We start from the raw sequence: 111,794 nt of genomic DNA, 5'->3' as shown, positions 1-111,794 counted from the left end.
TAGAACAGGTCTTCGCGGAAGTCGCCGGCGGCTACCAGTTCCGCCAGCTCACGGTTCGTCGCCGACACGACGCGCAGATCGGCCTGCTCCGTACGGCTGGCGCCGACCGGCTGGTAGCGCTGGTCCTGCAGCACGCGCAGCAGCTTGACCTGGTCGCCGCGCTGCAGCTCGCCGATCTCGTCGAGGAAGAGGGTGCCGCCGTCGGCGCTGGCGATGTGGCCCTTGCGGTCGCTGCGCGCATCGGTGAAGGCGCCGCGCACGTGGCCGAACATCTCGCTCTCGAACAGGGAGCTGGTGATCGCGCCCATGTTGATCTTGACGATGGGGTGATCCGCGCGCGGGCTGTTGCGGTGGATGGCGTCGGCAATCAGCTCCTTGCCGGTGCCGCTCTCGCCCAGGATCAGCACCGGGGCGCGGGTGCGCGCAACCTGGGCGATCGTCTCCAGCACCTTCAGCAGTTTCGGGTGCTCGCCGACGATGCCGGAGAAATCGCATTGCGCGTCGAGCGAGCGGCGCGTGACTTTTGGGGCAGCCGAAGGCGCGGCCAGATCCAGCGTGGCCTCGACCAGCGCCACCAGCTGGCCATTGTCCCAGGGCTTGGTGAAGAAGTTGGCGGCGCCGGCCTTCACGCCGCGCACCGCCAGCGAGATCGAGCCCCAGGCCGTCATCAAGAGCACCGGCAGGGTGGGGCGCAGCTGCTTGATGCGGGCCAGCAGGTCCAGGCCTTCCTCGCCGCTCGTCTGCAGCGAGAAGTTCATGTCCTGCAAAACCAGATCGACCGGCGCGGCCTGCAGCTCTTCCATGGCCTGCTGCGGGCCGTCGGCGCAGACCGCGTCGAAGCCTGACTGCTTGAGCAGCAGGGCCAGCGAGACCTGGACTGCGCTGTCGTCGTCGACGATCAGGATGCGCTGCTTGCGTGTTGATTCCATGCGTTTCAATTCTTGTCTTATTCGTAGTGCAGCGCTTCGGTCGGGCTCAGGCGGCTGGCGCGCCATCCCGGATACAGCGAGCAAAGCAAGGATAGCAGATAGATTGCGCCCATCGACAGCCCCGCGGCGCTGACGAAGACCGGCCAGTTGAGGCCCTCGCCGAACGCGCCGGTGAGCGGCAGCTGGATCAGCAGGACCAGCGCCACCACCATGGCGGTGGAACTGAGCAGCAGCTGTTCGGCGACGATCTGGCGGTAGATGTCGGCGGCGCTGGCGCCGATCGCGCGGCGCAGGCCGATCTCCGGAATGCGCCTTGTCGTGTTCTGCCACAGCACCCCGAACAGGCCGAAGGCGACCATCGCGACCATAAAGGCGGCGATCACGCTGACGACGATGAAGGGCACCAGCTGTTCCTTCAGCAGGCTGGCGCGCATCGCTGCGAGCGGCGCGATCTCGTAGGCCCAGTCGTTGCGGACCAGCTTGAGCCGGCGGTTGAGCTCCGCCTCGAAGCCGCGCGGGGTGCCCGGCGCCACCTTGAGCAGGATGACCCGCACACGCGACTTGCCGGCCAGCGGATCGAAGCGCGTCATCACGAAGTTCACCGGCGCCATCAGCGGTCCCTTGTTGCGGAAGTCCTCGACCACGCCCACCACGCGGTAGGTTTTCGGCGGATCGCTATCGGCCGGGTCCTTGCGCGGCTTGTCGGTGAACTGCTGGCCCAGCGCCTGGCGCCCCGGGAACATCGCGGCGGCCATGCGCCGGTTCAGCACCGCCGGCCGCACGGCCTGGCCATTATCCTGCGCATCGAACCAGCGGCCCGCGACCAGCTTGATACCCAGGGCCGCGGCCGCGCCGTCGCTGGCCTCGAAGAGGTTGGTGTTCACGCCGGCGCCGGTCTGCGGCGACTTGAAGCTGGTGGTCCAGGTCGACATGGTGTAGGGCGAGTAGGCTGAGAAGCCGACTTCGCGCACCTGCGGCAGTTCGAGCAGGCTGCGACGCAGCGTGTCGTAGACCTCGGCCGGAATCGCCTCATCGGGCACGTCGCCCAGCACCATCTTGACGGACCAGGTATCGCTGCCGTCGAAGCCGATCGGCTCCCGGTACAACTGCCAGTTGCGCAGGCCGAAGGCGGCGATGCCGAACACGATGGCGAAGGCGAGCAGGATCTCGAGGCTCAGCATCAGGTTCCTGGACTTGCGCTTCCAGGTCAGTTTCAACAGGTGGCGCAGCATCACGCGGCTCCTTTCAGGGCATGGACGGGATCGAGGCGGGACATCTTCCAGGCCGGGATCAGGCCGGACAGCAGGCCGAACACGAAGGCCAGCAGCATGCCGCAGGCGAACACGGTCGGGTTGAGCTCCACTTTCAGGTAGGGGATCAGCTGAGCGCTTTCCAGCCACCACAGCACCACGCGGGTGCAGACCAGGCCGATCAGGCCGCCGGCGAGGGACAGCAGCACGTTCTCGACCACGAGCTGGCCGGCCAGCTGCATGCTGGTGGCGCCGAAGGCCTTACGCACCCCGATTTCGGAGCTGCGTTCGAGGATGCGGCCGGTGTTCAGGTTGACCAGGTTCAGCGCCGGCAGCAGCATGAACAGCAGCATGGCGGCGGCGATGGACAGGAGCAGCGTGGTGCCGCCGGAGTCGACCTGTTCCTTGTTGCTCAGGAGCTCGCGCGCAAACAGATCCAGCTTGCTGTCGGCCCAGAATACGCTGGACGCGAAGGTATGCGGATCCTTGTCGACGAAGCTCTTCGCGGCCCGTTCCACTTCGCGCTTGATGCGGGGCAGGTCGGACGCCTGCTTGGCCAGCAGCATCGCGGCAAAGGAGCCGGTCAGCTCGTCGCGCCAGGTCCCGGACGGGAAGGTGTACAGCGGCGCCCAGATATCGGCGTAGGCATTCATGTGGATGACGTCTTCGACCACGCCGATTACCTCGAACATCTGGCCGCCGATGCTGATCTTCTGGCCCGGCGCCGAAGCATCGCCGAACAGCCGGCGTGCGGTGGTGGCATTGATGACGGCGACGAAGCGCCCGGCGGCATCGTCGTCCGCATTCGGCAGGCGCCCCGCCAGCAGCTTGAAATCGAGGATGCGCCAGTAGTCGGCATCGACGCGGCGCATCTCCAGTTCGCTCACGCGGTCTCCCTGGTAGACCGACACCGAGGCCGGCGTGGTGAATGCCGAGACGCGTTCCACACCCGGGATCGGCTTGAGGTATTTGTCGATGGTCTTGAAGCCGAGCAGGGTGGTGCGCACCGTGCTGTGGTCGGCGCTCTCGCTGCGAATGCCATAGACCTGCAGGAAGCGCTCGCTCTTGCCCTCCACGCCGCTCGGCCAGAAGGCGGTTTCCAGCAGCGCGGTGATCACCATCAGCACCACCAGCGTGAGCACGATGCAGACCAGGTTGATCGCCGTGAACAGCTTGCGGCGCATGAAGACCTTCCAGGCCGTCAGCAGGTAGTTACGCAGCATGGGCGTGCTCCTTCGCGACCAGCTGGCCGTCGAACACGCGCACGATGCGGCCCACACGGCGCGCTTCCTGCTCGTCGTGGGTGACCATCACGATGGTCGTGCCTTCGCTGTTCAGCTTGAGCAGGATGTCCATCACCTCGGCGCTCATCTTGCTGTCCAGGTTACCGGTCGGCTCGTCGGCCAGCAGGATCTGCGGACGGCCGACGATGGCGCGCGCGATCGCCACGCGCTGCTGCTGGCCGCCCGAGAGCTGGTTCGGGTAGTGCTCCATGCGCGCGCCCAGCCCGACCCGTTCCAGTGCCTCGCGCGCCAGGCGGCGGCGTTCGGCGCCACTGCCGCTGCGGTAGAGCAAGGGCAGCTCGACGTTGTCGATCACGCGCAGGTCCGGGATCAGGTGGAAGCTCTGGAAGATGAAGCCGAAGGTGCGGTTGCGCAGGCGCGCCACGTCCTTGTCGCGGTAGGAGGCCAGCGCCACGCCGTCGATGTGCACGCGGCCCTGGCCCGGCCGGTCGAGTAGGCCGATGATGTTCAGCAGCGTGCTCTTGCCGCAGCCGCTGGGCCCCATCATGGCGACGAATTCGCCTTTCGCAACCTGCAGGTCGATGTCCTTCAGGGCCAGGGTCTCGACCTTGTCGGTGCGGTAGGTCTTGCTGACTTTTTCCAGTTTGATCATGTTCTTCTCCTTATTGTGAAATGCGGATGCTGTCCAGGTCCTTGAAGGCGGCGGTGTCGGACACGATGAAGCGATCGCCCGGCTGTGCGCCTTCGATCACTTCGACCACCTTGCCGTCGCTGGCGCCCAGTTCCAGCAGGGTCTTGCGGGCGGCGCCGTCGCGCACGGCGAAGGCCGGCTGGCGTCCCTTGCCGTTGAAGGCGGCGCCGCTGTCGATCACCAGCACATTCGCCTTGCGGTCGGTGACGATGTTGGCGTCGACCCGCATCTTGTTGCGCAGGTGCGGGTTGTGCGGCTGTTCGAGGTCGACCAGCAGCTTGATCGTGCCGTTCTGGATTTCGGGCAGGATGGTGTGGACGCGCCCTTGCAGGACTTCGCCGTTCTGCTCGACCCGCACTGGCTGGCCGGCAGCGAGCTGGCGCGCGTGGAAGTCAGACAGGGTCGCTTCGACGCGGTAGTTGTTCAGTTCCGAGATGCGCGCCACCAGCTGGCCGGCCGCCACGCTGGCGCCTTCGTCCTCGACCAGGGAGGTCAGCATGCCGGAGAAGGGCGCCCGTACCCGGGTCTGCTCGAGCAGCCCTTCCTGGCGGACGATCTGCTTCTGCAGGATCTCCTTTTGCAGATTCGCGGCGGCGATGGCGCTGGCGGTGCTGCGGCGAGTGTCGTCGATCAGCTCACGCTGCTGGCGCAGCTGGACCTCGTTGCGCTGCACGTTCAGTTCCGAGGTCAGCAGGTCCTGGCCCGAGACCAGGCCGCTCTCGCGCAGCTTGCGGTTGCGTTCGCGCAGCGCGCGGCTGGCCTGCAGGTCGATCTCCAGCAGTTCGATGGCGGAGCGGGTCTGCTTGAGCTTCTGGTCCATCTCGAGCTTCAGCGTGACGACCTTGTTCTCCTGCTGCGCCAGCTGCTCCTTCAGCGCTTCGAGCGCCAGGCGGATCTCGCGGTCGTCCAGTTCCAGCAACAGCTCGCCCTGTTTCACTTGCTGGCCCGGCTTGACCAGGACCTTGGCGACGCGGCTGGCGCCGGGGCTGGACACGACTTCCTCGTGCACGGGGATGACCACGCCGGCGGCATTGATGGTGTTGTCGACGTTGCCGCGCCTGACTTCGGCCACCACGATGTCGGCGGCCGCCACGCCGGGACGCACGGCCTGGTTGATGCCCCAGGCCGCGGCAAGAAAGCCGGCGCACAGCAGGAGGCCGCTGGCGAGGCGGAAGTGGCGGCGGCGGCGCAGAGTGTCGATGCCGATGGCTTGGTCCATGGGATGCTTGCGATGAAGAAGTGATAATGCTTCCTTCATTGCAAGCATCGTGCCAAGCCGTGCTCACAGGGCGCGGGGCCCGGAATAGGCTGCCGCGCTGCCCGTGCGCGGGCACTGGTGTCCGGATCCGGGCAGTGGGGAAGCTTATGGAGCGAGATGCTTGGCCAGGAAGGCTTCGAGCCGCTGATAGAACTCGGTCACGTTCTTCGTGTTGTAGAAGCCGTGGCTCTCGTTGGGCGCCAGGAACCACTCGGGCGGATGGCCGGCCTTGACGAGGGCATCGCGCATCGCTTCCGCGTGCTCGACCGGGGCGCGCTTGTCCTTGCCGCCGTGGACCAGCAGCACCGGAATCTTGATCTGCGCCGCCAGCCGCGCCGGCGAAAAGCGGTCGAGTTCGGCCTTGTCGGTGCCGATATAGCGCTGGAGCTGGACCTGCAGGCGCGCGTTGCCCTTGGCCTCGTCGGTCGTCGCCATCAGGTTCAGGTCGTACACCCCGGCATAGCCGACCGCGCACTTGAACATGGCCGGCTCGCGCGCCGCCAGCATGAGGGCCGAATAGCCGCCAAAGCTGGCGCCGTAGACGCAGATACGCTTCGGATCGACTTCGCCCTGCTTGACCGCCCAGTTGACGCCATCGACCAGGTCGTCCTGGATCCTGCCGCCCCATTCGCGGTAGCCCGCGTGTGTGAAGGCCCAGCCGCGGCCATCGGAGCCGCGGAAGTTCACTTGCAGCACGGCGTAGCCACGGCTGGCGAGGAACTGGGCGTCGGTGTCGAAGAACCAGTTGTCCGCCACGCCGTGCGGGCCACCGTGCGGCAGCAGCACCATCGGCAGCCTGGCGCCGGCGGCGTGCGGCGGCATGGTCAGGAAGCCGTGCAGGGTGTGATTGTCGCGCGTGCGGAAGCTGATCGGCTTGCGTTCTGCCATCCGGGCGGGGTCGATGCCGCGCATCGAGGAGAACAGCAGGTCGGCGGTGTTGGTGCGGCGGTCGAACAGGTAGTAGGAGCCGGGATCGCGGTCGCTCGACACGCTGAACAGCAGCAGCTTGCCGTCCGCGCTGAAGCTGTCGAATCCCACCCAGCTGCCGGGGAACTGCTGGCTGAGCAGCTTGTGCAGGCGCGCTTCCTCGTTGTTGTCGTCGAAGTAGACGGCGCGTGGAACGCCGATGGCCGAATGGGCGCCGAAGGGCAGGCCATGCCCCGGACCGTAGAGCAGGCCGGCCGGATCGGCGACGCCATCAGAGAACAGGGTCGTGCGCTCGCCGGTCCGGGCGTCCTCCCGCACCACCGAGTCGGGCTCGCCCTCCTTCGAATAGAGCGCCGCGAAATGGCTGTCGTCGTCGGAGAAACCGAGCAGGGCGTACCGGCGGCCCAGGCCGGACAGTTTCTCCCAGGCGCCGCTCGTTTCGTTACGGCGGAACAGCAGGTAATAGTTTTCCTTGTCGGTGCCGTAGGCGAAGCGCGGCTTGCCGTCGTGCTGGATCAGGAAGGACATGCCCTCGGCCGGCACGTCGGCGACCAGCTTGCGTACCGCGGTACGTGCATCGATGTCGTACAACATCGTGTGCTCGCCCTCCCACAGGCGCGAGGTCACCAACATGTGGTTGTTGTATTCGCGCGCGACCTGCTCGATATGGCCGAAGGCTTCGTCGTTGGGATAGAAGCCGGCGCGCGACGATTCCTTCGACATCCGGTAACCGTGCACATATTCCTGCTTCTTGCCGTCGTAGTCGGTCGCCAGCAATTCGCCGTACGTCGCCGGGCCTTCGCGCGAACCCAGCTCCACGCCACGCGAAACCACGAGCCGGCGATCGCTTACCCAGCTGTAGTCGATCGGTACTTCGAAGATCGGCAGGCGGATCGCGCCCTCCACCTTCAGCTCGGGCAGCGAGTAGATCATCACGATCGGCACCGTACGCTCGCCGGATGGCATGCGCACGGTAATGGCAATGTGCTTCCCGTCCGGCGCCAGGCGGGGCCGGGCATACTCGTTCGGATTGACGAAGGCGGCGATCGGCACCGCAGCGGGCGCCGCCATGACCGGAGAAACCGCCGCGAGCAGGGCGGCGCAAAGAAGGGGTTTGGTCAGGCGCATGGCGTCTCCGGTGGTGCGCATCGGTCGAGGAACGGACGAGTATATCTGTACGTACTTCGCCGAAATCCTCACTTTGTCACAGCGCGGCCGGGCAGATCGGCACTCCAGCTTGCGCAATCGCACGCCAGCTTCGATAATCGACTGCTATGAACGACCCGCTCACCCTTCTCGGTTTTCCGACCACACCCCTCGAACTCATTTCCTTCGTCCTGTCGATCTTGACGGTGCTGCTGAACATCCGCCGCATCCACTGGGCCTGGCTGTTCGCCATCGTTTCGTCCGCGACCTACGGCATCGTGTTCTTCAAGGCCCGCCTGTACGGCGATGCCGGCCTGCAGGCGGTCTTCATCGCCGCTTCGATCTGGGGCTGGTACGAATGGCTGCGCGGGACAGGCAAGGATGACCAGCCGCTGGTGGTCACGCGCCTGGACCGCGCCGGCTGGGCATGGTCGCTGGCCGGCTGGGCGCTCGGCTTCGTGCTGCTGTCCTGGTTCCTGCACGCCTTTACCGACACCGACGTGCCGCACATGGACGGCTTCCTCACCGCCGGCAGCCTGCTCGGCACCGTGCTGGCGGCGCGCAAGAAGGTCGAGAACTGGCATGTGTGGATCGGCGTCGACGTGCTCTACGTCGGCCTGTACGTCTACAAGAACCTGCACCTGACCGCGGTCCTGTACGCGGTGTTCGTGATCATGGCGGCGCTCGGCCTGCGCACCTGGGCGCGCGCGGCGCGCGAGGGCGTGCGATGAGCATTGGTGCGCCACTGAAGCGGATCGCCATCCTCGGCGCCGAGTCGACCGGCAAGTCGACGCTGGCCCCTAAATTAGCGGCGCGCTACGGCACGCTGTGGGTGCCGGAATACCTGCGCGAATTCGTCGCGACGCGACAAAGGGTGCCCTTCGAGGACGACCAGCTCGACATCGCGCGCACCCAGCGCGAGCGCGAGGAGGCGATGGCCGCATCGCCCGAGACGCGGCGCTTCCTGTTCTGCGACACCACGCCGCTGCTGACCGCGGTCTACAGCCGCATCTACTGGGGCCGGGTGCCGCCCGAACTGCTGGCGCTGGAAGCCGAACACGATTACGCGGCGACCCTGGTGGCGGGCCTGGACCTGCCCTGGGTGCCGGATGGCCTGCAGCGGGAATCGGAAGAAGTGCGCCAGCAGGTGCACGAGTGCCTGCTGGCGGTGCTGCGCGAACGGGGCATCCCGTTCACGCTGCTGGAGGGCGACCTGCCGCAGCGCATGCGGCAGGTGGAAGCGCTGTTGGCTTGATGCGCTAGCTTAGAAGTCGAACTGCCCGGACAGGCGGAAGGTACGCGGCGCGCCCGGCAGCAGGTAGCCGCCCAGCGCCGGCGTGACGTCGCGCCAGTAGAACTTGTCGAAGAGGTTGTCGACACGGGCGCGCAGCGTCAGCTTCGTCATACGCAACTTCAGGCCATATGCGGCGCCCAGGCCGAACACGTGATAGTCCGGCACCAGCACGCGGTTCTCGACGTCGAAAGCCTTCTTGCCCGAGTACTGCCAGTTGGCGTCCAGCTTCAGGCCGGGCAGCTGCGGCACGGCGTATTCGATCCAGGTGGTCGACTTGAAGTTGGGGACGTCGGTGACGCGCTTGCCGTCGATGCTGGCGTCGCCGGTGCCGTCCTGGCGCGTGTTCAGTGCCATCAGCGACACGCCCGCCTGCAGACCTGCAGCCAGCTTGCCGTCGGCCGCCAGTTCGAGACCGCGATGCGTCTCGCGGCCGCCGCGCACATAGGGATGACGCTGCAGGGTCTCGCCGTCGACCACCACCGCGACCGTGCGGTTCGGGTCCGTGTACTCGAGGCCCTGGCGGATCTGGAACAGCGATGCCGACAGGTTCAAGCCCGCCACCGAACCCTTGGCGCCGATCTCGAACTGCTTCGAGCGGCCCGGGTCCATCACCTGGTTTTCGTTTGCGGTCTCCATCGGTGCGATGCCGCCGTGCTGCAGCCCGTGGCTCACGGAGCCGTAGACGTTCCAGTCGCGGTTCAGGGCATAGACCAGAGCGACGCTCGGCAGCAGGAAGGAATCCTTGCTATCGACGTAGTTCGGATCGATGTAGTCGCGGCGCTTGGTCTCGACATAGCGCAGGCCGCCGTGCAGGGTCAGCTGCGGCGTGATGCTGACGATGTCCTGGGCGAACAGCGCGCTTTCCTGATCGCTGCGGCGCTCGAAGACCGGGCCGGTGACGCGGTCCGGGCCGACGTGCGGCGTGTCCAGCGGATGCCAGATATTGCTGTAGCCGACGTAGTCGTAGACGTAGTCGCCGAAGCTGTCGTGGCGCTCGGCGTAGGACGCGCCCACGGTCAGCTGGTGGCGCAGGGAGCCGGTGGCGAAGCGGCCCTGCAGCATGGCCTGCACGCCCCACGGGGTCTTGCGCTCGCCTACGCTCTGGTAGTCGTAGACGTCGTAGTCGCCGTTCGAGCAGTAGCCCGGATAATAACCCTCACCCTCGTTGCTGCAGCCGTAAGGGAAGGCGGTGAAGTCGTCGCGCTTGAACCAGTGCTTGTTGCCGGCGACGGTGGCTTTCCAGCCATCGGCCAGGCGGTATTCGAAGCGCAGGCCGAGGTTGGTGTCGCGGGTGTCGACCGGACGCGCCCAGGGCTGGTCGTTCATCAGCAGCTTGTTGGACACGCCGGTCGGCAGGACTTCGCCGCGGATCAGCTGGTAGCCCGGCGCGGTGAGCTGGGCCTTGTGCTGGTAGTCCAGGTCCAGCTCCAGTTTCGCATCGGGGCTGATCTGCCAGTCGAAGGCGCCGGAGACGAACTGGCGGTCGCCGTTCGCGCCGCGCACATAGGAGTGCAGGTCGGCCGCTGCGGCGTTGATACGGTAGCCGAAGCGGCGGTCGTCGAAGCGGCCGCCCAGGTCGACGGTGCCGTACAGGGTGCCGCGCTCGCTGACTTCCACCGTGGCCGAGCGCAGCGGCGCATTGGTCGGGCGCTTGGTCACGTAGTTGACGATGCCGCCTGGGGTGGCGACGCCGGCGGTGAGGCCGGCCAGGCCCTTGAGCACCTCGATGCGTTCCTTGTTCTCCAGCGGGATCTGGGTGTCGCCCGGGATCGCGAAGCCGTCCTTGCGGTAGCTGTAGTTGTTATCGAGGGCGAAGCCGCGGATCGAGAACTGCTCGGCATAGCCGACCGCGTTGTAGGCATCGCTGACCGAGGCGTCGTAGCGCACGGCCTCGGTGGTCGAGCGGATCGACAGGTCCTGCATCTGGGTGCGGCCGATGGCGGTGATCGAGGCCGGGGTGTCGACGATGGCGGTGTCGCTGAAACCGCCGACGGCGGCGCGCTCCAGGTTCGGCGCGCGGGCGCCGGTGACCACCACTTCGGCGATAGGCTGGCTTTGTTCCTGCGCGTGCGCGTTGAGGGAGAAGGCTTGCGCGAGGGCGCAGGCCAGGATCGAATACTTCAGTTCAGGTTTCATTCGTTTGCTCGTCTTCGCGCGCCGTTGGGCGTCGCTGCTTTTCAAAAAAGCCGGAGCCAACTGGGGGAAGGGCAAACAGGAGTGGGCGCCATCTCAGGCACCGCGTTGCGCTTTCCTTCGCTGGCATTATCCAGATCAGGTACGAAGGGTATCTCTCACCCGACAGCGGAAATCTGCTGCCAGGACCCCTAGCGAAGGCGCGAGTGTAGCACGGATGCGAGCGAGCGTGGTGCTTGTGGCAAGCCTGGCCGGACGGCTCAGGCGCGCTGCGTGACGTAGGCGTCGCGCAGCGGGCGCCAGCCCAGCCGCTGTTCGATGAGGCGGCGGAAGCGCGTGTCGATGTGGGCTGGCGTGCGGCGGACGTAGTCTTCGGCCTTGGCGCGCTGGTCGCCGCGCAGGCTGTCGAGCCATTCGACGGCTTCCTCGCGGGTCGGCGCACGGCCGCTGGCGCCGCCGAATTTGGCAGGCAGGGCGGTCCAGACGACGGCGTCGATGCCTTTGCCTTGCATCCATTCCTTGATACGGGGATCGGTGCGCGCGCCATCGACCGGCGGGATGCTGCCGACGCACTCGGGATAGCCGGGCCGGATCTGCTCGCGCCGGCGCAGCATCTCGCGCGCAACCTGCAGGTCGCGGGTGGCGAGCCAGGCCCAGTAGGTCGGCATCGGCCTGGCGCCTTCGCACAGGGCCAGCGCCAGTTCCGGATCGTCGTCGCTCTGGCGGACGAATTCGATGGGCAGGCGCGGGCCGCCGGGATGCCAGCCGGAAGCCAGCTTGAGGGGTTGGGGCTTCCACAGAAGCGAACCCCAGGCGATGCAGGCGATGTTCATGTGCACTCGATGTGACGATATTGAGTGTCAGTCTAGCTCGCCAACAAAAATCGGGGTGCACGCGTTTCGGCGGCCAGTGGAAGGGCGTATGCTATTCAACCGATGCAAACGCAGATGGAGACAGCGATGGCCATCACCAATGTTACTGCCGGCACCAATGTCCATGAGATCGCCGAGGGTGTCTATCGGATCAATACGCCTTTGAACATCGTGCCGGGTGGGTTCTCGTTCAATCAATACCTGATCGTGGACGATCAGCCGCTGCTCTTTCACACTGGACCAAGGAAAATGTTTCCCCTGGTGAGAGAGGCGGTCGAGAGCGTCATGCCGGTCAGCCAGTTGCGCTTCATTGCCTTGTCGCATTTCGAAGCGGATGAATGCGGTTCGCTGAACGAGTGGCTGGCGGTGGCGCCGCACTCCGTACCGCTGTGCAGCCGGGTTGCGGCCATGGGGTCGGTGAATGATTTCGCGGACCGGCCAGCCCATGCAATGGCGGACGGCGCCGAGCTCAGCCTGGGGAAACGCTCGGTCAAGTGGCTGGATGCGCCCCATCTGCCGCACGGCTGGGAAACGGGCTTCCTGATGGATACCCGCACCGGGACCATGTTTTGCGGCGACCTGTTCACCCAGGGCGGCACCGGCGAGCTTGCATTGACCACCGATGACATCCTGGAGAACAGCGAAGCGTTCCGGCAACCCATGGATTACTTTTCGCATTCCACGAATACCAGGCAATTGATCGAGCACCTGGCCGCCGAAGCGCCCGGCACGCTGGCGTGCATGCACGGCAGCGCCTGGCGTGGAGATGGTGCGAGCCTGCTGCGAGCCCTGGGGGAAAGGCTCGTCAGCAGCTCATCGCAGGGTGCTTGAAGGTGCTTAAGCGCAGCGCTCCAGCACCTTGCGGCTGACTTCCAGCGTGACCTCGCCAGTCTCGCCCAGCTTGGTCATGCCGTGCGCCTCGAGCGCGTTCACCACGGCCGGCACCACGTCCTTGCCGAGGCCGTAGTCCGACAACCTGGTCGGCACGCCCACTGCGCGGAAGAAGTCCTCGGTGCGGGCGATCGCCGCCTCGATGCGCGCGTTCTCGTCGCCGTCGCGTACATCCCACACGCGCGCCGCGTATTGCAATAACTTTGCCCGCTTGGCCTCGCGGCGTTCGCGCAGCATGGCCGGCAGGATCACGGCCAGCGTCTGCGCGTGATCGAGGCCGTAGAGCGCGGTCAGTTCGTGACCGATGATGTGGGTGGACCAGTCCTGCGGCACGCCGGCGCCGATCAAGCCGTTCAGGGCCACGGTCGCGGTCCACATCAGGTTGGCGCGGACCTTGTAGTTTTCCGGCTCGGTCAGCGCTTTCGGGCCTTCTTCGATCAGGGTCTGCAGCAGGCCTTCGGCAAAGCGGTCCTGCACCTTCGCATCGACGGGCGCCGTCATGTACTGCTCCATGATGTGCACGAAGGCGTCGACGATGCCGTTGCCGACCTGGCGCGCGGGCAGGGTGTAGGTGCGGGTCGGGTCGAGAATGGCGAATTGCGGGAACACCAGGCGCGACATGAAGGCGAACTTTTCCTGCGTCGCCTTCTTTGTGATCACGCTGGCCGAGTTCATCTCGGAGCCGGTGGCCGGCAGGGTCAGCACCGCGCCGAAGGGCAGGGCCTCATGCACGTTTTTCGCGTGCTGTTCCAGGATGGTCCATGGATCGGCGTCCAGCTTGGCGCCAGCGGCGACGAACTTGGTGCCGTCGATGACCGAGCCGCCGCCCACGGCGAGCAGGAAGTCGACGTTCTCGCGCTTGACCAGGTCGATGGCCTTGACCAGGGTTTCGTAGCTGGGGTTGGGTTCGATGCCGCCGAATTCGAAGACGGTGTGGTCCTTCAGCGCCTTGAAAACGGCGTCGTAGGTGCCGTTGGCGCGGATGCTGCCGCCGCCGTACAGCACCAGCACGCGGGCTTGGGACGGGATCAGGCGCGCCAGGTGCTCGATCTGGCCTTCGCCGAACAGGATGCGGGTTGGGTTGTGGAAGTCGAAGTTAAGCAAAATGAAAATCCCCCTCGGGTTTGCACAGGAGGGGGATTATCGCCGAGCGGGGATTTTCGTGCCGGCGGCGTGCCCTTGTGAGCTCAGACCTGCGCCGGCTCCAGCACCGGCGCCGCATGCTCGACATGGGCGCGTGCGGGCAGCAGGTGGCGCTGCAGGGTGGTGCGGGCGGATTCGCCGATCAGGCGCCAGTGCTCGCGGCGCTGGGCGGCGCGCTTGCGGTGCTTGGACGGCATCTCGGACAGCGGCTTGACGTAGAAGGGTAGTGCGATGCGGTAGCCCTGCTTGCCCGGCATTTCTTCGCCGCCCAGGATTTTCCAGAAGCCGTCGTAGGCGTTGGCGAAGTGCTTTTCCGGATCGGGGTCGTAGGCGAGGTGGTCTTCGCTGCGGATCGCAACCACCTGGTCGATACCGACCGCCTGTGCCACGCCCTGCATTGCGGCGAAGCAGAAGAAGCTCGGCGAGTTGTTCGGGAAGACGCGCTCGAAGGCTTCGAAGGCGGCGCCGGAATCGATCCAGCGGCCTTGGTTGCGGGCGATGAAGGGAACCACCGGCACATCGGCGCCGACCACGTGGCCTTCGAGCCAGCTGAAGGACAGGCGGTGCAGGCATTTGCCGTCGGCGACCAGCGCCAGGGTCAGGTCGCCCTCGGCGTTGCTGCGTGAGGCCATTTCGAGCTGGATCATGAAGCTGCTGCCTTCGGCATCAATCTGCCACAGCGGCAGGCAGCGGGCGCCGTAGACGGCCTGCTTGTAGGCCTCGTTGAAGGTGGTTTCTTCGAAGCGGTAGTGACTCAGGACCGCCTGCACGCGCCGGCGCGCCGACATGCCCTTGACCAGGTAGTCGCGGTGACTCAGATGGTGGAAGGGGTCGTCGTTCGGCGGCAGCGCCACGTGGTTGCGGTAGACGCCGAGCTGGCACAGGGCGCGGTGGTCGCGCAGGTAGGCCAGCACGCGCAGGCTGCGTGCGATGCACAGGATCCAGGAAGTGAGGCTGTACTGGCTGCGGCGGGCCATCCAGTGCTTGGTGAGGTGAGCGAAAATCATGGTGCGCTCCGTGCATTCATTATCGGGGTGGTTCTATCTTGACTCACCGGCCTCAGCGGCACGGTGATATTGCTCAACGGAAATAAAATGCTGGGCAGATCAAGATCGCCACGCTCGATAACGCATCCCTTTTGTATTTTTCTTCGTGATCACGATGTCTCTTGTTGATTTTTTGTCAGGCAAAGCTCGCCATTTGCAAGACTAGCACGATTGCCGCGCCGAACATCGAAATCCTCATGAATAATTGAGTCATCCCGAATAAGTTGAGGAGTGGCGCATGGTGTACGAACTTTTTTACTGGCCGACGATCCAGGGACGCGGCGAATTCGTCCGGCTGGCGCTGGAAGAAGCGGGCGTCGACTACATCGACGTCGCCCGCGAACCGGGCGGCATGGCGCGCATGCTGGCGGCGATGGATGGCCCCGACCACCCGCCGTTCGCGCCGCCCTTCCTGAAGGCGCACGGGCTGACGATCGGCCAGACCGCCAACATCCTGCTGTTCCTCGGGCAGCACCATGGCCTGGCGCCCGCCGAAGAAGCCGGCGGCCTGTGGGTGCACCAGCTGCAGCTGACCATCGCGGACCTGGTCGCGGAAGTGCACGAGACCCACCATCCGATCGCGACTTCGCTGTACTACGAGGACCAGCGCCCGGAAGCCAAGCGCCGCTCGGCCGACTTCATCGAAACGCGCATCCCCAAATTCCTCGATTACTTCGAGGGCATCCTGGCGCGGCCGGAACCCAAGGATTACCTGACGGGCGACACGCTCACCTATGCCGACCTGTCGCTGTTCCAGCTGGTCGAGGGCCTGCGCTACGCCTTCCCGGCGACCATGGCGCGGATCGATGCGGGCTATCCGCTATTGGGAGCCTTGCGTGATCGGGTGGCGGCGCGGCCGCGGATTGCGGCCTATCTGAAGTCGAAGCGGCGGATCGCGTTCAATGAGGAGGGGATTTTCCGGCATTATCCGGAGCTGGAACAGCAGGAAAAGTAGTACGTCGTTCCCGCTGAAATAACGTCCTGCCCGCTGAAATAACGTCATTCCCGCGAAAGCGGGAATCCATACTGAGCGTCTTTAGTCACCTCAGCATGGGTTCCCGCTTTCGCGGGAACGACGGATCAACGGTCCCAGGCCGGCGCGAAGTCCGGGCTGACCAGGCGCTCTCCACGCTCCAGCCCATCGATCGCGGCGATGTCGTCCGCCGACAAGCGAACACCCAAGGCCCCCAGATTCGCCGCCAGGTTCTCGCGCTTCGTTGAAGAAGGAATCACCGCATACCCCTTCGCCATGGACCACGCCAGCGCCACCTGCGCCGGCGTCGCCTTCACACGCTCCGCGATGGCCAAAATCACAGGATCGGCCAGCACCTTGCCATACGCCAGCGGCATGTAAGCCGTCACGTGGATGCCATGTTCGCGCGCGAAGGCGGCCACGCTGCGGTTCTGCAGGAAGGGATGCAGCTCGACCTGGTTGGTGGCGATGTTCTGCGCACCCACTGCGGCGATCGCTTGCGCCAGCAGCGCGTTCGTGAAGTTCGACACGCCGATCGCACCGGTCAGGCCCTGGCTGCGCGCTTCCATTAAAGCCTGCATCGATTCGGCCACCGGCACCGCGTCCTGCGGCGAGGGCCAGTGGATCAGGGTCAGGTCGACTTGCTCGAGGCGCAGCTTGTGCAGGCTGTCCTTCAGGCTGGGAATCAGTTTGTCGCCGGCCAGGTGTTCGGTCCAGATCTTGGTGGTGACGAAGAGCTCGCGGCGCGGCACCTCGGATGCCTGCAGCGCCTCGCCGACCTCGGCTTCGTTGCCGTAGATCTGGGCGGTGTCGACGTGGCGGTAGCCGAGTTCGAGGCCGTTGCGGACGGAATCGACAGCTTGCTGGCCCTGCAGGCGGAAGGTGCCAAGACCGAGTTGGGGGATCATGTTCATGCTTGTTCTCTTAAAATGAATTCAATGGGTGAGGACGACGGACTCGGTCGACGCAGGCGCCGCGATGCCGCGCGCCGCATCGCGCCGGTCCAGGCGTCCGGCCAGCGTCGTCAGTGCAAGCGCGCCGAGTACGACGACCGCGCCGATCCAGGGCGTGGCCATCAGGCCGATGCGGTCGACGATGATGCCGCCGCCCCAGGCGCCCAGCGCGATGCCGACGTTGAAGGCGGCGATGTTCAGGCCCGAAGCCACGTCCACCGCCTGCGGCGCATCGCGGCCGGCGCGCTGCACCACGTACACCTGCAGCCCCGGCACATTGCCGAAGGCGACCGCGCCCCAGGCCAGCACGGTGACCAGCACTGCGATCTTGTTGGCGGCGGTGAACTGCAGCACCAGCAGCACGGCTGCCAGCAGCGCGAATACGATCTGCAGCGCGCGCACCGGGCCCTTGCGGTCGGCCAGCTTGCCGCCCCAGATGTTCCCGAAGGCGACCGAAACGCCGTACACCAGCATCACCAGGCCGACAGCGCCGGCCGAGAAGCCGGCCACCTGCTGCAGGATGGGCGCCAGGTAGGTGAAGGCGACGAAGGTGCCGCCGTAGCCGAGGGTCGTCATCGCATACACCAGCAGCAGGCGAGGCTTCTTCAGCACCGCCACCTGCGTCAGCAGCGAGGCCGGCTTGCCGCGTGCGATGTTGTCCGGGACCAGCAGCGCAATGCCGATGAAGGCGATCACGCCCAGCAAGGACACGGCCAGGAAGGTCATCTGCCAGCCGAAGTGCTGGCCGATGAAGGTCCCGAGCGGCACGCCGGTGACCAGGGCAACGGTCAGGCCGCTGAACATCAGGGCGATCGCGCTGGCCGCTTTCTCTTTCGGCACCAGGCTGGTGGCGATGGTCGAGCCGATCGAGAAGAACACGCCGTGCGCGAGACCGGTCAGCACGCGCGCCGCCATCAGCGCTTCGTAGCCGGGCGCCATCCAGGCGATCAGGTTCCCGGCCGTGAACAGCAGCATCAGCGCGAGCAGCAGGAATTTGCGCGGCACGCGGCCGGTGAGGGCGGTCAGCACCGGCGCGCCGATGGCGACGCCCAGCGCATACAGGCTCACCAGCAGGCCGGCCGAAGGCACCGACACCTGCAGGCTGGCGGCAATGGTGGGGATCAGGCCGACGATCACGAATTCCGTCGTCCCGATGGCGAAGGCGCTCAGCGTGAGCGCCCAAAGTGCGAGTGGCATGGTGATTCTCCTGTTGCCTTTGATCGAGACCAGCATTCTGACCGTTGCGGCGTGCAAGAAAAACATGCTGCCGTACAATAGACTTTTGACTCGGAGTCACAAATGCTCGATGTCGGCGCCCTGATTACCTTCGTCACCGTCACGGAAACGGGTTCGTTCTCGACCGCCGCCCAGCAGCTGGGGCAGACGCCTTCGGGTGTCTCGCGCACCGTCTCGCGGCTCGAAAAGGAGCTGGGGATGACCCTCATGCACCGCACCACGCGGCGCCTCGACCTGACTGCGGAAGGGGCCTGGCTGCTGGCGCGCGCGCGGCGGGTGCTGGCGGAACTCGCAGATACCGAGGCGCAGGCAGCCGCACGGCGCGGCCATCCGGCGGGACTGGTGCGCGTGAACGCCGCCACGCCCACGCTCGACCACCTGGTGGCGCCGCTGGTGGCGGACTTCCTCGACGAGTACCCGCAGGTGACGCTGGAGCTGACCAGCGGCGAGACCTACATCGACCTGATCGAGGAAAAAGTCGACGTCGCGATCCGCATCGGCATCCTGCCCGATTCCAGCCTCAACGCGCGCCTGCTGGGCCATAGCCGGATCCGCGTGCTGGCTGCGCCAGGCTACCTGGAACGGCACGGCCGCCCAGGCAAGGTGGCCGATCTGGCCAGGCACCGCCTGCTGGGCTTCACGGCGCCGGCTTCGCTAAACACCTGGCCGCTCAGCGACGGCGGACAGGAGGGCTATCTGGCCAAGCCCCAGGTGACGGCATCCAGCGGCGAGACCCTGCGCCACCTGGCGGTGGAAGGGGCGGGCATGGCCAGCCTGGCGGATTTCCTCACCGCCGCCGACGTCGCCGCCGGACGCCTGGTGCCGGTGCTGGAGCAGAGCGCGCTGCCCTGGAGCCAGCCGGTGTGGGCGGTGTTCTACAAGCAGGAGGCGCTGGCGCCGCGCGTGGCGGCCCTGGTCGACTTTCTGGCCAGGCGTCTGGCGGGCGTGCTCGAGACCCGCTGAGCGCAGCCCTCACTCTTCTTCGCGCGCGTCCTTTCGATAGTCGCCGGGGCTGCTGCCGGTCCAGTGCCGGAAGGCGCGGCAAAAGCCGGTGGCGTCGGCGAAGCCCAGGTCGAAGGCCAGCGCCGCCACCGCGATGTTCGAATGCGTCAGGCGATGCACGGCGATGTCCCGCCGCAGGCCATCCTTCACCTGCTGGAAGTGGGTGCCTTCTTCGGCAAAGCGGCGGTTCAGGGTGCGCACCGACATGTGCAGGGCCGAGGACAGGTCCTGGATCGTGAGCGGTTCGGCCAGCGCCTGCTCGAGATGGGCGCGGGTCCTGGCGACGATGGTGCCGCTCTCCAGCGGGCGGAAGACCCAGTCTTCGGGCGCGCGTTTGAGGAAGGCCCACAGCTCGTGCTTCTCGCGCTTGAACGCGGCTGCGCAATCCTGATAGGCGAGGGCGATGCCGGTGGCCGCCGACTCGAAGTGCACCTCGCCCGGGAACATGAACACATAGTCCTCGACATGCCGGGGCTTGGGAAAATGGAAGCCGGCTTCGAGCAGGTCGATTTCACGTCCCAGCAGCCAGGATGCGGTGCCGTGGATCAGCTTCATCATCAGCGCGTGGCCCAGTGGCTTGATCTCCGTGCCCGGCGTCCTTTCCAGCAGGGCGATGCGCACGGCCTCGTCCCTGGTCGAGATGTGCAGGCGGTAGTCGTCCAGCAGCAGATTCCAGAAGCGGACGAAACGGTTCAGCGCTACCAGCACGGTCGGCGCGTCGAGCAGGCTGAGCATCAGGTTTTTCAGGGTGCCGCTGCGGATCGGCCGCGACCACAGGCCCAGCATCTCATCGTCGAGCGTGGCCGCGATGGCGCGGTACAGCGAACCATACTGCTGGCGCGTGATGCGCGCGTCGGCGCGGTGCAGCAGCGGCCGCGGAATGCCGGCGCTGGCCAGCGCGCGCTCCGCCACCTCCTTGCCGCGGCTGCCGCGCAGGGCGTGCAGCATCTCGTGCAGGACGCGGGTCGATACGGTGACGGAGTTTTGCCATGGCGGATTCATACTTGCCATTATGGCGCACTTTGCATATATCTTGGCGCGATGCGGCAAATGTGCGGGCGCGGCTCCCCTATACTGGCGTCATTCGATGGCGCACTTTGCGCATTGTCATCTATTTGTGGGGAGCAAGAATGAAAGCGAAACGCATCGTCGTGACTGGCATGGGCATTGTGTCGCCCCTGGGATGTGGGGTCGAAACCGCCTGGGCCCACCTGCTGCAGGGCCGTTCGGGACTGGCTCCCCTCGACGAGGCGCTGGCGGAGGGCATTCCGTCCAAGGTCGGCGGCCTCGTGCCCGCGCTGGCGCCGGAGCGGCCGTGGGGCTTCGACCCCGCGCTCGCCGCCGAGGCCAAGGACCTGAAGAAGATGGATCGCTTCAGCCTGTTCGCCCTGGCCGCGGCCGCCGAGGCGCTGGCGCAGGCCGGCTGGCAACCCCAGACCGACGAGGAGCGCGAGCGCACCGCCACCATCGTGGCCTCGGCCGTGGGCGGCTTCGGCACCATCGCGGAGGCGGTGCGCACCACCGATGAGCGCGGGCCCAAGCGGCTGTCGCCCTTCACTGTGCCGAGCTTCCTGGCGAACATGGCGGCCGGCCAGATCTCGATCCGCCACGGCTTGCGCGGCCCGATCGGCTCCCCGGTCACGGCCTGCGCCGCCAGCGCCCAGGCCATCGGCGACGCCGCGCGCATGATCCGCGCCGGCGAAGCCGATATCGCCGTCTGCGGCGGCACCGACGCCTGCATCGACCGCGTCAGCCTGGGCGCCTTCGCCGCCGCCAGGGCTGTGTCGACCGGCTTCAACGAAGACCCGGTGCAGGCCTCGCGGCCCTTCGACCAGGCGCGCGACGGCTTCGTCATGGGCGAGGGCGCGGGCATGCTGGTCATCGAGGACCTGGAACACGCCTTGCGCCGCGGCGCCGTGCCGATCGCCGAACTGCTGGGCTACGGCACCAGCGCGGACGCGTATCACATGACCTCTCCTCCCGATGACGGCGATGGCGGGCGGCGCGCGATGCAGGCCGCCATCCGCCAGGCGGGCATCGCCCCGGCCCTGATCGGCCACCTGAATGCGCACGCGACCTCGACCCCGGCCGGCGACGCCAGCGAGCTTGCGGCGATCAAGGCGGTCTTCGGCGCCGGCGGCGGTCCGGCGGTGTCGGCGACCAAGTCGGCCACCGGGCACCTGCTGGGGGCGGCGGGCGGCGTCGAGGCGATCTTCACCGTGCTGGCGCTGCGCGACCAGATGGCGCCGCCGACCTTGAACCTGGTGCAGCCCGACCCGGCGGCGGATGGGGTGGACATCGTTGCCGGCGCGGCCCGCAGGATCTCCACGGACTATGCGATCTCGAACGGTTTCGGTTTCGGCGGCGTGAACGCCAGCCTGGTGTTCGGCCGGATTTGATTTCGTATCGGCGGCTTGTTGTTTTGCTCACGCATGAGTTAGCATCGTCGGACAGAGCTATCATGCCAACCAGCTGAGGATTCATGACACAACGCCGCCAGTTCCTGATCAATGCGCCCCTCGGCCTGCTCGCCGTCGCCGGGGCCGCCCGTTCCGAACCGCTTCCCCAGGTCGCCGATACGCCCGGCGCGCCGCCCACCTTCGGCGCCACGCCGCCGGTTGGCCCGGACGTCACGCCCACGACCTTTGCGGAAGCCGAAAAGCTGCTGCAGGTGAGATTGAGCCCGGCCGAGCGCCGGATGGCGGCCGGCAGCTGGCGCGTATCGCTGGCCTCGACGATGGAGCGGCGCACCGGCCCGCGCAAGCTGGCGATCGAGGACAGCGTGGCGCCGGCGACGGTTTGGCATCCGGCTGCAGCGGTCGGCGCACCCGCGGGTCCTGCGCGCGAGCGTTTCGTCCGCAGCCGCAACGACGCCGGCCCGCTGCCGAAGAAGGACGAAGACATCGCCTTCGCGGAGGTAGCGAAACTCTCGCGCTGGATCGAAAGCCGCGCCATCACGTCCGAGCGCCTGACCCGCATCTACATCGAACGCATCAAGCGTTACGACGGCAAGCTGCGCAGCGTGATCACGCTGACCGAGGAACACGCACTCGCGCGTGCCCGCCTGGCCGACAAGGAAATCGCGGCCGGCAAATACCGCGGCCCGCTGCACGGCATTCCCTACGGCGTGAAGGACCTGCTGGACACGAAAGGCATCCGCACCACCTGGGGCGCGGAGTTCTATCAGGATCGCGTGCCGGCGCAGGACGCGGCCGTGGTGGCGAAGCTGGATGCGGCGGGCGCCGTGCTGGTCGCGAAGCTGAGCCTGGGCGCGCTGGCGCTGAACGACATCTGGTTCGGCGGCCAGACCATGAATCCGTGGCTGCTGGAAGAGGGCGCCTCGGGATCGAGCGCCGGCCCGGGCGCGGCCACCGCGGCGGGCCTGGTCGGCTTCTCGATCGGCAGCGAGACCGGCGGCAGCATCGTCAGCCCGTCCATGCGCTGCGGTGTCACCGGCCTGCGTCCGACCTATGGCCGGGTGCCGCGCACCGGCGCCATGACCTTGTGCTGGTCGCTCGATAAACTCGGCCCGATGACGCGCAGCGTCGAGGATGCGATGCTGGTGCTGAAGGCGATTTCCGGCGTCGATGCGGGCGACGTCGCCGGCGTGCCGGCGCATCTCGATTACGACGCGAATGCGAAGGTGGCAGGCCTGAAGGTCGGCTACTTTGCCGACTGGATGAAGGAAGCGCCGGCCACCGAGGTCGACCGCGCCGCGCTGGAGAACCTCAAAAAGCTGGGTTTGACGCCGGTGCCGGTGACGCTGCCGGACTGGCCCTATCAGTCGCTGAACACGGTGCTGTTCGCCGAAGCGGCGGCGGCCTTCGAAGAGATCACGCTGGACCACCGCGTCGACCAGTTGAAGGCCCAGGTGCCGGACGCCTGGCCCAACCTGTTCCGCGAGGCGCGCTTCCTGTCGGCAGTCGACTTCGTGCAGGGCGACCGCATGCGCCGCAAGGTAGCGCTGGAGATGGCGCGCATCTTCCAGCAGGTCGACCTGCTGCTGGTGCCTTCGCTGCGCGACGAGATGCTGACGATCTCGAACTTCACCGGCCATCCTTCGCTGACCCTGCGCACCGGCTCGGTGGAAGTGGGGCAGGCGAGGTCCGACTGGGCGCCGAATCCGGCGCAGCCGCTGCCGAGCTTCTCGCCGCCGCGGCGCGTGCCGCATGGGGTGACCTTGATCGGGCGGCTGTTCGATGAGGGGACGATCGGGCGCGTGGGACTGGCGCTGGAGAAGGTGGCGGGAGTGGCAGGCGAAAGGCCGCCGGGGTTTTAAGTAAGCAGCGTGGGCACGGGGTGCCCACCCTACGCGATGTAGGGTGGGCTCTCCGAGCCCACGCAGTTCACGCGCCCCCAGTGCGTTCGAGCCGCTTGTAGTAAACCAGCGAAAACACCACCGGCACCAGCGCCCCCGCCAACAGCGCCGCGGTAGCCACATACCCGGGCAAGCCAAGCAGCGCCGCAGCCACCACCACCAGTCCGCCCACGACCATGCTCTTGCCGGCCAGCCGGTGCGTCGCGTACCAGACCCGGTCGCTGGCCAGGGTCCATGGGGTGCGCACGCCGAGCCAGAAGTTGCGCTTCACCTTGCCCAGCACGTTCCCCAGCAGGACGATGGCGATCCCGATGCCGCCGAACAGGGCGCGGCCGATGTCCAGCGATCCATGGCCCAGCACCGCCAGCAGGATGCACTGTATATAGGCCAGCAGCCCGACCGTCACCAGGCCGCTGAACCACCAGGTGCCGCTGAAGCCTTCGACCCGGAACTTGTCCGGCGAGACCCGCGGCAGCCCGGGCCACAGCAGGATCATCAGGCCCATGATCAGCGGCTGGAGGAAGACAGTGGCGCGCGGGCCGTATCCGTTGACCTGGCCGGCCGCGTCCCAGTGCGTGGGAATGGTCGCGGGCAGATCGCGGTATACGAACACGGTCGCCGCCAAAACCAGCAGGAACACCGGAACCGCCATCCACAAAAAGCGTTGCTTCGTCATTCTTTTTCTCCCTTGGCGCCGCGCGCCATGTCCATGGTCCAGGCCAGCACGTCCTCCAGGACCGTCGTGTTCAGCGCGTACCAGATGGTCTGGCCTTCGCGCCGGCTGCTGACCAGGCCGGCCTCCTTCAGCACCGAGAAATGGTGCGACATGGTCGGCTTGGTCATGTCGAAGCGGGCGGCGACGTCGCCGGCCGTCATCTCCTCCTTGCGCAGCAGGTGCAGGATCTCGCGGCGCGTGGGATCGGCGATGGCCTTGAAGGCGGCAGTGAGCTTGCCCGTCATGTTCGATTCTTCTCTAATTAGATGATTGTCTAACTATAAGCCGGCCCTTTGCGAACGTCAAGCCCTCCAGCAAGATTTGCGGCGCGGCTATATGATGGTTTTCTTTTCAACAATTCGAGGAGCCTTTCATGAGCACATCGTCCGCCGAAGTCTTGCGCATTGCTGCCTTTTCCGATGGCGGGGAGGGCGGCAATCCTGCCGGCGTCTGGATCGGCGCGGCCCTGCCGCCGGATGCCGAGATGCAGCGCCTGGCGCATGCAGTGGGCTTTTCCGAAACCGCCTTCGCCGCGCGCGATGGGGAAGGGTTCCGCGTGCGCTACTTCTCGCCCGAGGCCGAGGTGCCGTTCTGCGGCCACGCCACCATCGCCCTCGGCGCCGCGCTGGCGCGCGAATTCGGCGACGGCGTCTATCCGCTGGCCCTGAACCAGGCCAACATCACCGTCGAGGGCCGGCGCGAAGGCAGCCTGACCTGGGCGGCCCTGCAGTCGCCGCCGACCCGCAGCGCGCCGGCCGATCCGCAACTGGTGGCCGAGGCGCTGGCCTTGTTCGGCTACAGCGAAGCGGACCTCGATACCCGCATTCCGCCCGGCCTGGCCCATGGCGGCAACGACCACCTGGTCCTGGCCCTGCAAAGCCGCGACCTGCTGGCCGCGATGCGCTACGACCTGGAGGCGGGCCGCCAATTGATGCGGGCCTACGGCATGCCGACCATCGTGCTGGCATGGGCCGAAAGCGCGCGCCTGTTCCATACCCGTAATCCCTTCGCTTTCGGCGGCGTGTACGAGGACCCGGCCACCGGCGCCGGCACCGCGGCCCTGGCCGGCTATCTGCGCGACCTCGGCTGGCCGCATGGCGGCGCGATCGACGTGGTGCAGGGCGAGGACATGGGCATGCGTTCGCGCCTGCACGCGGATATCGGCGAGGAAGCCGGTAGCTCGATCCGGGTGGCCGGCACGGCCCGCTTCATGTAAGGCGACGGGGGCCGCAAGCGCTTTTAGCACGCTCGTCTGAAAATAAATGAATTAGGGGTAAAAAGTGCATTTCATCAAGGTTTAGGATTTTTTTGAAGGATTGATAATTATCAAAACAAGTGACGTTATCTCTCCCGAAGGAAGCTTTGCCATGGATATGCGCGACCCCGCCATTTTTCTTTCCGCTACCGCCAAGCAGGACATGCCGACGGAGCGCCTGCCGTTCACGGTGCGCCGCGTCGACACTGACGAAGCCCTCTGGAAGGCGGTGAAGATCCGCCACGCCGCCTATGCGCGCCATGTGCCGGACTTTGCGCGCACGCTGGCCATGCCCGAAGCCTGTGACTACGCGGACGACACCGTCGTGCTGCTCGCCGAGTCCAAGCTGGACGGCTCCGCGCTGGGCACCGCACGGATCCAGACCAACCAGCACGGCCCTCTGCACCTCGAGGAGTCGATCGAGCTGCCCGATTGGCTGCAAGGCCGCCGCCTGGCCGAGGTGACCCGCCTGGGCGTGTCGGAGGGACGCATCGGCCACGTGGTCAAGGTCGCACTGATGAAGGCTTTCTTCCAGTTCTGGGAGCAGAGCGGCACCGAATTCGCGATCGCCACCGGCCGCGCGCCGATCGACCGCCAGTACGAACAGCTGATGTTCACCGACGTGTTCGCGCCAGGCCAGATGATTCCGCTCAGCCATGTCGGCAACATTCCGCACCGCGTGATGGCTTTCGAGATCGCCACCGCCGAGGCGCGCTGGACCGCCGCCAAGCATCCGCTGCTGAAGTTCGTGCGCCAGACCAGCCATCCGGACATTCAGATCGGCGGGTTGCGGACGCGCCACAAGATCGGCGCAGTTAGGCCGCAAGTTGCGCACCTTGCAAGCCCGATCAGGCAGTTTGCTGCTGTTTAAAGAAAAATTTGCATGACGGAATCATAGGCAGGCTGTATGCTTGCGGGCAATTGTCGTTCAATCGATTGCCCTTATGTTTCAGCCGCTCCAGCCACCCACTCCGTTGCAGAAGAAGCTCCCGGTGATGGCCGCGCATCGCATCGTCGAGGCGACGATGCGTTTGCTGTCGGTTTACCTGGTGCCCGCCGGCGTGGCCCTGGTCTCGGTACTGGCCCTGGTCCTGTGGAATAGCCATGACGTGGTGTCCGGCGGCCAGCCGCTAGGCGTGTACGCGACCGCCGAGACCGGCGCCCCGCTGACGCCCGCCGCGGCGCTGCGCGAACTCGCGACGGCCGAGCAGGTCCCCTTCTACGATACCCATCTTTCCGAAGCGCCGCTGTGGTTCAGGCTGCGCACCCATGGCGTGTCCGGCGACGTCGTCGAATTCCCCTCGCGTCACGCGCTCGCGATCCAGTGCTGGGATGCCGCGACCCTGCAAGTTCTCGGCGAAGCCACGCATGGCGGGGAGCGCGGTGCGCTAGCCGCGGTCAAGTCGGGCTTTGCTTTGCGCCTGCGGAACCTGCCGGCCGAGGTGCTGTGCCGCGCCACCTTCTCGGGCCCGGCGCGCTTGACCGCGCTGCTGTGGCCGGCCAGCGAACTGGCGCTCTCGACCGAGCAGTTCCACCGCCAGTCCGGCTTGCTCGACGGCGGCATGATCGTGCTGAGCCTGTTCATCCTGATCACCGCCATCATCAACCGCCAGGCCATCTACCTGCAGTTCGCCGCCTGGCTGATCCTGAACCTGCGCGTGGGCGCGCTGTCGGCCGGCTGGGACACCCAGTGGCTGGGCCAGATGGTGCCGGCCGACTGGCTGGTGCCGAGCCGCGCCCTGACCATGGCGCTGTACTCGATCTCGACGCTCACGCTGTACATGACCCTGTTCGGCCCCGAGCTGCAGCGCACCCGCTTCATCACGCCGCTGCGCGTCATGCAGTGGCTGTGCATGGTCCTGCTGCCCTGCGCGATCTGGCTGCCTTACGGAAGCTTCCTGCCGGTGATGTGGGGCATCGTCGCGGCCGGGCTGTCGCTGATGATCCTGGGCCTGGTCAACGTGATGCTGCGCTCGCAGTCGCGGGTGGCGATCTGGTTTGCCGCCTCCTTCGTCGTGACTTACGTGGGCGGCCTGACCGAAGTGTTCTCCGCCGCCCTCGGCGTGCCCCAGCTGCTGAACGTGGTCAACAGCGTGACGGCGGCGCTGGCATCCAGCCTGCTGGCGGCGCTGGCCATCGCCGAGCAGATGCGCATCGAGACCAAGAAGCGGATCGCGGCCCAGGCCGAGCTCGAACACGCCTACGAGGCGATGCCGGTCGGCCTGTTCACCCTCGACCAGTACGGCGGTTTCCTGTCCGCCAACCCGGCGCTGCGGCGCATGCTCGACTGCGACGAGCTGGCGCCGGGACGCACCCGCTGGCAGCAGTTCTTCAGCGACGCGACCTGGAGCCACATGCGCGAGCAGGTGCATTCCCAGCTCAGCGTCGAGCTCGAGCTCGATCCGCGCGAGGGCGAGCGCCGCTTCCTGGTGCGCGCGACCCTGGCCCACGGCCGCATCGAAGGCGTCCTCGAAGACATCACCGAAAAGACCCGCGCCACCGAGCAGCTGCGCTTCATGGCCAACAACGACCCGCTGACCAAGGTCTTCAACCGCCGCGGCATCGAGAAGATGTTCGAGACGGTTGCCGCCAGCGCGGCGCCGGGCCGGCCGCTGACCCTGGCCTACCTCGACCTCGACCGGTTCAAGTTAATCAATGATTTGTTCGGCCATGCCGCCGGCGACGAAGTCCTCAAGCAGGTCTGCGAACGCGTGGGGATGACGCTGGCCGGCGGCCAGCAGGTCGGCCGCGTGGGCGGCGACGAATTCGTGATCGTGATGCCGGATACGGCGATCTCGCTGGCTTCGCTGATTTGCCGCAGCATCGTCGACCGCATCGGCGGCTCGCCTTACCGCGTCGGCGATAAGGCCTTCCACGTGCGCGGCTCGGTCGGCCTGATCGAAGTGGCGCCGGGCATGGCGATGAAGGATGCCGTCTCGACCGCCGACCGCGCCTGCCGCGAAGCCAAGGACGGCAACACCGAAGGCCTGGTCGTGTACAAGCGCGGTTCGAGCGCCTTCCACGAGCGCGAGGCCGAACTGAACCTGGTGGCGCGCCTGAACGGCCCGAACGCGACCGAAGGCATGTTCCTCGAGATGCAGCCGATCATGTCGCTGCGTTCGCCCTACGAGTCGCTGAACTTCGAAGTGCTGCTGCGCATGCGCGAGGCCGACGGCCGCGTGTCGCCGGCCGGCCCGCTGATCGCGGCGGCCGAGAAGAGCGGACGCATGGGCGTGATCGACCGCTGGGTGCTGTCGAGCCCCCTGGGCTGGATCGAAGACCACGTCGAGACGCTGACCAATACCCGCTTCGTCTGCATGAACCTGTCGGGCGCCTCGCTGAACGACGAGCGCTTCGTGCAGGACACGCTGGAAATCCTGGCGCGCCACGAACACGTGGCCGCCCGCCTGTGCATGGAGATCACGGAAAGCGTGGCCCTGCACGACTTGAACAACACGCGCCGCTTCATCGACCAGGTGCGCGCCTTCGGCGTGAAGGTGGCGCTGGACGACTTCGGCGCCGGCTACACCTCCTTCTCCTACCTGAAGGAACTGCCGGCCGACGTGCTGAAGATCGACGGTAACTTCATCGTCAACATCAATGCCCATCCGGCCAACGTCGCCATCGTCGAGGCGATCGTCAACCTGGCGGTCAACCTGGGCATGAAGACGATTGCCGAGTGGGCCGAGGATGCCGGCACGGTGCGTACCCTGGCCGAAATCGGCGTCGACTACGTGCAGGGTTACGCGATCGCGCGCTCGCAGCCGCCGGAAAAACTGCTGACGGCCAGTTCGTCGGCCAGCTTCATCAAGAGCGAGGACGTGCTGCAGCTGGTGCGCACGCTGGGCGCTTCGGCCAACGAGCCGGCGCTGATGGACGTTACGCCGCTGCGCGACCTACATTGATCAGTTCAAGCCGGCCAGGCGCGGCCGGGTTTCCTGCAGCATCAGCATGCGGCGGGCTTCCTTCAGGGTGGCAATATCGCGCGACAGCGTGGCGGGGCGGTCCACCTGCGGCCGTTTCCAGCTGGCATGGCGCAGCTCGCCGGGCGTCACGACGTGGCGGTTCGGCAGCGGCGTCTCGCTCGACAGCTTGACGGTCGAGGCTCCGCTTTCGCAGGGCTGGTCGGTCAGGGTCACGTGGCCGGCGGAATCGACGCACTTCACGATTTCGTTGCCGGCCATTACCGGCGCAGCCACCGATGCCGACAGCGCGGCAGCGGCAATAATGCTCAGCAGTTTGACTGGACGCTTCATGATCTTCTCCTGTGGTATGGCCACAGTGTGCGCGCCGCGTCTGCTGCATTCTGTTCGTTTGCTCACCTTGCCCGTAGGCCGCCTCGCCCTAGGGCTGTAGGACTTCCTGCCGTCCGCGCAGCTGCTGCGCGTCCTTCAGCGGCGGGGCCCCGAACAGGCGCCGGTATTCGCGGCTGAACTGGGACGGGCTCTCGTAGCCGACCTCGTAGGCCACGCTGGCCGCTTCCGCCTCGCCGCTCATCAGGCGCTTGCGCGCTTCCAGCAGGCGCACCTGCTTCTGATACTGCAAGGGGCTCATCACGGTGGCGGCCTTGAAGCGCCGGTGCAGCACCGATGGACTCATGTGCACGGCGCGCGCCAGCGCATCGATGCGCAGCGGTTCGTTGTAGTGGGTGCGGATCCAGTCGATGGCATCGCCGACCGCGCGTTCGCGCTGTCCGCCAAGGCCGTGCACGAGAGCCGCGCCGCCGGGCGCCGTGACCAGGTGGTAGATTAGTTCCTGCTTCGCCAGCCGGCCCAGCACGGGCAGGTCGCGCGGCCGCTCCAGCAGCTGCAGCAGGCGCACGAAGACCGCCAGCATGGCTGCATCGGCGCGCTCGACGCTGACCACGGGCGCCTCCGCGCCGCCGAGCGGCAGCGGCAGCGCCGGCTGCATCTCCAGCAGGAAGGCGGCGATCTCCCTGGGGTCGAGGTCGATGCGGATGCCGTAGTAGGGCGCCTGCGCGCTGGCGCGCGTGACCTGGCCCGACACCGGCATGGCGACGCCGGCCTGCACATAGCTTCCGGGTCCATAGCGCAGCACCTGCTGGCCGACCAGCATCTCCTTCTCTCCCTGCACCAGCAGGCAGGCCGAGGGCGTGAGGATGCCGCGCCCGGCCGGCGTCGGCGCCGGCCGGCGGATCAGCGACAGCCAGGGCAGGGCGGTCGGCAGGTCGAGCGCGCCGGCGGGCTGGCCCGCCATGCGGCTTTCCACCAGCGCGCGCAGGGTGTCGACGGCATCGATGTCAGAGCGGTGTGTCATGGCCCATGATGGCTTTCGGTTCCAGATATTCCTCGAAGCCGAAGACGCCGAACTCGCGTCCCAGGCCGGATTGCTTGAAGCCGCCGAAGGGCGCCTCGGGAATATCATACAGCCCATTGATGAACACGCGCCCGGCCTGGATGCCCTCGGCCATTCTGCGCGCGCGGGCCGGGTCGGCGCCGAACACGTAGCCGTGCAGGCCGTAGGGGGTGTCGTTGGCGATCGCCAGCGCGTCCTCGTCCGTGTCGTAGGGGATGATGCACAGGACCGGGCCGAAGATTTCTTCGCGTGCGATCGCCATGTCGTTGCTGACGCCGCCGAATACGGTCGGGCGCACGAACCAGCCGTGCTCCAGGCCTTCGGGCCGGCCCGGGCCGCCGGTCAGCAGGGTCGCGCCTTCCTCGATACCGCGCTGGATATACCCCTGCACGCGCTCCCACTGCTTGCGCGTGACCATCGGCCCTACGTTGACGCGCGGGTCGGCGGTCGGGCCGACCACCAGCGCGTCGAAGGCGCGCACCGCCAGTTGCTGGGCCTCCGCCAGGCGGCTGCGCGGCACCAGCAGGCGGGTGCCGGCGATGCAGGCCTGGCCGCTGTTCATGACGGCCGCCATCGCCGCCACCGGCATCGCTTTCGCGAAGTCGGCGTCGTCGAGGAACACGGTGGGCGACTTGCCGCCCAGTTCCAGGGTCACGCGTTTCATGCTGTCGACGGCGCTCCGTGCGATGGCCTTGCCGACCGCGGTCGAGCCGGTGAAGGAGATCTTGGCGATGTCGGGATGGCGCGCGATCTCGGCGCCCACGGTGTCGCCGCGCCCGGTGACGATATTGAAGACCCCCGGCGGCAGGCCGGCGCCGTGCAGGACGCGCGTGAGCAGTTCCGTCTGCGCGGCACTCAATTCGCTGGGCTTGATGACGGACGTGCTGCCGGAAGCGATGGCCATGGCCAGCTTGCTGGCGATGAAGCCGATGTTGGCGTTCCAGGGCGTGATCATCCCCACCACGCCGTGCGGCACCATGTGCACGCGTGCGCCGCCCACCTCGCGCTCGAAGGGGTAGTCGGCAAGCACCTTGCGCGCCAGCGCGAAGGAGGCGGCGGCGCGCCTTGCGGTGCCCTGCGCCATGGCCGTGGTGCCGCCGTATTCGGCAACCATGACCTCGACGATGTCCGCCTCGGCCGCCGCCACCGCCGCGGACAGGGCCTGCAGCCATTCCATGCGCTGGGTGCGCGTGGTCCGCGAAAATGCCGGGAAGGCCGCCTTTGCCGCCGCGATGGCGCGCCGGGCGTCGACTTCGTCGGCGAGGATGACGGTGGTGGTGTCGCGTTCGGTGGCCGGGTCGACCAGGACCAGCGGCTCGCGCCCGTGCGGCGCGGCGAATTCGCCGTTGACGTAAATGGTGTCGATGATGCGCATGGTGGATCTCCTGTTGAACGATCCTTCCATGGTAGGAGCGGGCGGCCTGCGGGCGGTAGCAGGATCCCGTCCAAACATTGCCTGATCCTGCCTGACTATGCCATCATGTTCGGATGCCATCCGACCCAGACAACACCGCGAACCAGGAGCTGCGCTACCGCGAACTGTTCCGCCAGGCGCCCGTCAGCCTCCAGATCCTCGCACCCGGCGGCCGTACGCTGCGCGTCAACAAGGCCTGGGAAGCACTGTGGCAGATCCACGAGGGCACCGACCTTCACCGCTTCATCCTGAGCGACTACAACGTGCTCACCGACCCGCAGCTGGTCACCAGCGGCATCGCCGGTTATTTGCGGCGCGCGCTGGGCGGGGAGTCGGTCGAGATTCCCGCGATCCGCTACGACGTCGGGCGCCTCGAGGGCGGCGTGGTGCACGCGCGCTGGGTCACGGCGCGCGCCCATCCGATCAAGGACGACAGCGGCGCGGTGCTCGAAGTGATGCTGATGCACGAAGATATTACCGAGCGCATCGTGGCCGAAAGCGAACTGCGGGTGCGCGAGGAGCGTTTCCGCTCGCTGGTGATGGCGACCTCGCAGATCGTCTGGACGAATACCGCCGACGGCCGCGTGCTCGAAGATTCGCCCTCGTGGCGCGCCTTCACCGGCCAGACCTACGACGAATGGAAGGAATACGGCTGGCTCGACGCCCTGCACCCGGACGACCGCGACACCACCGCCCGCCTGTGGGCGCACTGCGTGGCGACCCGCAGCGTGTTCGAAGCCGAGTACCGCCTGCGCCGCGCCGACGGCGCCTGGCGCTGGACCGCGGTGAAGGGCGTGCCCATCGTCGACGAGGATGGCACGCTGCGCGAATGGATAGGCGCCAACACCGACATCCACGACATGATCATGGCCCAGGCCGAGCACATGCGCCTGCTCGCCTCGCTGCAGGAGCAGGACCGGCGCAAGGACGAGTTCCTGGCGATGTTGGCGCACGAGCTGCGCAATCCGCTGGCGCCGATCTCGGCGGCCGCCGACATGCTGAAGTTCGGCCGCGCCGGCGAGGAAAAGGTGGCCAGGGCCAGTGAAGTCATCGGCCGCCAGGTGCGCCACATGACCTCCCTGGTCGACGACCTGCTGGACGTCTCGCGGGTCACGCGCGGCCTGATCCAGCTGGAGCGCGTGCGGGTCGAAGTCGGCGCCATCGTCGCCAGCGCCGTCGAACAGGCGCGGCCCCTGTTCGACGCGCGCGAGCAGGTCCTGGCGATCGAACGGCAGGACGGCGCCGCCGCCGTCACCGGCGACGCCAAGCGCCTGGTGCAGGTGCTGGTCAACCTCTTGAACAATGCGGCCAAGTACACCCCGCGCGGCGGCCGCATCCTGCTGTCGACCGCGCGTAGCGACGGCCAGGTGCACATCGCCGTGCGCGACGACGGGATCGGCATCGACGCCCGGCTGCTGCCGCAGGTGTTCGACCTGTTCACCCAGGCCGAGCGCACCCCCGACCGCGCCCAGGGCGGCCTGGGCATCGGGCTGGCCCTGGTGCGCAACATCGTTGTCCTGCACGGCGGTACGGTGCACGCCCACAGCGACGGGCCGGGCAAGGGCAGCACATTTACGGTCAGTCTCGCGCTCAGTCCCGATACGGTATGAACCATCATGCATAACGAACCCACCACCCCGGCGCCTGCCGTGCGCCATGGCGCCAGCCAGGAGCAGCGCTTCCAGACCCTGTTCCAGCAGGCGCCGGTCAGCATCCAGATCCTCGCGCTGGACGGGCGTACGCTGGCCGTCAACAAGGCCTGGGAGACGCTGTTCCAGTTCCACGACGACCATCCGGTCAAGCAGATGTTCCTCAGCGGGGAACTCAACGTCCTGACCGATCCGCAGCTGGTCGCCAGCGGCGTCACCGCCTACCTGCGGCGCGCCCTGGCCGGCGAATCGGTCGAGATCCCGCCGATCCGCTTCGACGTCTCCCGCTTCGACGGCGCGGCGCAGGCGCGCTGGGTGAAGGCGCTGGCCCACCCGGTCAAGGACGAGCACGGGACCGTGGTCGAAGTCATGCTGATGCACGACGACATCACCGAGCAGGTGGAGGCGGTGGAAGCCCTGCGCGTGCGCGAGGAGCGTTTCCGCTCGCTGGTGATGGCGACCTCCCAGATCGTCTGGACAAGCACCTCGGACGGCCGGGTGCAGGAAGACTCGCCTTCGTGGCGCGCCTATACCGGCCAGTCCTACGCCGAGGGCAAGGACTTCGGCTGGCTGTCCGCCATCCATCCCGAGGACCTGGAACGGGCCCGGGCCTTGTGGCAGGAATGCGTGGCCACGCGCACCGTGTTCGAGACCGAATACCGGCTGCGGCGGGCCGACGGCGCCTACCGCTGGACCGCCGTGAAGAGCGTGCCCATCGTCGACGCCGAAGGTGCGGTGCGCGAATGGATAGGCGCCAACACCGACATCCACGAGCGCGTCATGGCGCAGGCCGAGCTGGCCCAGCGACTGGACCGCGAGAAGCGCAATTCCGCGCTGCTGGCCAAGGTGGCCCAGGCCTCGCGCACCCTGAACACCGCGCTGTCCTCGCAGCAGATCGCCGAGGCCCTGGTGGAAGAGGTGCGCGCGATCCTGGAGGTGCACCATGCGGGCGTGTCGCTGAGCGAAGGGGCGCATCTGCGGCAGGCGGTCAAGGCGGTGTCCCGCGTCGAGGGCGCGGCCGAGCCGCCGCCGATGCGCGCGCGCCTGGCGGTGCCGCTGGTCGACCGCAAGGGCAACAACATCGGCCTGATCGAAGCCTGGGACAAGCACCAGGGCGAATTCACGGAAGAAGACGAGGCCATCCTGGTGCAGCTGGCCTCGATCGCCTCGAACGGCTTCGAGAACGCAGGCCTGTATGGCTCGCTGCAGGAGCAGGACCGCCGCAAGGACGAGTTCCTGGCGACGCTGGCGCAGGAGCTGCGCATGCCGCTGGCGCCGATCGCCAAGGCGATGGACGTATTGAAGGCCACCGGCGCCGGCGACCTGCGGGTGCTGAAGGCAAGCGAAGACATCGGCCGCCAGGTGCAGCACCTGGGCTCACTGGTCGACGACCTGCTGGACGTGTCGCGCGTCATGCGCGGCCAGATCCAGCTGGAACGGACCCGGGTCGAGGTCGGCGCCATCGTCGCCAGCGCAGTCGAGCAGGTGCTGCCGCTGATGGAGGCGCGCGGCCATGCGCTGATGGTGGAACAGGAAGCGGGGAGTGCGGCCGTGATCGGCGACGTCAAGCGCCTGGTTCAGGTGCTCGTGAGCCTGCTCGACAATGCGGCCAGGTACACGCCGCCCGGCGGACGGATCGTGCTGTCGGTGACGCTCAAGGCGCCGGCGGTGCGGATCGCCGTGCGCGACGACGGCGCCGGCATCGAGGCCAGGCTGCTGCCGCACGTGTTCGACCTGTTCAGCCGCGGCGATCACGCGCCGGAACGGATCCGGGGTGGCCTGGGCATCGGCCTGGCGCTGGTGCAGAACATCGTGGTCCTGCACGGAGGGACGGTGGCCGCGCACAGCCAGGGACCGGGCAAGGGCAGTACCTTTACGGTCAGCCTTGCCACGGTCCCCGAATGAACCCTTAGCTGCGGTTCGGGTTGTTCGGACGGGCGTCCATGCGGTTCGGTACGCCGTCGCCATCGCGGTCGCGGTCGTGGCCGTTGCGGATGCCGTCGCCGTCACGGTCGCCACGGCGCCAGCCGCCGCGTTCCATCACCCAGCGGCCGTCGCGCTCGACCCAGGTCGGGGCGTTGTAGGCATAGCCGTGGCGCTCGCGCAGCCAGGTGCCGCGCGTCCACACGTAACGGCCGTGGCGGTATTCCCAGTGGCCGGGCGCCCAGACGTGGCCGCGGCGCGGCGCCGGGATGCGCTCGGAGCGCGGCGGCGGCGGGGCTTCGCGGATGATGACGGTGTCGGCCAGGGCCGGGACAGTCACGCTGCCGAAGGAACCGGCGAGCAGGCTGGCGATCAGGATCTTCTGGAACTTGGTCATTGTGGCCTCCTTATAGAGTTATGCTGCCAGCTAACTCTACGCCTGCGGCGCGGGCCCGACTGTGCGCGGCTTAACGCGCTCAGGCATTGACCCCGGTCTCGTGCAGGGCGCTGCGGTCGCGCGCCTCGAACACCCCGGTTTCCACGCGGTTGATCGTCACCAGGCGGAAGAAGGCCAGGATGCGGATCACCAGCCAGCCGGCATCGAACTCCCACCAGCGCATCGAGGTCTTGGCCGAGGCCGGGTAGGCGTGGTGGTTATTGTGCAGTTCCGCGCCGCAGAAGATGATGCCGATCGGGAAGAAATTGCGCGAGTGTTCCCGGGTATCGAAGTTGCGGTAGCCGACCACGTGGAAAAAACTGTTGATGAAGCCTGCCGCCCACACCGGCGACACCGACAGCTGGAACAGCCAGATGGTCAGGCCATGCTCGGCGCCGAACAGCGCCATCTCCGCCAGCAGGAAGAACCACGCGCCCTTGAAGCGGTGCTTGGTGTAAAGGTGGGTGTCCATCCAGTCTTCCTTGACGCCGACGCCGTAGGTCTTGATCACCTGCGGATCGGTCGCGGCCTTGCGGTACAGCAGCACGCCCTTGGTCAGCACGCCGCCGAGGCCGTGGATGACCGGGCTGTGCGGATCCTCGACCGTGTCGGTCTTGGCGTGGTGCTTGCGGTGCACGGCGACCCAGGCTTTCGCGGTCATGCCGAAGGTGGTCAGGAAGAACCACATGCGGAAGCACTGGCACAGGAAGGGGTGGAAGGTGATGGCGCGGTGGCTGCGCGACCTGTGCAGATACAGCTCGCTGCCGACAATGGTCAATATGAACGAGATCGCCATTGCCAGCATCACTGCATTCGACGACAGATGGATAAATCCTGAAAACATCATCTTCCCTTTTGTGAAATATCAAACTAGGAAGAAGAATAACGGGCAGCTATTGCTTTCTAAGCCACGATTACAGCGGTTTTTACCGCCCGTTCTTCAGGATTGCCATCACTGCCGCCCAAGGCGGATGCCTCAGGCGCCGGTCAGCTTGGCGAAGCGCGCCAGGTCGACGTTGCCGCCGCTGATCAGGATGCCGACTTTCTTGCCGGCCACAGGCACGATGCCGTGGAGGGCGGCCGCCGCGGCCAGGCAGCCGGTCGGCTCGACGATCGTCTTCATGCGCTCGGCAAAGAATTTCATGGTCTCGACCAGCTGGGCGTCGCTGACGGTGACGATGTCGGACACCAGCTTTTTGATGACGGCAAAGTTGTGCTGGCCCAGGTGGCTGGTCTGGGCGCCGTCGGCGATGGTCTGCGGCACGCCGATGTCGACGATCTGGCCGCTGCGCAGCGATTGCTGGCCATCGTTGCCGGCTTCCGGCTCGACGCCGATGACGACGCAATTGGGCGACAGCTTCGAGGCCGCCAGCGCGGAACCGGCCAGCAGGCCGCCGCCGCCGAGCGGCACCAGCAGGATGTCCAGCTCGCCGGCTTCCTCGAACAACTCCTTGGCGGCCGTGCCCTGGCCGGCGATCACGTCCGGATGGTCGTAGGGCGGAATCAGGGTCATGCCGCGCTCCTGGGCGAGGCGGGCGCCGATCTCTTCGCGGTTTTCCGTGTAGCGGTCGTAGAAGATCACTTCGCCGCCATAGCCCTGGGTGGCGCGCACCTTCAGCTCCGGCGCGTCCTTCGGCATGATGATGGCGGCCTTGATGCCGGCCAGCTTGGCCGACAGGGCGATCGCCTGCGCGTGGTTACCCGAGGAGAAAGTCAGCACGCCGGCCTGGCGCTGCGCCTCGCTGAATCTGGCGATGGCGTTGTAGGCGCCGCGGAACTTGAATGCGCCCATGCGCTGGTAGTTCTCGGCCTTGAAGAACAGCTGCGCCCCGGCCATGGCGTCGGCGGTGCGCGAGGTCAGGACCGGTGTGCGGTGGGCCGCGCCTTCGATGCGCGCGGCGGCCTGTTCGACGTCGGAATAGGAGAGTGGGGTAGCGGTATCGTTCATGGGCAAAGTATAGCGGAGCTTTGGCGCCTTCTCAGGCGGCCAGAGGGAAGGAGAACTGGAGCACCAGCCCGCCGCCGTCGCGGTTGCGCACCTGCAGCTCGGCGTTGTGGCGGGTGGTGACGCGTTCGACGATCGCCAGCCCCAGGCCGGCGCCGTTGGCCTGGCCGCGCGCGGTGTCGAGGCGGGTGAAGGGACGCAGCAGCAGCTGGATCTGGTCGTCGGGCACGCCGACACCGTGGTCGCCGATCTCGACCACCGCGCGGCGGCCGTGGCCCGTCATCTTGACCTGGCAGGTGATGTCGATCTCGGTCACGTCCGCGCCGGGTGTCTTGCCGTAGCGGCGCGCATTTTCGATCACGTTGTTGAAGACCCGCCGCAGGTCGGTGGCGTTGGCCGGCACGTGGATGTCCGGCTCGATGGCGCTCGTGGTGCGCACGTCCGGCAGGCGGCCGGCCGCGTGGGCGCAGTCTTCCAGCAGTCCGGACAGGTTGACCGGCACGAAGGTGGCGGCCTCGGTCGGGCGCGCGAAGTCGAGGAACTGGCCGATAATGGCGTCCATCTGCGCGATGTCGGACTGGATTCCCTCGCGCGCCTCCTGCGACAGGTTGGCCATCTCGACCTCCAGCTGCATGCGCGCCAGCGGCGTGCGCAGGTCGTGCGAGATGCCGGCCAGGATCACGGCGCGGTCCTTCTCGAGCTGCTGCAGGTCGTCGACCATCTGGTTGAAGCTGCGGTTGGCCTCGATGATCTCCTGCGAGCCCTTTTCGGGCAGCGGAGCGGGGCGCTTGCCCTGGGCGATCGAGCGCGCGGCTGCGGTCAGGCGCGCCAGCGGCAGGTTCACCAGGCCGGAGATCAGGGCCGCGCCCAGCAGCGACAGCGCGCCCACCACCGCGGCCCAGCCCAGCCACTGCACGCCGGTGAGGCCGGCCAGGCGGTCGCGTTCGAGCATCAGCCAGTACTTGTCGCCGTCGATGTCGAAACTCATCCAGAAGCCCGGCATGTCGTTCACGCGGCGCGAGAAGCGCGTGTCCTGGCCGAGCTTGGCGCGCACGCGGGCCGCGATTTCCGGCATCAGGGAATTGGAGGGCGGCGGCTCGACCTTGTCCTCGGGCTCCAGCGTGATGATGCGGATGCCTTCGTTCGACACCAGCTCGATCAGCAGCTCGGTGCGCAGGTCGGGCGCCGAGTGGGTCAGGGCGGCCCGGGTGAGGGTGACCACGGACACCAGCAGCTCCGCGGTCTGCTCGGCCTGCTTCCCGCGCTGGAACACATTGATCATGCCGATCCAGGAGCCGATCGACAGGGCGGTCAGGAAGGACAGCAGCAGGAAGGTGCGCCAGAACAGGCCGCTTTTCAGGCGGCCGAGCAGGCGCGTACGCGGTGCTTCTGACATCGACGGAAACACTTAGCGCGGCTGCCCTTCGGGAATGAACACGTAGCCCAGGCCCCACACGGTCTGGATGTACAGCGGGCTGGAAGGATCCGGCTCGATCAGCTTGCGCAGGCGCGAGATCTGCACGTCCAGCGAGCGGTCGAACACTTCGTACTCGCGGCCGCGCGCCAGTTCCATCAGCTTCTCGCGCGACAGCGGCTGGCGCGCATGGCGGGCGAACACCTTCAGCACCGAGAACTCGCCGGTGGTGAGGGGCACCGTCTCGCCGTTCTTCTTGAGTGTGCGGGTGCCGAGGTCGAGCACGAAGTCGCCGAACTCGAAGGTCTGCGGGGTCTCGGACGGTGCGCCGGGGATCTCGTCCGGGCCCTTGCGGCGCAGGACCGCGTTGATGCGGGCCACCAGCTCGCGCGGGTTGAAGGGCTTAGGCAGGTAGTCGTCGGCGCCCATCTCGAGGCCGACGATGCGGTCGACGTCCTCGCCTTTCGCGGTCAGCATGATGATCGGGGTCTGGTCGCCGGCGCCGCGCAGGCGGCGGCAGATCGACAGGCCGTCTTCGCCCGGCAGCATGAGGTCGAGCACCAGCAGGTCGTAGCGCTCGCGCAGCCACAGCTTGTTCATGGCCGGCGCGCTCTCCGCCGTCACCACCTGGAAGCCCTGTTCGGTCAGATAACGGCGCAGCAGATCGCGCAGGCGCACGTCGTCGTCGACCACCATGATTTTCGCGGAATGGCCGTTGTTCTGGCCTCCGTTATTCGAGCTCGTTGCATTCATGAGTCTGTCAGGATTTGTCAGATTAATGTCGCTATGGTAACTTCATATGCGGTCGCGGACAGGAGTTATTGCTGAGGCATTACATTGTGTTACAAACTTTACCCAATTAGCCTTATACCTGCAGTGGAATCCACATACACTGGCCTCACGTCGAAACTGAATCACAGCTTAGCTTATCTCCTTACTTGGCATCGCGGAAGAGGCACACCATGAACAGCGTCACCAACCACTACGCAGGAACGAAGGCAGGGCGAATCGCCCGCTGCGCGCTTCGCAGTGCGCTGGCGTGCGCTTTGGTGTTCGGCGCAGCGGGCGCCGCGTTTGCACAGCAGTACGGCGACCGCCAGTACGAGCGCCGCGACAATCCCTCCATGCAGTCCGATCGCGGCGAACGCGGCGGCGAGCGTGGCGGACGCTACCTCTCGCCGGAGCGCGATCCGCGCTACGACGTCCGCGCCTACGAAGAACAGCGCCGCATTCAGCAGCAACAGCAGCAGTTGCAGCAACAGCAGCAGGAACAGCGCGAGGCGCGCCGCAACAGCGGCAGCGGCCGCATGACGCCGGACGAGCGCCGCGACCTGCGCCGCCAGATCAACGAAGCGGGCATGGACCTGTATCCGCCGCGCCGCTGAACACACTTTATTTCCTTGTTGCAATCTAGTTGCCAGATGTTTATTTAGTCTCGGCAACGTGATACGCTACCCAGTCTGTGTCTGGCCTAAACCTCGCCGGGCATCAATTGGACTGGGAGTTCCACGTGTCTACGGATTTTGCCGCCGCTCCGCCGGCGCAAGCACAGGGGGCCCGCTTTGCATCCGCAGGCCCCGAACACTGCATCGCCAAGCGCCATGACGGCGTGTACGCCGACCCCGCCGTGCTCGGCACCACCCTGGTCGCCGCCATCGACAGCATCTTCCGCGGCGGCCACTACCTCGCCGGCATCGATTATCCCGTCCTCCTCAAGGCCCTGTTCGACCACGGCCCGGCTCTGGCCAAGGCTACGGACGGCGAGACCCGGGTCCGGATCGCCGCCGACATCCTTCCCTTCGACCCGGCCCGCCGCGAGCTGTACCGCGCGGTAAAGATCGGCAAGGGCTACGCCGAATACTATTTCGAGCCGGTCTGGATGAAGGACGCCGCCGACCCGGACGGCCCCGGCCTGCCGGCCAAGCTCGATCTCGACGAATTCGTGGCCGACATGTGGGTCAAGGGCATCCGCTTCGGGATCGAGCTCGATGCGGTGCGCGCCGCGATCGCATCGAACAAGGCCGACCGCGTGACCGTCGCCCGCCGCCTCGAGCCGGTGCAGGGGCAGGATGCCCGCATCGTCGAAGTCTCCGACGACATCCACCGCAACGACGCGCCGCGCGAGCTGGCCAACGGCCGCCTCGACCTGAACAGCTTCCAGAACCGCTTCCCGCAGATCCAGCCCGGCGTCCGCCTGCTGCAGAAAATCCCGCTCACCGCCGGCACGCAAGGCTTCGAAATGGCCGGCACGCCGCTGCCGGCCAAGCCGGGCAGCGACCTCGATCTGGGCGAATACGCCGGTCCCGGCACCAAGGTCGAGAAGGGCAAGGACGGTGAATTCCTGGTCTCGCAGCAGGCCGGTTTCCTGAACGTGGACGCCGCGACCAGCAGGATCTCGGTGGGCGACAAGATCGTCAGCCGCGACGGCGTCAGCGCCAAGACCACCGGCAACCTGCATCTGACCGGCGACTACGAGGAATTCGGCGAGGTCCAGGAAAAGCGCGTCATCGAGGGCGAGAGCATCACCGTGCACGGGGACGTGTTCGGGGTCCTGAGCTCGCGTGGCGGCAAGATCCTGCTGCACGCCAACCTGGTGGGCGGCAGCGCCCACAACAAGCGCGGCGACATCCGCGTGTTCGGCGTGGCCTCCGGCGCCATCCTGCACGCCGACGATGGCGCCATCGTGCTGGACCGCGCCGAGAACTGCGTGGTGTCCGGCACCCGCATCACGATCGCCCATGCGGTCAACTGCGAGGTGATCGGCGACGAGGTGAACATCGGCTATGCAGAGGGCAGCGCGATTGCGGGACGCCGCGTGGCGATCGAATTCGCGATGCCGCGCAAGCAGGGCGAGATGCTGGTCTACGTGCTGCGCCCGGAAGGCCCGCAGGTGGAGGAGATCATCGCCGCGATCGGCGCGCGCCTGGCGCAGTTCGGCCAGCTGGCCGCGCGCCAGAAAGCGCAGATGGAGACCCTGACCTCGCAGGAGGAGGTGCGCCGCTACCTGATGCTGGCTTCGCGCCTGCGCAAGAACGAGATCAGCCTCACGCCCGAGCAGGCGCGCCAGTTCCAGCGCATGGCGCAGGAGGTGGCGCCGGCGCTGAAGGCAATCGGCGAGGTATCGGGCAAGATCAAACAGCTGGAAGCCGACCAGGAAGAGGGCCGCAAGGTGCTGGCCGACCTCGAGCGCCAGCGCGTCGACGCCGCCTGCGTGTCGGCGGTCACGCTGCACCAGCTGCAGGGCGACACCCTGGTCCGCGTGCTCGGATTCAGCCCGGCGGCCGGGACTCCGTATATCATTGGACCCCGCGAGATCAAGGCGCGCCTGCGCGGGCCGCAGAACGGCGAGCTGCTGTTCTCCGGCAGCCAGGGCAGCTTTGCATGGAGCAGCGAGCAGGCCGCGACGGCCTGACGACAATACCAAGAGAGAGGGGACGCAATGAACATGATGTATCCGAATTGCCGCCGCAGCCTGGTCGCGACGCTGGTGGCCGGGGCTTTCGTGGCGCTGCCGGCAGCCGCAGGCGCAGCAACTGCCGCCAAGGCGACGCCGGCAAAAGTGCAAGGCAAACCGACCGTCGCCGAAGCCGAACGCTTCATCGCCGACGCCGAAGAAAAGCTCGAGCAGCTCGGCCTGGACGCCCAGCGCGCCGAGTGGGTGGCCGAGAACTTCATCACGTTCGACACCCAGTCGATGACGGCCGCCGCCAACGAAGGCTACCTGACCCTGAGCGGCGAGACCGCCCTCAAGGCGCGCCGCTACAAGGACCTGAAGCTGCCGGAAGCCAGCGCCCGCAAGCTGATGCTGCTGCAGCAGACCCTGATGCTGCCGGACGCGAAGGACCGCGGCGCCTACGCGCGCCTGGCGGCTCACATGACCGGCGCCTACGGCTCGGCCAAGTACTGCCCGCCGAATAAAACGGAATGCATGCCGCTCGGCGAACTGGAAAAGGTACTGGCCACCAGCCGCGACCCGAACCGCCTGAAGGAAGTCTGGCTGGGCTGGCACGCGCAGTCGCCGGCCTACAAGGACGACTACGCCAAATACGTCGAGCTGTCCAACAAGGGCGCCCGCGCGATGGGCTATGCCGACACCGGCGCGCTGTGGCGCTCGGGCTACGACATGAGTCCGGAAGCCTTCTCCGCCGAGATGGAACGCCTGTGGCAGCAGGTCAAGCCGCTGTACGACTCGCTGCACACCTACACCCGCTACAAGCTGCGCCAGGCCTATGGCGCATCGATCGTGCCGGCGACCGGCCCGATCCCGGCCCACCTGCTGGGGAACATGTGGGCGCAGAGCTGGGACAACCTGTACCCGCTACTGAAACCCGCCACCAAGGACGGCGGCGAAGACCTGACCGCGCTGCTGGAAGAGCGCAAGACCGACGCCAAGGCGATGACCCGCTATGCCGAGGGCTTCTACACCTCGCTCGGCATGCGCAAGCTGCCCGACACCTTCTGGGAGCGCTCGCTGCTGACCAAGCCGCGCGACCGTGAGGTGGTGTGCCACGCCTCGGCCTGGGACCTGGACGGCAAGGACGACGTGCGCATCAAGATGTGCATCACCCCCACCGCCGAGGACTTCCGCGTCATCCACCACGAGCTGGGCCACCTGTACTACGACCTGGCCTACAGCGGCCAGTCGCCGATGTTCAAGAACGGCGCCAACGACGGCTTCCACGAAGCCATCGGCGACACCGTGGCCTTGTCGATCACCCCGGCCTACCTGAAGCAGATGGGCCTGATGAAGACCGAGCCGGATCCGTCGCAGGACATCGGTCCGCTGCTGTACACGGCGCTGCAGAAGGTCGCCTTCCTGCCCTTCGGCTACATGGTCGACAAGTGGCGCTGGCAGGTGTATGCCGGCCAGGTCAAGCCGGCGGATTATGACAAGGCCTGGTGGGCGCTGAAGGAGCAGTACCAGGGCGTGGGCCGCCCGGCCCCGATCGCCGACGGCGGTTTCGACGCCGGCGCCAAGTTCCACGTCGCCAGCGACACCCCGTATGCACGCTACTTCCTGGCCCACGTGCTGCAGTTCCAGTTCCACCGCGCGCTGTGCCGCGAAGCCGGCTACAGCGGCCCGCTGAACCGCTGCTCGGTCTACGGCAACAAGGCCGCCGGCGCCAGGTTCCAGCAGATGCTGGCGATGGGCAAGTCGAAGCCGTGGCCGGAAGCGCTGAAAGCCGTCACCGGCGAGGACAAGATGGATGCGACGGCGATGCTGGATTATTTTGCGCCGCTGAAGGCCTGGCTGGATGAGCAAAACCGGGAGTTGGCGAAGACGGATGCTTCCGTCAAGCCGTAACTTATGAACCGTCAGGCCGGGCATTGCCCAGCCTGACTTCCCGCGAAAGCGGGAATCCATGCCGAGCTGCCGAAGTCTGTTTTGCCGCCGATACGCGGCTTTTCCAAATCCGGTGCCTCAGTATGGATCCCCGCTTTCGCGGGGATGACGGTTATTTAGACGCCAGCAGCTCGTAGCACGCCGCCGCATCGTCCGGCAAGCCGGTCAACAGCTTGCCATCCCCATCCTCCAGCACGCCCTGTTCGACCAGCGCCCGCAGCTTGCCCAGGTAATCCACCAGCATCAGCAAGCGCCCCAGCGCCGACATCTGCGCCCCCTTGCGCATCCCGCCCTGTTCGTCCAGCGCCCGCACCACGCTCTCCGGGAAGTTCCATTCGCGCGCGATGCTGACGCTCAGGCGGCGGGTGTCGCGCGCAAGCTGGGCCCAGAACATGCCCGAGCCGAGCTGCGGCTCGCCCTTGGTAATCTGGTCCATGGTGCGCAGCGCCACCGTCAGGCCGACGTTCTGCAGCAGGGCCGCCAGGAAGGCGTCGAAGGGCTCGATGCCGAGCGCCGGCGCCATCTTGCGCGCGGCGATGGCGCAGCGTTCCGAGTGCTCCCACAGGATGGGCGCCAGGCGCCGCACGTAGAAGCCGGAGTTGACGTCGATGATGGGGCGGAAGGCGACCGTCGTGATCAGCTGGCGCAGGCCTTCCTGGCCGATCAGGATGACGGCCTGCTCGACGCTGGTGACGGAGGCGCCGGTCGTCTGGTAGCAGCTGTTGGCAAGGCGGATCACCGCCGCCACCAGCACCACGTCGGACGAGATGGTGCGCGACAGGGCGCTGCCCGAAAAGCTCTCGCTGCGCAGGCTTTGCAGCAGCTGCGGGATCAGCCCCGGCATGCGGCGCACCAGCGCGGCGCCCGACTGCTGCGAGGACAGGATCGCGGCCAGCGTCTCCAGCACCTGGGTTTCGAAGGCATTGAGTTCCAGGCCGCCTTCGTCGCTGCGCTCGAACAGCCAGGCGTTCCAGGCGGTGCCGACCAGGTCGAGCAGCTCGAAAGGCACCGGCGGGCGGACCGGGCGCGCATCAAGCGCCGGCACGGCGGCGGGAGGGGGCGCCGGGACAGGAGCCGGCGCCGCGGCCGCTTCGGGAACCTGCACCGCGGCCGGCATTTGCGTGGACGGCGCCGGGCGCGCGGGCGCGGCAGGGCCGGAAATCAGGCGTCGCAGCCACTGGTACATGATCGGTTCCTCTTCAATTCGCTTGCGCACATGGCCGGCCATTGTACCGGGGCGGCCAGTGTAAGCAAGCTTGCTACTGCCTATGGGAAAGATTGACTGCACTCAATTGTGAAAACGGGTGACGGCCTTAGCATGACATTCTTGAATAAAGGACGCGCCATGCATGACACTACGACTTCTTCCGGCCTCCATCCGATCCAGTTCCTGAGCTTCACGCTTGGCGGCCTCGAATACGGTATCGACTTCGCGAAGGTGCAGGAGTTGCGCGTGCTCAAGGCACTCGAGCGTTTTGCGGCAAGCGGTGAGATCATCGGCGGCGTCGCCGTGTCGCGCGGCGTGATTATCCCGCTGGTCGACATGCGCGTGGCCTGCGGCACGAGTCCGGACGCGCCCGATCCGATGACCGACGTGATCATCCTCAAGCTGTCGAGTTGCGTGATGGGGATGGTGGTGGATGGCGTGACCGGCGTGGTGACGCTGCGGCCCGAGCAGGTGGCGCCGCTGCCGGCTGCGGGCGCCGATGGCGAGCGGCCGGAATACCTGCTGGGACTGGGGCAGACCGGGGCAAGGCGCCTGATCCTGGTGGACATCGAGAAGCTGATGTCGGTGAAAAGGCCGGCCGCTTCGCGGCACGTGGCCTGAAGTACTGAAACGCCGTTCCCGCGCGCGCGGGAACGGCGCCCGCAATCAGGCAGCCAGGGCTTCCAGCTGCTCCTGCAACTCCAGCCATTCCTCTTCCAGCGTTCCCAGGTCCCGCACCACGAAAGCCTGGTCCGCCACCAGCGTCTTCAGCTCTTCCTTCTTGTCCGCTTCGTAGATCGCCGGCTCCAGCAGACGGGCGTCGATGTCGCTCTTCCTGGCGTTCAGCTTGGCCATCTGCTCTTCCAGGCGCTTGATGCGGTTTTCGATCGGCTTCTTGAGGGCAGCCACACGCTGGCGCTCCTCGGCTTCGAGGCGCTTCTGCTCCTTGCGGTCGACCACCTGCAGCGGCGCAGAGGCGGCGGCCGGCTTGTCGTCCTTCGCCGGCAGGGGCGTGGCTTCGTTGTTCTTGGCCAGCTTGGTCTTGAACAGCCAGTCCTTGTAGTCGTCCAGGTCGCCGTCGAAGGGCTGCAGGCGGCCGTCGGCGACGATGATGAATTCCTCGGTGGTGGCGCGCAGCAGGTGGCGATCGTGCGAGACCACCACCAGCGTGCCCTCGAACTGCGCCAGCGCCAGGGTCAGAGCTTCGCGCGTTTCCAGGTCCAGGTGGTTGGTCGGTTCGTCCAGCAGCAGCAGGTTCGGCCGCTGCCACACGATCAGGGCCAGCGCCAGGCGCGCCTTTTCGCCGCCGGAGAAGGGCCGGATCGGGCTGGTCACCATATCGCCCGGGAAGTTGAAGCCGCCCAGGAAGTTGCGCAGCTCCTGCTCGCGCACGGTCGGCGCGATCTTCTGCAGGTGCCACAGCGGCGATTCGTCATGGCGCAGCATCTCGACCTGGTGCTGGGCGAAGTAGCCGATCACCAGGCCCTTGCCGAGCGTGGCCTTGCCGGCGAGCGGCGCCAGTTCGTTGGCGATGGTCTTGATCAGCGTGGATTTGCCGGCGCCGTTCACGCCCAGCAGGCCGATGCGCTGGCCCGTCTGCAGCGAGAAGTTCACGCGGTGGACGATGGTCTTGCCGCCGACCTTGTCGCCGTGGGCGTCGAGGAGCGGGTAGCCGGCATCGACGTCTTCCATCACCAGCAGCGGATTCGGCGCCGAGACCGGGTCGCGGAATTCAAAGGAGAATTCGGCGGCGGCGCGCAGCGGGGCCAGTTCTTCCATCTTGGCCAGCGCCTTCATGCGGCTCTGGGCCTGGCGCGCCTTGGTGGCCTTGGCCTTGAAGCGGTCGACGAAGGACTGCAGGTGGGCGCGGGTGCGCTGCTGCTTCTCGAAGGCGGCGGCGGCCAGCACCATGTGGGCGGCGCGCTGTCGTTCGAAGGCCGAGTAGTTGCCCGAGTAGCGCTTCAGCTTGCGCTCGTCGATGTGCACGACCACGTTGACGATCTCGTCGAGGAAGTCGCGGTCGTGGGAGATGATGATCAGCGTGCCCTGGTAGCGCTTCAGCCAGTCTTCCAGCCAGATGATCGCGTCCAGGTCGAGGTGGTTGGTCGGCTCGTCCAGCAGCAGCAGGTCGGAAGGGCACATCAGGGCCTGCGCCAGGTTCAGGCGCATGCGCCAGCCGCCCGAGAAGCTGGCCACCGGCTGCTGCATCTGCTCCAGCGAGAAGCCCAGGCCCAGCAGCAGCTGCTCGGCGCGCGATTGCACCGTGTAGGCGTCCGCATCGGCCAGGGCCGAGTGCAGGTGGCCGATCGCGATGCCGTTGTCGTGGGTGTGCTCGGCCGCCTCCAGGGCTTCCAGCTCGGCCTGCAGGGTGCGCAGGTTGGCGTCGCCGTCGATCGCGTACTCGATGGCCGGACGGTCCAGCGCCGGCGTCTCCTGGGCCACGTAGGCCATGCGCCAGCGCTGCGGGAAATCGATCGCGCCCTGGTCCGGGTGCAATTCGTTCCGCAGCATCGCGAACAGGCTGGATTTGCCGGCGCCGTTCGCGCCGATCAGGCCGATCTTGTCGCCGGGGTTGAGGGTGAGATCGGCGTCTTCCAGCAGCGGCTTGGTGCCGCGCATGAGACTGACATTAGTAAATCGGATCATGTTACTTCGCCAGCTGCTCCGCGGTCAGGAGGAACACCGCATCGTCGCCGATGCTGGTGGTCAGCCAGGTCAGGCCCAGGTGGCCGAAAGCCGCTTCCGCGTAGTCGCGCTCGTTGCCGATCTCGACCACCAGCACGCCTTCCGGCGTCAGGCGCTCGGCGGCGCCGTCGACGATCTTGCGCACCAGGTCCATGCCGTCCTCGCCGCCGGCCAGGGCGATCTGCGGCTCGCGCATGTATTCAGGCGGCAGCTTGCCCATCGAATCGCTGTTCACGTAGGGCGGGTTGGTGACGATCAGGTCGTACTTCTTGAACGGCACGTTCTCGTAAAGGTCCGACTCGATCGGGTTCACGCGGCCGTCCAGCTTGTAGTCGCGGATGTTGCGCTCGGCAACCGCCAGCGCGTCCTTCGAGATGTCGACCGCGTCGACCGTCGCGTTCTGGAAGGCGTCGGCCAGCATGATCGCCAGGCAGCCGGAGCCGGTGCACAGTTCGAGCACGTTCTCGACACCATCCGGATCCGACACCCAGGGGCTGAACATGCTCGGGATCAGCTCGGCGATGAAGGAACGCGGCACCAGCACGCGCTCGTCGACGTAGAAGTTGTAGCTGCCCAGCCAGGCTTCGTTGGTGATGTAGGCGGCCGGCACGCGCTCGCTGACGCGGCGCTCGATCACGGCCAGCACCTGCAGCACTTCTTCCTGCAGCAGCCGCGCGTCGAGGAAGGGCTCGAGCTTGTCCAGCGGGAGTTTCAAGGTGTGCAGGATCAGGTAGGCGGCTTCGTCGAAGGCCTCGGCGCTGCCGTGGCCGAAGAACAGCTTGGCGGTGTTGAAGCGGGTGACGGCGTAGCGCAGCAGGTCGCGCGGCGTGCAGAAATGGGGAGTATTGGTGGCCATGGCGATGGTCTCGTTAGTCGATGTCGATTACGCCGCGGACGGCGAGGGCGCCAGCAAGGCTTCGAGCGTGCGGCGGTAGATGTTCTTGAGCGGATCGACGTAGCGCAGTTCGATGTGCTCGTCGATCTTGTGGATGCTGGCGTTCGGTGGCCCGAATTCTATCACCTGGGGGCAGATGCGGGCGATGAAGCGCCCGTCCGAAGTCCCGCCGGTGGTCGATAGTTCGGTGACCACGCCCAGCTCCTGCCTGATGGCGCCGCAAATGGCATCGGACAGCGTGCCCTTCGGCGTCAGGAAGGGTTCGCCGGACAGGGTCCATGTGAAATCATAGTCCAGGCCGTGCCGGTCGAGGATGGCGTGCACGCGCGCCTCCAGGCCGTCGGCCGTGCTGGCGGTCGAGAAGCGGAAGTTGAAGTCGACCTTCATCGCGCCGGGAATGACGTTGTTGGCGCCAGTGCCGGCATGGATGTTCGAGATCTGCCAGCTGGTCGGCGGGAAGTACTCGTTCCCGTCGTCCCATTTTTCAGCAGCCAGTTCGGCCAGGGCCGGCGCCGCCTGGTGAATGGGATTGCGCGCCAGGTGCGGATAGGCGATGTGGCCCTGCACCCCTTTGACGGTCAGGCAGCCCGACAGCGAGCCGCGGCGGCCGTTCTTGATCATGTCGCCCAGCACGTGGCTGGAGGTCGGCTCGCCGACCAGGCAGTAATCCAGGGTCTCGCCGCGTTCTTCCAGCAGCTCGCAGACGACCACGGTGCCGTCCACGGCCGGGCCTTCCTCGTCGCTGGTGATCAGGAAGGCGATCGAGCCGGCATGGCCCGGGTGCGCCTCGACGAACTCCTCGACGGCGACGACCATCGCCGCGATCGAGGTCTTCATGTCGGAGGCGCCGCGCCCGTACAGCTTGCCGTCACGCCGGGTCGGGGCGAAGGGCTGCGAATGCCACTGGTCGAGCGGGCCGGCCGGCACCACGTCGGTGTGGCCGGCAAACACGAACACCGGCGACTCAGTGCCGCGGCGCGCCCACAGGTTGGTCACGCCGTTCGATTCGATGGTCTCGCACTGGAAGCCGAGCGGAGACAAGAGCTCCTTCAGCTTCTGCTGGCAGCCCTTGTCCTGCGGGGTGACCGAATCGAGGGCGATCAGCTCCTCGGTCAGCTGCAGGGTGCGCGAGGTCTTCATGCAGGCCAGTCTCCGAAGCTACGCTCGTATTCGTCGGTCGAGAAACCGACCTTCAGCGGGCCGGCGCCTTCGAGCACCGGGCGCTTGATGACGGAGGTATTTTCCAGCATCAGCTCCAGCGCACTGGCCTTGTCGATGACCTGCGCGCGGCGCTCCTCTAGCAGCTTGCGCCAGGTCGTGCCCTTGCGGTTGACCAGGACTTCCCAGTCGAGCTGCTCGAGCCAGGCGGCGGCGGTCTCGCGGGACAGACCCTGTTTCTTGAAATCGTGGAACTCGACGTCCTGGCCGTGCTCGGCCAGCCAGGTGCGTGCTTTCTTGACGGTGTCGCAGTTCGGAATACCGTAGAGAATTTTCTTCATGGTTTAGCTCTAAGGAAAGCCGCGAAGGATAGCACAGGCCGCTACCCCCAGAAGATAGTTTAGCAAGGGCCGCTCCAGCCTGTCGCCGAACTGGCGAACCATCCGCTGAGCAGGCGGTCTTACGATGGCAGATGCTGACATGGAGGCTTTATGTCCAGGATGAGCACCCTTACGCTTGCCGCGTGTGGTGTCGCACTGGCCGTGCTTGCTCCGCTGGCGTCGGGCGCGGATGCGGGTGGGCAGGCGTGCCGCCACCGGTATTTCGTCGATCCCTTACTGGCGAGTGGGCTGACCGGCGCTTACGACCTCTCGAACGGCGAGCTGCTGCGCGTCAGCCGCGAGGTCAGCCGCTACTACGCGGAGATGCCCGCGACCGGGCGCATCGAGATCGTTCCCGTCGACGAAGACGTGTTCGTGGCGCGGAACGGGCCGGTGCAGCTGGCGTTCGAACACGAGGCGGGCGCGACCGAAGTCGTGGTGACGGGGCTGGATGGGCAGGCGAGCGGGCCGCCGGTGTGCCGGCGGTAGCGCAGTCTCTACGCTGTATGGTTTTCCGATAGACAATATATTGTCATTTGTGTAAGCTAATTCGCTTACCCTGGCATATGCATGCCGCTTTCGGAGACCGCGATGAAAAAGTGGATTGGCCCTGTTGTCGCTTCAATGTTGCTTACAGGATGTGTGTCGACCGTAACAAAAACCATGGACACCCAAGCCATGGGCAGCGTTCGCAACCAGAGCATCATCTACACCGTGAGGGAAATGCCCGCCTTTTCGGCAACCTCGACGGCCAACGTGAGCTTCGGTGTCATCGGGGCGGTGGCGGCTGTCTCGGAAGGGAACAAGATCATTGCGGAGAACAAGGTAGCCGACCCCGCCGACGCGATATCGGCCGCCCTGGCGGGCGCCATGCAGTCCAGCCAGGGTATGCAGATCGTCGGGCAGCCTCTGAAGGTCGACACCAGCGATGCGGCCCGTATCGCCGAGCTAGCGAAAGGCAAGGCACGTTTCGTGCTCGACGTGCAGACCCAGAACTGGAGTTTCATCTACTTTCCGACCAACTGGACCCACTACCGGGTTCAGTACGTCGCCACCGCGCGTTTGATCGATGTCGATGCCCGCAGTGTCGTCGCCGAAGCGCCCTGCAAGCAGGTTCCCGAGTCGGACGCCAACGCCCCTACCTACGATCAGATGCTGGCCAACGGCGCCGCACGCCTGAAAGCGACGCTAGCCGCGTATGCGCAGGCATGCGCGACGAGCTTCGGCCGTGAGGTGCTGGCATTGCAAGCGCCTGTCCGGCTACCTGGCGGGGACGCCGGCGCCGCGGTCAAGCCGGCCGCCCAGGTCGCGGCCGCCGCTGCAGCTGGTTCCGGCAACTGGAATGGTGTCATGGCCTGCGACGCCCGTACCGACAGCGGCCCGCGTGCGGAAGCCTACGAAGCGCGATTCACGGTGGAAGTGCAGGGAACGACGGTCAATCTGAATCGCAGGACGGCCGACGTGGTCGAAACCCTGTCCGGCCAGGTGGTGGACGACAGGCTCGAACTGCATGGAACGGGACACCGGGTCGGAGAGCAGACGCGGGCGTGGCGGCTGGACATCAGCGGCGCTTTCCCTGCCGGCGCGACGAGCTATCAGGGCAAGGGCGCGATGATGGCCAACGGACACCGGCTCAGGCAATGCGAACTCAGGATGAACCGCATCTGAACGGGGATTTGTGACCCGGCGTCACAAATCCGCACGCGCTCAGTTGTCCAGCGTGAACTCGGTAAACGACGGTCCTGCCGGCTCTTCCGCCTGCTTGGCGTCCGACCCTGCGCTCGTGCCATCCGTCTTCGCCGCCTGGCTGTCCGGCCCATTGTTGATGAGCCACAGCAGGTTGGTGGCCGAATCCGCGTTCGCCAGCGCTTCTTCCTGGGTGATCAGGTCGGCCTGGAACAGCTCCAGCAGGGCCTTTTCGAAGGTCTGCGAGCCCGGCGACAGGCTCTTGTCCATCGCTTCCTTGATCTGGCCGATATCTCCTTTCTCGATCAGGTCGGCCACGTAGCGGGTGTTGACCATGATCTCGACCGCGGCCTGGCGCTTGCCGGCGGACTTCGAGCGCACCAGGCGCTGCGAGACGATGGCCTTCACCGCTGACGACAAATCCTGCAGCAGGGCGGGGCGGTTCTCGATCGGGTAGAAGCTGATGATGCGGTTCAGCGCGTTGTAGCTGTTGTTGGCGTGCAGGGTCGCCAGCACCAGGTGGCCGGACTGGGCGTAGGCCAGGGCGGCGGCCATAGTGTCCTTGTCGCGGATCTCGCCGATCAGGATGCAATCCGGCGCCTGGCGCATCGAGTTGCGCAGGGCGACGTCGAAGCTGGTGGCGTCGCTGCCGATCTCGCGCTGGTTGACGATGGACTTCTTGTTCTTGAACAGGTACTCGATCGGGTCTTCCAGCGTCAGGATGTGGCCGGGGCGCTGTTCGTTGCGGTGGTCCAGCATCGAGGCGATGGTGGTCGACTTGCCGGAACCGGTGGCGCCGACGATCAGCAGCAGGCCGCGCTTTTCCATGATCAGCTCGGACAGCACGGGCGGCAGTCCCAGTTCGTCCAGCGGCGGGATGCTGGCCGGCACGAAGCGGAACACGGCCGAGATCGAGCCGCGCTGGCGGAAGGCCGACAAACGGAAGCGTCCCAGGTTGGGCACGGAAATGCCCATGTTCAGCTCGTTGGTGCGTTCCAGCTCGGCCATCTGCTCTTCCGAGGCGATCTCGGACAGCAGCACCTGGATGTTTTCCGGCTCGAGTTTGTTCTGGTTGATCGGGATGAGATTCCCGTTGATCTTGATGTGGACGGGGGAATTAACCGCGAAGAACATGTCCGACGCGTTTTTTTCCTTCATCAACTGGAACAGGCGTTCCATCATCATGGTTCTCTCTCCCTTGCTTTGCGGTAATTTTCCCGTTTTGGGGATTCTACCTGAGGTGGGAAAGAAGGCGTAGGGTGGGCACCCCGTGCCCACCTTTTTCGTTGCTGACGTGGGCACGGGGTGCCCACCCTACATCACATTGCGTGCAACCGTTCGATCAAACGCCGCGCAGCAGCTCGTTGATACCGGTCTTCGAACGCGTCTGCGCATCCACGCGCTTGACGATCACGGCGCAGTACAGGCTGTACTTGCCGTCGGCGGACGGCAGCGAACCCGACACCACCACCGAGCCCGAAGGCACGCGGCCGTAGGTGACTTCACCGGTTTCGCGGTTGTAGATCTTGGTCGACTGGCCGATGTACACGCCCATCGAGATCACCGAGTTCTCTTCGACGATCACGCCTTCGACGATTTCCGAACGGGCGCCGATGAAGCAGTTGTCTTCGATGATGGTCGGGTTGGCCTGCATCGGTTCCAGCACGCCGCCGATGCCGACGCCGCCGGACAGGTGGACGTTCTTGCCGATCTGGGCGCAGGAGCCGACGGTGGCCCAGGTGTCGACCATGGTGCCTTCGTCGACGTAGGCGCCGATGTTCACGTAGGACGGCATCAGGACGACGTTCTTGCCGATGAAGGAACCGCGGCGGGCCACGGCCGGCGGCACCACGCGGAAGCCGCCCTTGGCGAAATCTTCCGGCGTGTAGTTGGCGAACTTGGTCGGCACCTTGTCGTAGAACTGCATGCCGCCGCCTTCGACGGGCACGTTGTTCTCGAGGCGGAACGACAGCAGGACGGCCTTCTTGATCCACTGGTTCACGACCCAGCTGCCGCTGTCTTTCTGGGCGACGCGCAGGCTGCCGTCGTCGAGGCCTTTGATGACGTGGGCGACGGCGTCCCGCACTTCGGCGCTGGCGCTGTTCGGGCTGATGTCGGCGCGCTGTTCCCACGCGGTGTCGATGATGGTCTGGAGTTGTTGGGTCATGATGTTTTAAGTTACGAGTCGATTTCAGGAGGACTTCAGATCTTTGCAGAACTGGACGATGCGGTTGGCCGCTTCCAGTCCTTCGTCCACTTCGGCGACGAGCGCCATGCGGATGCGGTTGCGTCCCGGATTGCTGCCGTGCGCGTCGCGCGCCAGGTAGGAGCCGGGCAAAACCGTCACATTATATTCGGCGTACAGGCCGCGTGCGAACTCCGTGTCCGACAGGCCGCTGGCGCGCACGTCGGCCCACAGGTAGAAGCCGGCGTCGGGAAGCTCGACGTCCATCACGCCCTTGAGCAGCGGCGTGATGAGGTTGAACTTTTCCTTGTACAGGTTGCGGTTCTCCTGCACGTGGCTTTCGTCGTTCCAGGCCACGCAGGATGCCGCCTGTACCGGCGGCGACATGGCGCCGCCGCTGTAGGTGCGGTAGAGCAGGAATTTCTTCAGCACGTCCGGATCGCCGGCGACGAAGCCCGAGCGCATACCCGGCACGTTCGAGCGCTTGGACAGGCTCGAGAACACGATCAGGTTGGCGTAGGGACGCAGGCCGGCGCTGCGGCCCAGCTGGTGCGCCGCTTCCAGCGCGCCCAGCGGCGGGGTGGCGCTGAAATAGATCTCGGAATAGCACTCGTCGGCGGCGATCACGAAGCCGTGCCGGTCGGCCAGCTCGAACAGTTCGCGCCAGTCGTCCAGGGTCAGCACGGCGCCGGTCGGGTTGCCGGGCGAGCAGAGGTAGAGCAGCTGCACCCGCGCCCACACGTCGTCGGGCACGCTGGCATAGTCCGGGGCAAAGTTGCGCGCCGGGACCGAGTTCACGAAGTAGGGCTCGGCGCCGGCCAGGTAGGCCGCGCCTTCGTAGATCTGGTAGAACGGGTTCGGGCACATCACGAGCGCGCCCCCATTAGATGCCGAGCGCGGATCGATCACGCACTGGGCGATCGCGAACAGCGCCTCGCGCGAGCCGTTCACAGGCAGCACCATGGTGTTCGGATCCAGCTGCGGCACCCCGTAGCGGCGTTCCAGCCAGCCGGCAATCGCCGCGCGCAGCGGCTCGCCGCCATGCGTGCTCGGATAGTTCGCCAGCCCGGTCATGCTCTGCGTCAGGGCTTTCTGGATGAAGGCCGGGGTCGGGTGCTTGGGTTCGCCGATGCCGAGGCTGATATGGGCGTACTCGGGATTCGGCGTGACGCCGGCGAACAGCTGGCGCAGCTTTTCAAAGGGGTAGGGATGCAGTCTTTCGAGATGTGGGTTCACGGCTTTACCAGGTCGGAGAGGCTATGCAAGAAGATCAATTATAGCGAGGCCGGCCCGATGCTGCTGTGGCTTGGAATGCAGTAATATTAACTGGAGGAATTTGCTCCTCAGTGATACGGAGATCAGTCGTGCCGATCCACTACGCCCGCAGCCTGCTCGGCCCTGCGCGCAGCCCGCGCGCCAACCGCCATCTCGGCGTGGCGCTGGCCTTCGTCGCCGGCGCCACCAATGCCGGCGGCTTCCTCGCCGTGCACCAGTACACCTCGCATCTGACCGGGGCGATTTCGTCGGCGGCCGACAATCTGGTGCTGGGCGCCTGGGACCTCGCGCTGGATGCGCTCGGCGCCGTCCTGTCCTTCCTGGCCGGGGCGGCCTGCACCGCGCTGACCGTCAACTACGGGCGCCGCCGCGGCCTGGCCAGCGAATATGCGCTGCCGCTGCTGCTCGAAGCCGTACTGCTGCTGGCCTTCGGCGTGCTGGGCGCGCGCCTGGCCGGGGTCGACGCGCTGTTCCTGCCGCTCACCGTGATGCTGCTGTGCTTCATGATGGGCCTGCAGAACGCGCTGATCACCAAGCTCTCGCAGGCCGAGATCCGCACCACCCACATGACCGGCATCGTCACCGACATCGGCATCGAACTGGGCCGCATGCTGTACTGGAACCGCGACACCGCGCAGCCGAAGGTGGCCGCCAACCGCGCGCGCCTGCGCCTGCTGGTGTCGCTGCTGCTCGGGTTCTTCGTCGGCGCGCTGTCCGGGGCGCTGGGCTTCAAGCATGCGGGCTACCTGGCGACCCTGCCGCTGGCCGGCATGCTGTGTCTCCTTGCGATCGTGCCGGCGGTGGACGACCTGCGCCGGGTCAGGATGCTTTAAACCTGCCCGGCTAGCGCCCGCTCGCGCCAGGCCCCCGGATTCACGCCCGACCATTCGCGGAAAGCATGCGTGAACGCGCTCTGCTCCTGGTAGCCGAGCAGGAAGGCGATGTCGGCCAGCGACAGGCCGCGCTGGCGCAGGTAGTCCTGGGCCAGCGCATGGCGCGCGTCGTCGAGCACCTGCTGGAAGCTGGCGCCGCTTTCCGCCAGCTTGCGCTGCAAGGTCCGCGGCGACAGTTCCAGCTCGGCGGCAATGGTCGCCAGGCGCACGCGGTCGTTCGCCAGGTTGCGGGTCACGGCGGCGCGCACCTGGGCGACGATGCCGTGACGCCCGCGCTCACGCTCATCTTCACCCCGGCGCTCCCTCAGCAGGCGCTCGGCGTGCTGCTGCAGCACCGGGTACATGCCGGTATCGGCATTCGGTACCGGCATCGCCAGCAGGGCGGCGTCGAAGCAGATCAGGTAGGCGCCGGCCCCGAACTCGGGCGCGATGCCCAGCACCCGTTCGTACTCGGCCGGATCGGCCTTGCTCTCGTGCGTGAACGCCAGGCGCAAGGGCGTCAGCGGCTGGCCGGCGAGCCAGGAACTGAGCGTCCGGATACCGGCGAACACGCTTTCGGCCAGGTGCCGGGTGGCGTCCGGGAAGTGGCTGGTCCAGGTGTAGCGCGCCATATTCGTTTCGAAGTCGACCTCGAGCTGCGAGCGTCCCAGATCGTGGGCCAGCTGTTCGTAGCGCTGCGTCTGTTCGATGACCTGGGCGAAGTCGGTGCAGGCCAGCAGGATCAGGCCATACACGCTGTAGGTGCCGAGCCGCACCCGTTCGCCCACGTGCAGGCCGAAATGCGCATCGCCGCTCAGATCCGCGCCCGCCGCCAGCAGGGCGATGTAGTCGCGCGCCGCCAGCGACTCCGGCAGCGGATCGAGGGGTATCGCCAGCCCGGCTGCCTGCGCCAGCGTGCGCGCATCGACGCCATGCGCCGCCGCTGTCTCCAGCAGGGGCTGCAGGTAGGAGCCGGTGACCCGGGCAAGGATGGGCACCATCGTCGGTGGCATGTTCGAACAAGCGCTTGGCATGAATCCGCAATACGTGGGAAAGCGATGGCCTTATATTCTTGCAAAGTATAAATAAATGCAACGGCTAATAAGGTGAGAGCGGCATGAGGCGATGGAACGGCTGGGGAGACGATGCGATCGAGTTGCCGATCGGCGAGGGAGTGCAGCGCTTCCTGGTAGAGAAGCTGGGGCCGGGCACGGGGCCGCAGGATGCGACATTCGAGGCGGTGTGCGCGCAGCTGGCGCCGTCGAAGCTGCCGCCGCATCCGCTGGTGGACACGGCGCCCGCCGTGCGCCTCAATCACGCGCTGGGCCAGAGCCTGCAGGACTGGCTGCGCCTGCGCTACGGCCGCATCGACGTGGCGCCGGACGGCGTGGCCTTCCCGGAAAGCGCGGACGAGGTACGCACGCTGATCCGCTACGCCGCCGATGCCGGCGCGGCCATCGTGCCCTACGGCGGCGGCACCAGCGTCTGCGGACACCTGGATGCGGCGCGCGGCCGGCCCACGCTGTCGGTCGACATGAGCCGCCTGCGCGCACTCACAAGCCTGGACCGCGAATCGCTGCTGGCCACCTTCGGCGCCGGCGTCGCCGGGCCGGACCTCGAAGCCCAGCTGCGCGCCCACGGCTATACCCTCGGCCACTTCCCGCAATCCTTCGAGTACTCGACCCTGGGCGGCTGGGTGGTGACGCGCTCCTCGGGCCAGCAGTCGCTGCGCTATGGCCGCATAGAGCAGCTGTTCGCGGGCGGGCGCATGGAGACGCCGCAGGGCCTGCTCGAGATCCCGACCTTCCCGGCATCCGCCGCCGGCCCCGACCTGCGCGAGCTGGTGCTGGGTTCCGAAGGCAGGATGGGCATACTCACGGAAGCGACGGTGCGGATCAGTCCCTTGCCGGAATTCGAAGCCTTCCACGCTGTGTTCCTGCCGGACTGGGAGTGCGCCGAATCGGCCGTGCGCGCCATCGTGCAGGCGCGCCTGGGGCTGTCGATGCTGCGCCTGTCGAATCCGGTCGAGACGGCGACCATGCTGACGTTGGCCGGCCATGGGAGACAGGTAGCGTTGCTCGAGACCCTGCTGCGCCTGCGCGGTGCGGGCGAGGGCAAGTGCATGCTGCTGGTCGGCGCCAGCGGCGCCAAGGGACAGGCAAGAGCGGCCCTGGCTGCGGCCCTGAAAATCGCGCGGCGCCACAAGGGCGTGCACGCGGGCGGGGGCCTGGGCGAGCGCTGGAAGAAGAACCGCTTCCGCAACGTCTACCTGCGCAACGCCGCCTGGGAGCGCGGCTATGCGATCGACACCGTCGAGACGGCCGTCGACTGGCCGCGCGTGAGCCCGGCGATGCGCGCGGTGGAGGGTGCGGCGGCAGCAGCACTGGCTGCGGAGGGCGAGCGGGTGCACGCCTACACCCACCTGTCGCACCTGTATGCGCAGGGCGCCAGCGTCTACACGACCTTCATCTGGCGCCTCGCCGGGAACTTCGATGCCGACCTGGCGCGCTGGCGCCGCATCAAGACGGCGGTGTCGGAAGCCATCGTCGCCAGCGGCGGCACCATCAGCCATCAGCATGGAGTCGGCACCGACCACGCGCCCTGGCTGCACGAAGAGAAGGGCCGGCTCGGCATGGAAGCGCTGCGCGCGCTGTTCCGCCAGTTCGACCCGGATGGCTGCATGAACCCCGGCAAACTGGTCACACCATGAATGCGCTCTGGAGACGCGACGGGCGCGCCGCGCTGCCCGGGCTGATGGAGAAAGAATGGGACCTGCTGGTGATCGGCGGCGGCATCACCGGCGCCGGCATCCTGCTGGAAGCGGCGCGGCGCGGACTGAAGGCCTTGCTGGTCGAACGCCGCGATTTCGCCTGGGGCACATCGAGCCGCTCCTCGAAGCTGGTGCACGGCGGCCTGCGCTACCTGAAGGACGGCCATCTGCACCTGACGCGCGAGTCGGTGCGCGAGCGCGAAAGCCTGCTGCGCGACGCGCCCGGCCTGGTCGAGCCGCAGGGCTTCGCTTTCGCCCACTACGAGGGCCAGCGCGGCAAGCGCAGCTTCCTGGCCGGCCTGGCCATCTACGACCTGCTGGCCGGACGGCGCGAGCGGCACTGGCTGGCTACGGAAGAATTCTTGGAGCGGGCGCCCAACGTGGGACGTGAAGGCCTGGTGGGCGGCATCGTGTACACGGACGCCAAGACCGACGATGCGCGGCTGGTGCTGCGCGTGCTGGGCGAGGCGATGGCGCACGGCGCCGCGGCGCTCAATTATGTGGCGGCGCACTCGCTGATCCGCGTCGATGGCCGCGTGGCCGGCGCGGTGCTGCACGACGAAATGAGCGGCGCCACCCACGAAGTGAAGGCGCGCGTGACGGTCGACGCCACCGGCGTGTGGTCCGGCGCCCTGCATGGGAAAGGCCCGCGCCTGCGTCCGCTGCGCGGCAGCCACCTGATCCTGCCGGCCTGGCGCCTGCCGCTGTCCCAGGCCGTGAGCCTGATGCACCCGCATGACGGCCGGCCGGTGTTCGCCTATCCCTGGGAGGGCACGACCCTGGTCGGCACCACCGACCTCGATCACGAGCAGCCGATGGAGAAGGATGCACGCATCACGCGGGCCGAGGTCGATTACCTGCTGGCGGCCCTGCAGGCGCAGTTCCCGCAGCTCGGCATCGATGAGCGCGACGTGCTGTCGACCTACGCCGGCGTGCGCCCGGTGATCGCCGGCGGCCACGCGGACGCGTCGCGCGAAGGACGCGAGCACAGCGTCTGGAGCGAGGATGGCCTGGTGGCGGTAGCCGGCGGCAAGCTGACCACCTTCCGCGCCATCGCCCTCGACGCCCTGAAACAGGTGCGTACCCAGCTGCCGGAGTGGCTTGACGAGCTGCGGCCCTGCCGCGTGTTCGCACCGCCGCCGGCGGCATCGCAGGGCAAGCTGCCCGCCGGCCTGCTGCGGCGCTTGCAGGGCCGGCATGGCGCATGGTCCGGGGCGCTGCTCGAAGCGGCAGCCGAAGGCGAGTGCGAGATCGTCCCCGGCACCGAGACCCCGTGGGCCGAGCTGCGCTGGGCCGCGCGTGCGGAAGCGGTGCAGCGTCTCGAGGACCTGCTGCTGCGCCGTACGCGACTGGGCTTGCAGCTGAAGGAGGGCGGCAGGGCGCTGATGCCGCGCATCCGTGCGATCTGCCAGCCGGAGCTGGGCTGGATTGATGCCCGCTGGGAACAAGAAGAACAGGACTACGCAGCCTTGTGGCGCTCCCACTATGGCCTGCCGCAGGAGACGGAGCAGGAGAACCGCGCATGAGCATGCAACCCACCATCCTCGCCATCGACAACGGCACCCAGAGCGTACGCGCGCTGCTGTTCGACCTGCAGGGGAATATCGTGGCCAAGTCCCAGGTCATGCTGGAGGCCTATTATTCGACCCAGCCCGGCTGGGCCGAGCACGACCCCGAGGATTACTGGGCCTCGCTGTGCAAGGCCTGCCGGGGTTTATGGACGCAGCCGGGCGTGAACAAGGCGGCGGTGCAGGGCGTGGCCGTCACCACCCAGCGCGGCACCGTGGTCAGCCTGGGCGAGGACGGCCAGCCGCTGCGCCCGGCCATCACCTGGCTGGACCAGCGCCGCACCGACGTCTATCCGCCCATTGCCTGGTGGTGGCAGACCGCGTTCAAGCTGGCGCGGGTCGACGGCACCATCGACTACTTCCGCGGCGAGGCCGAGATCAACTGGATCAAGGCGCACCAGCCGGACATCTGGAAAGCGACCGACAAGTTCCTCCTGCTGTCCGGCTACCTGAACTGGCGGCTGTGCGGGCGCTTCGCCGACTCCAGCGGTTCGCAGGTGGCCTATCTGCCTTTCGACTACAAGCGCCGCCGCTGGGCTGCGCGCCACGACTGGAAGTGGCAGGCGCTGGCGGTCGAGCCGCACATGCTGCCCGAGCTGGTCGATCCCGGCGAGCGTCTCGGCACGATCTCGGCACAGGCTGCACTCGATACCGGCATCCCGCAAGGCCTGCCGCTGCTGGCCGCCGCCGCCGACAAGGCCTGCGAGGTGATCGGCGCCGGCTGCCGCGAGCCGCACGTGGGCTGCCTGAGCTACGGCACCACGGCCACCATCAACACCACCAGCACGCGCTACACCGAAGTCACGCCCTTCATTCCTCCTTATCCGGCGGCGCTGCCTGGCGCCTACAGCAACGAGGTGCAGGTCTTCCGCGGCTACTGGATGGTCAACTGGTTCAAGGAGCAGTTCGGCCACCACGAGCAGACCCGCGCGCTGCTGGAAGACGTCGCGCCGGAGCAGCTGTTCGACCAGATGGCCAGCACCGTGCCGCCCGGTTCGATGGGCCTGATGCTGCAGCCCTACTGGACGCCCGGCATCCGCATGCCGGGGCGCGAGGCCAAGGGCGGCATCATCGGCTTCGGCGACGTCCACACCCGCGCCCACGTCTACCGCGCCATCCTCGAAGGCCTGGCCTATGCGCTGCGCGAGGGGAAGGAACGGATCGAGAAGAGAAGCGGGGTGGCGATTACGGAGCTGCGCGTGTCCGGCGGCGGCTCGCAGAGCGACTGCGCGATGCAGCTCACGGCCGACATCTTCGGCCTGCCGACCGCGCGCCCGCACGTGTACGAGACCTCCGGCCTGGGCGCGGCGATCGACGCCGCCGTCGGCCTCGGCCTGCACCGGGATTTCGATGCGGCGGTGGCGGCAATGACCAGGGTAGGGCGGGTGTTCGAGCCGGTGGCGGAGAACCGCCAGATCTACGACCGGCTGTACCGGCAGGTGTACCGGCGGATGTACAGGCAGCTGCAGCCGCTGTACCGGGATATTGCGGAGATTACCGGCTACCCGCGGCAGCTCTGATCACATCATCGCCGCGTTGCGCACCGCATCCCAGGCTGCCCCGGTAGCGACTGCGGTCTCGACCCGGTTGCGCCCACCTTCCTTGGCCGCGTACATGGCGCGGTCGGCGCACGCGAACAGCTGCTCGATCTGGTCCAGCTGGGTCGGCACGATGGTCGCCACGCCCACCGAGACCGTGATCCACGGCGAGGTCGGCGAACGCGGGTTCGGCAGCTGCAGGGCTTCGACGGCGGTGCGGATCGCTTCCGCCAGGCGGGTCGCCGCGATGGCCGGGGTCTCGCCGAACAGCAGCACGAATTCCTCGCCGCCGTAGCGCGCCGCCAGGTCGGTCGGGCGCAGCGCGTGCGCTTCCAGGGCCTGGGCCACCTTCTGCAGGCAGAGGTCGCCGGCGGCGTGGCCGAGGGTGTCGTTGTACAGCTTGAAGTGGTCGACGTCGAGCACCACCAGCGACAGCGGCTGGGCGTTGCGGATCGCGCGCTGCCATTCCTTTTCCAGGAAGCTGTCGAAGTGGCGGCGGTTGGCGATCCGGGTCAGCGGATCCAGCATGGCGGCGCGCTGCAGCGCATCCTCGGACTGCTTGTGGTGGGTGATGTCGTGCAGCAGGGCGACGAACTGGCCGTCGGCCGCGTGCATCGGCGTCATCGTCAGGTCCATCGCGCGCAGGCCGCCGTCGCGGTGGCGGATCAGCACTTCGCGGGTGCCGTGGCCGATCGCTTCCATCGAGCTGCAGGTGTCCGGATGCCCGTCCTGGCTGGACAGCAGCTCGCTGAGCTTGCGGCCCACCAGCTCCTCGCTGGCATAGCCCAGGTAGCGGTCGCAGGACGGGTTCGCGTACTGGATGCGGCCGCAGCGCTCGACGATCAGCAGGCCCTGGTCCATGCTGTCGACGATCATGCGCAGGCGGTCCGCCTGTTCCTTCTGGATGTCGCTGCCGCTGGACAGGCGCAGCTGGGCGCGCACGCGGGCGCAGACTTCCTCCATGCGCAGCGGCTTGGGGATGTAGTCGGCGGCGCCGATGTCGAAGCCGGCCACGATGTCCTCGGTCTCGCCGCGCGCGCTCATGAAAATCACGGGAATGCGCGAGGTCGCCGGCTGCGCCTTCATGCGGCGGCAGGTTTCCAGGCCGTCCATGCCGGGCATGACGACGTCGAGCAGCACCAGGTCGGGCTGGATGCGCTGGGCGATTTCGAGGGCGCGCTTGCCCGAGGTGGCGACGAAGGTCTGGTAACCCTGGCGCAGCATCATCGTGCGCAGCAGGGCGAGATTGTCCGGTGCGTCGTCGACGATCAGAATGGCAGGCTTGCGGGGCGCGGCAAGCCCCGCGCTGGCTAGGTTGGTCATACTGTGCCTTGTGAGGGCTGCACGGTGGGTACGTTCAAAATCATACCTTGTTGCGCACCATCAAGGGGCAAGTATTGCTTGTTTGACAGAAAATTCTGTGACTTTGGCGCAACTTTTGGTTGCCGATAAAAACAGAAAGTTACACGGGCGGGCACCGACGGTAACAATGCGGCAAGGGTAGGCGCGGGCCGGACGGCCCGCGCGCGAGGGATACGGCTAAGGGATTACAGCTGGTCCTTGATCGGTTTGCCCAGCACGGCGATGCCTTCACGGATGCGCTCCGGCGGCACGGTCACGAAGGACAGGCGCAGGGTGTTGGTGGCCGGATCGTTGGCGTAGAAGGGCGCGCCCGGCACGAAGGCGACGCGGGCGCTTGGATGAGGAGCAGAGCCCTTAATTGCTGGAGAATGCACGAGCTGCACATTCACTCGTGTGTCCTATAACCCCCTTTACAATCATCTCGTATACTATCTGATTGTAAAGGGACTTCAATTATAGGGGGTCATTACCATAGATCTAATGTAAAAAACCACCTTCACTAGGTATTGTATGCTAAACGTCAGCCTGAAACTGTCTAAACTTCGACTATGCAGCTCGTACAAATAGGATGTTACACGATTCAATATGCAGAGCGCAACTCTTTTTTCCAGAGGATCTCGCCAAGGTCATGATTCTTATCCCATGAAAAGAACCAGTCGCCTTTACTGATAACGTCCAAAAGATTTGAAAGCCTAGGGGTAACATCCTTCTTATTGTATTTTTTCAGCACAGACCTCCCGACGTCGACCTTTGCTGTCTGAGGAACATATGGGCAGCGAATGAAGTCAAACAATAACATCGAAAGTTCGGAACTTCTTTGTATACTTTTGAAATCGATTTCGGTATCGAAGAGTTTTATAACGTGGTTTATCAAATCTGATTTAATGACATTGTAGTCGGGAATGTCCTCTACATAATGCAGGAAGGTAACAATCTGAAAATATCCGAATAAATTTTTTGGAAAATCGATTGACTTATCTTTGGGTTTGAAAAGTCTATATGCGCTCAATAGTTCATTCGGGGTAAGTAAATATTCCGGGCCGAATGATTTGAGTGCCGCTAGCAAGTTGAGCACTTCAATGTTATCGCCTTCCTCAGTAAGAGCAGTATCCCTTAAGATTACTCTTATTTGCTCTGCCATGTAATTTTTTAGAGGCTCTGAAATTTCTTTGTCACACTGCTCTAAAAAACGAAATATTAAGAAACAAAGCGCGCTAATTTGGTATGTTGCTCGTACTCGCGGCGACATTGCATAAACGAAAAATATTACTTCGCTTACCAATAGAATAAATCTAATTAGTCTCTCTTGTTCTCGCTCGGAAGTGTCTTCAATGCGAATTTGCTCTAAAAGTGCGCTGAGCTTTTGACTAATTACAGTGAAAAAGTAATTTGAGATGCCTTCGAAAGGGGCGTCTGTCTCCGATACTATAGTTTTGATGTCTCGTATATATCCAGAGGCAACATTAGTAGCTATCCCGACGTATTTAATCTGAAATGGTGGTCGCACTGGTCCGATAAAATCCCCATGTTTTTGCTTTAACGTTTCGCGAACTTCGGTTTTCGTTCTTGTGTGTTTTGAAAACATTCGATCGGCCAGCGCTGCAAGCTCAATTTTGGCGGTGGTCTGACCAGTAATAAATGGGCGAGATATCGTTGTCGTTTTTGAGTCGTTAAGATAGAGTTTGTATTGTCCTAAGTGTTTGCTAAAGGTTTTTTGGCAAATATCGGCGACTTGGTAATCGTTGAAGAAAATAAAGTAGTCATCGACATAGCGCCTTACTTCATAATGGATGCCGGCTGAGACATTCATTTCGGAAAGCTCGTCTTCAACCTCGCGATCTATGCTTTGCAAGATTATCTCAGCAAAAATTCGAGAAACTTCAGCGCCAACAACGATTCCATTTGTTTCATTGTAGTTTGATCGCTGCATTACTTTGTCAAAAATCTGTTCGAATGCACTATCGTCCCGATGTTCTTTGCTATATTCCTTCGATTTCGCTGCCCATGTGAACGAGTGCGTATAAATGTGATGAAAACATTTTGATATGTCGAGAGTGCGTAGCCTGGCGAAGCGCTTTTCTAGGCTGTGATACTCACTCGATTCATAGAATTTGTGAATCAGTCCATATCGATCGTAGGCGAAATATGATGAGGCGCTTTTGTTTTGATCTGCGAAGCCATCGCTGTGTACCTCAACCTCATTTTTAGACGGCTCCCAAAGGAATTTGGTGGCACGCCGTTTTTCAACGAAGTGAGTGGCAACTCGACTAGGTCTACGTAACGTGAAGTTGCTTCGCGAACATAACCCAATAATGAGTTGAGCATATTTTTGATAAAGTTCACAATATTCCAATTGTAAACCGGGATGCACAACGCTCAACGCTCTAAAATCGAGGGAGTCTTTCTTAATTCTAAAGTCGTACGGAATTGAGAATTCGCGATTTAGCTTAAAAATTGGCAAATTGCATTCGTTGCCCAGCTTTTCGATAGCCCCTTTTCTTACTCGCTCATAAAATCCGGAATTTGAAAATCTAACCGGAACCTCATAAGGGAGTGTGTCAGTCAAAAGCGGCCTAAGATAGTCACTCTTTTTAAATGGAATTTTCCTGATTTTTTTTGCTTTAGACATGATGCCAACATTTTTTTATTTGACGAAGACGTCGTGCAGACACATTGTGAGTAACCCTATTCTTATAGCCAGCTTCAAAAGAAAATTTACCTAAAGTTTGGCGTTGAGATTTCGTTAGAGCTGATAATTTATGCCCAAATGAACAACTTTGCGAAAAAACGGCATGTCGCAAGAATGAACTAAGTTCACTTAGCTCTAGTGCGCCCTGTTCATCAATGTAGCTGTAGCTGTAGTATATCCCGGAAAGAAGCGTCCCATCGTTCGTGGGTCTTTGCATTCTAGTGTTGCTTGTCAGAAATCGAATTCTGCTGAATAACAAGGCGAAATCATTGGTTTTGATAAAGTCCAGCAAAGAAAGCATGATGCGTTGCTTTATTTTCTTTACTTTGCTTTCAGCAATCTTAACAATTAGGCGTGGGGGAAGAGGAGGAGCACCAGCGTTAGGCTTGCCATTAATAGGAACATCCTTTTGTTGCCTAAATTGAAACCTGTAGCCCAAATACTCAATGAACGGATTGTGAATAAAGGAAGCGCAGTTACCTTTTTCATTGAACTCTACAATCTCGTATTTTGTTGGGTGGAATGACATCCCGTGGGGTAATTGTGCCGAAATCTTCTTCAATAGCGAAGTAGGTTCAGCTATCGAAAAAAGAATGATATCGTCGACGTATCTTGCGTAATAATAAACGCCAGGCATTCTTCGAACAGCCTTGTCGAATTCTTGTAAGTAAATTTCGGATAAGGTAGAGCTTAAGCTAATCCCGCGAGGGACGCCGTGCTGCTTAAACTGAGTGGACTGAAATAACGCATGAAGTACCAACTTGCTTCTATATCCCAGTAGAGAGCGCGAGCACAGTCGATCAATTAGCTCGTGTCGGTTAATCGACTCGTAAAAGTCTTTGATGTCTAGTCGAATTACGTAGTATGGAAGCTTCTCTTCGAACAGTAGTTTTACTTGTCCGACTATTTCATGTCGATTCGCTGGCGTAACCTTGTATAGTCTACGAATATTGTCGTTCAGTTTTCGAATCGCGAACTCATCACTACATGTTGATGCAGTGTAGACCGGCTTTCCTCCGCGCAATGCTTTGTCAAATCGAGAGAATTTGAAATCGTCTGAGGTTATTTTTTGACTAACAATGGCCATTTTGGCTTCGTAATCATCAGAACTCCTTCCAAGTTTATATTTGGAAGGATCCAATCGATTAACAAGCTTAAGTAAATTTTGCGTTGAGAAGGTTTGGTCAATCATCGGCAGTACTGGAAATCTTAATTAACTCAGTATTGTCGTACAATATTTTTGCGTAGATCTCTCGAATTGTCACTGGAACGTGTCTAATCGCAGCGACTGCACGATACAAATAAAAAACCGCGTTGTGCCGAAGGCTACAACGCGGTTCTGGCTGCAACGCCTTTTTAAAGTTAGACCTTACTTACAACTGCTCCTTGATCAGTTTGCCCAGCACGGCGATGCCTTCACGGATGCGCTCCGGCGGCACGGTCACGAAGGACAGACGCAGGGTGTTGGTGGCCGGATCGTTGGCGTAGAAAGGCGCGCCCGGCACGAAGGCGACGCGGGCGGCGATGGCCTGGTCCAGCAGCTTGGTGGCGTCGATGTGCTTCGGCAGGTCGACCCAGATGAACATGCCGCCTTCCGGACGGGTCCAGGTCACGCTGTCCGGGAAGTGCTCGTCCATCGCATCCAGCATCACCTGGCACTGGTTGGCGTACAGGCTGCGGATGGTCGGGATGTGTTCGTTCAGGAAGCCGTCCTTGACCACTTCGTGCACCACCATCTGGGTCAGCTGGGCGGTGTGCAGGTCGGCGGCCTGCTTGGCCAGCTCGAGGCGGCGCACCAGCGGCAGCGGGGCGCAGACGTAGCCGAGGCGGATGCCCGGGGTCAGCACCTTCGAGAAGGAACCCATGTAGATCACGCCGTCCGGGTTCATGTTCAGCATGCGCGGCATCGGCTCGCCCTTGTACGACAGCGCGCCGTAAGGATCGTCTTCGATCAGCGGCAGGCCGAGGCGGGCGCAGGTTTCGACCAGTTCACGGCGGCGTTCCAGCGACAGCGAGCGGCCGGTCGGGTTCTGGAAGTTCGGCAGCGCGTACAGCAGGCGCGCGCCTTCGGCCAGGCCTTCGAGCGAGGACGGCACCAGGCCGTGATCGTCGGTCTCGACCGAGTGGAAATCGGGGCGGTAGACCGAGAACGCCTGCAGGGCGCCGAGGTAGCTCGGGGTCTCGACCAGCACTTTGCTGCCTTCGTCGATCAGTACCTTGCCCAGCAGGTCGAGCGCCTGCTGCGAGCCGGACACCATCAGGATCTGCTCGGGCAGGATCTTGCAGTCGGGCGTGGACAGGTATCCCGCAATCCATTCGCGCAGCGGGGCGTAGCCGTCGGTCGGGCCGTATTGGAGGGCCTGCTTGCCGGTTTCGCTCAGCACCTTGTCGTAAGCGGCTTTCATGCGCTCGACCGGGAAGGTGGCGGGCGACGGCAGGCCGCCGGCGAAGGAGATGATCTCCGGACGCTGGGTAATCTTCAGGATTTCGCGGATCGCCGAGCTTTGCAGCTGCTGCGCGCGTTCCGAAAACTGCCACTGGATGGGATTGGGATTTTCGATTTTCATACTGATCTCACAGGAAGGACGGCTGGGATGCGTCGGCCATTATAAAGCACGCTGGATGAGCGGCTTCGTCAAATGGGGCGCGCCTTGTGAGCCCGCCCCGGAACTTGTAACGTGGGCACGGTGTGCCCACCCTACATCGTTACTCGAATCGTAGAGTGGGCACACCGTGCCCACGCCAACATTATGCTACTTCGACAATCATCTCGATTTCGACGCAGGTCCCGCGGGGCAGGGACGCCACGCCGAAGGCCGAGCGGGCATGCTTGCCGGCATCGCCGAACACTTCGCCCAGCAGTTCCGAGCAGCCGTTGGTGACCAGGTGTTGTTCGTTGTATTCCGGGGTCGAGGCCACCAGGCTCATCACCTTGACGATGCGCTTCACGCGGCCGAGGTCGCCGCCGCAGGCTTCCTGCAGGGTGCCCATCAGGTCGATCGCGACCGAGCGCGCGGCGGCCTGGCCTTCGGCGGTGGTCTTGTTCTTGCCCAGCAGGCCAGTATTCGGCGAGCCGTCGGCGTTCTTGGCGATATGGCCGGAGATAAAGACCAGGTTGCCGGTCTGCACGTACATGACGTAGGCCGCGGCCGGGGTGGCCGGCGAGGCGAGGGTGATGTTCAGTTCTTTGAGTTTGTCGTAGACAGACATGGGGTCCCCAGGGTTGCTTGAATAAGAGCCGGTATTGTACGACTTGCCAATGCCTGAGGCTACCGTCGCACCTGCATCCGGCGCCCGGCCGCCACCACGGCGATCACCGCCAGCGCGAAGCCGCAGTTGGCCACCGTCAGCGGTTCGCCCAGCAGCACCCAGGCGCCGCCCAGGGACAGGAAGGGCTGCACCAGCTGCACCTGGCCGACCCGCGCCACCCCGCCCAGCGCCAGGCCGCGGTACCAGAAGAAGAAGCCGACGATGGTCGAGAACACGGTGGTGTAGCCCAGCCCCAGCCAGGCGCGCGGGCCGACTTCGCCCAGGCGCCCGAACTGTTCGGCGTCGAGCACGGCCAGCAGCAGGGCGCTCGGCAGCGCGGCCAGCACCAGCGCCCAGCTGATGGTTTCCTGGCCGCCCATGCTGCGCGCCAGCTTGCCGCCTTCCGCATAGCCGACCGCCGCCGACAGCACCGCCCCGAACATCAGGAAGTCGGCCGGCGCGAAATGGCCGCCGCCCTGGGCCAGTGCGAAGGCCACCACCAGGCTCGAGCCGAGCAGGGCCAGCGCCCAGAAGCCGCGCGACGGACGCTCATGGCCGCGCAGGGCCGAATACAGGGCCGTGCACAGCGGCAGCGCGCCGACCAGCACGGCGCCGTGCGAGGCCGGCAGCGAGCGCATGGCGATCGAGGTCAGCAGCGGAAAGCCGATGATGCAGCCGAGCGCGACCACGGCCAGGGGCAGCAGCGTCGCGCGCGGCGGCAGTGGAGCGCGGGCCCACCACAGCCAGCCGCCTGCGATGACCGCCGCGCCGACCGCGCGCGCCAGGGCGACGAACAGCGGGTCGAGGTCGGCCACGGCCATGCGCGTCATCGGCAGGGTCAGGCTGAACAGCGCGACCGCGGCCAGGCCGAGCAGCATGCCGCGGGTTTCGCGCCGGCTGTCGTCGAGGGCCGCGGGCAGGGCGGGTGGGGCGAGGGTGGACTGGGTCATGCGGGCTCCTGTCGTTGCGTCACTGGCTTGATGAGGCTATGCTAGACCTTAAGAGCAGTACAGTACCTATACAGTTTTCCGTATAAACCTTCGCACTGTCATGGCGATATGACCAACACAATTTTCCAGGCTCCGATCTCGCGCGATTCCGGCGAGCCGCTGGCCGACCAGATCGTCCGCGCGTTGGCCGCCCGCATCGACGACAAGCACCTGCGCGCCGGCGCGCGCATGCCCTCGATCCGCCAGTTCGCGGGCGTCCACGGGGTCTCGCCCTTCACGGTGGTGGCCAGCTACGACCGCCTGGTGGCCCAGGGCTACCTGGAGTCGCGCCGCGGCGCCGGCTTTTTCGTGCGCGAGCGGGCGGCGCTGAACACGGCCTTGAAGGAGAAGGTGAATGCGGGCGCGGCGGAGGCGCCCAAGCTGGACGTGGTCTGGCTGATCCGCAACCTGTTCCGCCAGGCGCCGGGGCAGGCCAGTTCCGCCGCCGGCGTGCTGCCGGCGGAATGGCTGGACGGCCCGGGCATCGCCGGCGCCCTGCGCGCGATCGGCCGCCAGCAGGGCGGCATGCTGCTCAACTACGGCAATCCCTACGGTTACCTGCCGCTGCGCCAGCAGCTGCAGCGTAAACTCGCGGAGCTCGAGATCGAGGCGGCGCCGGAACAGATCGTGACCACGGTGGGCGTGACCCAGGCCCTGGACCTGGTGGCGCGCGAGCTGTGCCGCCCGGGCGACACCGTGTTCGTCGACGACCCGGCCTGGTTCCTGATGTTCGGCTCCTTCGCCGCGCTGGGCCTGAAGGTGGTCGGCATCCCGCGCCTGGCGGACGGCCCGGACCTGGAGCGGCTGGCCGGGATGGCGGCGCTGCACAAGCCGCGCCTGTACGTGATCAACTCGGTGCTGCACAACCCCAGTTCGGGCTCGCTGTCCGCGGCCAAGGCCTTCCAGGTGCTGCGCATCGCCGAAGAATACGACATCACGGTCGTCGAGGACGACATCTACTGCGACCTGCATCCCGGCCCGGCCGTGCAGCCGGCCACGCGCATGGCGCCGCTCGACCAGCTGCGCCGCGTGATCTACCTGGGGGGATTTTCGAAATCGCTGGCCGCCAATTTGCGGGTCGGCTTCATCGCCGCCTCGTCGGATCTGGCGCAGCGCCTGGCGGACCGCAAGATGCTCTCGACCCTCACCACCAGCGAGCTGGGTGAACGGGTGGTCTACAAGATCCTGTCGGAGGGCGTGTACCGCAAGCACCTGGAGCGCATCCGCGCGCGCCTGGACGGCGCCCGGCCGCAATCCATCCGCCGCGTCGAGACGCTCGGCCTGCGGCTGGAAAGCCTGCCCTCGGCCGGCATGTTCCTGTGGGTCGACGCCGGCCGCGACACCAGCGTGCTGGCGGCGCAGGCGATGGAGCAGGGCCTGCTGCTGGCGCCGGGCAGCCTGTTTTCCCCTAGCCAGCTGCCGTCCACGCGCATGCGGCTGAACGTGGCGGCATGCGAGGACGAGCGGCTGTGGGACTTCCTGGCTAACGCCGCAGCGAGTCCTGCGGCGCCTTGAGCACGCGGTCGATGAGGGCCGGCTCCAGCCGCATGCCCTTCATGAAAGCGCGCGCGGCGCCGGGGCCCAGCAGGCGCAGGATGACCTGCGCCTTGTAGATGACACGGGCCGTCACCGGATCGCGGCGGGTGTAGGACATCCCGTCGCCGGCGACATGCCTGGGATGGTTCATTCGACCAGCCCGCGTGCGACCGCCACCTGGCCGCGGTAGGCATCGAAGATGTGGCGCAGCGCGTCGGCCATGCTCGTAGTCGGCGCCCAGTCCAGGTCCTGCTTCGTGTTGTCGATCTTCGGCACGCGGTTCTGCACGTCCTGGTAGCCGGCGCCGTAGTAGGCGCCCGAGCTGGTCTCGACGATCTGCACCTTCTGCGCGCCGGCCGCGTATTCCGGGTACTCGGCGGCGAGCTTGAGCATCATGTCGGCCAGCTCGCGGATCGAGTAGTTGTTGACCGGGTTGCCGATGTTGTAGATCTGGCCCGTGGCCTTGCCGTCCTTGTTCTCGATGATCTTCATGAGCGCTTCGATGCCGTCATCGATATAGGTGAAGGCGCGCTTCTGCGCACCGCCGTCGACCAGCGAGATGGGCTCGCCGCGCACGATGTGGCCGAAGAACTGGGTCAGCACGCGCGAGCTGCCTTCCTTGGGCGTGTGGATCGAGTCCAGGCCGGCGCCGACCCAGTTGAAGGGGCGGAACAGGGTGAAGTTCAGCCCTTCCATGCCGTAGCCCCAGATCACGCGGTCCATCAGCTGCTTGGAGCAGGCGTAGATCCAGCGCGGCTTGTTGATCGGGCCGTAGACCAGCTCCGAGTTTTCCGGGTCGAATTCGCCGTCGTGGCACATGCCGTAGACTTCCGAGGTCGACGGGAACACCAGGTGCTTCCCGTACTTGGCGGCCGAGCGTACGATCGGCAGATTCGCCTCGAAGTCCAGCTCGAACACGCGCAGCGGCTGCTGCACATAGGTCGACGGCGTGGCGATCGCCACCAGCGGCAGGATCACGTCGCACTTCTTGACGTGGTACTCGACCCATTCCTTGTTGATCGTGATGTCGCCTTCGAAGAAGTGCATGCGCGGATGAGCGAGCAGGTCGCCGATGCGGTCCGTGCTCATGTCCATACCGTAGACTTCCCAGTCGGTAGTCTCGAGGATGCGCTTGGAAAGGTGATGGCCGATGAAACCGTTGACGCCGAGGATGAGGACTTTTTTCATGTGCTAGCTTTCAGATTGTCGCGGTGGTGCGGTGGTGCGGTAATCCGGTGCGCCATTGCAAGGTGGGCGCGCCGGGGCCGTCATGGTAGACAATCGGCTGTGAAGCCAGCGTCAAGAATTCGTGAAGTTTTCGTGAAGTTCCGGCGACTGCGGGGCGTCCAGGCCGAGCAGGACGCGGGTGCCTTGCCCCTCGGCGCTGTCGACCTCGATGCGCCAGCCGTAGCGGTCGCAGATCTTCTTGACGATCGCCAGGCCCATGCCGAAGCCGTCCCCGCGGCCGCCCGGCGCCCGGTAGAAGCGTTCGAACACGTGCGGCAGGGCCTGTGCCGCGATGCCGGTGCCGGTGTCTTCGATGCATAGTTGCCCATCCCGCCAGCTGAAGCGGATCTCGCCGCCTTCCGTGTGGCGCAGCGCATTGTCGACCAGGTTGGACAGGACGATGCCGAGCGCCGGCGCGTTGGCCAGGATGCGGACCTCGGCGGGCACCGCCACCACCGCCTTGACCTGTTGCCGGTCCAGCCGCTCGGCATAGCGTTCGAGAATGCCTTCGACGATCTCCACCAGGCGCTCCGGCGAGGCGACCGTCGCCGTCTCCTCGCGCGCCAGCGCCAGCAGGCACTCGACCATGGCATGCATGTCCTCGGCCGCCTGTTCGATCTGCAGCAGGCGCTGGCGCGACTTGGGATCGAGCGAGGCGGCGGCCTGCTCCAGCAATTCGCAGCTGGTGCGGATGCGGGTGAGCGGGGTGCGCAGCTCATGGCTGACGTTGGCGGTGAACTCCTTCTCGCGCTCGACCATCGCGACCATGCGCCCGTGGTATTCGTTGACGGCGCCGGCCAGTTCGGCCACTTCGCGCTCGTCGTAGCGCCCCGGTTCGATGCTCGATGCGGCGCCGGAACGCAGGGCCCGGACCTGGCGCGCGAGCCCGCCGACCTGGCGCACCAGCAGTCCGGACAGCCAGTAGGCCAGCCAGACCGAGGGCAGCACGAAGATGGCGGTGAGGAGCAGGATGGCGTCCATCCCGTCCCGGAATTTCTGCTCGACGGCGCTGTAGTCGTAGCTGCGGTAGATCCGCTCGGCGCCGAAGCGCGCGACCGCCACATGGACTTCGCGGCCGCGAACCTCAACTTCATGGACGCCTACGGGCAGCGTGGCCAGCGAGGGCGGCAGCGCGAACCACTGCCCGCCTTCCTGCGATACGCGGGCGCCCATCACGGGGTCGATGGGCGGCAGGGTATCGGGTTCGTCGCGCCAGGACTGCAGCAGGTTCTGCATGTCGTCGTCGATGATGGCCCGGATCAGGCGCTCTTCCTGCGCCTCTGCCAGCGAGCGCACGCCGGCCGCCTGTCCGACCAGCAGCACGACGGCGGCGACGAACAGGGCCAGCGCCGCCTTCAGGCGCAGGCTAGTCCGCATGAATGCGGTAGCCGATCCCGTGCACGGTCTCGATCGGGTTGGCGGCGCCATCGAGGATGAGGGCGCGGCGCAAAGTGTGCATGTGCGAGCGCAAGGTGTCGCTGTCCGGCAGGGGCTCGCCCCAGACCGCGGTCTCCAGCTCGGGGCGGCGCAGGACCTGGCCGGGCGCGGTCATCAGCAGCTGCAGCAGGTGCAGGCATTTGCGGGGCAGGCGGACGGGCTTGCCGGCGCGTTCCACGTCCAGCGTGCGCGGGTCCATGCTGATGTCGCCGCAGCGCAGCGCGCCCGGCACCACCTGGCCCTGGTGGCGCTTGATCAGGGCCGCCACGCGCGCGCCGACTTCTTTCAGGGAGAAGGGCTTGACCAGGTAATCGTCGGCGCCGTGGCCGAAGCCGGTCAGCTTGTCGTCCAGCGTGTCTTTCGCGGTCAGCATCAGGACCGGGGTGTCCTTGCGCGCTTCCTCGCGCAGCTTGCGGCACAGCGTGAAGCCGTCCATGCCCGGCAGCGAGACGTCGAGCAGGATCGCGCTCCACTGCGCGCTCACCGCGCGGTGCAGGCCGGTGACGCCGTCGGCCGTGTGTTCCGGCACGTAGCCGGCGCCTTCGAGGTAATCGTAGAGATTGGCCGCGATGGCGGGGTCGTCTTCAATGATAAGGATGCGCATGGAGCGATTATGCCAGCCGCCGGCCGGCGGCGCATGCCTCGATCAGCCGGTCCAGTCGGGCGGCGCGGGTCTCCGGCTTTTTGGCGCCGGTAACCACGTGGAGCACGACCCGCCGGTAGCCGGGCGGGCAGGATTCGAAGTAGGCCCAGGCGGCGGGCTGGGCCTGGAAGCGCGCCAGGTCCTCGGGCGCCAGCTCGGCCGGGGTTTCGCGCTCGTGCGAGTACACGCGCGAGCGCGCTTCGGTGCGGCAGGCATAGGCGGCCTCGCCGGCTTCCGTCATCAGCCCCTGTGCGCGCAGCGTGGCAATCTTGGCGATGTTCACCGCGCTCCAGATCGAGCCGGCTTTGCGCGGCGTGAAGCGGATCGTGTAGCGCTCATCGTCCACGCGCTTGCGCACGCCGTCGATCCAGCCGTAGCACAGGGCCTGGTCGACCGACTCGGACCAGCTCATGGACGGGCGGCCGCTGCCGACCTTGTGAAAGCCGACCAGCAGTTCGGATTCCTCGTGCGCGTGGGCGGCGAGCCAGGCGCGGAAGGCCAGTGCGTCCTCGAAGTAAGTCGGATCAGCCATGCGTGAGGCCTTTCTGCTCATGCGCGCGCGCCAGCAGCAGGGTGCGTTCGCGCTCGTTCTGCGTCAGGCCGGCGGCGCGCTCGAACTCGGCGCGGGCTTCATCGTGGCGGCCCAGCCTGGCCAGCAGATCGCCGCGCACGCTGGGCAGCAGGTGGTAATTACGCAGTACCGGCACGTCCAGCAGCTGGTCGGCCAGGGCCAGGCCTTCAGCGGGGCCGTAGGCCATGCCCAGCGCCACCGCGCGGTTCAGTTCGACGATGGGCGAGGGGCGCAGCTGGGACAGGGCGTCGTACAGGGCGGCGATGCGCACCCAGTCGGTGGCTTCCGGCCGCAAGGCGCGCGCATGGCAGGAAGCGATCGCGGCCTGCAGGCCATAGGGGCCCAGGCTGCCGCAGCCGGCGGCGTGATCGAGCGCGGCAAGCCCGCGTCTTATCAACAGCTGGTCCCAGCGGCTGCGGTCCTGGTCGAGCAGCAGCACCGGCTCGCCGTTCGGCCCGGTGCGGGCGCGCTCGCGCGAGGACTGGATCTCCATCAGCGCCACCAGGCCGTGTACTTCGCCTTCTTCCGGGGCCAGCTCGGCCAGCACTCGGCCCAGGCGCAGCGCCTCGCGGCACAGGCCGGGCCGCAGCCAGTCGGCGCCGGCACTGGCGGAATAACCTTCGTTGTAGATCAGGTAGATCACCTGCAGCACCGAGGCCAGGCGCGGCTTGCGTTCCTCGCCGCGCGGCACCTCGAAGGGCACCTTGGCTTCCGCCAGGGTGCGCTTGGCGCGCACGATGCGCTGGGCCACTGTGGCTTCGGGCACCAGGAAGGCGCGCGCGATCTCCGGCGTCGCCAGGCCGCCCACCAGTTTCAGGGTGAGCGCGGCGCGCGCTTCGCTGGAGAGCACCGGGTGGCAGGCCACGAACATCAGGCGCAGCACGTCGTCGTCGATACCTCCTTCGGCCAGTTGCGCCAGTTCGGCGAGTTCGTCCGGCTGGCGCTGGCCGTTGCGCAGCTGCTCGTCCATTTCCCAGGACAGCTCGCCCTCCTTGTTCGCCCGCATGCCGGCATGGCGCAGGTGGTCCAGCGCGCGGTGCTTCGCCACCTGCATCAGCCAGGCGCCGGGACGGTCCGGCACGCCGTCCTGCGGCCAGGATTCCAGCGCCTGCAGCATGGCGTCCTGGGCCAGTTCCTCGGCAATGCCGACGTCGCGCAGCATGCGCGTGAGGGCGCCGGTAATGCGCGCGGACTCCATCCGCCAGACCGCTTCCACGGTCCGGCCGATGTCGTCCGCGTTGACCGCTGCCGTCATGCCTCGACGTTCACCTGGCGCAGGGCCGCGTCGAGCTGCTCGGCGCGCAGGCTGGCATCCTGCCGGCGCTGGGCGGCGTCGATGGCGGGCTGCAGGTCGTCCATCGTCATCGCTTCGCGGATCTCGACTTCGACCTTCGGTCCGGTCGGATAGGGCAGGGTGCGCGCCCAGGCGATCGCGTCCTCCATCGAGCTGGCGCGGATCATCCAGAAGCCGGCGATCAGCTCCTTGGCTTCGGCGAAGGGGCCGTCGATCACGCTGGCCTGGCCGCCGGCCGCCAGTTTCACGCGGGCGCCGCTGCGGCTGGCCTTCAGGCCGTCGCCGGCCAGCAGCCTGCCTTCCGACGCTGAGGCCGCATTGAAGGCGTTCAGCGCGTCCAGCATGGCTTGCGGCGGGATGCGGTCGGCCTCCGTGCCTTCGTCGGACCGCAGCAGGATCAGGTAGCGCGCATCTTCGCCAGCGGCGGCCGGCGGTACCTGGGCGCAGCCGCCCGGGCAGCCGGTTTCGCGCAGTTCGAGCACGGCTTCGCCGGTGGCGTCGGCGTCGCTGGCCGGCCACTGTTTCAGCAGCGCGATCGCAGCCTCCTTCGATTCCGCTTCGAACACCGTGAAGCCGGCGATCAGCTCCTTGGCCTCGGCAAAGGGGCCGTCGGTGATGCTTTCACCGCCCGGCCACAGCTTCAGGCGCACCGCCCGGCTGCTCGGGCGCAGGCCCAGGGCCAGGCCGACCCCGCCCGCTTCTTCGAGCCGCTCGTGATAGCGGCCCATGTCGTCGAACACGGCGGGCGCCGGCAGCCTGCCCGCCTCGGTGGCCTCGTCGGCCCTTCGCATGACCATGAATTGCATCGTCAGCTCCTTCAGAGTGGCGCCGCCTGCGCGCGCCGGCGTTCTTCCTGCTCGCGCAGCTCGGGCGTGAGCGCGTCGCCGAAGTCTTCGGCGGTGAAGATCTGGCGGATCTCGATGTCGCCCCTGGCGCCGTTGTAGGGATTCGGGCAGCGCCGCATCCACTCGATCGCTTCCTGTTTCGAGCTGACCTCGATGATCCAGAAGCCGGCGATCAGCTCCTTGGACTCGGTAAACGGGCCGTCGACCACAGTGCGGGCGTCGCCGTCGAACACGATGCGCGCGCCCCTGCTGGTCGGGTGCAGGCCTTCGCCGGCCAGCAGCACGCCGGCCTTGACCAGCTCCTCGTTGAACCGGCCCATCTCGGCAAGCTGCGCCTGGGTGGGCATGACGCCGGCCTCGGAGTCGGCCGTGCCTTTCACGATCACCATGAATTTCATTGCTGCGCTCCTTTGTCGTCGCCGCAGCCCGGCTTCTGCTGCATCATCTGCCGCATGCCTTCCTGCATCTGCTCCATGGTCAGGTCGCGCTTGTGGGTGGCGATCGACCAGCGGTGGCCAAAGGGGTCCTCGACCTGGCCATAGCGGTCGCCCCAGAACATGTCGGCCAGCGGCATGACGGGCTTGGCGCCCGCATTCGCCGCCTGCTGGAAGACAGCATCGGCATCGTTCACGTACAGGTGGATGAAGACCGGGGTCCCCTTCAGGGTTAACGGACCGTTGCTGCCATAGTCGGGAAAGTCGTCGGCCAGCATGACGCGCGAATCGCCGATGCGGATCTCGGCGTGGCCAATCTTCCCGTCGGGCATGGGCATGCGGCCGACTTCGATCGCGCCGAAGGCATTCTTGTAGAACTCAATGGCCTGGGCGGCGCCGGCGCAGACCAGGTGCGGTGTGACGGTGTGGAAGCCTTCGGGGATGGCGCGTACTTGTTGTTCCATGACAGATCTCCTTCGTTATCCGGTTGTTTTGAGTGCTGCTATCGGTACGACGAACGGCGCATCCCGGTTTCGACATCGGCGCGCGTAAATATTTTTGATTTTTCGATACGGTATGACGGCTATCGTGCGATGTCGAGAAAAAGATGACGTTTTGCAAAAATGCCCCTTGAAATCCCGCTAGACAGTCCAATATTCGCCCGGTCTGTTTAACCCTTGAACCTACACGAGGACTTAGAAATGGCTGTTGCCGAAAAAGAAACCCTTGGCTTCCAAGCAGAAGTAAAACAGCTGCTGCAACTGATGATCCACTCCTTGTACTCGAACAAGGAGATCTTCCTGCGCGAACTGATCTCGAACGCGTCCGATGCCGCCGACAAGATGCGCTTCGAGGCGATCAACAACGACGCCCTGTACGGCAACGACCACGAACTGAAGATCAAGGTCCTGTTCGACAAGGATGCGAAGACCGTCACCATTTCCGACAACGGCATCGGCATGAGCCGCGACGAGGTGATCTCGCACCTGGGCACCATCGCCAAGTCGGGCACCAAGGAATTCTTCAGCAAGCTGTCCGGCGACCAGCAGGCCGACGCCGCCCTGATCGGCCAGTTCGGCGTGGGCTTCTACTCGGCCTTCATCGTGGCCGACCGCGTCACTGTCGAGACCCGCCGCGCAGGCAGCCAGCCGTCTGATGCCGTGCGCTGGGAGTCGGCCGGCGAAGGCGACTACACCATCGAGCCGATCGAAAAGACCAGCCGCGGCACCGACATCATCCTGCACCTGCGCGAAGGCGAGGACGAGCTGCTATCCTCGTGGAAGCTGAAGAACATCATCCGCAAGTACTCCGACCACATCAGTCTCCCCATCGTGATGAGGAAGGAAGAGTGGGACGAGGAGAAGAAGGAAACCGTCGTCAAGGACGAACTCGAGACCGTGAACCAGGCGTCGGCGCTGTGGGCCCGCTCGAAATCGGACATCACGCCGGAGCAGTACGAAGAGTTCTACAAGCACGTCTCGCACGACTTCCAGGCGCCGCTGACCTACACCCACAACCGCGTCGAAGGCCGCAGCGAATACACCCAGCTGCTGTACGTGCCGGCCCACGCACCGTTCGATCTGTGGGACCGCAACAAGCGCGGCGGCATCAAGCTGTACGTGAAGCGCGTCTTCATCATGGACGACGCCGAGCAGCTGATGCCGGTCTACCTGCGCTTTGTGAAGGGCGTGATCGACTCCAACGACCTGCCGCTGAACGTCTCGCGCGAAATTCTGCAGGAGTCGCGCGACGTGCGCGTGATCCGCGAGGGCTCGACCAAGCGCGTGCTGGGCATGCTGGAAGAGATGGCCAACTCGGACGAGCAGGAAGGCAAGGACAAGTACACCACCTTCTGGAAGGAATTCGGCCAGGTGCTGAAGGAAGGCATCGGCGAGGACGCGACCAACAAAGACCGCATCGCCAAGCTGCTGCGCTTCGCCTCGACCCATGACGAGTCGGGCGAGCAGACCGTTTCCTTCGCCGACTACGTGTCGCGCATGAAGGAAGGCCAGGAGAAGATCTACTACGTCACCGCCGACAGCTACACCGCGGCAAAGAACAGCCCGCACCTGGAGATCTTCCGCAAGAAGGGCGTCGAAGTGCTGCTGCTGACCGACCGCGTCGACGAATGGATGCTGTCCTTCCTGAACGACTTCGACGGCAAGGAACTGGTGTCGGTCGCCAAGGGCGGCCTGGACCTGGGCAAGCTGGAAGACGAAGCCGAGAAGAAGGAACACGAAGAGACCGAGACCCAGTACAAGGACCTGGTCGAGAAGATGAAGGGCGCGCTGGCCGACAAAGCCAAGGACGTGCGCGTGACCTTCCGTCTGACCGACTCGCCGGCCTGCCTGGTGGCGGACGAGCACGAGCTGTCGGCCAACCTGGTGCGCATGCTGAAGGCGGCCGGCCAGAACGCACCGGAGTCCAAGCCCATCCTCGAGATCAACCCGAACCACCCGCTGGTGACGCGCCTGAAGTACGAAGACGCGAACCAAGCGCGCTTTGGCGACTGGGCCAACATCCTGTTCGACCAGGCCATGCTGGCCGAGGGCGGCAGCCTGAGCGATCCGGCGGCCTTCGTGAAGCGTCTGAACGAGATGCTGCTGGCGACCTCGAAGTAAGCGCTGCAGTCTCGATGAAAACGGCCGGTGCAGGAATGCCGGCCGTTTTTTTATCGGCGCAGCCGGCGCTGCAGTCCCTCGGTCAGCGGCTGCAGCAGCGCGGCGACCAGCACGATCGCCAGCGCAAGCTCCAGCAGGACAGCGGGGTCGCCGCGCTTGAAGCTGACCAGCGCCTGCCAGGCGCGGATCACGATGCTGTGCGAGAGGTAGAGCGTGAAGGTATGCGCCGACAGGACCCGGATCGGCCGGGCGGCGCGCAGCAGCAGGCCAAAGCCGGCATGGCGCGCGCAGGCGAAGTTCGCCAGCACCAGCATGCCGACGATATAGTCCGCCAGCACGCGGTCGGCGCTGCCCATGCGCATGCCGGGAAAAGGCCAGGCGGCCTGCGCGACCTGGCGCAGCGCGGGTTCCGGGTCATACCAGGCCCAGATCGCCAGCAGCACCAGGGTCGCGGCCCAGCCGGCACGGGCCGCGGACAGGCCGATGCGATGTGTTTTCTGCCAGCGGTACAGGAGCACCCCCGACACCCACAGCGGCAGCAGCAGCCACAGTTTGGGTCCCATCAGGGCGAACACGGGCACGGCCAGCAGGCGCATGCGTCCTTTCAGGTACCAGACCGCGCCGAACAGCACGTAGTACCAGGCTTCGTAGTTCAGCGACCAGTAAGGCTGCAGCCAGGGCGGCGTCTCGACGAAACCCCACAGCTCGCCCAGGAACAGCAGGTGGAAGGGGATGTAGAGCCAGGGTTTGTGCAACTGATAGGCGCCGCGCGCCTGCGCGCCGAGGACGTCGGCCGCCAGGGCCGCCAGCACGAAGGCCAGCAGCAGCATCGGCAGCGCCACCGAGTACAGACGTGCGAAGCGCGCCGACACGTAGTCGCGCAGCGTGGGGTTGCGCTGCTCGGCGCTGTAGGCGATCACGAAGCCGGACAGCACGAAGAAGGCGATCACGGCTTCGCGCCCGAGGTCGGCGATGCGCGCGATCTGGCTGTTGTCGAAGATTCGGAAATAGCCGAAGTGCGCCATCACGACCGCGCAGGCGGCCGCGATGCGGACCAGGTCGAGGTAGAGCGAGAAGGGCTTGTCCAGCCCCGCCGTCGTGGCCGCCGGGGTGGTCGCGCGCTCGCTCAGGGTTGCAGTGTGGAGCAGAACGCCTCCAGCATACGTTCGCCCTCCGGCCACGGACCGAAGCCGGTATCGGCGTTGATATGGCCGGCGTCGCCGATCTCGATCAGTTTGCTGCCCCAGGCGCGGGCGAAGGCGCGCGAGCGCTCGATCTCCGCGTACGGATCGTCGTTGCTGGCCACCACCACCGAAGGGAAGGGCAGGGGCTGCATCGGGATCGGCCGGAAGCCGCCGGCATCGATCGGATAGGAGGGCGCCTCGACGTCGCTCGGGGCCACCAGGAAGGCGCCCGCCACGTTCAGGTGAGAGCGGGCCTGTGCCCATTGCGCCACTAGCATGCAGCCCAGGCTGTGCGCGACCAGGATCGGCCGGCCGTTGCAGGCGGCGATCGCCGCGTCCAGCTCGGCCACCCACTCGTCGCGGCCCGGCGCGTGCCAGTCGCGGTGCGCCACCCTTTCCCACTTCGAGTATTTACGCTCCCAGTGGGTCTGCCAGTGCTGCGGGCCCGAGTTCCACAGGCCGGCAACGATCAGGATGTCACATTTCATAAGGCGGTCCTCAGTGCGAACAGTTCCGGGAACAGCACCACATCCAGCATCTTGCGCAGGTAACTCACGCCGGCGGTGCCGCCGGTGCCGGTCTTGAAGCCGATGATGCGCTCCACCGTGGACACGTGGCGGAAGCGCCAGGTGCGGAAGGCGGTCTCCATGTCGACCAGCTTTTCGGCCAGTTCGTACAGCGCCCAGTGGTGCTCGGGGTCGCGGTAGACCTCGAGCCAGGCCGCCAGCACGGAATCGTCGTGGACGGTGGGCTTGGTCGGGTCGGCGTGCAGGCGTTCCTGGGAGACAGGCAGGCCGGAGCGCGCCAGCAGGCGCACCGTCTCGTCGTAGATCGAAGGCGCGTGCAGCTCGCGTTCGAGCAGGGCATGGTGCTCGGGCATGACCTGGTGCACGGACAGCATGTTGGCGTTCTTGTTCCCGAGGATGAATTCCAGCTCGCGGTACTGGAAGGACTGGAAGCCGCTCGACGCGCCCAGGTAGGGGCGGATCGCCGTGTACTCGGGCGGGGTCATGGTCGCCAGCACGTCCCAGGCGTGTACCAGCTGGTCCATGATGCGCGCCACCCGGGCCAGCATCTTGAAGGCCGGCGGCAGCTCGTCCTTGCGGATCTGTTCGCGCACCGCCTGCAGTTCGTGCAGCATCAGCTTGATCCACAGTTCGCTGGTCTGGTGCTGGATGATGAACAGCATCTCGTTGTGGTTCGGCGACAGCGGGTGCTGGGCCGTCAGGATCTGGTTCAGGCCCAGGTAGTCGCCGTAGCTCATGGACTCCTTGAAGTCCATCTTGGCGCCGTGCCACTCGGCCGTTTTCTTTTGATCGTCCATGTCCGCTCCTTCAGGTCACCGCGCCGCGCGCCGCGTGGAGGTCGTAGCTGCCGCTGTCGAGGATGTCGCGCAGGATCTCGACCGCGTCCCAGACGTCGGCGTAGGTCGTATAGAGGGGCGTGAAGCCGAAGCGCATGATCTCCGGTTCGCGGTAGTCGCCGATCACGCCGCGCTCGATCAGGGACTGCATCACCGCATAGCCGTGCGGATGGGTGAAGCTGACCTGGCTGCCGCGCTGCGCATGCTCGCGCGGCGTGACCAGGCCCAGCGGATGCCTGCCGCAGCGCGCTTCGACCAGGGCGATGAAGAGGTCGGTCAGGGCCAGCGACTTGGTGCGGATCGCCTGCATGTCGGTCTCTTCAAAGATCTCCAGCCCGCATTCGACCATCGCCAGCGACACCACCGGCTGGGTGCCGCACAGGGCGCGGCCGATGCCGTCGGCCGGCGTGAAGCCGTGCGACATCGCGAACGGCGCCGCATGGCTCCACCAGCCCGTCAGCGGGTGATTGAAGGCCGCCTGGTGGCGCTCCGGCACCCAGATGAAGGCCGGGGCGCCGGGGCCGCCGTTCAGGTATTTATAAGTGCAGCCGACCGCGAAGTCCGCATCCGCCCCGTGCAGGTCGAGCGGCACGGCGCCGGCCGAGTGGGCCAGGTCCCACAGCGCCAGCGCGCCCGCTTCGTGGGCGTGGCGGGTCAGCGCCGCCATGTCGTGCTGCCAGCCGGTGCGGTAGTTCACGTGGGTCAGCATCAGGACCGCGCAATCGCCATCCACCGCGCCGGCCAGTTCCTCGACGCTGTCCACCAGGCGGATCGAATAGCCGCGGTCGAGCCAGCGCGTCAGGCCGTCCGCCATATAGATATCGGTCGGGAAGTTGCTGCGCTCGGTGACGATGACTTTGCGCTCGGGCGCCTTCTGGCGCTGGATGTCCAGGGCCGCGGCCAGCGCCTTGAACAGGTTCAGCGAAGTCGTGTCGGTGACCGCCACTTCGCCGGGACGGGCGCCGATGATCGGTGCGAGGCGGTCGCCGAGGCGCTTGGGCATCTCGAACCAGCCGGCCGTGTTCCAGCTCTTGATCAGGTCCTGGCCCCATTCCATGGCCACGACTTCGTGGGCGCGGGCCAGCGAGGCGCGCGGGCGGGCGCCCAGCGAGTTCCCATCCAGATAAATGACGCCCTCAGGGAGCTCGAAGCGGTCGCGCAGGACGCCCAGCGGATCCTGGGCGTCCAGTAGAGCGCAGTCCTCGCGCGAGGAGATGGTGACTTTGGTGCTCATGCTTGTTCCTTGGACAGGGCGCGCAGAATCGCGCGTACCGGGCTGGCGTCCATGCCGGCGAGTTTCAGAGGCAGGGCGATCAGTTCGTAGTCGCCGGGCGGGACCTCGTCCAGCACGATGCCTTCCAGGATCGCCAGGCCGTGGCGGCGCACCGCGTGGTGGGCGTCCAGGGTTTTCGAGTCCTGCGGGTCGAGCGAGGCGGCGTCGGTGCCGACCAGGATCACGCCTTTGGCCGCCAGCAGGGCAATGGTGTCGGCGGCGATGGCGGGAAAGGCCGGGTCCCATTCCTGTTGCGGCGCGCTGGCATAGGTACGCAGCAGCACCCGCGGCGGGGTGCCCTCGAGCTGGGCTTCGATGTCCTGCGGGCCGACCGTGCTCACGCCGATGCAGTGGATCACGCGGCAGGGGCCAATGTAGGGCACCAGGCCGACGGCGTCGATGGTGCGGCCGGCGGGGTCGTAGTGCGAGGGGGCGTCGGTATGGGCGCCGAGATGGGTGGTCATGGTCATGCGGCTGACATGGACCGGGCAGCCATCCTTGATCTCCCAGGTCGGGCTGGCCTCGAACGGGGTATCGCCGGGCCAGACCGGGATGCCGGCCGAGATCGTCGGGCTGATATCCCAGAGTGTTGGAGCGTGCATGCTTATATATACATGAATGAAAGCGCGAAGCCGGCAGTGTAGCAAGAAATGCATCGCCGGCGGCCGGGATCGGCGGAGGGCCAAAAAAATTTTAAAAATTTTTCGTGGAAACCCTAAAGTTCCCGAAAACCCGTCCGATAACCTACCCAGATGACCGGGATTGGGTCGAAAAATTTTTGCGAAAGACCCTAAAGTTTGCGAAAAGCCATCCGATAACGAGTCAGAAGGGCATGACAGGGCAGCAAAAAAAATCGAAAAATATTTCGATTCGACCCTAAAGTTCCCAAATCGGTTGACGTTAACCAACACAGACGCAGATTCTTGTCGGCGTCGCCGGGCCCCAAAAGCCCCACAGTTCGAACATCTTCATCCGCCTGTTTTCATAGGGGCGCGACCCCAATCCGGGAGGGTTTGTCAGACAAACTCCTACGGGTTTCCTTCGTCTTTGCCGGACGAAAAATACAGACACTCTCCAATAGAAGAAAAGTTTCCTCACAGTCAGAATCTATCTCATCGGCAACACACAAACGCCGCCGAACAGATCACAACGGAGAGATGGAAATGACTGCGAACGACATGATGGCTGAAATTCGTGATGCGAACCTGAGCTACCTGATGCTGGCTCAGCAGATGATTCGCGCCGACAAAGTCACCGCGATTTTCCGTCTCGGCATCTCGGCCGATATCGCCGACCTGATCGAAGGCATGAGCAATGCCCAGATCCTGAAGCTCGCCGGCGGCAACATGATGCTGGCCCGCTTCCGCTTCGACGACACCGCGATCCTGGGCATGCTCACCAGCCACAGCAAAGACCGCGCCCTGGCGCAGTCGCACGCCGCCATCCTGATGGCCGGCCAGCCTGCCGAAGAAATCGCTTAAAGTTAGCGCAGGGGTCAGAGCCCGAACTTGTTTTTTGGGGCTCTGACCCCGAACTGCAAAATTAGCGGTCTCAACCAGGTTGGAGTGAATCATGAGCAAGAAAAGCGTCGTCTCTGAAGCCCAGGAAATCCAGCTGGCAATCGAACTGATCCAGCTTGGCGCCCGTCTGCAGCTGCTGGAAACCGAAGTCTCGCTGTCCCGCGAGCGCCTGCTCAAGCTGTACAAGGAACTGAAGGGCGTGTCGCCGCCGAAGGGCATGCTGCCGTTCTCGACCGACTGGTTCCTGACCTGGCAGCCGAATATCCACTCCTCGCTGTATATCAATATCTACAAGTTCCTGGTCGAGCACGCCGGCGCTACCGGCATCCAGGCCGTGATGAAGGCCTACAAGCTCTACCTGGAGCAGATGCCGCCGGAACCGGGCGAAGAGCCGCTGCTGTCGCTGACCCGCGCCTGGACCCTGGTGCGCTTCTTCCAGGGCGGCATGCTGGTGCTGGCGCCTTGCTCGAAATGCAAGGGCAAGTACGTCGTCAACGCGCTCGACCTGAACAACGATTACCAATGCGGCCTGTGCCACATGCCTTCGCGTGCCGGCAAGACCCGCAAGGCCAAGGACGCCGCCGCACTCGCCGGCAACTGATCTGCCGTTCGTGCGTCAACTTTCCATCTTCCTGCGGGGCAGGGCGTGAGCGCCTCTGCCCCGCGCCGCATCCGGCGCGCGCCTGCCGTCCGCGCGCTGCTGCTGCAAATCCTCGCCTTCCCGCTGACCCTGGCCGCAGTCTGGCTGCTGGCGCGCGCCGGCGTGCCGCAAAGCCTGTTCAGCGTAACCCTGGTCCAGGGCGCCTGGGCCGCATTGCTGGCCTGGCGCGCCGGCCTGGCCAGCTGGTGGCGCGCGATCCAGTTCCTGTTCCCGCCGGTGCTGTTCCTGGCAAGGGAGGCCGCCGATGCGCTGTCCATGCCGCCGGCCGCCTTCCTCGCCATCTTCCTGTTCCTGCTGCTTCTGTATTGGTCGACCTTCCGCACCCAGGTGCCGTACTACCCGTCCGGCCGCCGCGTATGGGAGGAGGTCGCGCGCCAGCTGCCGCAGGACCGCCCGCTGCGCATCGTCGACATCGGCAGCGGCCTGGGCGGCCTGGTGCTCGAGCTGGCGCGGCGCCGCCCGGACTGCGAGGTCAGCGGCATCGAGCTCGCGCCCCTGCCGTGGCTGGCCAGCAGCCTGCGCGCCAAGCTGGCGGGAAGCCGCGCGCGCTTCCTGCGCGGCGATTATGAAAAACTCAATTTCGATAAATACGACGTGGTGTTCGCTTACCTCTCGCCGGCCGCCATGGGCGGGCTGTGGCGCAAGGCCGAGCGCGAAATGCGTCCCGGAAGTGTACTTCTCAGTTACGAATTTGCCATCGCGGAGCGCGAACCCGACCAGCGCGTTGTAACTACCGATAGCAGAAAAATTCTTCACATTTGGCACTTTTGAGCCACATTCCGGGCACTTTTACTTGCCCGTAGTCCATTCTCAAGCTAATCTAGTTCCCTACGTAAATATTTCAACCGGGCACGTCCCCGGCTTCATGAATCGGGAGTCCCGTGTTTGTCATTATTGGTTACATCGTCGTCGTAGCATCCGTGATCGGCGGTTTCGTGCTGAGCGGCGGCCATGTGGCTGCGCTCATGCAGCCGCTGGAAGTGTTGATGATCGGCGGCGCGGCTGTCGGTGCATTCTTCGTTGGTAATACACCGAAAGCGGTCAAGGCGACCATCGGCGCGCTGCCCAGCCTGTTCAAGGGTTCGAAGTACACGCGCGAGATGTACATGGAGCTGATGTCGCTGATGTTCGACGTCCTGTCCAAGGTCCGCAAGGAAGGCCTGATGTCGATCGAGGGCGATATCGAAAGCCCGGAGCAGAGCCCGGTGTTCTCGAAGTACCCGATGGTGCTGGCGGATCACCACATTGTCGAATTCATCACCGATTACCTGCGTCTGATGGTTTCCGGCAACATGGATGCCTTCCAGATCGAAAACCTGATGGACAACGAGATCGAGACCCACCATCATGAGGGCCACGTCCCGGCGCAGTGTATCGCCAAGCTGGGCGACGGCCTGCCGGCGTTCGGCATCGTGGCCGCGGTGATGGGCGTGGTGCACACCATGGAATCGGTCGGCGCACCGCCGGCCGAGCTGGGCATGCTGATCGCGCACGCGCTGGTCGGTACCTTCCTCGGCATCCTGCTGGCCTACGGCTTCGTCGGCCCGCTGGCCAGCCTGCTGGAGCAGAAACTGGAGGAATCGACCAAGATGTTCCAGACCGTGAAAGTCACGCTGCTCGCCAGCCTGAACGGCTATGCGCCGGCGCTGGCGGTCGAATTCGGCCGCAAGGTCCTGTACTCGACCGAGCGTCCGACCTTCGCCGAACTCGAAGACCACATCAAGAAAGCGAAGAGCAAGTAATGGCTGATGAAGGCCAGCGGCCGATTATCGTCAAGAAGATCAAGAAGGGCGGCCATGGACACCATGGCGGCGCCTGGAAGATCGCGTACGCCGACTTCGTGACGGCGATGATGGCCTTCTTCCTGCTCATGTGGCTGCTCGGCTCGACCACCAAGGGCGACATGGAAGGCATCGCCAACTACTTCAAGACGCCGCTCAAGGTGGCCATGCAGGGCGGCTCGGGTGCCGGCGACAGCTCCTCGATCCTGCAGGGCGGCGGCCAGGACCTGACGCGCCGTAACGGCCAGGTCAAGAAGGGCGACACCCCGGCCGACAAGAAGACCTACGATTTGAAGGCCGCGCGTGCAGCCCTGGAGCATGAGGAAGCCGAGCGCCTGGCGAAACTGAAGCAGAAGATCGAATCGACCATCGAGGCCAATCCGCAGCTGAAGAAGTACAAGAACCAGCTGCTGCTCGACGTCACCAGCGAAGGCCTGCGCATCCAGATCGTCGACGAGAAGAACCGCCCGATGTTCGAAAGCGCCAAGGCCGAGCTGCAGCCGTATACCCGCGACATCCTCGACGTGCTGGCGCTGGTGTTGAACGATGTGCCGAACAGATTGAGCCTGTCGGGCCATACCGATTCGACGCCTTACATGACGGCGAGCGGTTACTCGAACTGGGAACTGTCGGCCGACCGCGCCAATGCCTCGCGCCGTGAGCTCGTCCGGGGCGGCCTGGCCGACGAGAAGATCCTGCGCGTGGTGGGCCTGGCTGGCTCCAACCACCTCGATCCCAAGGACCCTTTCAATCCGGTCAACCGCCGTATCAGCATCCTGGTGATGAACAAGCGCACCGAGGAAGCGGTGCTGCGTGGCGGGAGCAGCGGCAGCAATTCGCTCGACGTCCCGGACGACGCCGACGGTGCGGTGAAAGCAGTGGCAGCTGCGACCGGTGGCGGCCTGGCCGCGCCGGAGCAGGCGGCGGCGAAGTAGGCGCGAAAGTTCTGGAGGACTCAATGACAAGAAAAAAGATTTTAGGGTCACACGTGAAGCGCCTGCTGTCGGGCGTTTCCGACCACGGCCGGCGCCACCTGAACGAGGTCGAGACCGACCTGGTGCAGACCACGCTGCTGCTCGAGGAAGCGGTCGAAAAGCTGACCTCCAGTTTCATGGCGATCCACCAGGCGGTGGACGCGCGCCAGCAGAGCATCAACCGCCTGCTGGCGGGCGAGGCGCCGTCGGCGGAAGAAAGCGAAAACCTGGCCGGCATGTCGGGCGAGATTGGCCAGCACGTGAACGTGGCCATCACCAGCATGCAGTTCCAGGACATGACCAGCCAGCTGCTCGACCGCACGCTGCGCCGGGTGAGCGGCCTGCGCGAGTTCCTGACCACGCTCAGCGAGCACGGCGCCGACATCGCGCCGGACAGCCACAGCGAGGAAATCGTCGAGCGCCTCGGCAAGGTCAGCATGGCACTGGCGATCCAGTCGCTGGAGCTGCGCAGCATGCTGCGCAAGTCGGTGGAGCAGCGGCATTTGGAAAGCGGCGACGTCGAGCTGTTCTGACCCTGACTGGCTAAACGAACTATAACGATCAAATTCGGGGTCAGAGCCCCTTTAGAAGAAGAACCGGGCTCTGACCCCTTCCCTCCCACGGAGTATACATAACATGGCTAAAACGATTCTTGCGGTTGACGATTCCAGTTCCCTGCGCCAGATGGTGGCGTTCAGCCTGAAGGCCGCCGGCTACCAGGTGATCGAGGCGGTCGATGGCCAGGATGGCCTGGACAAGGCCAAGCAGCAGGCCGTCGACCTGGTCCTGACCGATCAGAACATGCCGAAGATGGATGGCCTCACGCTGATCAAGTCGCTGCGCAGCCTGCCGACCTATGCCAAGGTGCCGATCCTGATGCTCACCACCGAATCGTCGGACGAGATGAAATCGAAGGGCCGCGCCGCCGGCGCCAATGGCTGGCTGGTCAAGCCTTTCGATCCGCAGCGCCTGATCGAGGTGGTCAAGAAAGTCATCGGCTAAGCCGATCAGCGACAAGCGATAAGCGACAATCATGACCATCGACATCAGCCAGTTCTACCAGGTCTTTTTCGACGAGGCGGAAGAACTCCTCGCCGAGAAGGAGCGTCTGCTGCTGGCCGTCGATATCGCCGCGCCGGACGCGGAAGACCTGAACGCGATCTTCCGCACCGCTCATTCCATCAAGGGCGGAGCCTCGACCTTCGGCCTGAACGACATGAGCGAAGTGACCCACGTGCTGGAGTCGCTGCTGGACCGCATCCGCAAGGGCGAGATGGCGCTCACCGGCCAGCACGTGGACGCCTTCCTGGCGGCCAAGGACATCCTCAAGATGCAGCTCGACGGCCACCGCAACGGCGCCAGCGTCGACCAGGAAGCCGTGGCCAACGTGCGCATGATGCTGCACGACCTGTCCGAAGGCGTCATCGTGGCCGCGCACCAGCCGACCGTGCCGTCCTTCCTGCACGCCGAGCAGAAGCAGGAAGTGCAGGAGGGCGCGCACCGCTACAAGATCGAGCTGCCGGACATCCCGCAGCGCGACGTCGACGCATTGGTGGACGAACTCGGCCTGCTGGGCCGCGTCTCGGTCACCCCGCTGGCCGGCGGCCGCAGCGCCCTGATCATCATGACCCACGAGGGCCTGGACGACATCATCGCGATCTGCTCCTTCGTGCTGAATCCCGAGGACCTGAAGATCTTCGAAGCGCCGCCGCTCACGCCCGAGCAGCGCGCCATCGAAGCCGCCGAGCGCGCCCGCATCGAGGACGATCAGGGCTACGGCTTCTTCGACCCCAACGAGCCGCTCGAGGGCGCCCAGCCGGAGCAGTCGGACGACGAGCGCGGCTACGGCTTCTTCCAGCCGATCGAGCAGATCCGCCTCGAAGCGGGCATCGTCGCCGAAGCGCCGCAACCCGTGGTGGTGCAGGCGCGCCCGGAAGCGCTCGAAGTATCCGAAGTCGCGGCCGAGAAGAAGGCCGCCAAGAAGGCCGACGCCACCCCCGGCCAGGGCGAATCGAGCTCGATCCGCGTCTCGATCGAGAAGGTCGACCAGCTGATCAACCTGGTCGGCGAACTGGTGATCACCCAGGCCATGATCGAGCAGCGCAGCGACGGCCTGGATCCGATGATCCACCAGCGCCTGCTCGCGTCGGTGTCGCAGCTGACCCGCAATACCCGCGACCTGCAGGAAGCGGTGATGTCGATCCGCATGATGCCGATGGACTTCGTGTTCTCGCGCTTCCCGCGCATGGTGCGCGACCTGGCCAGTAAACTCGGCAAGAAGGTCGACTTCATCACCAACGGCGCGGCGACGGAACTGGACAAGGGCCTGATCGAGCGCATCGTCGATCCGCTGACCCACCTGGTGCGCAACTCGATCGACCACGGCATCGAGATGCCGGCCGCCCGCGTTGCCGCCGGCAAGTCGGAATCGGGCCGCCTGTTCCTGTCCGCGGCCCACCAGGGCGGCAATATCGTGATCGAGGTGGCCGACGACGGCGGCGGCCTGAATCGCGAGCGCATCCTGGCCAAGGCCCAGCAGAACGGCCTGCCGGTATCCGAGAACATGAGCGACGCCGAGGTCTGGCAGCTGATCTTCGCGCCGGGCTTCTCGACCGCGGAAATCGTCACCGACGTCTCCGGGCGCGGGGTCGGCATGGACGTCGTCAAGCGTAACATCACGCAGATGGGCGGCACCATCGACATCCGCTCGGCCAAGGGCTTCGGCACTACGATCCTGATTTCGCTGCCGCTGACGCTGGCGATCCTGGACGGCATGTCGATCCGCAGCGGCGAAGAGATCTACATCCTGCCGCTCGGCTTCGTGGTCGAGTCGCTGCAGCCGGCGAGCGCCGACGTCAAGGAAATCGCCGGCCAGGGCCGCGTGGTCAAGGTGCGCGGCGAGTACCTGCCCCTGATTCCGCTGTACCAGATGTTCAACATCGAGCCGCGCATCACCGATCCGTCCGAAGGCATCCTCGTGATCCTGGAGGCGGAAGGGCGCAAGGCCGCGCTGTTCGTCGACGAACTGGTGGGCCAGCAGCAGGTCGTGGTGAAGAACCTCGAATCGAACTACCGCAAGGTGGCCGGGATCTCCGGCGCCACCATCCTCGGCGATGGCGGCGTGGCGCTGATCCTCGACGTGGCGGCGCTGCTGCGCTCCTCGCGTCAGCTGACGGACGATACCGTCGTCTCATAAAACCGAAACTTTCTGACACTAGGAACCGACATGTCCAATCAACAGACGATCAAACCGGCCGACGCCCGCGACGGCAGTGGCAGCGAATACCTCGCCTTCACCCTCGGCTCCGAGGAATACGGCATCGACATCCTGAAGGTGCAGGAGATCCGCGGCTACGAAGCCGTGACCCGCATCGCCAACGCCCCCGAATTCATCAAAGGCGTGATCAACCTGCGTGGCATCATCATTCCGGTGGTCGACATGCGCATCAAGTTCAAGCTCGGCACCCCGACCTACGACCAGTTCACCGTCGTGATCATCCTGAACATCGGCGGCCGCATCATGGGCATGGTCGTGGACAGCGTGTCGGACGTCACCACCCTGACGCCGGACCAGGTCAAGCCGGCCCCTGAAATGGGCTCCGCCTTCAATTCCGAGTACCTGGTGGGCCTGGGCACTGTCGACGAGCGCATGCTGATCCTGATCGACATCGACCGCCTGATGTCGTCCAGCGAGATGGGCCTGATGGACAAGCTGGCAGCATAAGACCGGCACCGCGGCGCAGGGAAAGCTTCATCTTTACACACCCAAGGGTAATAACGTGCCGCTTCATACCAAGCAGGAAACCGGCAAGGAATTCGAGTTCACGCGCGTCGACTTCGAGCGCGTGCGCGGGCTGATCTACCAGCGCGCCGGCATTTCGCTGGCCGACAGCAAGCAGGAAATGGTCTACAGCCGTCTTGCGCGCCGCCTGCGCGCGACCGGCATCGAGTCCTTCGTGCGCTATCTGGACAGCCTCGAAGCCGGCAAGATGCCGCAGGAGTGGGAATCCTTCACGAATGCGCTGACCACCAACCTGACCTCGTTCTTCCGCGAGGCCCACCACTTCCCGCTGCTGGCCGAGCATGCGCTCAAGGCGCGCCGCCAGCATCCGGGCGCGCCGCTGACGATCTGGTGTTCCGCCAGCTCGACCGGCGAGGAACCTTACTCGATCGCGATGACCCTGTGCGAGGCGTTCGATACGCTCACGCCGCCGGTGTCCATCATCGCGACCGACATCGACACCAACGTGCTGGCCACCGCCGGCGCCGGCGTCTATCCGATCGAACGCCTGGACAAGCTCGAGACCGAGCGCAAGCGCCGCTTCTTCCTGAAGGGGAAGGGCGCCCAGGAGGGCCTGGTGCGGGTGCGCCCCGAGTTGCGCAACCTGGTCACCTTCCGCCAGCTCAACCTGCTGGCCGACGGCTGGGACCTGAAAGGCCCGTTCGACGTGATCTTCTGCCGCAACGTGATGATCTACTTCGACAAGGACACCCAGCGCAAGATCCTGAAGCGCTTCGTGCCCCTGATGAAGCAGGACGCCCTGCTGTTCGCCGGGCACTCCGAGAATTTCCTGTATGTGTCCGACTCGCTGCGCCTGCGCGGCAAGACGGTGTACGAACTCGCCTGAGTTCAGTTAAGAGAAGCAGCACCATGGATACGAACAGCCAATTCGCCACCAACGTCTACTACGACCGCACCTTCGACTGCGACGCCGCCAAGATCCTGCCGGGCGAGTACTACTACACGCCCAAGGACATGCTGATCGTGACGGTGCTGGGCTCCTGCGTCTCGGCCTGCATCCGCGACCGCGTCAAGGGCCTGGGCGGCATGAACCACTTCATGCTGCCGGACGGCGGCGACCCCGCCAACCCGGTGTCGGCCTCGATGCGCTACGGGACCTATGCGATGGAAGTGCTGATCAACGATCTGCTGAAGGCCGGCGCGCGCCGCGAGCACCTGGAAGCCAAGGTGTTCGGCGGCGGCGCCGTGCTGCGCGGCTTTTCGGCCATGAACGTGGGCGAGCGCAACGCCGCCTTCGTGATGCAGTTCCTGAAGACCGAGCGCATCCCGGTGCTGGCCGAAGACCTGAACGACATCTATCCGCGCAAGGTGTACTTCTTCCCGCGCACCGGCAAGGTGCTGGTCAAGAAGCTGATGCAAACCCATAACGACACGCTGGCGAAGCGCGAGCTCGACTACGCCAGCCGCCTCAAGGTCGCGCCGGTCGGCGGCGACATCGACCTGTTCTGACGAAAGGGCCCGCCATGCTGGCAACTACGAACAACAAGATCAAAGTGGTGATCGTCGACGACTCCGCCCTGATCCGCAGCGTGATGACCGAGATCGTCAACTCGCAGCCGGACATGGAAGTGGTCGGCGTCGCGCCGGACCCGCTGGTCGCGCGCGACCTGATCAAGCGCACCAACCCCGACGTGCTCACGCTCGATGTCGAGATGCCGAAGATGGACGGTCTCGACTTCCTGGAAAAGCTGATGCGCCTGCGCCCGATGCCGGTGCTGATGGTGTCCTCGCTGACCGAGCGCGGCTCCGAGATCACCATGCGCGCGCTGGAACTGGGCGCGGTCGACTTCGTGACCAAGCCGAAGATCTCGATCCAGACCGGGATGCGCGAGTACACCGAACTCATCGCCGACAAGATCCGCGGCGCCTCGCGCGCCCGCCTGAAACCGCGCACCCTGCATGCGCCGGCCCCCAGCGCCCAGCTGCCGCAGCTGCGCAGCCCGCTGACCTCGTCGGAAAAACTGATCATCATCGGCGCCTCCACCGGCGGCACCGAGGCGATCCGCGAATTCCTGATGCAGATGCCGTCCGACTGCCCGGGCATCCTGATCGCCCAGCACATGCCGGAAGGCTTCACGACGTCCTTCGCCAGGCGCCTCGATTCGCTGTGCAAGATCAGCGTGAGCGAGGCCCAGGGCAACGAACGCGTGCTGCCGGGCCATGCCTATATCGCGCCGGGCCATTCGCACCTGCTGCTGACCCGTTCGGGCGCCAACTACATGACCCGGATCGAGCAGACCGACCCGGTCAATCGCCACCGCCCGTCGGTGGACGTGCTGTTCCGTTCCGCGGCCCAGGCGGCCGGCAAGAATGCGGTCGGGGTGATCCTGACGGGCATGGGAAAAGACGGCGCACAGGGTATGCTGGAGATGAAAGGGGCGGGGGCTTACAATTTCGCCCAGGACGAGGCGTCCTGCGTCGTGTTCGGCATGCCGCGCGAAGCGATTGCCGTAGGCGCTACGCATGAAGTGGGCGCGCTGACGGACTTGCCGGGCATGGTCCTTGGTCATCTTGCAACACACGGTGGGCGCGCGTTGCGCGTTTGATCCGCCAAAGCGGCTTTAGCCTCGGTTTTATCGCCGCAGAGCAACAAAAATGCTATGCTTAGGCCTGCTTTTGCAGTGTCGAAGTCCAACCAACACATACATATAAAGTAACACGGAGTATTTCATGGCTGATCCAAAGATGCGTTTTTTAGTTGTTGACGATTTCTCGACGATGCGTCGCATCGTGCGGAATCTGTTGAAGGAACTGGGTTACGCCAACGTTGACGAAGCCGAAGACGGCGTGATGGCGCTGGCCAAGCTGCGCAGCGAGCAGTTCGACTTCGTGGTGTCGGACTGGAACATGCCGAACATGGACGGCCTGACCATGCTGCAGAACATCCGTGCCGATCCCGCCCTGGCCGGCCTGCCGGTGCTGATGGTGACCGCCGAAGCGAAGAAGGAAAACATCATCGCGGCCGCGCAAGCGGGCGCCAATGGCTATGTGGTGAAGCCGTTCACCGCCGCCACCCTCGACGAAAAGCTGAACAAGATTTTCGAAAAGATGGGGAAGTGAAATGACTGATCACACGGCCGACTCGGGCTCGAATGACGAGGTCCTGAGCCGGATCGGGCACATGACCCGCTCGCTCCACGAGAGCCTGCGCGGACTGGGCCTGGACAAGCTGATCGAAAAGGCCGCCAGCGACATCCCGGATGCGCGCGACCGCCTCGACTACGTGGCGCGCCTGTCGGAAGATGCCGCCAAGCGCGTGCTGGACGCGACCGACGCCGCGTCGCCGCTGCAGGATGGGATCGATGCCTCGGCCGTGGAGCTGAGCAAGTCCTGGCAGTCGCTGCTGGACAGCGGCGAGGGCAGCGCCGAGTGGCGTGCACTGGCCGAGCGTACCATCGCCTCGCTGAACGATTCGCGCGCCGCGGTCGGCGCCACCAAGGGCCACCTGATGGACATCATGATGGCCCAGGACTTCCAGGACCTGACCGGCCAGGTGATCAAGCGCATCACCGGCATCGCCCAGAACCTGGAAAAGCAGCTGGTGCAGATGCTGGTCGATTTCGCGCCGGCCGAGGTCAAGCGCGAGTTCGACAACAGCCTGCTGAACGGCCCGCAGATCAACCCCGAAGGCAATACCGAAGTAGTGGCCGACCAGGGCCAGGTCGACGACCTGCTGGACAGCCTCGGCTTCTGAGTTTCTCCGATGCGCCAGCGGACGGCGCATCGCCCCCAGTCTTACCGGCGATTGTTATCAAATGCATCAGACCAACTTCATCGTCCGTGAACCACTGCTCGATCCCAAGCAGCGTGTGATTGGTTATGAACTCTGCTGGCAGCAGCAGAACGGCAGGGAAGTCGGTCCCGCCGAGCTCGAGTCGCTGGTCGGCTTCGTCGCCGAGCACCTGGTCGACGAAGACCAGAACTGGCTGCTGCGCGACAAGCTGCTGTTCCTCGATGCCGTGCCGGCCATGCTCTCCACCGATGCCCTGCACGCTCTGCCCCCGGAGCGCACCGTGCTGTCGATGAGCACCCGCGAACTCGCCAACAACGACACCCGCGCCGCCGTGCAGGCCCTGCGCGCCGGCGGCGTCGGCATCTCGCTGCGCGGCGCCAACCTGGACCTGCTGGGCAAGAACCTGTCCCCCGTTGCCTCCTACGCCGAAGTGCGCTTCACCGGGGCCGACGTCGCGACCCAGGCCCGCACCTACGCGGCTGCCAAGGCCTCCACTCTGCGCATGGTGGGCAGGCCGGTGGCCACCTGGGCCGACTTCGACGCCTGCGCCGCGCTGGGCCTGGACGCTTTCGTCGGCAAGCTGCACCTGACCCCGCGCGACGGCGGCAATACCAAGGGCATGAACCCGGCCCAGGCCATCATCCTGCAGCTGATGCAGATGGTGCAGAACAACGAGGACGTGCCCAAGATCGAGGCCGTGCTCAAGCGCGACCCGGCGCTGATCTACAAGCTGCTCCGCTTTATCAATTCCGCCGGCTTCGGCGCCGGCCGCCAGATCGAGTCGCTGCGCCAGGCGATCGCCATGCTGGGCTATGCGCCGCTGTACCGCTGGCTGGTGCTGCTGCTGGCCACCGCCAGCTCGAGCGGCTATTCGCCGGTGCTGATGGAAACCGCGGTCGTGCGCGCCCGCCTGTGCGAATTGCTGGGCCAGAAATTCCTGCCGCGCGCGGAAGGGGAATACCTGTTCGTGGCCGGCATGTTCTCGCTGCTGGACCGTCTGCTGGGCCTGCCGATGAAGGAGGTGCTGGAGACGATTCAGCTGCCGGACGAGGTGGTGCGTGCACTGCTGACGCGCGGCGGCGTGTATGGGCCTTACCTGGCGCTGGCCGAGGCTTGCGAGCTGAATTCGCAGCTGGTGGCGTCGATGGCGGCTTCGCTCGACATCAGCCCTACCGATGTGAACAAGGCGCATTTGAGCGCGCTGGCCTGGGCGCAGAATATGGCGACCTAGTCGCTTGAGGTAGCAGCGAACAGAAAGGCCAGTCAGCTGAATTGACTGGCCTTTTATTTTGGGGCTGGCTGGCTACCTCTGGGAGCTGCGTCTATTCTTCAGCGCTTGAACGTGAAGCGCCTCGATATCCGGCTCGTATTCGTTCAGCACCTGCATGACCGCCGCGTCGGCGGCGTACTTTCGCTTCAGCTTTTTCAGTTCTTTGTCGGTACCTGTGCACAGCTTGCGTATCTCGCGGTTGACCTCTTTCATGCGCTGTTTCTCGGCGTGATCCGGGATCTCTCCGCGCATATGGTCGCAGCCTTCGCGTTTATCGACGAAATGCTGTACGTCGTGGGGAACGATATCTGTCGCCAAAGTCGACGAAATCGGCAGCAGCATGGCGAGGAAAATTAGAATTCGCGTCATGGTTCCCCATTTGCTTATCAGGTTTACCGCTTGGGTATCGATGTGAAAATGGCCTACACAGGGCCATTTATAATTTTTACCATCTGGCAAAAACTCACCGCTTCATCTGCACCTTGCTAACGGCCCGCTCCAGCCGCTGCTTCATCTGCATGTTGATGTTCGAAATCCTGCATCCGACCTGCACCTGCTGGCCCAGCAGGAAGGTACGGAATGGCCGTAGCAGGCGCACTTCCAGATCTGCAGTGATCGACAGCGACGGCCCCAGCTCCAGCTCCACGCTTTCCAGCTTCTTGCCCACGAACAGTTCATAGGCCTGGTCCGGCGTCGCGCGCAGACCGACGCCGCCGAGCGAGAAGTCGTACAGCGGCAGTTCGAAGACCTTGCCCAGATAGGTGAAGCGGGCGCCGTAGCTGCCGCCCAGCGGCGTTTCAAGGCGCGCCTCGGCGCGGCGGTTCAGGACCTGACAGACTTCCGGCAGCGGCAGCTCGACCGCCTGGGCGCGGCCGGTGACGATACTCCAGTTGGCGTCCAGCTCGAACTGGACCTTGGCGTTCCCGCCAAGCGACGCCACGAACACCGCCTTGCCCTCGGCCAGGATGCTGTCCTCGGCCAGCTCCAGGATGAAGGAGCGGCGGTCGGGATCGACGGCGTCGATGCGCGCCATGACGAAGTCCTGGCCCATCGGGTAGACGGTGACGGCTTCGCCGGTTTGCGCCAGGGTCGACAACGTGTCGAAGATCTGGAAGGCGTCGACCATTTGGTGCGAAGCCATATTCGGCTTGATGCGCTCCAGGGCGTCGCTCAGTTTGGGCAGACCCTTGCGCATCTGGTTGGTGGCCATGTCGGTCACTGGACTACTCCTTGAAGCTTTTTACGTGGTTTGGGTAAAAAGTGATGCCCGTAGATTCTAGCAAACAAAGTTGCCATTATCTACAGGGCAATTTCAAAAAAGAAAGTAGTGTGGTTTAAATCTCTAGATTATCGATCAGGCGGGTATTGCCCAGTTTGGCTGCGGCCAAGACTACCAGTTGCTCACCAGCAAGGTATTCGTCACTAGCCGGCGCCTGCAGGTTCATGCGCTTGCGGATCGACACATAATCCGGCTTCCAGCCGCGCGCCGCCAGGCGGTCCATCGCTTCCTGTTCCAGCGCCAGCAAATCAGCGTGGCCAGCGCGGGTCTGCTCGGCCACGTAGTTGAGGGTCTGGTAGAGGAAGGGTGCCTCGGCGCGTTCTTCCGTCGACAGGTAGCCGTTACGCGAGGATAGGGCCAGGCCGTCCTCGGCGCGGAAGGTCTCGGCGCCGATGATTTCGGTCGGCATCGCCAGCTGGCGCGCCATGTTACGGATGATCATCAGCTGCTGGTAATCCTTCTTGCCGAACACGGCCACGCGCGGCTGCACGCAGGAGAACAGCTTGGTCACCACCGTGCACACGCCGGGGAACATGGCAGGGCGGAACTCGCCTTCTAGGATGTTGCCCAGGTCGTCAGGCGGCAGCACGCGGTATTCCTGCGGCTCCGGGTACAGGTCCTTCTCGGTCGGCGCGAACAGCACGTACACGCCTTCCTTCTCCAGCTTCTCGACGTCGGCCTGGAAGGTGCGCGGGTATTTGTCGAAGTCCTCGCTCGGGCCGAACTGCAGGCGGTTGACGAAGATCGAGGCGACCACCGGGTCGCCGTGGCGGCGCGCCAGGCGCATCAGCGAGAGGTGGCCTTCGTGCAGGTTGCCCATCGTTGGAACGAAGGCGGTGCGCAGTTGTCCGCGCAGCTGGTCGCGCAGTTCGTCGATGGTGGAGATGATTTTCATGGTGTCTTTGTAATGCTCAGGCCGGCGAATAGGCCAGCCGGACGTAGATGGGCGCGAATGGTTCGGCCTGGGTAATTTCGATCAGGGTTTCCTTGGCCAGCTCGAGCATGGCCACGAAGTGCACGACCACGACCGGCACGCTGGCCTGGCCGTGGAACAGTTCCGAGAATTCAATGAAGCGGTTCGATTGCAGTGTACGCAGGATCGCCGACATGTGCTCGCGCACCGACAGCTCCTCGCGGCCGATCCGGTGATGCTGGGTCAGCTTGGCGCGGCGCAGCACATCCATCCAGGCGCGCTGCAGGTCGTGCGGGTCGACCTGCGGCCAGACCGGCGCCAGGCCCTGTTCGACTGGCAGCGACGGGCGCTGGAAGTCGCGGTCGAGCTGGGGCAGGGAGCCCACCTGCTGGGCCGCCATCTTGATCTGCTCGTACTCCAGCAGGCGCCGCACCAGTTCCGCGCGCGGGTCGCCGGCGTCCTCGACCAGGTCGTCCTGGCGCTTGGGCAGCAGCATGCGCGACTTGATCTCGATGAGCATGGCCGCCATCAGCAGATACTCGGCCGCCAGCTCCAGGTTGGTCTTGCGGATCTGCTCGACGTATTCCAAGTATTGCAGGGTCACCTGCGCCATCGGGATGTCGAGGATGTTGAAGTTCTGCTTGCGGATCAGGTACAGCAGCAGGTCGAGCGGACCTTCGAAGGCGTCGAGGAAGACTTCGAGCGCGTCGGGCGGGATGTACAGGTCGTTCGGCATGCGCAGCAGCGGCTCGCCGTAGAGGCGGGCGATGGCGGCCTCGGCCGCCTCATGTGCTTCGCTTGACGCCTGCAGGTCGGCGTCGACGATGGCGCCGTCGTCCGGCGTGGGATCGGCGCCCCCCTCGGGGGACGCCTGCTCGGGCACCATCGTCGTCAGCCTCTGCCGTCAGCCGGCCTCAGACCTTGGTCTGGTACGGATAAGCCTGCTGGCGCAGGCGCGACTCGGCGATGCGGCGCTGCTCGTCCAGCGACAGCGGCGCCTTGTCCCACAGCAGGGAACGGCCTTCAACCTGGCGTTCATCCATGCCCGGGGTTTTCTCTTTCAGTTCCTTGATGAACTTGGTGTGATCGGATTCGTAATTCGAGTGTTTCGTGAACAGGCCCATGGTGCTCTTTAAACTCTACAAAAAGTGGCGTACAAACGTGCGATTTTACCGCGCCTGGCTGGATTACTTGTGCAGCTCGTTCAGCTGGCGGGCGATGATGTCGTGGTTGAGCCACAGCACCGGCGCAATCTTCTCGGCCGCGCCGTGGAACATCAGCGGACCGGTGCCTTCCAGAACCAGCGAAGACAGGTGATCGGTGATCAGTGCCTTCTTGTCCTGGTGCAGCGAGGTGATCTCGTCCGAGGTGCCGATCATCAGGTCGGCCAGCTCCGGCGAATTGTCCATCGGCCAGGCTTCGAAATTGCGGAAGCCGGCGCTGGTGTCGGTTTGCAGATAGCTTTCCAGCTTGTCCAGAATGTTCTGAACCGACTCGCCCTCGTTCAGCAGGGCCTGGCAGGCATCCCACTGCTGCTGGGCCCAGGCGCCGCCGCCTTCTTTCTTCAGTGCGGTCAGCAGCGGGAACAGCGACAGTTCCACCCCGACGAAGATGTCCGACGAATTGGTGCGGATTTCCGGGCAGTTGAACACGGTTGCGGCCACGCCCTGGTTCCAGGCGGCTTCAGCGATCGACTCCAGGCGCATCTTGGCGTAGCCCTGGGTGTAGTTGGTGTAGGTCTGCCACTTGTACTCGCCACCGATCAGCACTTCGGTGCCGTGGTAGCCGTAGGCGGTGTAGCGGACCTGGCCGCCTTTCGATTCGACGCGCGCGCGGATCGAGGCCGAGGCATCGATCAGGTACTTCAGGGTATTCGCCGAGACTTCGTCGAAGTTCATCAGGATCAGCTTGCCCAGGTCGCTGTCGAGCAGGGCGCGCGAGGACATGAAGCGATCGCCGCGGCCTTTATAGATGCGGTTGGCAATGGCCAGGAAGGCCTTGATGCGCGGGATGCCGCCGGCCATGGTGTGCGCGAAGAACACGTTGGCGCCGTCCGGGATCAGCTTGTCGATCTCGGCCATCGACTGGCGGGCCGATTCCGTGAAGCGGGCCACGCCGGCCTGGCGGCACAGCTCGATCTTGTCCCAGTCCAGCTTGTCTTCCTGCCAGCTCTTGAGGGTAACGCCGGACAGCATCTCGGTCGGGTTCTGCTCGCCCGCCGGGGCATCCATGTCGAAACCGGCCATCAGCGGCACATTGATGATGCGGCCGCCCAGCTTGGCTTCCGCTTCCGCATGCTCTTCCGCGGTCAGGGCGCGCAGGGTGCCGTCGTCGTTGCGGCGGCCCACGGTGATGCCCACGATGGTCATGCCGGCCTTGCGCGCTTCGTCGATCAGGCCGTTCGCGTAGCCACGGCCGAACAGTTCGCCGAACAGCACGAAGACGTCGCCTTGACGGAACAGGTTCGCTTGCGGGATGTGTCGCAGGGCTTTGTATTCGGTCATTTTATTTTGCTACCACTCAAAAGTAAGAAACAGCGCGCATTATAGCCATGCGCGCGCCCAAATTAATAGACGGTCAATAGGCGCGTAGGGTGGGCACCCTGTGCCCACCATGCGCTGCCGGATTATCGAATACGCATCCCCGGCTGCGCACCAGACACCGGCTCCAGCAGGTACAGCCCCGGATTCGTCTTCTCATCCTTGGCGGAGGCGCACAGCACCATGCCTTCCGAGATGCCGAACTTCATCTTGCGCGGCGCCAGGTTGGCGACCATCACGGTCAGCTTGCCGATCAACTGCTCAGGCTGGTAGGCCGACTTGATGCCCGAGAACACATTGCGGTAGCGGCCTTCGCCCAGGTCCAGGGTCAGGCGCAGCAGCTTGCTCGAGCCTTCCACGTGTTCGCAGTTGACGATCTTTGCCACGCGCAGGTCGATCTTGGTGAAGTCGTCGATCGAGATTTCCGGGGCCAGTTCTTCGATATCGCCGGCTTCGGCGGCAGGCAGATTGCTTTCGGCTGCGCTTGGTGCTGCGGCGGCCGGCGCTGCTGCCGGGGCGGCGACTGCGGGAGCCGCCGGCTTGTCGAACAGGTCCTCGACCATCTTCGCGTCCACGCGCTGCATCAGGTGGCTGTAGGCGCCGATGGTGCGGCCCAGCATGGTGTTGTAGACGTTCTCGCCGCGGGTGTCGTCCCAGGAGAAGGCCGCGTCGCCCAGGAATTCCTTCACGCGCTCGGCCACGTGCGGCAGCACCGGCGACATCATGACGGTCAGCTGGCGGAACAGGATCAGGGCCGTGGTGCAGACCTCGTGCAGCTCGGCGACTTTCGATTCGTCCTTGGCCAGGATCCAGGGCTTGTTCTCGTCGACGTACTGGTTGGCGACGTCGGCGATGGCCATGATTTCACGCAGGGCGCGGCCGAATTCGCGGGCTTCGTAGCTGGCGGCGATGGTCGCCTGGCGCTCGCCGTCTTCGCCGTTCAGGGCGCGGGCGATCCATTGTTTTGCGCCGTCGGACAGCATTGATGCCAGCTTGCCGTCGAACTTCTTGGCGATGAAGCCGGCGCAGCGGCTGGCGATGTTCACGTACTTGCCGATCAGGTCGCTGTTGACGCGGGCGACGAAGTCTTCACCGGTGAAGTCCAGGTCCTCGACCTTGCTGTTCAGCTTGAACGCCAGGTAGTAGCGCAGCCACTCCGGGTTCATTTTCAGTTCCAGGTAGCGCAGCGGCGAGATGCCGGTGCCGCGCGACTTCGACATCTTTTCGTTGTTCACGGTCAGGTGGCCGTGGACATTGACCTTCAGCTTGTCGATGATCGGGTGGTTCGAGAAATTCAGCATCGCCGGCCAGAACAGCAGGTGGAAGGAGACGATGTCCTTGCCGATGAAGTGAACCTGCTCGGCGGCCGGATCGTTCAGGAAGGCTTCGTAGTCGAGGCCTTTCTTTTCGAAGTAATTCTTCAGCGAGGCCAGGTAGCCGACCGGCGCGTCCAGCCAGACGTAGAAGAACTTGCCCGGCGCATCCGGAATCGGGATGCCGAAGTAGGGCGCGTCGCGGGAAATATCCCAGTCGGCCAGCTTTTCGCCGTTCTCGCCCAGCCACTCGGAGACTTTATTCACCATTTCCGGCTGCAGGCGGCCCGGGGTGTTCAGCCATTCCTTCAGGAACTGGAAGCAGCGCGGATCGGACAGCTTGAAGAAGTACTGCTCGGACGGCTTCAGCACCGGGGTCGAGCCGGTGAACACCGAGTACGGGTTGATCAGTTCGGTCGGCTGGTAGGCGGCGCCGCAGACTTCGCAGTTGTCGCCGTACTGGTCCTTGGCGTGGCAGACCGGGCACTCGCCCTTGATGTTGCGGTCGGCCAGGAACATGCCCTTGGTCGGGTCGTAGAAGCGGTCGACGGTCTTGGTATAGATGAGGCCGGCATCACGCAGCTTGCGGTAGATGCCCTGCGACAGCTCGACGTTTTCCGGCGAATCGGTCGAATACCAGTTGTCGAACGCGATGTGGAAGCCGTCCAGGTACTGGGCGCGGCCGGCAGCGATGCGGGCCACGAATTCCTGCGGCGTCACGCCTTCCTTCTCGGCGGCGATCATGATCGGGGTGCCGTGGGTGTCGTCGGCGCCGACGAAGTGCACCACGCGCTGCTCGCCGCCGTCTTTCTGCATTCGCTGGAAGCGGACCCAGATGTCGGCCTGGATGTATTCCATCATGTGGCCGATGTGGAAGGCGGCGTTGGCGTAGGGCAGGGCGGTGGTGACGAACAGCTTGCGTGTCATGGTCGGAAAAGGGAGATCGATATATGAAAAAAGGCATTTTACCAGCGGATGACCCTGAACGCGCAGGGGGTAATCAAGCCATTTGCCACTTGTACAAGTGTCGTTGCCTCGATTTACGCTAAACTCTTGCGCATCACATCCGGAGAATTCCATGAGCATCACTGTAGAAGACGTCAAGGCCGCGCTGGCGGCGGTCGTCGACCCGAATACCAATAAAGATTACGTCAGCACGCGCTCCGTCAAGAACATCCAGCTCGACGGCGGCAATGTTTCGCTCGACATCGAACTCGGCTACCCGGGCAAGAGCCAGGTCGGCCTGGTCCGCAACGCCGTCATCGAGGCGCTGCGCCAGCTGCCGGGCGTGCAGAACGTCAGCGTCAACGTCAGCAGCAAGATCATCTCGCACACCGTGCAGCGCGGCCTGAAGGTCATGCCGAACGTGAAGAACATCATCGCCGTCGCCTCGGGCAAGGGCGGCGTCGGCAAGTCGACCACCGCCGTCAACCTGGCGCTGGCCCTGGCCGCCGAGGGCGCCAGCGTCGGCGTGCTGGATGCGGACATCTACGGCCCTTCGCAGCCGACCATGCTGGGCATCAATGGCCGTCCGCAAAGCACGGACGGCAAGACCATGGAGCCGCTGGAGAACCACGGCGTGCAGGTGTCCTCGATCGGCTTCCTCATCGATCCCGACGAGCCCATGGTCTGGCGCGGTCCGATGGTGACCCAGGCCCTGCAGCAGCTGCTGGAGCAGACCAACTGGCGCGAGCTCGACTACCTGATCGTCGACATGCCGCCAGGCACCGGCGACATCCAGCTGACGCTGTCGCAGAAAGTGCCGGTGACGGGCGCCGTGATCGTCACCACGCCGCAGGACATCGCGCTGCTGGACGCGCGTAAAGGTCTGAAAATGTTCGAGAAAGTCGGGATTCCGATCCTGGGTGTGGTCGAGAACATGAGCATGCACATCTGCTCGAACTGCGGCCACCATGAAGCCATCTTCGGCGAAGGCGGCGGCGAGAAGATGTGCGCCGACTTCGGCGTCGATTTCCTGGGCAGGCTGCCGCTGCAGCTGTCGATCCGCGAACAGGCCGATTCGGGTACGCCGACGGTGGTGGCGGAGCCGGACGGTGCGGTTGCCAACATCTATAAAGCGATCGCGCGCAAGGTGGCGGTGAAGGTGGCGGAGAAGGCGAAGGATATGAGCGCCAAGTTCCCGACTATCGTGGTCAAGAACGACTAAGCAAACCACTTGTCATTCCCGCGAAAGCGGGAATCCATACGTCGCGTGATATGCCGCCTCAGCATGGATTCCCGCTTCCGCGGGAATGACGGCAGTTTATGCGCATCGAATCCCTCCGCACCCACCTCCGCGCCCTCGGCGCCCTCCCGCTCCACGAAGACCGGATTCTGCGCGACTGGGTCCGCAACGCCGGCCACGAACACGGCCGCCGCCGCCCCACGGACTTCCTGCCGAAACCGGTGCGCGAAGCCCTCCCGCAGATCGACGCCGAACTCGACGGCCTGGCCCGCATCCTCAGCACCCATCCAGCCGAAGACGGCTCGGCGCGCCTGCTGGTCGGCCTGCAGGATGGCCAGACGGTGGAATCCGTGCTGCTGCCGCGCGACGGCGTCTGCGTGTCCAGCCAGGTCGGTTGCGCGGTCGGCTGCCAGTTCTGCATGACGGGCCAAAGCGGCCTGATCCGGCAGGTGACGAGCGGCGAGATCGTCGCCCAGGTAGTGCTGGCGCGCCGCCAGCGGCCCGTGAAAAAGGTGGTGTTCATGGGCATGGGCGAGCCGGCGCACAACCTGGACAATGTGATGGAAGCCATCGAGCTGCTGGGCGTGGAAGGGAATATCGCGCACAAGAACCTGGTGTTCTCGACCGTCGGCGACCCGCGCGTGTTCGAGCGCCTGCCGCAGGGGCAGGTGAAGCCGGCGCTGGCGCTGTCGCTGCACACGGCCAAGCCCGAATTGCGCGAGCGCCTGCTGCCGCGCGCGCCACGCATCACGCCGGTGGCGCTGGTGGAGGAGGGCGAGCGTTACGCGCGCCTGACCGGCTACCCGATCCAGTACCAGTGGACTTTACTGGAAGGCGTGAACGACGGCCAGGACGAGCTGGAAGCCATCGTCGAACTCTTGCGCGGCAAGTACGCCGTGCTGAACATGATTCCCTATAACGCCAACGAAGGCCTGCCCTTCAAGCGGCCCGGCTGGGACAAGGCGCATGCCATCGCGGCCTGGCTGTTCGAGCGCGGCATCCTCACCAAGCTGCGCGATTCGGCTGGGCAGGACGTCGATGGCGGCTGCGGGCAGTTGCGGGCGCGGGCTGCGCAACCAATCAAGATTCATCGGTCGGCGTAAGGGTACGCGGGCACGGGGTGCCCGCCCTACAAACGCGTACACGTAGGGTGGGCACCCCGTGCCCACGCAATCAAGCGACCCGCCCGACTTTCTCGACCAGTTGCCCCAGCTGCTTCGCCCGCACCTGGTTACGCCCGGCATGCTTGGCCTCGTACATCAGCTGGTCGGCCAGCGCGATCATGCCCTGCGGCGTGACCGCATGGCTGCCGCCGAACTCGGCGCCGACCACGCCGAAGCTGGCGGTGGTGCCCAGCGACAGCCCGCCTTCCAGCTCGACGCGCTGGTCGGCGAAGGCGGCGCGCACGCGCTCGGCCAGTTCGAGGGCGCCTTCCAGGCGCGTCTCCGGCAGGATGATCAGGAATTCCTCGCCGCCGTAGCGCACCACCGTGTCGATGGACTCCCGCGTCATCGCCTGCACCAGGGCCGCGAAACTGCGCAGCAGTTCGTCGCCGGCGTGGTGGCCGTGGGTGTCGTTGATCTTCTTGAAGCCGTCGAGGTCGCACATGATCAGCGACAGGCTGAGGCGGTAGCGGCGCGCGCGCGCGATCTCGCCGTCCAGCAGGCCGGCGTTCAGGTGGCGGCGATTATAGGAGCCGGTCAGCGGGTCGCGGATCGACAGGTTGGTCAGCACCTGCTGCGCCCAGTACTGTTCGCGCCACATGCGCGCATAACGCTGGGCGACGGTCACGCCGAATACGTTCGCGCATATCAGCAGCATCGTCAGCGAGGTAAGAAAACGCGTTGCAACCGCATGCTGGAACCAGGCCATGGCGATGAACACCAGGCTCGCGCCGACCGAGATCGCGGCTGCGTGCAGCAGGCGGTTCGGGATCAGCACATGGATGACCATGGCCATCACCGCCCATGACATGCCGTGCAACAGAATGTCGCCGGGGCGATAGGAAATCACGACGAAATAACTGATCGCCCAGCACACGGTGAAGACGCTCGAGGCATGGGCGGACGCACGCACGCTCGCCGCCGGGCGCCGCGCGTAATACAGGCAAGCCATGGCAATGAAAGGAATCGTCAGACGCGACAGCAGCGGCACGACGGCGCCTTCGAGTCCCAGTGCCGCAATGTCGGCGGCGCCGAACACCAGGTAGAACAGGGAGCTCAGCAGCAATGCGCGGCGCAGATAGCGCAGAATCGTGGCCGACTGCTGGTGCAGGAAGCCGGCTTCCGTGGCGGCGTCGGAGAATTCTCCGCGCAGGGGCGCGATGCTCGGGTCGTTCGACATTGGGGGGCTGACGTCAGGCAGGATCGGAGAAAGTGATGAAAATGCTGACCAAAGGCGAAAGGGTAGCCAATCTTCTAATTTCTGTAAAGTAATTAAATGCAGGATGCGTAGCGCGGGCGGGCCTTACGCCAGGCCGGTGGCAAGGCTGTAAAATAGCCCCTTTAGCACATCCACTTTTCACACCATGACCGTTCGTACCCGTTTTGCTCCCAGCCCGACCGGCTATCTCCACCTCGGCGGCGCCCGCACCGCGCTGTATTCGTGGGCCTATGCCCGCCACTTCGGCGGCACCTTCATCCTGCGTATCGAAGACACCGACCTGGAGCGCTCGACCCCGGAGGCGGTGCAGGCGATCCTGGACGGCATGAAGTGGCTGGGCCTTGAACACGACGAAGGCCCGTTCTACCAGATGCAGCGCATGGACCGCTACCGCGAGGTCGTGAAGGGCATGCTGGAAGCCGGCACCGCCTATCTGTGCTACTGCAGCCCGGAAGAAGTCGAGGCAATGCGCGAGCGCATGCGCGCGGCCGGCGAAAAGCCGCGCTACGACGGCACCTGGCGCCCGGAGCCGGGCAAGATCCTGCCCGCGGTTCCTGAAGGCGTCAAGCCGGTGGTCCGTTTCAAGAACCCGTTGGACGGCGAAGTCACCTGGCACGACGTGGTCAAGGGCCCCATCACGATCGGCAACAAGGAACTCGACGACCTGGTCATCGCGCGCCCGGACGGCACCCCGACCTACAACTTCTGCGTTGCAGTCGATGACTGGGACATGAAGATCACCCACGTGCTGCGCGGCGACGACCACGTGAACAACACGCCGCGCCAGATCAACATCCTGCGCGCGCTGGGCGCAGAGCTGCCGCAGTACGGCCACCTGCCGATGATCCTCGGTCCGGACGGCCAGAAACTGTCGAAGCGCCACGGCGCCGTCAGCGTGATGCAGTATCCGGAGCAGGGCTTCCTGCCGGAGGCGATGCTGAATTACCTGGCGCGCCTGGGCTGGAGCCATGGCGACGACGAGATCTTCTCGATGCAGCAGTTCACCGAGTGGTTCAACCTCGAGCACCTGACCGCGTCGGCGGCCCAGTTCAACCCGGAAAAGCTGGCCTGGCTGAACAACCACTATATCAAGCAGTCGGACAACGAGCGCCTGGCCGGCCTGGCGCGCCCGATCATGGAGCGCGAGGGCGCCCAGTTCGACGGCGCACCGCCGCTGGCCGCGGTGCTGGGCCTGATGAAGGAACGCACCAATACCATCAACGAACTGGCCGATGCGGCGATGCTGTTCTTCCGTACGCCGAATCCTGACGCTGCACTGCTGGCCCAGCACCTGACCGATGCCGTGCGCCCGGCACTGGCGCAGTTCGCGGAGAAGCTGCAGACGGTGGAGTGGAGCAAGCCGGCGCTGTCCGCGGCGATGAAGGAAGTGCTGGCGGCGAACGGCCTGAAGATGCCGCAGCTGGCCATGCCGCTGCGCCTGCTGGTGACCGGTCAATTGCAGACGCCGGCCATCGACGCGGTGCTGGAATTGTTCGGCCGCGACACCGTGCTGACGCGCCTGCAAAAGGGTCTGTAATCACCCTTGTTGGCTATTTGCGAAATGCAAGTGCCTCCGCTATAATGCTCGCACTTCAGCGCTGCGGGGGTATAGCTCAGCTGGGAGAGCGCTTGCATGGCATGCAAGAGGTCAGCGGTTCGATCCCGCTTACCTCCACCAACTCTGAAGTAGGCAGTAAAAGGAAGTTCCGGGTCCCCATCGTCTAGAGGCCTAGGACATCACCCTTTCACGGTGAGTACCGGGGTTCGAATCCCCGTGGGGACGCCACG

Annotated in this window: 102 protein-coding genes, 2 tRNA genes, 1 pseudogene and 1 riboswitch (1 of these 106 only partly in view); of the genes and pseudogenes, 44 read left to right on the top strand and 61 right to left on the bottom strand. The window is 65.3% G+C overall.

Annotated features, from left to right (window positions below; translation table 11 throughout):
• The 6 genes from AC07PE_RS00600 to AC07PE_RS00575 form a co-directional block, all read right to left on the bottom strand.
• Positions 1-929, bottom strand: the 5' portion of a protein-coding gene (locus AC07PE_RS00600; RefSeq protein WP_498760717.1) for a sigma-54-dependent transcriptional regulator. 463 nt of this gene lie to the left of the window's left edge; 929 of the gene's 1,392 nt are visible here — the first part of the coding sequence; its start codon is at positions 927-929; its stop codon lies off the left edge, out of view.
• Between the two features lie 17 nt (positions 930-946).
• The gene (locus tag AC07PE_RS00595; protein WP_498760716.1) at positions 947-2,161 is read right to left on the bottom strand and encodes an ABC transporter permease; all 1,215 of its coding nucleotides are present in this window, start codon (positions 2,159-2,161) and stop codon (positions 947-949) included.
• Entirely contained in the window at positions 2,161-3,402 is a 1,242-nt protein-coding gene (locus AC07PE_RS00590; protein WP_498760715.1) for an ABC transporter permease, read from the bottom strand. Before AC07PE_RS00590 ends, AC07PE_RS00595 begins: the two co-directional genes overlap by 1 nt.
• Complete coding sequence (locus tag AC07PE_RS00585) at positions 3,392-4,075, bottom strand: ABC transporter ATP-binding protein (protein ID WP_498760714.1); 684 nt, start codon at positions 4,073-4,075, stop codon at positions 3,392-3,394. Before AC07PE_RS00585 ends, AC07PE_RS00590 begins: the two co-directional genes overlap by 11 nt.
• Before the next feature lie 10 nt (positions 4,076-4,085).
• Positions 4,086-5,333 carry an efflux RND transporter periplasmic adaptor subunit gene (locus tag AC07PE_RS00580; RefSeq protein ID WP_498760713.1) on the bottom strand — a complete coding sequence of 416 codons (1,248 nt, stop codon included), beginning with the start codon at positions 5,331-5,333 and terminating at the stop codon, positions 4,086-4,088.
• 144 nt (positions 5,334-5,477) lie between these two features.
• Entirely contained in the window at positions 5,478-7,448 is a 1,971-nt protein-coding gene (locus AC07PE_RS00575; RefSeq protein ID WP_498760712.1) for an alpha/beta hydrolase family protein, read from the bottom strand.
• A gap of 125 nt (positions 7,449-7,573) precedes the next feature.
• Here AC07PE_RS00575 and pnuC point away from each other — a divergent pair, with 125 nt between their 5' ends.
• Together pnuC and AC07PE_RS00565 are read left to right on the top strand one after the other, a co-directional pair.
• Complete coding sequence (gene pnuC / locus AC07PE_RS00570) at positions 7,574-8,176, top strand: nicotinamide riboside transporter PnuC (protein WP_498760711.1); 603 nt, start codon at positions 7,574-7,576, stop codon at positions 8,174-8,176.
• Positions 8,173-8,700, top strand: coding sequence for an AAA family ATPase (locus AC07PE_RS00565; protein WP_498760710.1), 528 nt, complete (start codon positions 8,173-8,175; stop codon positions 8,698-8,700). The genes pnuC and AC07PE_RS00565 overlap by 4 nt, the downstream gene beginning before the upstream one ends.
• Positions 8,701-8,709: 9 nt before the next feature.
• Here the strand turns inward: AC07PE_RS00565 and AC07PE_RS00560 are convergent, their stop codons facing one another.
• Positions 8,710-10,875, bottom strand: coding sequence for a TonB-dependent siderophore receptor (locus tag AC07PE_RS00560; protein WP_498760709.1), 2,166 nt, complete (start codon positions 10,873-10,875; stop codon positions 8,710-8,712).
• Between the two features lie 95 nt (positions 10,876-10,970).
• A riboswitch (TPP riboswitch) is annotated at positions 10,971-11,075 on the bottom strand.
• A 57-nt stretch (positions 11,076-11,132) separates the two neighbouring features.
• A complete protein-coding gene (locus tag AC07PE_RS00555; RefSeq protein WP_498760708.1) occupies positions 11,133-11,705 on the bottom strand; it encodes a hypothetical protein in 573 nt (190 codons plus the stop codon).
• A 126-nt stretch (positions 11,706-11,831) separates the two neighbouring features.
• On the opposite strand from AC07PE_RS00555, the gene AC07PE_RS00550 reads away from it, so the two are divergent.
• On the top strand, positions 11,832-12,575 hold the full coding sequence (locus tag AC07PE_RS00550) for an oxygen-binding di-iron domain-containing protein (protein WP_498760707.1): 744 nt from the start codon (positions 11,832-11,834) through the stop codon (positions 12,573-12,575).
• Positions 12,576-12,581: 6 nt separating this feature from the next.
• On the opposite strand, the gene AC07PE_RS00545 is transcribed toward AC07PE_RS00550, so the two are convergent.
• Positions 12,582-13,739: an iron-containing alcohol dehydrogenase gene (locus AC07PE_RS00545; RefSeq protein ID WP_498760706.1), complete on the bottom strand. Its 1,158-nt coding sequence runs from the start codon at positions 13,737-13,739 to the stop codon at positions 12,582-12,584.
• An 83-nt stretch (positions 13,740-13,822) separates the two neighbouring features.
• Complete coding sequence (locus AC07PE_RS00540; protein ID WP_498760705.1) at positions 13,823-14,785, bottom strand: DUF535 family protein; 963 nt, start codon at positions 14,783-14,785, stop codon at positions 13,823-13,825.
• Positions 14,786-15,062: 277 nt separating this feature from the next.
• Here AC07PE_RS00540 and AC07PE_RS00535 point away from each other — a divergent pair, with 277 nt between their 5' ends.
• Entirely contained in the window at positions 15,063-15,779 is a 717-nt protein-coding gene (locus tag AC07PE_RS00535) for a glutathione S-transferase (RefSeq protein WP_498760704.1), read from the top strand.
• Between the two features lie 125 nt (positions 15,780-15,904).
• On the opposite strand, the gene dkgB is transcribed toward AC07PE_RS00535, so the two are convergent.
• Entirely contained in the window at positions 15,905-16,711 is an 807-nt protein-coding gene (gene dkgB, locus AC07PE_RS00530) for a 2,5-didehydrogluconate reductase DkgB (RefSeq protein WP_498760703.1), read from the bottom strand.
• A 21-nt stretch (positions 16,712-16,732) separates the two neighbouring features.
• Positions 16,733-17,947, bottom strand: coding sequence for an MFS transporter (locus AC07PE_RS00525; protein WP_498760702.1), 1,215 nt, complete (start codon positions 17,945-17,947; stop codon positions 16,733-16,735).
• A gap of 102 nt (positions 17,948-18,049) precedes the next feature.
• On the opposite strand from AC07PE_RS00525, the gene AC07PE_RS00520 reads away from it, so the two are divergent.
• On the top strand, positions 18,050-18,949 hold the full coding sequence (locus AC07PE_RS00520) for a LysR substrate-binding domain-containing protein (RefSeq protein ID WP_498760701.1): 900 nt from the start codon (positions 18,050-18,052) through the stop codon (positions 18,947-18,949).
• Positions 18,950-18,958: 9 nt separating this feature from the next.
• On the opposite strand, the gene AC07PE_RS00515 is transcribed toward AC07PE_RS00520, so the two are convergent.
• Positions 18,959-19,990, bottom strand: coding sequence for an AraC family transcriptional regulator (locus AC07PE_RS00515; protein WP_498760700.1), 1,032 nt, complete (start codon positions 19,988-19,990; stop codon positions 18,959-18,961).
• Positions 19,991-20,118: 128 nt separating this feature from the next.
• On the opposite strand from AC07PE_RS00515, the gene fabF reads away from it, so the two are divergent.
• Together fabF and AC07PE_RS00505 are read left to right on the top strand one after the other, a co-directional pair.
• Entirely contained in the window at positions 20,119-21,387 is a 1,269-nt protein-coding gene (fabF, locus tag AC07PE_RS00510) for a beta-ketoacyl-ACP synthase II (protein ID WP_498760699.1), read from the top strand.
• 83 nt (positions 21,388-21,470) lie between these two features.
• Positions 21,471-23,267, top strand: coding sequence for an amidase (locus AC07PE_RS00505; protein WP_498760698.1), 1,797 nt, complete (start codon positions 21,471-21,473; stop codon positions 23,265-23,267).
• 67 nt (positions 23,268-23,334) lie between these two features.
• On the opposite strand, the gene AC07PE_RS00500 is transcribed toward AC07PE_RS00505, so the two are convergent.
• On the bottom strand, positions 23,335-23,982 hold the full coding sequence (locus tag AC07PE_RS00500) for an SdpI family protein (RefSeq protein ID WP_498760697.1): 648 nt from the start codon (positions 23,980-23,982) through the stop codon (positions 23,335-23,337).
• Positions 23,979-24,266 (bottom strand): autorepressor SdpR family transcription factor, encoded by a 288-nt coding sequence (locus AC07PE_RS00495; RefSeq protein WP_498760696.1) that lies wholly within the window; start codon positions 24,264-24,266, stop codon positions 23,979-23,981. The genes AC07PE_RS00500 and AC07PE_RS00495 overlap by 4 nt, the downstream gene beginning before the upstream one ends.
• Before the next feature lie 128 nt (positions 24,267-24,394).
• On the opposite strand from AC07PE_RS00495, the gene AC07PE_RS00490 reads away from it, so the two are divergent.
• The 3 genes from AC07PE_RS00490 (at position 24,395) to AC07PE_RS00480 (ending at position 29,181) form a co-directional block, all read left to right on the top strand.
• Positions 24,395-25,237 (top strand): PhzF family phenazine biosynthesis protein, encoded by an 843-nt coding sequence (locus AC07PE_RS00490; RefSeq protein WP_498760695.1) that lies wholly within the window; start codon positions 24,395-24,397, stop codon positions 25,235-25,237.
• 151 nt (positions 25,238-25,388) lie between these two features.
• Complete coding sequence (locus AC07PE_RS00485) at positions 25,389-26,147, top strand: hypothetical protein (RefSeq protein WP_498760694.1); 759 nt, start codon at positions 25,389-25,391, stop codon at positions 26,145-26,147.
• A gap of 103 nt (positions 26,148-26,250) precedes the next feature.
• Positions 26,251-29,181: an EAL domain-containing protein gene (locus tag AC07PE_RS00480; RefSeq protein WP_498760693.1), complete on the top strand. Its 2,931-nt coding sequence runs from the start codon at positions 26,251-26,253 to the stop codon at positions 29,179-29,181.
• On the opposite strand, the gene AC07PE_RS00475 is transcribed toward AC07PE_RS00480, so the two are convergent.
• From AC07PE_RS00475 to AC07PE_RS00465, 3 genes are all read right to left on the bottom strand, one after another.
• Positions 29,182-29,532: a DUF4124 domain-containing protein gene (locus AC07PE_RS00475; protein ID WP_498760692.1), complete on the bottom strand. Its 351-nt coding sequence runs from the start codon at positions 29,530-29,532 to the stop codon at positions 29,182-29,184.
• Positions 29,533-29,620: 88 nt separating this feature from the next.
• Entirely contained in the window at positions 29,621-30,553 is a 933-nt protein-coding gene (locus tag AC07PE_RS00470) for an AraC family transcriptional regulator (protein ID WP_498760691.1), read from the bottom strand.
• The gene (locus tag AC07PE_RS00465; protein ID WP_498760690.1) at positions 30,537-31,967 is read right to left on the bottom strand and encodes an aldehyde dehydrogenase family protein; all 1,431 of its coding nucleotides are present in this window, start codon (positions 31,965-31,967) and stop codon (positions 30,537-30,539) included. Before AC07PE_RS00465 ends, AC07PE_RS00470 begins: the two co-directional genes overlap by 17 nt.
• A 113-nt stretch (positions 31,968-32,080) precedes the next feature.
• On the opposite strand from AC07PE_RS00465, the gene AC07PE_RS00460 reads away from it, so the two are divergent.
• Both AC07PE_RS00460 and AC07PE_RS00455 read left to right on the top strand, forming a co-directional pair.
• A complete protein-coding gene (locus AC07PE_RS00460; RefSeq protein ID WP_498760689.1) occupies positions 32,081-33,616 on the top strand; it encodes a sensor histidine kinase in 1,536 nt (511 codons plus the stop codon).
• 6 nt (positions 33,617-33,622) lie between these two features.
• Positions 33,623-35,560, top strand: a complete 1,938-nt coding sequence (locus AC07PE_RS00455; protein WP_498760688.1) for a sensor histidine kinase — start codon at positions 33,623-33,625, stop codon at positions 35,558-35,560.
• 4 nt (positions 35,561-35,564) lie between these two features.
• Here AC07PE_RS00455 and AC07PE_RS00450 read toward each other — a convergent pair whose 3' ends face one another.
• The 5 genes from AC07PE_RS00450 to ompR form a co-directional block, all read right to left on the bottom strand.
• Positions 35,565-35,975, bottom strand: a complete 411-nt coding sequence (locus AC07PE_RS00450; RefSeq protein ID WP_498760687.1) for a YXWGXW repeat-containing protein — start codon at positions 35,973-35,975, stop codon at positions 35,565-35,567.
• A 79-nt stretch (positions 35,976-36,054) separates the two neighbouring features.
• On the bottom strand, positions 36,055-36,858 hold the full coding sequence (locus tag AC07PE_RS00445; RefSeq protein WP_498760686.1) for a fatty acid desaturase: 804 nt from the start codon (positions 36,856-36,858) through the stop codon (positions 36,055-36,057).
• A 132-nt stretch (positions 36,859-36,990) separates the two neighbouring features.
• Positions 36,991-37,962, bottom strand: a complete 972-nt coding sequence (locus AC07PE_RS00440) for a threo-3-hydroxy-L-aspartate ammonia-lyase (RefSeq protein WP_498760685.1) — start codon at positions 37,960-37,962, stop codon at positions 36,991-36,993.
• 31 nt (positions 37,963-37,993) lie between these two features.
• Complete coding sequence (locus AC07PE_RS00435; protein ID WP_498760684.1) at positions 37,994-39,355, bottom strand: sensor histidine kinase family protein; 1,362 nt, start codon at positions 39,353-39,355, stop codon at positions 37,994-37,996.
• 12 nt (positions 39,356-39,367) lie between these two features.
• Complete coding sequence (ompR, locus tag AC07PE_RS00430; protein WP_258847468.1) at positions 39,368-40,126, bottom strand: osmolarity response regulator transcription factor OmpR; 759 nt, start codon at positions 40,124-40,126, stop codon at positions 39,368-39,370.
• 209 nt (positions 40,127-40,335) lie between these two features.
• On the opposite strand from ompR, the gene AC07PE_RS00425 reads away from it, so the two are divergent.
• The 3 genes from AC07PE_RS00425 (at position 40,336) to AC07PE_RS00415 (ending at position 44,678) form a co-directional block, all read left to right on the top strand.
• Positions 40,336-40,758 (top strand): hypothetical protein, encoded by a 423-nt coding sequence (locus AC07PE_RS00425; protein ID WP_498760683.1) that lies wholly within the window; start codon positions 40,336-40,338, stop codon positions 40,756-40,758.
• A gap of 125 nt (positions 40,759-40,883) precedes the next feature.
• Positions 40,884-42,785, top strand: a complete 1,902-nt coding sequence (locus AC07PE_RS00420; RefSeq protein ID WP_498760682.1) for a flagellar assembly protein A — start codon at positions 40,884-40,886, stop codon at positions 42,783-42,785.
• Between the two features lie 27 nt (positions 42,786-42,812).
• On the top strand, positions 42,813-44,678 hold the full coding sequence (locus tag AC07PE_RS00415; protein ID WP_498760681.1) for a M2 family metallopeptidase: 1,866 nt from the start codon (positions 42,813-42,815) through the stop codon (positions 44,676-44,678).
• A gap of 151 nt (positions 44,679-44,829) precedes the next feature.
• Here the strand turns inward: AC07PE_RS00415 and AC07PE_RS00410 are convergent, their stop codons facing one another.
• A complete protein-coding gene (locus AC07PE_RS00410) occupies positions 44,830-45,903 on the bottom strand; it encodes an HDOD domain-containing protein (RefSeq protein ID WP_498760680.1) in 1,074 nt (357 codons plus the stop codon).
• Between the two features lie 159 nt (positions 45,904-46,062).
• Between AC07PE_RS00410 and AC07PE_RS00405 the strand changes: the two genes are divergently transcribed.
• Positions 46,063-46,545, top strand: a complete 483-nt coding sequence (locus AC07PE_RS00405; RefSeq protein WP_498760679.1) for a chemotaxis protein CheW — start codon at positions 46,063-46,065, stop codon at positions 46,543-46,545.
• A 45-nt stretch (positions 46,546-46,590) separates the two neighbouring features.
• Here AC07PE_RS00405 and AC07PE_RS00400 read toward each other — a convergent pair whose 3' ends face one another.
• The 4 genes from AC07PE_RS00400 to AC07PE_RS00385 are packed head-to-tail and all read right to left on the bottom strand — an operon-like array spanning position 46,591 to position 51,003.
• A complete protein-coding gene (locus AC07PE_RS00400) occupies positions 46,591-48,570 on the bottom strand; it encodes an ATP-binding cassette domain-containing protein (RefSeq protein WP_498760678.1) in 1,980 nt (659 codons plus the stop codon).
• Position 48,571: 1 nt separating this feature from the next.
• Complete coding sequence (gene prmB / locus AC07PE_RS00395; RefSeq protein ID WP_498760677.1) at positions 48,572-49,465, bottom strand: 50S ribosomal protein L3 N(5)-glutamine methyltransferase; 894 nt, start codon at positions 49,463-49,465, stop codon at positions 48,572-48,574.
• Positions 49,466-49,492: 27 nt separating this feature from the next.
• Positions 49,493-50,644: a succinyl-diaminopimelate desuccinylase gene (dapE, locus tag AC07PE_RS00390; RefSeq protein ID WP_498760676.1), complete on the bottom strand. Its 1,152-nt coding sequence runs from the start codon at positions 50,642-50,644 to the stop codon at positions 49,493-49,495.
• Positions 50,641-51,003, bottom strand: coding sequence for an ArsC family reductase (locus tag AC07PE_RS00385; RefSeq protein WP_498760675.1), 363 nt, complete (start codon positions 51,001-51,003; stop codon positions 50,641-50,643). Before AC07PE_RS00385 ends, dapE begins: the two co-directional genes overlap by 4 nt.
• A gap of 150 nt (positions 51,004-51,153) precedes the next feature.
• Between AC07PE_RS00385 and AC07PE_RS00380 the strand changes: the two genes are divergently transcribed.
• Positions 51,154-51,531 (top strand): hypothetical protein, encoded by a 378-nt coding sequence (locus AC07PE_RS00380; protein ID WP_498760674.1) that lies wholly within the window; start codon positions 51,154-51,156, stop codon positions 51,529-51,531.
• Positions 51,532-51,705: 174 nt separating this feature from the next.
• Complete coding sequence (locus AC07PE_RS00375) at positions 51,706-52,710, top strand: hypothetical protein (protein WP_498760673.1); 1,005 nt, start codon at positions 51,706-51,708, stop codon at positions 52,708-52,710.
• A gap of 39 nt (positions 52,711-52,749) precedes the next feature.
• Here the strand turns inward: AC07PE_RS00375 and AC07PE_RS00370 are convergent, their stop codons facing one another.
• The 3 genes from AC07PE_RS00370 to dapC form a co-directional block, all read right to left on the bottom strand.
• Entirely contained in the window at positions 52,750-53,913 is a 1,164-nt protein-coding gene (locus AC07PE_RS00370) for a PilT/PilU family type 4a pilus ATPase (protein WP_498760672.1), read from the bottom strand.
• A 157-nt stretch (positions 53,914-54,070) separates the two neighbouring features.
• Positions 54,071-54,895 carry a 2,3,4,5-tetrahydropyridine-2,6-dicarboxylate N-succinyltransferase gene (dapD, locus tag AC07PE_RS00365; protein ID WP_498760671.1) on the bottom strand — a complete coding sequence of 275 codons (825 nt, stop codon included), beginning with the start codon at positions 54,893-54,895 and terminating at the stop codon, positions 54,071-54,073.
• 24 nt (positions 54,896-54,919) lie between these two features.
• A complete protein-coding gene (gene dapC, locus AC07PE_RS00360) occupies positions 54,920-56,149 on the bottom strand; it encodes a succinyldiaminopimelate transaminase (RefSeq protein WP_498760670.1) in 1,230 nt (409 codons plus the stop codon).
• 128 nt (positions 56,150-56,277) lie between these two features.
• Here dapC and AC07PE_RS00355 point away from each other — a divergent pair, with 128 nt between their 5' ends.
• Positions 56,278-57,021, top strand: a complete 744-nt coding sequence (locus AC07PE_RS00355; RefSeq protein ID WP_498760669.1) for a YoaK family protein — start codon at positions 56,278-56,280, stop codon at positions 57,019-57,021.
• Here AC07PE_RS00355 and AC07PE_RS00350 read toward each other — a convergent pair.
• Positions 57,018-58,073 (bottom strand): AraC family transcriptional regulator, encoded by a 1,056-nt coding sequence (locus tag AC07PE_RS00350; RefSeq protein ID WP_498760668.1) that lies wholly within the window; start codon positions 58,071-58,073, stop codon positions 57,018-57,020. The genes AC07PE_RS00355 and AC07PE_RS00350 overlap by 4 nt on opposite strands.
• 104 nt (positions 58,074-58,177) lie before the next feature.
• Here AC07PE_RS00350 and AC07PE_RS00345 point away from each other — a divergent pair, with 104 nt between their 5' ends.
• From AC07PE_RS00345 to AC07PE_RS00335, 3 genes are read left to right on the top strand one after another with little or no spacing between them, the layout of a single operon-like run.
• Positions 58,178-59,770 (top strand): FAD-binding oxidoreductase, encoded by a 1,593-nt coding sequence (locus tag AC07PE_RS00345; RefSeq protein ID WP_498760667.1) that lies wholly within the window; start codon positions 58,178-58,180, stop codon positions 59,768-59,770.
• A complete protein-coding gene (locus tag AC07PE_RS00340) occupies positions 59,767-61,356 on the top strand; it encodes a glycerol-3-phosphate dehydrogenase/oxidase (RefSeq protein ID WP_498760666.1) in 1,590 nt (529 codons plus the stop codon). The genes AC07PE_RS00345 and AC07PE_RS00340 overlap by 4 nt, the downstream gene beginning before the upstream one ends.
• Positions 61,353-62,918 carry an FGGY-family carbohydrate kinase gene (locus AC07PE_RS00335; RefSeq protein WP_498760665.1) on the top strand — a complete coding sequence of 522 codons (1,566 nt, stop codon included), beginning with the start codon at positions 61,353-61,355 and terminating at the stop codon, positions 62,916-62,918. Before AC07PE_RS00340 ends, AC07PE_RS00335 begins: the two co-directional genes overlap by 4 nt.
• Here the strand turns inward: AC07PE_RS00335 and AC07PE_RS00330 are convergent, their stop codons facing one another.
• The 7 genes and pseudogenes from AC07PE_RS00330 to AC07PE_RS00300 all read right to left on the bottom strand — a co-directional run bounded on the left by AC07PE_RS00330 (position 62,919) and on the right by AC07PE_RS00300 (position 71,186).
• Positions 62,919-64,259 carry a diguanylate cyclase gene (locus AC07PE_RS00330; protein ID WP_498760664.1) on the bottom strand — a complete coding sequence of 447 codons (1,341 nt, stop codon included), beginning with the start codon at positions 64,257-64,259 and terminating at the stop codon, positions 62,919-62,921.
• A gap of 224 nt (positions 64,260-64,483) precedes the next feature.
• A pseudogene (locus AC07PE_RS00325) lies at positions 64,484-64,624 on the bottom strand (PLP-dependent aminotransferase family protein); the annotation flags it as partial.
• A gap of 254 nt (positions 64,625-64,878) precedes the next feature.
• Positions 64,879-66,927, bottom strand: a complete 2,049-nt coding sequence (drt3b, locus tag AC07PE_RS00320) for an antiviral reverse transcriptase Drt3b (protein WP_498760663.1) — start codon at positions 66,925-66,927, stop codon at positions 64,879-64,881.
• The gene (drt3a, locus tag AC07PE_RS00315; RefSeq protein WP_498760662.1) at positions 66,920-68,179 is read right to left on the bottom strand and encodes an antiviral reverse transcriptase Drt3a; all 1,260 of its coding nucleotides are present in this window, start codon (positions 68,177-68,179) and stop codon (positions 66,920-66,922) included. The genes drt3b and drt3a overlap by 8 nt, the downstream gene beginning before the upstream one ends.
• Before the next feature lie 181 nt (positions 68,180-68,360).
• Complete coding sequence (locus AC07PE_RS00310; RefSeq protein ID WP_498760661.1) at positions 68,361-69,554, bottom strand: aminotransferase-like domain-containing protein; 1,194 nt, start codon at positions 69,552-69,554, stop codon at positions 68,361-68,363.
• A gap of 181 nt (positions 69,555-69,735) precedes the next feature.
• Positions 69,736-70,197, bottom strand: coding sequence for a RidA family protein (locus AC07PE_RS00305; RefSeq protein WP_498760660.1), 462 nt, complete (start codon positions 70,195-70,197; stop codon positions 69,736-69,738).
• Positions 70,198-70,256: 59 nt separating this feature from the next.
• On the bottom strand, positions 70,257-71,186 hold the full coding sequence (locus AC07PE_RS00300) for a DMT family transporter (protein ID WP_498760659.1): 930 nt from the start codon (positions 71,184-71,186) through the stop codon (positions 70,257-70,259).
• A 108-nt stretch (positions 71,187-71,294) separates the two neighbouring features.
• Here AC07PE_RS00300 and AC07PE_RS00295 point away from each other — a divergent pair, with 108 nt between their 5' ends.
• A complete protein-coding gene (locus AC07PE_RS00295; protein ID WP_498760658.1) occupies positions 71,295-72,740 on the top strand; it encodes an aminotransferase-like domain-containing protein in 1,446 nt (481 codons plus the stop codon).
• On the opposite strand, the gene AC07PE_RS00290 is transcribed toward AC07PE_RS00295, so the two are convergent.
• From AC07PE_RS00290 to AC07PE_RS00250, 9 genes are all read right to left on the bottom strand, one after another.
• Positions 72,709-72,912, bottom strand: a complete 204-nt coding sequence (locus AC07PE_RS00290) for a hypothetical protein (RefSeq protein ID WP_498760657.1) — start codon at positions 72,910-72,912, stop codon at positions 72,709-72,711. The genes AC07PE_RS00295 and AC07PE_RS00290 overlap by 32 nt on opposite strands.
• Positions 72,909-73,949 carry a bifunctional UDP-4-keto-pentose/UDP-xylose synthase gene (locus tag AC07PE_RS00285; RefSeq protein WP_498760656.1) on the bottom strand — a complete coding sequence of 347 codons (1,041 nt, stop codon included), beginning with the start codon at positions 73,947-73,949 and terminating at the stop codon, positions 72,909-72,911. Before AC07PE_RS00285 ends, AC07PE_RS00290 begins: the two co-directional genes overlap by 4 nt.
• A gap of 111 nt (positions 73,950-74,060) precedes the next feature.
• Entirely contained in the window at positions 74,061-75,365 is a 1,305-nt protein-coding gene (locus tag AC07PE_RS00280) for a sensor histidine kinase (RefSeq protein ID WP_498760655.1), read from the bottom strand.
• Complete coding sequence (locus AC07PE_RS00275; RefSeq protein ID WP_498760654.1) at positions 75,355-76,029, bottom strand: response regulator transcription factor; 675 nt, start codon at positions 76,027-76,029, stop codon at positions 75,355-75,357. The genes AC07PE_RS00280 and AC07PE_RS00275 overlap by 11 nt, the downstream gene beginning before the upstream one ends.
• A 7-nt stretch (positions 76,030-76,036) precedes the next feature.
• Positions 76,037-76,600 (bottom strand): YdeI/OmpD-associated family protein, encoded by a 564-nt coding sequence (locus tag AC07PE_RS00270; protein WP_498760653.1) that lies wholly within the window; start codon positions 76,598-76,600, stop codon positions 76,037-76,039.
• Positions 76,593-77,894 (bottom strand): RNA polymerase sigma factor, encoded by a 1,302-nt coding sequence (locus AC07PE_RS00265; protein WP_498760652.1) that lies wholly within the window; start codon positions 77,892-77,894, stop codon positions 76,593-76,595. The genes AC07PE_RS00270 and AC07PE_RS00265 overlap by 8 nt, the downstream gene beginning before the upstream one ends.
• Positions 77,891-78,739 (bottom strand): YciI family protein, encoded by an 849-nt coding sequence (locus tag AC07PE_RS00260; RefSeq protein ID WP_498760651.1) that lies wholly within the window; start codon positions 78,737-78,739, stop codon positions 77,891-77,893. The genes AC07PE_RS00265 and AC07PE_RS00260 overlap by 4 nt, the downstream gene beginning before the upstream one ends.
• An 11-nt stretch (positions 78,740-78,750) precedes the next feature.
• The gene (locus tag AC07PE_RS00255) at positions 78,751-79,176 is read right to left on the bottom strand and encodes a YciI family protein (protein WP_498760650.1); all 426 of its coding nucleotides are present in this window, start codon (positions 79,174-79,176) and stop codon (positions 78,751-78,753) included.
• Positions 79,173-79,676, bottom strand: a complete 504-nt coding sequence (locus tag AC07PE_RS00250) for a VOC family protein (RefSeq protein ID WP_498760649.1) — start codon at positions 79,674-79,676, stop codon at positions 79,173-79,175. The genes AC07PE_RS00255 and AC07PE_RS00250 overlap by 4 nt, the downstream gene beginning before the upstream one ends.
• Positions 79,677-79,913: 237 nt before the next feature.
• Here AC07PE_RS00250 and htpG point away from each other — a divergent pair, with 237 nt between their 5' ends.
• The gene (gene htpG, locus AC07PE_RS00245; protein WP_498760648.1) at positions 79,914-81,833 is read left to right on the top strand and encodes a molecular chaperone HtpG; all 1,920 of its coding nucleotides are present in this window, start codon (positions 79,914-79,916) and stop codon (positions 81,831-81,833) included.
• Between the two features lie 50 nt (positions 81,834-81,883).
• Here htpG and AC07PE_RS00240 read toward each other — a convergent pair whose 3' ends face one another.
• Genes AC07PE_RS00240 through kynB form a run of 5 tightly spaced genes read right to left on the bottom strand, consistent with a single transcriptional unit; the run spans position 81,884 to position 86,255 of the window.
• Positions 81,884-83,014, bottom strand: coding sequence for an acyltransferase family protein (locus tag AC07PE_RS00240; protein ID WP_498760647.1), 1,131 nt, complete (start codon positions 83,012-83,014; stop codon positions 81,884-81,886).
• On the bottom strand, positions 82,960-83,505 hold the full coding sequence (locus AC07PE_RS00235) for an RBBP9/YdeN family alpha/beta hydrolase (RefSeq protein WP_498760646.1): 546 nt from the start codon (positions 83,503-83,505) through the stop codon (positions 82,960-82,962). The genes AC07PE_RS00240 and AC07PE_RS00235 overlap by 55 nt, the downstream gene beginning before the upstream one ends.
• The gene (gene kynA / locus AC07PE_RS00230) at positions 83,502-84,341 is read right to left on the bottom strand and encodes a tryptophan 2,3-dioxygenase (RefSeq protein ID WP_498760645.1); all 840 of its coding nucleotides are present in this window, start codon (positions 84,339-84,341) and stop codon (positions 83,502-83,504) included. Before kynA ends, AC07PE_RS00235 begins: the two co-directional genes overlap by 4 nt.
• A gap of 10 nt (positions 84,342-84,351) precedes the next feature.
• On the bottom strand, positions 84,352-85,614 hold the full coding sequence (gene kynU / locus AC07PE_RS00225; protein WP_498760644.1) for a kynureninase: 1,263 nt from the start codon (positions 85,612-85,614) through the stop codon (positions 84,352-84,354).
• Complete coding sequence (kynB, locus tag AC07PE_RS00220; protein WP_498760643.1) at positions 85,611-86,255, bottom strand: arylformamidase; 645 nt, start codon at positions 86,253-86,255, stop codon at positions 85,611-85,613. Before kynB ends, kynU begins: the two co-directional genes overlap by 4 nt.
• Before the next feature lie 561 nt (positions 86,256-86,816).
• Between kynB and flhD the strand changes: the two genes are divergently transcribed.
• The 15 genes from flhD (at position 86,817) to AC07PE_RS00145 (ending at position 99,355) form a co-directional block, all read left to right on the top strand.
• Positions 86,817-87,134, top strand: coding sequence for a flagellar transcriptional regulator FlhD (flhD, locus tag AC07PE_RS00215; RefSeq protein ID WP_498760642.1), 318 nt, complete (start codon positions 86,817-86,819; stop codon positions 87,132-87,134).
• Positions 87,135-87,225: 91 nt separating this feature from the next.
• Entirely contained in the window at positions 87,226-87,774 is a 549-nt protein-coding gene (flhC, locus tag AC07PE_RS00210) for a flagellar transcriptional regulator FlhC (RefSeq protein ID WP_498760641.1), read from the top strand.
• A gap of 45 nt (positions 87,775-87,819) precedes the next feature.
• The gene (locus AC07PE_RS00205) at positions 87,820-88,605 is read left to right on the top strand and encodes a class I SAM-dependent methyltransferase (protein ID WP_498760640.1); all 786 of its coding nucleotides are present in this window, start codon (positions 87,820-87,822) and stop codon (positions 88,603-88,605) included.
• 110 nt (positions 88,606-88,715) lie between these two features.
• Positions 88,716-89,576, top strand: coding sequence for a flagellar motor stator protein MotA (gene motA, locus AC07PE_RS00200; RefSeq protein WP_498760639.1), 861 nt, complete (start codon positions 88,716-88,718; stop codon positions 89,574-89,576).
• Positions 89,576-90,550: a flagellar motor protein MotB gene (gene motB, locus AC07PE_RS00195; protein ID WP_498760638.1), complete on the top strand. Its 975-nt coding sequence runs from the start codon at positions 89,576-89,578 to the stop codon at positions 90,548-90,550. The genes motA and motB overlap by 1 nt, the downstream gene beginning before the upstream one ends.
• A gap of 23 nt (positions 90,551-90,573) precedes the next feature.
• Positions 90,574-91,122, top strand: a complete 549-nt coding sequence (locus AC07PE_RS00190) for a chemotaxis protein (protein ID WP_498760637.1) — start codon at positions 90,574-90,576, stop codon at positions 91,120-91,122.
• A 103-nt stretch (positions 91,123-91,225) separates the two neighbouring features.
• Entirely contained in the window at positions 91,226-91,591 is a 366-nt protein-coding gene (locus AC07PE_RS00185) for a response regulator (RefSeq protein ID WP_498760636.1), read from the top strand.
• A 31-nt stretch (positions 91,592-91,622) separates the two neighbouring features.
• A complete protein-coding gene (cheA, locus tag AC07PE_RS00180) occupies positions 91,623-93,785 on the top strand; it encodes a chemotaxis protein CheA (protein ID WP_498760635.1) in 2,163 nt (720 codons plus the stop codon).
• Positions 93,786-93,815: 30 nt separating this feature from the next.
• Positions 93,816-94,313, top strand: coding sequence for a chemotaxis protein CheW (locus AC07PE_RS00175; RefSeq protein WP_498760634.1), 498 nt, complete (start codon positions 93,816-93,818; stop codon positions 94,311-94,313).
• Between the two features lie 55 nt (positions 94,314-94,368).
• Positions 94,369-95,217: a CheR family methyltransferase gene (locus tag AC07PE_RS00170; RefSeq protein ID WP_498760633.1), complete on the top strand. Its 849-nt coding sequence runs from the start codon at positions 94,369-94,371 to the stop codon at positions 95,215-95,217.
• 23 nt (positions 95,218-95,240) lie between these two features.
• Positions 95,241-95,840 carry a chemoreceptor glutamine deamidase CheD gene (cheD, locus tag AC07PE_RS00165; protein WP_498760632.1) on the top strand — a complete coding sequence of 200 codons (600 nt, stop codon included), beginning with the start codon at positions 95,241-95,243 and terminating at the stop codon, positions 95,838-95,840.
• A 14-nt stretch (positions 95,841-95,854) separates the two neighbouring features.
• Entirely contained in the window at positions 95,855-96,937 is a 1,083-nt protein-coding gene (locus tag AC07PE_RS00160; RefSeq protein ID WP_498760631.1) for a protein-glutamate methylesterase/protein-glutamine glutaminase, read from the top strand.
• Between the two features lie 124 nt (positions 96,938-97,061).
• The gene (gene cheY, locus AC07PE_RS00155) at positions 97,062-97,451 is read left to right on the top strand and encodes a chemotaxis response regulator CheY (protein ID WP_230021946.1); all 390 of its coding nucleotides are present in this window, start codon (positions 97,062-97,064) and stop codon (positions 97,449-97,451) included.
• Between the two features lies 1 nt (position 97,452).
• The gene (gene cheZ, locus AC07PE_RS00150; protein ID WP_498760630.1) at positions 97,453-98,085 is read left to right on the top strand and encodes a protein phosphatase CheZ; all 633 of its coding nucleotides are present in this window, start codon (positions 97,453-97,455) and stop codon (positions 98,083-98,085) included.
• Positions 98,086-98,146: 61 nt separating this feature from the next.
• Positions 98,147-99,355 carry an EAL and HDOD domain-containing protein gene (locus AC07PE_RS00145; RefSeq protein ID WP_498760629.1) on the top strand — a complete coding sequence of 403 codons (1,209 nt, stop codon included), beginning with the start codon at positions 98,147-98,149 and terminating at the stop codon, positions 99,353-99,355.
• Positions 99,356-99,427: 72 nt separating this feature from the next.
• Here the strand turns inward: AC07PE_RS00145 and AC07PE_RS00140 are convergent, their stop codons facing one another.
• The 7 genes from AC07PE_RS00140 to metG form a co-directional block, all read right to left on the bottom strand.
• The gene (locus AC07PE_RS00140) at positions 99,428-99,763 is read right to left on the bottom strand and encodes a hypothetical protein (protein WP_498760628.1); all 336 of its coding nucleotides are present in this window, start codon (positions 99,761-99,763) and stop codon (positions 99,428-99,430) included.
• Between the two features lie 94 nt (positions 99,764-99,857).
• Positions 99,858-100,604: a flagellar brake protein gene (locus AC07PE_RS00135; protein WP_498762926.1), complete on the bottom strand. Its 747-nt coding sequence runs from the start codon at positions 100,602-100,604 to the stop codon at positions 99,858-99,860.
• Between the two features lie 124 nt (positions 100,605-100,728).
• Complete coding sequence (gene panC / locus AC07PE_RS00130) at positions 100,729-101,568, bottom strand: pantoate--beta-alanine ligase (protein WP_498760627.1); 840 nt, start codon at positions 101,566-101,568, stop codon at positions 100,729-100,731.
• A 16-nt stretch (positions 101,569-101,584) separates the two neighbouring features.
• Positions 101,585-102,472, bottom strand: coding sequence for a segregation and condensation protein A (locus AC07PE_RS00125; protein ID WP_498760626.1), 888 nt, complete (start codon positions 102,470-102,472; stop codon positions 101,585-101,587).
• 28 nt (positions 102,473-102,500) lie between these two features.
• Positions 102,501-102,710 carry a DUF3460 family protein gene (locus AC07PE_RS00120; protein WP_498760625.1) on the bottom strand — a complete coding sequence of 70 codons (210 nt, stop codon included), beginning with the start codon at positions 102,708-102,710 and terminating at the stop codon, positions 102,501-102,503.
• A gap of 63 nt (positions 102,711-102,773) precedes the next feature.
• Entirely contained in the window at positions 102,774-104,090 is a 1,317-nt protein-coding gene (locus AC07PE_RS00115; protein WP_498760624.1) for an enoyl ACP reductase FabMG family protein, read from the bottom strand.
• Positions 104,091-104,212: 122 nt separating this feature from the next.
• Positions 104,213-106,366: a methionine--tRNA ligase gene (metG, locus tag AC07PE_RS00110; protein WP_498760623.1), complete on the bottom strand. Its 2,154-nt coding sequence runs from the start codon at positions 106,364-106,366 to the stop codon at positions 104,213-104,215.
• A 151-nt stretch (positions 106,367-106,517) separates the two neighbouring features.
• On the opposite strand from metG, the gene apbC reads away from it, so the two are divergent.
• Positions 106,518-107,606 (top strand): iron-sulfur cluster carrier protein ApbC, encoded by a 1,089-nt coding sequence (apbC, locus tag AC07PE_RS00105; RefSeq protein WP_498760622.1) that lies wholly within the window; start codon positions 106,518-106,520, stop codon positions 107,604-107,606.
• Between the two features lie 98 nt (positions 107,607-107,704).
• A complete protein-coding gene (locus tag AC07PE_RS00100; protein WP_498760621.1) occupies positions 107,705-108,727 on the top strand; it encodes an RNA methyltransferase in 1,023 nt (340 codons plus the stop codon).
• Between the two features lie 70 nt (positions 108,728-108,797).
• Here AC07PE_RS00100 and AC07PE_RS00095 read toward each other — a convergent pair whose 3' ends face one another.
• A complete protein-coding gene (locus AC07PE_RS00095) occupies positions 108,798-109,967 on the bottom strand; it encodes a GGDEF domain-containing protein (protein ID WP_498760620.1) in 1,170 nt (389 codons plus the stop codon).
• Between the two features lie 184 nt (positions 109,968-110,151).
• On the opposite strand from AC07PE_RS00095, the gene gltX reads away from it, so the two are divergent.
• The 3 genes from gltX to AC07PE_RS00080 all read left to right on the top strand — a co-directional run bounded on the left by gltX (position 110,152) and on the right by AC07PE_RS00080 (position 111,792).
• Positions 110,152-111,543: a glutamate--tRNA ligase gene (gene gltX / locus AC07PE_RS00090; protein ID WP_498760619.1), complete on the top strand. Its 1,392-nt coding sequence runs from the start codon at positions 110,152-110,154 to the stop codon at positions 111,541-111,543.
• A gap of 65 nt (positions 111,544-111,608) precedes the next feature.
• Positions 111,609-111,684 (top strand) — tRNA-Ala (locus AC07PE_RS00085).
• Between the two features lie 32 nt (positions 111,685-111,716).
• Positions 111,717-111,792 (top strand) — tRNA-Glu (locus AC07PE_RS00080).
• The last annotated feature ends 2 nt before the right edge of the window (positions 111,793-111,794 follow it).

The organism is Telluria sp. GW821-FHT07G12, assembly GCF_059418525.1.
This window is presented reverse-complemented; position numbering and strand designations above follow the sequence as displayed.

Excerpts from the sequence above, each read along its gene's own strand:
- AC07PE_RS00535 (WP_498760704.1), top strand. The coding sequence starts at position 15,063 with ATGGTGTACGAACTTTTTTACTGGCCGACGATCCAGGGACGCGGCGAA.
- AC07PE_RS00330 (WP_498760664.1), bottom strand. The coding sequence starts at position 64,259 with ATGACCAACCTAGCCAGCGCGGGGCTTGCCGCGCCCCGCAAGCCTGCC.
- gltX (WP_498760619.1), top strand. The coding sequence starts at position 110,152 with ATGACCGTTCGTACCCGTTTTGCTCCCAGCCCGACCGGCTATCTCCAC.
- AC07PE_RS00475 (WP_498760692.1), bottom strand. The coding sequence starts at position 29,532 with ATGAAGCGTCCAGTCAAACTGCTGAGCATTATTGCCGCTGCCGCGCTG.
- AC07PE_RS00235 (WP_498760646.1), bottom strand. The coding sequence starts at position 83,505 with ATGAAATGTGACATCCTGATCGTTGCCGGCCTGTGGAACTCGGGCCCG.
- AC07PE_RS00335 (WP_498760665.1), top strand. The coding sequence starts at position 61,353 with ATGAGCATGCAACCCACCATCCTCGCCATCGACAACGGCACCCAGAGC.
- AC07PE_RS00265 (WP_498760652.1), bottom strand. The coding sequence starts at position 77,894 with ATGACGGCAGCGGTCAACGCGGACGACATCGGCCGGACCGTGGAAGCG.
- AC07PE_RS00310 (WP_498760661.1), bottom strand. The coding sequence starts at position 69,554 with ATGAAAATCGAAAATCCCAATCCCATCCAGTGGCAGTTTTCGGAACGC.
- AC07PE_RS00565 (WP_498760710.1), top strand. The coding sequence starts at position 8,173 with ATGAGCATTGGTGCGCCACTGAAGCGGATCGCCATCCTCGGCGCCGAG.
- AC07PE_RS00425 (WP_498760683.1), top strand. The coding sequence starts at position 40,336 with ATGAACAGCGTCACCAACCACTACGCAGGAACGAAGGCAGGGCGAATC.
- apbC (WP_498760622.1), top strand. The coding sequence starts at position 106,518 with ATGAGCATCACTGTAGAAGACGTCAAGGCCGCGCTGGCGGCGGTCGTC.
- AC07PE_RS00300 (WP_498760659.1), bottom strand. The coding sequence starts at position 71,186 with ATGACCCAGTCCACCCTCGCCCCACCCGCCCTGCCCGCGGCCCTCGAC.
- AC07PE_RS00140 (WP_498760628.1), bottom strand. The coding sequence starts at position 99,763 with ATGACGCGAATTCTAATTTTCCTCGCCATGCTGCTGCCGATTTCGTCG.
- AC07PE_RS00250 (WP_498760649.1), bottom strand. The coding sequence starts at position 79,676 with ATGGAACAACAAGTACGCGCCATCCCCGAAGGCTTCCACACCGTCACA.
- AC07PE_RS00115 (WP_498760624.1), bottom strand. The coding sequence starts at position 104,090 with ATGACCGAATACAAAGCCCTGCGACACATCCCGCAAGCGAACCTGTTC.
- flhC (WP_498760641.1), top strand. The coding sequence starts at position 87,226 with ATGAGCAAGAAAAGCGTCGTCTCTGAAGCCCAGGAAATCCAGCTGGCA.
- kynA (WP_498760645.1), bottom strand. The coding sequence starts at position 84,341 with ATGGACGATCAAAAGAAAACGGCCGAGTGGCACGGCGCCAAGATGGAC.
- dkgB (WP_498760703.1), bottom strand. The coding sequence starts at position 16,711 with ATGAACATGATCCCCCAACTCGGTCTTGGCACCTTCCGCCTGCAGGGC.
- motB (WP_498760638.1), top strand. The coding sequence starts at position 89,576 with ATGGCTGATGAAGGCCAGCGGCCGATTATCGTCAAGAAGATCAAGAAG.
- cheD (WP_498760632.1), top strand. The coding sequence starts at position 95,241 with ATGGATACGAACAGCCAATTCGCCACCAACGTCTACTACGACCGCACC.
- AC07PE_RS00375 (WP_498760673.1), top strand. The coding sequence starts at position 51,706 with ATGGACACCCAAGCCATGGGCAGCGTTCGCAACCAGAGCATCATCTAC.
- AC07PE_RS00455 (WP_498760688.1), top strand. The coding sequence starts at position 33,623 with ATGCATAACGAACCCACCACCCCGGCGCCTGCCGTGCGCCATGGCGCC.
- ompR (WP_258847468.1), bottom strand. The coding sequence starts at position 40,126 with ATGAATGCAACGAGCTCGAATAACGGAGGCCAGAACAACGGCCATTCC.
- AC07PE_RS00410 (WP_498760680.1), bottom strand. The coding sequence starts at position 45,903 with ATGTACCAGTGGCTGCGACGCCTGATTTCCGGCCCTGCCGCGCCCGCG.
- AC07PE_RS00175 (WP_498760634.1), top strand. The coding sequence starts at position 93,816 with ATGTCCAATCAACAGACGATCAAACCGGCCGACGCCCGCGACGGCAGT.
- AC07PE_RS00560 (WP_498760709.1), bottom strand. The coding sequence starts at position 10,875 with ATGAAACCTGAACTGAAGTATTCGATCCTGGCCTGCGCCCTCGCGCAA.
- AC07PE_RS00465 (WP_498760690.1), bottom strand. The coding sequence starts at position 31,967 with ATGCGCATCATCGACACCATTTACGTCAACGGCGAATTCGCCGCGCCG.
- AC07PE_RS00495 (WP_498760696.1), bottom strand. The coding sequence starts at position 24,266 with ATGACGGGCAAGCTCACTGCCGCCTTCAAGGCCATCGCCGATCCCACG.
- AC07PE_RS00460 (WP_498760689.1), top strand. The coding sequence starts at position 32,081 with ATGCCATCCGACCCAGACAACACCGCGAACCAGGAGCTGCGCTACCGC.
- kynU (WP_498760644.1), bottom strand. The coding sequence starts at position 85,614 with ATGAGCACCAAAGTCACCATCTCCTCGCGCGAGGACTGCGCTCTACTG.
- AC07PE_RS00590 (WP_498760715.1), bottom strand. The coding sequence starts at position 3,402 with ATGCTGCGTAACTACCTGCTGACGGCCTGGAAGGTCTTCATGCGCCGC.
- AC07PE_RS00550 (WP_498760707.1), top strand. The coding sequence starts at position 11,832 with ATGGCCATCACCAATGTTACTGCCGGCACCAATGTCCATGAGATCGCC.
- cheY (WP_230021946.1), top strand. The coding sequence starts at position 97,062 with ATGGCTGATCCAAAGATGCGTTTTTTAGTTGTTGACGATTTCTCGACG.
- AC07PE_RS00295 (WP_498760658.1), top strand. The coding sequence starts at position 71,295 with ATGACCAACACAATTTTCCAGGCTCCGATCTCGCGCGATTCCGGCGAG.
- AC07PE_RS00370 (WP_498760672.1), bottom strand. The coding sequence starts at position 53,913 with ATGATGATGGAACGCCTGTTCCAGTTGATGAAGGAAAAAAACGCGTCG.
- AC07PE_RS00485 (WP_498760694.1), top strand. The coding sequence starts at position 25,389 with ATGGATATGCGCGACCCCGCCATTTTTCTTTCCGCTACCGCCAAGCAG.
- AC07PE_RS00120 (WP_498760625.1), bottom strand. The coding sequence starts at position 102,710 with ATGGGCCTGTTCACGAAACACTCGAATTACGAATCCGATCACACCAAG.
- AC07PE_RS00270 (WP_498760653.1), bottom strand. The coding sequence starts at position 76,600 with ATGGCTGATCCGACTTACTTCGAGGACGCACTGGCCTTCCGCGCCTGG.
- drt3a (WP_498760662.1), bottom strand. The coding sequence starts at position 68,179 with ATGATTGACCAAACCTTCTCAACGCAAAATTTACTTAAGCTTGTTAAT.
- AC07PE_RS00435 (WP_498760684.1), bottom strand. The coding sequence starts at position 39,355 with ATGTCAGAAGCACCGCGTACGCGCCTGCTCGGCCGCCTGAAAAGCGGC.
- AC07PE_RS00185 (WP_498760636.1), top strand. The coding sequence starts at position 91,226 with ATGGCTAAAACGATTCTTGCGGTTGACGATTCCAGTTCCCTGCGCCAG.
- AC07PE_RS00275 (WP_498760654.1), bottom strand. The coding sequence starts at position 76,029 with ATGCGCATCCTTATCATTGAAGACGACCCCGCCATCGCGGCCAATCTC.
- AC07PE_RS00580 (WP_498760713.1), bottom strand. The coding sequence starts at position 5,333 with ATGGACCAAGCCATCGGCATCGACACTCTGCGCCGCCGCCGCCACTTC.
- AC07PE_RS00555 (WP_498760708.1), bottom strand. The coding sequence starts at position 11,705 with ATGAACATCGCCTGCATCGCCTGGGGTTCGCTTCTGTGGAAGCCCCAA.
- kynB (WP_498760643.1), bottom strand. The coding sequence starts at position 86,255 with ATGCACGCTCCAACACTCTGGGATATCAGCCCGACGATCTCGGCCGGC.
- AC07PE_RS00470 (WP_498760691.1), bottom strand. The coding sequence starts at position 30,553 with ATGACACACCGCTCTGACATCGATGCCGTCGACACCCTGCGCGCGCTG.
- AC07PE_RS00490 (WP_498760695.1), top strand. The coding sequence starts at position 24,395 with ATGAGCACATCGTCCGCCGAAGTCTTGCGCATTGCTGCCTTTTCCGAT.
- AC07PE_RS00350 (WP_498760668.1), bottom strand. The coding sequence starts at position 58,073 with ATGCCACCGACGATGGTGCCCATCCTTGCCCGGGTCACCGGCTCCTAC.
- metG (WP_498760623.1), bottom strand. The coding sequence starts at position 106,366 with ATGACACGCAAGCTGTTCGTCACCACCGCCCTGCCCTACGCCAACGCC.
- AC07PE_RS00595 (WP_498760716.1), bottom strand. The coding sequence starts at position 2,161 with ATGCTGCGCCACCTGTTGAAACTGACCTGGAAGCGCAAGTCCAGGAAC.
- flhD (WP_498760642.1), top strand. The coding sequence starts at position 86,817 with ATGACTGCGAACGACATGATGGCTGAAATTCGTGATGCGAACCTGAGC.
- AC07PE_RS00280 (WP_498760655.1), bottom strand. The coding sequence starts at position 75,365 with ATGCGGACTAGCCTGCGCCTGAAGGCGGCGCTGGCCCTGTTCGTCGCC.
- AC07PE_RS00515 (WP_498760700.1), bottom strand. The coding sequence starts at position 19,990 with ATGAATCCGCCATGGCAAAACTCCGTCACCGTATCGACCCGCGTCCTG.
- AC07PE_RS00340 (WP_498760666.1), top strand. The coding sequence starts at position 59,767 with ATGAATGCGCTCTGGAGACGCGACGGGCGCGCCGCGCTGCCCGGGCTG.
- cheZ (WP_498760630.1), top strand. The coding sequence starts at position 97,453 with ATGACTGATCACACGGCCGACTCGGGCTCGAATGACGAGGTCCTGAGC.
- AC07PE_RS00400 (WP_498760678.1), bottom strand. The coding sequence starts at position 48,570 with ATGATCCGATTTACTAATGTCAGTCTCATGCGCGGCACCAAGCCGCTG.
- AC07PE_RS00540 (WP_498760705.1), bottom strand. The coding sequence starts at position 14,785 with ATGATTTTCGCTCACCTCACCAAGCACTGGATGGCCCGCCGCAGCCAG.
- AC07PE_RS00095 (WP_498760620.1), bottom strand. The coding sequence starts at position 109,967 with ATGTCGAACGACCCGAGCATCGCGCCCCTGCGCGGAGAATTCTCCGAC.
- AC07PE_RS00450 (WP_498760687.1), bottom strand. The coding sequence starts at position 35,975 with ATGACCAAGTTCCAGAAGATCCTGATCGCCAGCCTGCTCGCCGGTTCC.
- AC07PE_RS00255 (WP_498760650.1), bottom strand. The coding sequence starts at position 79,176 with ATGAAATTCATGGTGATCGTGAAAGGCACGGCCGACTCCGAGGCCGGC.
- dapD (WP_498760671.1), bottom strand. The coding sequence starts at position 54,895 with ATGACCCAACAACTCCAGACCATCATCGACACCGCGTGGGAACAGCGC.
- AC07PE_RS00290 (WP_498760657.1), bottom strand. The coding sequence starts at position 72,912 with ATGAACCATCCCAGGCATGTCGCCGGCGACGGGATGTCCTACACCCGC.
- AC07PE_RS00405 (WP_498760679.1), top strand. The coding sequence starts at position 46,063 with ATGCATGACACTACGACTTCTTCCGGCCTCCATCCGATCCAGTTCCTG.
- AC07PE_RS00285 (WP_498760656.1), bottom strand. The coding sequence starts at position 73,949 with ATGAAAAAAGTCCTCATCCTCGGCGTCAACGGTTTCATCGGCCATCAC.
- AC07PE_RS00500 (WP_498760697.1), bottom strand. The coding sequence starts at position 23,982 with ATGACGAAGCAACGCTTTTTGTGGATGGCGGTTCCGGTGTTCCTGCTG.
- AC07PE_RS00585 (WP_498760714.1), bottom strand. The coding sequence starts at position 4,075 with ATGATCAAACTGGAAAAAGTCAGCAAGACCTACCGCACCGACAAGGTC.
- htpG (WP_498760648.1), top strand. The coding sequence starts at position 79,914 with ATGGCTGTTGCCGAAAAAGAAACCCTTGGCTTCCAAGCAGAAGTAAAA.
- AC07PE_RS00440 (WP_498760685.1), bottom strand. The coding sequence starts at position 37,962 with ATGAACGATACCGCTACCCCACTCTCCTATTCCGACGTCGAACAGGCC.
- pnuC (WP_498760711.1), top strand. The coding sequence starts at position 7,574 with ATGAACGACCCGCTCACCCTTCTCGGTTTTCCGACCACACCCCTCGAA.
- AC07PE_RS00160 (WP_498760631.1), top strand. The coding sequence starts at position 95,855 with ATGCTGGCAACTACGAACAACAAGATCAAAGTGGTGATCGTCGACGAC.
- AC07PE_RS00385 (WP_498760675.1), bottom strand. The coding sequence starts at position 51,003 with ATGAAGAAAATTCTCTACGGTATTCCGAACTGCGACACCGTCAAGAAA.
- AC07PE_RS00520 (WP_498760701.1), top strand. The coding sequence starts at position 18,050 with ATGCTCGATGTCGGCGCCCTGATTACCTTCGTCACCGTCACGGAAACG.
- AC07PE_RS00260 (WP_498760651.1), bottom strand. The coding sequence starts at position 78,739 with ATGCAATTCATGGTCATGCGAAGGGCCGACGAGGCCACCGAGGCGGGC.
- fabF (WP_498760699.1), top strand. The coding sequence starts at position 20,119 with ATGAAAGCGAAACGCATCGTCGTGACTGGCATGGGCATTGTGTCGCCC.
- prmB (WP_498760677.1), bottom strand. The coding sequence starts at position 49,465 with ATGGCCACCAATACTCCCCATTTCTGCACGCCGCGCGACCTGCTGCGC.
- cheA (WP_498760635.1), top strand. The coding sequence starts at position 91,623 with ATGACCATCGACATCAGCCAGTTCTACCAGGTCTTTTTCGACGAGGCG.
- dapE (WP_498760676.1), bottom strand. The coding sequence starts at position 50,644 with ATGAAGACCTCGCGCACCCTGCAGCTGACCGAGGAGCTGATCGCCCTC.
- AC07PE_RS00345 (WP_498760667.1), top strand. The coding sequence starts at position 58,178 with ATGAGGCGATGGAACGGCTGGGGAGACGATGCGATCGAGTTGCCGATC.
- AC07PE_RS00575 (WP_498760712.1), bottom strand. The coding sequence starts at position 7,448 with ATGCGCACCACCGGAGACGCCATGCGCCTGACCAAACCCCTTCTTTGC.
- AC07PE_RS00145 (WP_498760629.1), top strand. The coding sequence starts at position 98,147 with ATGCATCAGACCAACTTCATCGTCCGTGAACCACTGCTCGATCCCAAG.
- AC07PE_RS00525 (WP_498760702.1), bottom strand. The coding sequence starts at position 17,947 with ATGCCACTCGCACTTTGGGCGCTCACGCTGAGCGCCTTCGCCATCGGG.
- AC07PE_RS00305 (WP_498760660.1), bottom strand. The coding sequence starts at position 70,197 with ATGTCTGTCTACGACAAACTCAAAGAACTGAACATCACCCTCGCCTCG.
- AC07PE_RS00415 (WP_498760681.1), top strand. The coding sequence starts at position 42,813 with ATGAACATGATGTATCCGAATTGCCGCCGCAGCCTGGTCGCGACGCTG.
- AC07PE_RS00125 (WP_498760626.1), bottom strand. The coding sequence starts at position 102,472 with ATGGTGCCCGAGCAGGCGTCCCCCGAGGGGGGCGCCGATCCCACGCCG.
- AC07PE_RS00505 (WP_498760698.1), top strand. The coding sequence starts at position 21,471 with ATGACACAACGCCGCCAGTTCCTGATCAATGCGCCCCTCGGCCTGCTC.
- AC07PE_RS00100 (WP_498760621.1), top strand. The coding sequence starts at position 107,705 with ATGCGCATCGAATCCCTCCGCACCCACCTCCGCGCCCTCGGCGCCCTC.
- AC07PE_RS00380 (WP_498760674.1), top strand. The coding sequence starts at position 51,154 with ATGTCCAGGATGAGCACCCTTACGCTTGCCGCGTGTGGTGTCGCACTG.
- AC07PE_RS00190 (WP_498760637.1), top strand. The coding sequence starts at position 90,574 with ATGACAAGAAAAAAGATTTTAGGGTCACACGTGAAGCGCCTGCTGTCG.
- drt3b (WP_498760663.1), bottom strand. The coding sequence starts at position 66,927 with ATGTCTAAAGCAAAAAAAATCAGGAAAATTCCATTTAAAAAGAGTGAC.
- AC07PE_RS00135 (WP_498762926.1), bottom strand. The coding sequence starts at position 100,604 with ATGGCCACCAACCAGATGCGCAAGGGTCTGCCCAAACTGAGCGACGCC.
- panC (WP_498760627.1), bottom strand. The coding sequence starts at position 101,568 with ATGAAAATCATCTCCACCATCGACGAACTGCGCGACCAGCTGCGCGGA.
- AC07PE_RS00445 (WP_498760686.1), bottom strand. The coding sequence starts at position 36,858 with ATGTTTTCAGGATTTATCCATCTGTCGTCGAATGCAGTGATGCTGGCA.